Source organism: Deinococcus apachensis DSM 19763 (assembly GCF_000381345.1).
Classification (GTDB): domain Bacteria; phylum Deinococcota; class Deinococci; order Deinococcales; family Deinococcaceae; genus Deinococcus; species Deinococcus apachensis.
In genome coordinates this window covers 345471-457109 of record NZ_KB906399.1, presented here as the reverse complement: position 1 = coordinate 457109, position 111639 = coordinate 345471, and the positions used below count along the sequence as shown (strand labels likewise).

Sequence of the window (111639 nt, the reverse complement as noted above, 5' to 3'; positions counted from 1 at the left end):
TCGCCCCCGGTGACCGCCGCCGAGGGGGCGCCCGCCACACCGGTCGTCGCCGCGCCGTCGTAGGTCACGGCGCTGCCGTCCTCGCGGTAGGCACGGGTGGCCGAGAGGGCGACGACCCGCCCCACCGGAACCGACCGGGCCGCCAGGTCGAGCGTGACGAGCAGGCCCACTCCCGGCAGGGCGGCCCAGGCGTTCCCCCCGTTCCAGCCGACCGCCGACACCCGTCCCGGCAGCCTCGGGCAAGCGGGACGGTAGGACGGCGCCCGGGCCACGCAGGCCTGCCCCTGGTCCACCCAGGCCACGCCCTCAGGGGCGAAGGCGGCGCTGAAGGCCGAGGCAGGGACGGCTGGCCCCGGGGCCGAGCTGGGGCTGGACGCTCGGGACATGGGCGCCGGGGCACATGCGGCGATCAGGAGCAGCGGGGCGAGGGCCGAGAAGAAGGAGCGGCGCATGGGGCCATTGTTCCCTGGCGGCAGCTGAGAAGGTATGGGGCGACCTGCCACTACCGTCCTGCTTTTACTGACGGCTGCCCGCTGACCGCTCCCCCAGCAGCGCCTCCACCACCACGTCCAGCCCCACGCCCTCCTGCGCCCGCCGCTCGGGCGTCCAGGAGATGCCGCGGCTCGCCTTGACGAGCACCACGTCTCCATCCCGCACCTCGGTCAGCAGGTCGGCGAGGAGGTCGGGGACGGTGGGGTAGGCCCGGTCGCCCAGCTCGGCGGCGAAGGCCCCCACCCCAAACGTCAGGTCGGCCCGCTGCCTTGCATGGGCTCCCACCCGGGCGTGCAGCTCCCGCTCCGTGTCGCCCAGCTCCAGCATCCGGCCCAGCACGCTAATTCGGCGGCCCGGGAAGGTGGCGAGGGCATCCAGTGCGGCGGTCACGGCGAGCGGTGAGGCGTTGTAGGCGTCGTCAATCACAGTAAAGCGCCCGGGGTGGACCCGGTAACGGCCCCCCGGCACCTGCACTCCGGCGAGCCGTGCTGCCGCATCCTCCAGAGGCACCCCCGCCTCTAGCGTCAGCGCCAGCCCCAGCACGGCCGCCTCTGCCTGTACCCGGGAGGCGAGCGGCAGAGTGACGGGCACACCGCGGAAGGTGAAGCGGGCGCCCTCCGGCGTGACCTCCAAATTCTCCCCCGCGTAGGTCACCCCCTCCCCGAAGCCGTAGGTGGGGACGCCGGGATACCACGGGGCCGCCTGGGTGCCCACCAGTCCCCGCGCCCCCTGCAAGATCACCCCCTTCTCCCGCGCCACGCCCTCCAGGCTGCCGAGCTGCTCCAAGTGCGCCTCCCCGATGCTCGTGACCACGCCCACGTCGGGGTGAACGAGGCCCACGAGTTCGGCCATCTCACCCACCTGGTCAATCCCCATCTCGACGACCAGGGGCCGCCCGCTTCCCCCGAACTCGATCAGGAAGCAGGCGATGGCGGGCATGGTGTTGTACACAGGCATGAAGTGGGCCTCCAGCGCCGCCGCCGCGTAATTCTTCGCGGTCGTCTTGCCCACGCTGCCCGTGATGCCCACGACGAGGGGGTTCCTGGCCCGCTCTGCCCGTGCCCAGGCGAACAACGCCTCCCGGGCATCCGTCACCCGCACCGCCCGCTCCACGTCGAGGTCGGTCAGCACGAAGGGAGCGCCTGCAGAGAGTGCCGCCTCCAAGAACCGGTTCCCGTGCATCCGCTCGCCGGGGAGGGCGACGAAGGCGACTTCCGGGGAAGTCTCGCGCGAGTCCCAGGTCAGGCGGAGGGCGGGCCGCGCCCCCGGGTGAACGTCGGCAGTGAACGGCAGGGCGGCGTGGGGGTCGAGCATGGGGGGAGAATACCCGTACTCTGGGAAGCCATGAGCGAGCACTCCCTTGGCACCGACAGCATTCACACCGTCTGGGACAACAGCTTGCCTCCTGCCCTGACTATCCGCCCCGGCGATACGGTCTCCTTCGAAACCCTGGACGCCTCGGATGGAGGGGTGGCCCGGCGAGCGGTGGCGGGGGAACTCACCGGCGCGGCCGAACTCGTCGCCCTCGCTGCCGCCGATGCTTTCCCCCAGCGGGAGGGGCCACGCGGCCATCCGCTCACCGGCCCCGTCTTCGTGGAGGGCGCGGAGTCGGGGGATGCTTTACAGATCGATATTCTGGAGGCGCGGACCGCCGACTGGGGCTGGACCGGCTGCCGCCCGAACGGTATTGGCCTGCTGGACGCGGTGCTGGCTGAGGAAGGACTTCAACCCTACACCCACCTCTGGGACCTGCGAGAGCGGACGCACACGGACTTCCGCCCGGGTATCCGCCTGCCACTCGCCCCCTTCCCCGGCGTGATGGGCGTCGCCCCCGCGGCCCCCGGTCCCCACCCGACCGCCCCGCCCCGGCAGGTGGGCGGCAACATGGACATCCGGCAACTGGTGGCGGGAAGCACCCTGTTCCTGCCTGTCGAGGTGCCTGGTGCCCTGTTCTCCGTCGGCGACCTGCACGCGGCGCAGGGAGACGGCGAACTCAGCGGCACTGGCATCGAGTGCGCCGGACAGGTGACGTTGCGCTTCAGGCTGGAACGCGGAGCAGGGTTAACAACTCCCGAGTTCATCACCCCCACCCAAGGCGGCACGAGCACCCGCTGGCACGCGACGACTGGTCACCATCCCGAACTCATGACGGCAGCCCGGATCGCCCTACGCGCGCTGCTGCATCGCCTCCAGGCACGCGGCCTGACGCTGGAGGAGGCCTACGTGCTGGCGAGCGCCTGCGTGGACCTCAAGATCAGCCAGATCGTGGACGCGCCGAACTACACGGTGAGCGCGTTCCTGCCGCTGGATATTTTCGAGGGGGATTGAAAAGAAGAGCGGCGGCCTTTGCTCAGCCGCCGCCCCTCCTCGTCCAATTACTCCATGGTCACCAGATAGTCGTACAGGTCCGGCCCGCCCAGGTGCGCCTCGACCTCGGCGCTCGGGAACTCCCCGCCGATGCGCTCGGACAGGGCGTCCAGGTCCTCCTGCGTCTTCTGGGGACCGCCGAACACGGTGATGATCTCCTGTCCGGCGTAGCTCTTGCCCAGCATTTCCATCACACTTTCTTCGGGGCTCCCGCCCGCCTGCACGAGTTCATCGTCCTTCAGGCCGATCACGTCCCCCTCGGCGATGTCGAGCGTGACGCCCTCCTTCGTCGTGATGTTCGTCGTGCGGCTCGCGCGGGTAACCTCGAAGGTGGTCACGCGGGCGGCGGCCTGCTCCATCGCCGCCCTCAGTTCCTCAGCATCCGCGTCCGGCTGGAAGGCGAGCGCCGCCCCAATGCCCTGCCCCAGCGTGCGGGTGGGCACGACGACGGCGCGGCCCTCCATCAGCTCCATCGCCTTTTCGGCGGCCATCAGCACGTTCTTGTTGTTGGGGAGGATCAGCACCTTCTCCGCGCTCACCGAACGCACCGCGTCCACGATGTCCTGCACGCTGGGGTTGGCGGTCTGCCCGCCGGAGACGATGCGCGCCCCCAGCGAGCGGAAGAGCTTGACCAGCCCGTACCCGCTCGCCACCGCGACGAGGCCGGAGGGTGCCACCTCCTCCTCGGCCCGGGCCGCCGCGCCCGCCATGCCCAGGATCTCGGTGTGTTGCTCGGACATGTCCTCGACCTTGGTCTTGAGCATCCGGCCGTAGCGGCCTACCGTGGCGAGCAGCGCGTCGGGCTCGTTGGTATGGATGTGACCCTTCACGTACCCCTCAGCGCCGACCACGAGCAGGCTGTCGCCGAAAGGGGAGACGAGTGAGCGAATCTCCTCGATGGCCTTGGTCGAGTCCGACATCAGGAACTCGGTGCAGTAGCCGAACTCCTCGGTCTCGAACTGCTCCTGAGCGTAGGAGGTAATTTCGGGCGCCTCGGGGAGCGCGTCGCCGCGCAGGGCCGCGAGCATGCCCTGCACCACGTACAGGTAGCCCTGCCCGCCCGAGTCGATCACCCCCGCCTGCTTCAAGGCCGGGAGCATCTCGGGCGTCTGGTCGAGGAGGCGCTGGCCCTCGAAGAGCGCGGCCTCCAGCACCGAGTCCACCGTATCGCGGTCGTGCGGCCCGTTCGCCCCGTCGGCCACTCCCCGCGCGACCGTCAGGATGGTGCCCTCCACCGGCTTCATCACCGCGCCGTACCCGGCCTTCTGGGCAGCGCGGAAGGCGCGGGCAAGGGTATCGGCGTCCACCTCGGCCCGGTCGCGCACCGCCTCCGCGAAGCCCTTGAGGAGCTGCGAGAGGATCACCCCCGAGTTGCCCCGGGCGCCCAGCAGCGCCCCGTAGCTGATCGCGCGGGCGACGGAAGCCATGTTGTGCTCGTCGCAGGTGTCGAGCTCGCGCCGCACCGACTGCATGGTGAGGTGCATGTTCGTGCCGGTGTCGCCGTCGGGTACCGGGTACACGTTCAGGGCGTTGACCTGCTCGCGGTACACGCCCAGCCAGTCGGTCGCCACCCGCAGCATCCGCGCGAGGTCGGTCGGTTTCAGGGTCCGCACATGCTCAGGCACGCTGCACCCCCACTGCGTGGACGCGCGTGGCCCTGAGTTCAATCCCCGCCTGGGTCTTCACGATGTGCTCCACCCGCTCCTTGATGTTCCGCGCCACGGTGGGGATGCTCACCCCATAGGCGACGACCACGTACAGGTCGGCGGTGTAGCCCTCGCCCTCGCGGCCCACCACGACGCCTTCGCGGGCGTTGGCGCGGCCCAGCACGCGGGAGATGCCTTCTTTCAGGTTGGCGGGGGCCATGCCGACCACGCCGGGAATCTCGTGGGCAGTCAGCCCGATCAGTGAGGCGAGCGCCGCCTCGGACACAACGATGGAGCCAGTCACAGTAGACAGGAGTATACGCGAGGGGGCGGGGACGGCTGGGGTCGCAAAACGCGTGGCTGACCTTGCACCCCCACAATCATCTCCTCAACCAGAGAATCTGCACCGGGCTGCCCCCGGTTGCCGTGTGTACCTCCTGACCTGCACCATCAGCCCGGGGAGATGACCTCCGGGAAACTTGACAGTTTGTAGGGCGGATTACCCCGGCCACTAGTGGAGTGAGTCAGAAGACCTTGAACACTTTGCTGTGCGTCAGCGACGCCATTCGGGCAGAGTCACATAAGCGCTCGCCTCCAGTTTGCCCCCCCGACCCCGGAAATACCATTCAGCGTCTTCTGACTCGCCCCACTAGAGACTTTCGAAGGGGGAGGCTCGGCTTGCCATTGTACTTTGAGAGTGCGTTCCCCACGGGTGTGGGGATGAACCGGCTGGCCGAGCAGATTAAGAAAGTGCGCCGGGGCGTTCCCCACGGGTGTGGGGATGAACCGGTACGCCACGGTGCTGCTGCTTACGCCGCGCGTTCCCCACCTCTGTGGGAATGCTTTGACGCCTTGCCCTCCCCCCCGTGCTTTACTGCCTCCCATGCAACTCGTCAACGAGCTGGCGCGGGCGGACCTCACCCTGACGTTTCTCGAGGAGGGACGGGTGGACGTGCCCGAGCGGATCACACGCGACCTGAAGCCGGGCACGGTCCGTCTGCTCACACGGGCTGAAGAGGGGGACGAGGCTGTCGCGCTGCCACCCCCGGACGCGGCCCAGGCCCGCGAGCTTGGCACCGCCCTCGTCAAACTGGCGACCGACCTGGAGGCGCGGACGGTGCGGGTGGGGGAGACGGCCCACGCCGAGGCTCTGGCGCTCGCCGCCCTCACGGCAGGCGCTCAGGATTCCCGTTACCGTTCGGAGGCCAGGCCTGAACCCGGCGAACTGACCGTGGAAGGCCTGTCAGCCGAAAGCCTGGACCGGGTAGAAGCCCTCATGGCGGGCGTCCGCTTTGCCCGCGACCTGGTGAACGCTCCGGCGAACGTCCTCAATCCGGCCATGTTGGCCCGCGAGGCCCGCCGTCTCGACACCCTGGGCGCCGACGTGGACGTGTGGGACGGCACCGAGATCGAGGCGCGGGGCATGGGCCTGCTGACGGCGGTGGCGGCGGGCAGCGCGGGTGGGCCGCGCCTGATCCGTGTGACGCTTCCGGCCCGGGGAGAAGTGCAGCGTGTCATCGCCCTCGTCGGCAAGGGGATCACCTTCGACACGGGCGGCTACTCCATCAAGCCCGCCGCGGGGATGACCACCATGAAGGGCGACATGGGCGGCGCGGCGGCGGTGCTGGGGGCGATGCGCGCATTGAGCGCCCTGCGTGATCGCCTCCCGGAAGGCGTGGAGGTCCGCGCCTACGTCCCCGCCGCCGAGAACATGGTCGGCCCCGATGCCATGCGCCCCGGCGACATCTACCGGGCGGTGAACGGCAAGACCGTCGAAATCGTGAACACCGACGCCGAGGGCCGCCTGATCCTCGCCGATGCCCTGGCTGTCGCCTGCGATGAGGGCGCGACCGAACTCGTGGACGTGGCGACCCTGACGGGGGCGAAGACCGTTGCCCTGGGGAACGACGTTGCGGCCCTCTACAGCACCGATGTGGACCTGACCTCCCGGCTGAAGGCAGGCGCCGAGGCCTTCGGCGAATTCGTCTGGGAGATGCCCCTGCACGCGCCGTACCTGAAGGCTTTCCAGAAGGAGACGCTCGCCGACCTGCGGAATTCCGATATGGTCCCGGCGGGGGGCAGCATCAAGGCGGCCCTTTTCCTGCGCGAGTTCGTCACCCGGCCGTGGGCGCACCTCGACATCGCCGGAAACGCGCTGAAGGACGGCCAGGCGACCGGCTGGGGCGTGGGGACGCTGGTGGGGTACGTGCTGGGGGAGTAGGCCGAACGCAGGTCGCGGCACGTGGGAGAACTTCTCCGCTGCGTGCCGCGCCCCGTTGACCGCCTCCGCTACATCGCGGGTTCCAGCTCCCCCTTGAGCAGCAACTTCATGCGCTGCCCCAACCGCTTGTAGAGGGGCGGGGCGTGGTGGGCGCGGAAGTCGCGGGTGGCCTCCTCGCTGCCGACGTCGTGGCCGTACTTCTGGGTCAGGAAGTAGCGGTGATCCATGATCCAGAGGTACAGGTCGGCCTCGGTGCGGCCCGGGAAGCGGCTCATCACGTCGTGTTTCTCGATGTTCTCGACGACCCGGCTGTACAGGCGGCGGTACCAGCTCTCCACGGCCTCCTCCCAGGTCACGGGCGGCAGCCCCGCGCGCTCGGGCTTGCGGTCGAGGAAGTATTGCCGGGTACGGATGTGTTCCAGCAGGCGGTCGTAGCGGCCCGGCGTGGTGAAGAGAATCTCGCGGTGGCCGGGCACCACCCGGTCGAGGTTCGTCTCCTTGAGGAAGCGCGCGTACTCCCCTTTGATGATCAGGTCGCGCAGCGTGTCGTGTTCGTCGGGCGGGACGGTGACGTTCAGCTCGATCACGTTCGCGTCGATGTAGTGCTGGCCCTGACGGCGGGCGACCGAGACGCGGTGGTTGCCGTCCTTGACGAAATACAGGTCGCCGACCTTGTACACCTGGATGGGCGGCAACTCCTTGCCCTCAAGCTGCGCGGCGCGGACCCCGATCCAGCGTTCGTCGAGGTGCGGTTCCTTGGGCAGGTAGTGGCGGTCGAACTCGCGGTAGCGGTCCACCGACCCGATGATCTGGTCGACGGGGATGGACTGGACGCCCAGCGAGTGCTCGCCCTCCGGGGCGAGGTGCCGGACCCAGTGGAAGGGCAGCAGTTCGTTCGGTTCGCGGCGCAGAATCGCCAGCAGGTCGTACACGTCGCCCAGGAAGCGGGCGCGTTCGACCTCGTGGCGGGCCTGGGTGCGGGTGTTCAGCTCACTCATGCGGGGCTCTCCTTGCGCGCGGGGCGCCTGGGCCGGGCATGCTCGTCCGGGGAAGGCAGGAACACTCCCGGTCTTGGTGTACATCTTACACCAGCCGGTCTTGCGAGAATATAACGGCGCGGCGCCAGGGCAGACAGCTTTCTGAAAACACCTACCGGAATCCTTCACGAACGGGACAAACGTGCCGGTTCCTATACCGCCGCGCTTGCGGTGAGCGGTCAAATAACGTCATGCTCGGCAAATTCTTCAAGAAACCCGCGGACGACCAGGGTGGGCGCATTCCCCCGGGGCAGACGCTTACCACCCGCTTTCCCGTCCTGACCTACGGCCCCTCGCAGCACTACGCGCCGGGGGACGTGACGGTGCGAATCTTCGGCCTGGCAGAGGAGAAGACCTTCACCTGGGCCGACCTCCTCGCCCTGCCGCAGACCACCCTCACCTACGACATCCACTGCGTGACCCACTGGAGCAAGCTCGACACGACCTGGACGGGCGTGCGTGTGGTGGACCTGATGGAACACATTCAGCTCAAGCCCGGTGCCACCCACGTGATGCAGCACTCCGTCGGCGGGTACACGACCAACCTTGAACTCTCGGACTTCACCCGGCCTGAGAACCTGATCGCCCACACCTTCGGCGGCGAACCGCTCGCCCCGGAACATGGCGGGCCGCTGCGCCTCGTCGTGCCGCACCTGTATTTCTGGAAGAGCGCGAAGTGGCTGAACGGCCTGGAGTTCATGGCCGCCGACAAGCCCGGCTTCTGGGAGCGCAACGGGTACCACATGCGCGGCGACCCCTTCAAGGAGGAGCGCTACGACGATGACTGAGGGGGAGCGGCCCGCCCCGGGCGGCCAGTCTCCGGCCGGACAGGGCTACCTCGTCCCCGATGTGCTGCAAGAAGGGCTCACGCTCGTCCTGGTTGGCACCGCGCCCAGCCGCATCAGTGCGCGGGCCAGGGCGTACTACGCCAACCCCGAGAACAAGTTCTGGCGGGTCCTGCACGAGGTGGGCTTGACGCCCCGGCAACTCGCCCCGCGCGAGTACCCGACCCTGCCGCAGTACGGCATCGGCCTGACCGACGTCGCCAAGCGCCATAGCGGGGTGGACGCCGCCCTGCCCGACGAGGCGTGGGCGCCCGACGAACTGCGCGAGAAGATCGGGACGTACCGCCCAAGGATCATCGCCTTCACCAGCAAGCGTGGCGCCTCCGAGACGCTGGGTGTGCCCACCGGCAAGCTGCCCTACGGCCCGCAACTTCTCCCGCTGGAGGGGGCGGAGGTCTGGGTGCTGCCCTCGACGAGTCCGCTGGGGCACAACCACTTCCAGCTCGGGCCGTGGCAGGCGCTGGCCGACCGAGTGCGGGAACTGCGCCCTTCCGTGAACCGTGACGCGCACGGGAACGGGCAGGACGTGCGCCGCGTACCCTGAGGATATGGCTCCACCGGTCACCACCCTCTACACCGCTGCCCGCACCGGCTCGCGTGTGGTGCGGTATCTGATTCAGCCTGCCACACGCCACGCGGGCGTCTCCCGTGACCCCTGGTTGCCGCCGGGCAGGCCGGGTCATCCCGTCCAGCGTGGGGCCAGCCTGCTTCGCCGGGCGCTCGGCCTTCTCGTGCTGATCGTTCTGAGCGTGCTGGGGGCGCTGCTGCTGGTGCCGCTGCTCGCGCTGCTGGGGCTCGGCACGGCCTTTGGCAGCGACGTGGCGGGCTGGATGCTGGGCTTCACGCTGCTGCTCGGCGCCTTTGGGGTGGTCTGGACGGTGCGGCGGGCCTCGTGCCTGATCACGGCGGCGGATGAGCCCGAGCCCATCACGCTTGACGCACCGGGAAGGGCAGGGAGTGATGGGGAAGCCGGTCTGCTCGCCGTGCTGCGTACGGGGGAGCGGGTCCTCCCGGCCACCACGCGCTCCGCCCTGCAAGCCACGGTGATCGCCACCCGCGACGCCCTGCGTGCTACGGCAGATGACGTCTCCCTCAGCCGTGAGGCCTACGATGCGCGGCAGGCCGCCCAGCAGGACCTGCCCGACCTGCTGCGGACCTACCACGCCGCGCCGCGCTCCCCTGAGACTGACCGCCTGTTCCTGGGTCAGCTTGACCTGATCGGGCGCCGAATGCAGGGCATCGTGCAGGAGCGGCGGGGCCAGCACACCCGCACGCTGGAGGCGCAGCGCCGCTACCTGGAGAGCAAGTACGGTGAGAAAGAGGGCTGAGGCAGCTGGCTCCGAAACGTGGCCCGCCCTCCAGCGTGAGTAGGTCGGGCTGCTTGACGCGTTTATTTGGGACTTCGCGGGCTTTACCCCGGTGGGCGGATTGATGGGTTTTCTCGAGAGGGCAGGGCTTCTTGCCCTCATTGGCTCCCACCTCCCCTGCCCTCGGTGAGGGTAGGGGGGAGCTTTCCGCTGCGCTCGGCGAGGGGCTCGCCCGCCGCGCCCGTGACCGCCCTTCTCTACGCGCAATGTTTGATCTTGCTGTGTGCAAAGTCGCTCGCCCACCGTCTCGCTGCGCGAGCAAAGTGTGGTGAAGGCGGTGCGAGAGCGAGCCAATTGCAGGAATAGGCTGTCCACCATAGACGGTTTTGAAAAGCAGGAGCTTCGGCGCTGTTCCTCCTCCCCCCTTGAGGGGGAGGCTGAGAGGGGGAACGCGCATACCCTCCCAGCACACTCAGTCTCGTATGCGACGTGCCCCTGCAGGCCTTCAGGAGACCCGATTGGACCTTACCCGGCGCACCAGGCTACCAGCCGCTGCCGAGGCAGCCGAGCGGGTGCGCCGGGGCCGCTGCACGAGTTCTCCACCGCAGTTGGGACAGGTATGGTGCATCAATTCGGTGCAGGTCGGGCAGAAGGTGCATTCGAAGGAGCAGATGGTGGCCTCGCCGTCGGCCGGGAGGGGCACGCTACAACGCTCGCAGGCGGACTTCATCTTGAGCATGACGCGAGCATATGCAGAAAACCCCCGCGCGGCGCGGGGGCTCTGGGGTCTGGAGACGGGCGACCTATCGCAGCCGCGCCTGAATCCAGTCCGCCAGTTCGCTGATCTTCACCCGTTCCTGGGTGAGGGTGTCGCGGTCGCGGATGGTCACGGTGTCGGTCAGAGCGGGGTCCTCCCCCTTGCCCACAGTGTCGAAGTCCACTGTCACGCAGTAGGGGGTGCCCACCTCGTCGTGGCGGCGGTAGGACTTGCCGATGTTGCCGCTGTCCTCGTACAGCACGCGGCCCAGGCCGAGTTTCTGGAGGTCGGCCTTGATCTGCCGGGCGACGGTGGTGATCTCCTCCCGGTTGCGGGCAAGGGGAATGACGGCCACCTTGATGGGCGCGAGGTGCGGCCTCAACTTCAGCACGATGCGTTCCGAGCCGGTCGAAAGCGTTTCCTTCGTGAACGCCTCGGACAGCACGGCGAGCATCGCGCGGTCCACGCCCGCCGAGGGCTCGATTACGAAGGGCACGACAGGTTTGTTCGTCTCGGGGTGGGGGATGGTCAGCTTGGCGACCGAATCCAGGTTCTCCTCGACCCGCGCCTGGAGACCCAGTTCCCCCTGTGCTTTCGTATGGCTCCCCAGGTCGAAGTCGGTGCGGTTGGCGATGCCCTCGATCTCCTCATAGCCCAACGTGGGGTAGTCGTACATCAGGTCATAGGTGCGCTTGGAGTAGTGGGCGAGGTCTTCTTTCGGCACATCCAGAATCTGAATCTTCCCGCGCGGCACGCCCTGCGCCTCCCACCACGCGAGGCGGGCTTGCAGCCACTTCTCGTGCCAATCCTCGTCGGTGCCGGGGACGCAGAAGAACTCAATCTCCATCTGCTCCAGCTCGCGCACCCGGAAGATGAAGTTGCGCGGCGTGATCTCGTTGCGGAAGGCCTTGCCGATTTGGGCGATGCCAAAGGGCAGGCGGCGGCTGGTTGAGTCCACCACGTTCTTGAAGTTGGTGAAGATGCCCTGCGCCGTCTCGGGCCGCAGGTAGCCGTAGCTGTCCTCATCCGCGACCGGGCCGATGGTCGTGCGGAACATCATGTTAAAGGGCTTGGGGTCGGTCCAGTCGCCCACCTCGCCGGAAAAGGGGTCTCGCACACCCGCCGCAATCAGGGCCTCGGACGCCTTCGCTGGGTTCGCCACGAGGGCCGCCACGACCGCCGGGAAGTTATCGGCGCTCTCGCCCATGCCCTCCGCCACCTTAGAAATGACGTCCGGCTTCTGATCCTTCACCAGATGGTCGAGGCGATACCGCTTCTTCGTCTTGCGGTTGTCCACCATCGGGTCGCTGAAGGTCGCCTCGTGGCCGGAGTGACGCAGCACCAGGCGGTGCATGATGATGCTCGCGTCCAGGCCCTCCATGTCGTCGCGCTCGTAGACGTTCGTGCGCCACCACGCGGCCTTGAGGTTGTTCTTCAGCTCGACACCCAGGGGGCCGTAGTCGTAGAACCCCTGCAGGCCGCCGTAAATCTCGGAGCCCTGGAAAATGAACCCCCGGCGCTTGCAGAGGCTGACGAGTTCTTCCATCGACTGTGCGGGCATAACCTCTCCTTTCCCGCATCCGCCAGGTGCAAAAGAAAACGGCCCCGGCGAATGCTCGCCTGGGGACGCAGAGTTCGATTCTACGCGGTTCCACCCCAGTTCCAGCCCGGCGGTCTGCCGAAAGACTGGCACTTTTGTGTCTTTGAATCGGCTCCCCGCCGCCCTTCCCGCGCTGCTGGCCCCGCCTGACTCTCACCGTCTCAGGCTCGCTCATGGGTGCGTGGCGCGGTACTCCTGCGGATCAACGCCTGGGGGGAGTCTGCCGCAGAAAAGGGGGAGGGGTCAAGCGGAGCGCACAGCTCCCCTCCACTGCCCCTCAATTCAGGTCGCGTGGTCCCCCGCCCTGGTTCCGGCTTTTCTCGTCGGCGCGGCGGCGCAGCTCAGCGGCGAGGTCGCTGAAGTCCTGGGCGCTGGGCAGCACTCGCCGGGCCTGCCCCTTGGCCTCCTGAATAACCTTGACCTGCTCCTGCTTGGCGACCGGGAGGCCCTGACGCTTGCGCTCGAAGTAGTTCTGCGCCACCCGTCCCAGCGCGAAAGTCCAGCCGTACACGGCCGGTGCGGTGATCAGGCCGCCAATCACGGGCAGGGCGAGCTTGGCAACGCCGCGCATGACCTGCCGGGCGACGAGACCATAGGCGACCGTGGCGCCGAGCTCCTGCACAATCTCCCTCGCCCGGTCGGGCGTGATGTCGAAGCCATAGATCTTGCCGATGTGCAGCACCATCTTGGCCTGCACTGGGGTGATCAGCAGGATGTCGGCGAAGGGCACCGGCTCCACCGCAATCGCGCCGGAGAGCAGCGCCGCGCTCCGAATGACCTCCTCCGCATTCTCCTCGGGGCTGAGGTCGGGGTCCACGTCGAAGTTGAAGTTGTCCAGCACCTGCTTCACAAGCGGCAGCATGGGGCGAGTGTACCGCCCCCCCCCTGCGGCGGGTGAGGGTCGGCTCACCCCGCATTGATCTGCCCAGTTGCCCCAGAGACCAAAGAAAATTGGGCGCGCCCGGAGGGGGGGTGGCGCGCCCTTTGGAGGGAAGGATGAGGGGTGACTACGCACCTCTCGAACCCCATGCTAGGAAGCGGGCATCACAATTTTCTGACAGGGAGGCCCCTCAGCGCCGCCAGCGCGGCCCCTCCTTGGTATCCTCGACGGTCACGCCCACGGCGGCGAGGGTGTCGCGCAGCTCGTCGGCCTGCGCGTACTGCTTGTTCAGGCGGTAGTGCTGCCGCGCCCGCAACACGAGGTCCATCAGGGCACTCACGACCTCGGTGTCGTCCTCGCGCTCGGCCGCGCCTTCTGCGAAGAGGCCCAGGACTTCCCCGCCCAGGGTGCGGTAGGCAGTCCGGGCCGCCTCCAGCGCCTCCCGCCCCACCTCCCCGGCGTTGAGGGCCGCGTTCACGTCGGTGGTCAGGCCGAAGAGCGCCGCGATGGCTTTGGGCGTGTTGAAGTCGTCGCGCATGGCGGCCTCGAAGGCCTGGACGTGTCCCGCGATCTTCTGACGCAGCGCGGGGTCGTCGCGCCCGGGAGCCGTGGGCAGACGGCGCTCGACCTCGTGCAGCGCCTCGGTCAGGCGGCGGTACCCGCTGCGGGCGCTCTCGAAGGCGGCCTCGGAGAACTCGGTCACCGAGCGGTAGTGACTGCTGACCAGCAGGAAGCGGATCACCATGGGGTCGTGGACGGCGAGCAGGTCCTTGAGCGTGGTGAAGTTGCCCTTGCTCTTGCTCATCTTCTCGCCGCCGACCGTGACCATGTTGTTGTGCATCCAGTAGCGGGCGAAGGGGTGCCCCGCCGCCTCCGCCTGCGCGATCTCGGCCTCGTGGTGGGGAAACTGGAGGTCCAGGCCGCCGCCGTGGATGTCGAAGCCCTCGCCCAGGTACTTCAGGCTCATCGCGCTGCACTCGATGTGCCACCCCGGGAAACCCACCCCCCATGGCGACTCCCAGCGCATCAGGTGCCCCGGCTCGGCCCGCTTCCACAGGGCGAAGTCGCGCGGGTCGCGTTTCTCCTCGCGCACGGCCTCGCGGGTGCCCTCCTCCTGGTCGTCCAGCCTGCGCCCCGAAAGCTTGCCGTACTCGGGCCAGCTCCGCACGTCGAAATACACGCTGCCGTTCGACTCGTAAGCGTGGCCCCGCCGGATCAGCTCCTCGATCAGCTCGATCTGCTCGGGGATATGGCCGGTCGCCCGCGGGTTGATGGACGGCTTGAGAACGTTCAGCGCGTCCATGTCGCGGGCGATGGACCAGAAATACTTGTCGGCGACCTCCATCGGCTCAAGCTGTTCCAGCCGGGCGCGGGCTTGCAGCTTGTCCTCGCCCTCGTCGGCGTCGTTCTGGAGGTGGCCCACGTCGGTCACATTCGTCACGTAGCGCACCGTGTAGCCGAAGTGCAGCAGCGCCCGGCGGATCACGTCGAAGGCGACCTCCTTCTTCGCGTGCCCGAGGTGCGCGTCGGAGTAGACAGTCGGGCCGCACAGGTACATGCCCACTCGACCCGGCACACTGGGGACGAAGGGCACCTTCTGGCGCTGCATGGTGTCATACAGGACGATCTGTGAATCCGGCTGGGGTGTCTCGCTTGGGGTCATGGAAAAACTCCTGTGGAGGAAGACAAAACAAGGCCGCCGCGCCACAGATGGAGGGCGCGGCGGCAGGCGGAGTGCGCTGCTTACCGCGGGGGGAGGCAACACAGGGACGACATGCGCCCACTGTAGCAAAGCCCGGCGGACCGGTTCGGTCGTGTCCGCCGACGGGCAGCCCTCCGGCTCCGTATGATGCACGGGTGATCTCGCCCCCGAAAGCCCTCAATGCCTTCCAGTATGTGTGGCGCAGCCCCTGGGTCCGGGCGGCCGTGTTCCTGCTGGCCTTTTACGCCGCCTACCGCCTGCTGGGCCAGGTCATGACGGTGGTCGTGGATTTCGCCGTGGCGTTCCTGATCGCGTACCTCGCCAACCCGCTACTCAACTGGCTGGAGCGCGGTCGGGTCAAGCGGGGCCTGGGCGTCTTTTTCGTGCTGCTGATCTTCGTCGGGGTTTTCGCGCTGGCGGGGGCACTGCTCGTGACCGTCGCGGGCCAGCTCATCACCCTGCTCCAGAGCTTGCCCGATCAGGTCGGTCGTCTGGGAGACCTGCTCGACCGGATGGGGGGCTGGCTTCAGGACCGCGGCATCCCGGGGCTCGACAACGCCCGCGAGCGGCTGACGACCGCTGCCGAGGCCTATGTCCGCAACCTGGGCACGAACATCATCCCCATCCTGCAAAACGCCCTGAGTTCCACGGGGACGCTGTTCAGCCGCCTGGTCTCCATCGGCGGCATCCTGGGTCAGGTGCTGCTGATCCTGCTGCTCAGCGTGTACCTGATGCTGGACTACAGCCGGGTGAACACGGCGCTGCTGCGCGCCTTTCCCCGGCCCTGGCAGCCGAAGGTGCTGGAATTCACCACCCTGGTCGGCACGGCGGTCGGCGGGTATGTGCGCGGGCAGCTCGTGATCGCCACCTTCATCGGCGTGTTCGTGTGGCTGGGCCTCAGCCTGATCGGCATTCCCAGCGCCGCCGCCATCGGCTTTCTCGCCGGGGCCTTCAACATCGTGCCGTACCTGGGTCCGATCATCGGCGCCACGCCCGCGCTGCTGCTGGCCCTGCCCTTCGGCTGGGTCAAGATGCTCCTCGTCGTCGTGATCTTCGTCGCCGCCAACCAGATCGAGGGGAACTTCCTGAGCCCCTACATCCTCAGCCGCACAACCGACTTGCACCCCGTCACGGTGCTCGTCGCCATCCTGGTCGGGGCGTCGCTGCTGGGCTTCGCCGGGGCGCTCCTGGCCGTGCCTGCCGTGGCGCTGGGCAAGCTGCTGCTGGACAAGTATTACTTCCCCAGCCGGGTCTATACAGAAGGACCCTAGCCGTTCAGGCGGGCCGCCGCGCGATCACGGTCAGGAGGTGGCCGTGGTGTTCGCCGCCCAGGGCCAGCCGCCTGGGACCCTCCTCCTCGCGCAGCACCTGAACGTCCAGGCCCTCCAGCAACGTGCCCAAGTGGTCCAGCGTCACGAAACTCATCCCGGGCTCGCCCGCGAAGCCGTCCCGCTCACCGAACAGCGTGGCGGCGAGCCAGCCGCCTACACCGACCCGCGCCAGAACGCCCCGGAAGGTCCGGTCAAAGCGTCCCGGCGGGCAGAAGGGGAGGCTCAGGCTGGCATAGACCAGCCGGTAGCGCCGCCGGGGGGCCGCCTGGAAGGAGCCGTGGACGGTCGTGAGGTACCCCGCCAGGTCACCCGCCTGCGCCCGCAGAACGTCCAGCGCCTCCGCGTTCCGGTCGAGCGCCGTCACCGACCAGCCCCGCCGCAGCAACTCCAGCGTGTCGTTCCCGGCGCCGCTGCCCAGGTCCAGTGCCCGCCCGGGCGACGGGTCCGCGTCCAGATGGGCCAGCACCTCCAGCAGCAGGGGCCGGGGAGGACCGCTCCGGGTGGCCCGCGCGTACTCGCCCCAGTGGTCGTCACTCACGCCGTCATGGTGGCACGACTGAGCTGGCTACGCCTCCAGCAATTCCACCTGCCGCCCGTCCGGGTCGAGGACAAAGGCCATGGTGCGTCCCCTCGGGCTGAGCTGGAGGTCCCGCGTGACGGTGACGCCTGCCGCCCGTAACCCGGGAAGGAGGTCGCGCAAGCCCACGACATGCAGCGCAAGGTGTTCCGCCCAGTGCCCGTGCGGAGCGGGCGCCGCGCCGGGAACCTCGAAGAATTGCAGCCGTCCCTCGCCCAGCCGGATCACGCCCCGGCGGTAGCCCTCGGCGGTGGTCAGGTCCTTTTCCACCACGCCGCCCAGCCGGGTGTAGAAGGCGAGGACGGCTGCCAGATCGCGGGTCAGGAATGAGACGTGTTTGAGCATGGGGGCGAGGGTAGCGCGTAGCCTGGACCCATGTCCCCGCCCCCCTGGACGCTGAGCGGCAGCGGTCTGCTCGCCATGTATGCCCCTGCACCCGGCAGACCCGTGGGTGCATTGATGCTGGTGCGCTACGCGACCTCGCCGGTCGGCCCCTACGACGAGTTGCTGTGGGTGGCGCTGACCCGAACGCTCTTTGGTTGGCGCCCGCAGGTGGCTCACATCTGGGTCAGCACGGCGGAAAGCGCGGTGTGGGGGCGGCACAACTGGGGGCTGCCCAAACGCCTCGCGCACTTCGCGTGGGAGCAGGGCCAGGTGCGCGTGACCGGGGAGGACGGCCGGGAGGTCGCCCACCTCGCCTTCCGCATGGGTGGCCCGCGTCTGCCCGTCACCTCCGCCCTGATCCCGGCCCCGCTGCGAACCCTCGCCCAGCCGAACCTGGAGGGGGGAGAGGGGTGGCTGCTGACGCCGGTAGGGGCGGCTGGCCACGTGACGCCCGCCCGCCTCACCGTCCTGCAGGCCGACGGACTGCGCCCACCTCTGCGCCAGATTCGCCCCCGCCTGACCTTGGGTGTGCCGGACTTCCGGCTGGTGTTTCCCGTCCCCCGGCAGGCATAAAAAAAGCCGCCTTCCTGGGCGGTGATGGAAAGAAGATAGCGTGGGATGCAGGGAAAGTCAAATTATGCAGGCGAGAACTCAGGCGGGCGTCTAGGCAGCCCCTCCCCCGGGCGAACCCTCTTTCCCCGTGCCTGACCGCTCGTTCGGGGTGCATTGTCCCCCGGGGGCAGTGGAATAGTACGCCTCATGGAATACCGGAAGTTGCTCGGCACGGACCTGACCCTGAGCGCGGTGGGGTTCGGCGTGTGGACGGTCGGCACGACGTGGTGGGGCGTGAAGGACGAGGAGATGGCCGTGCGGCTGCTGCGCCGGGCCTTCGACCTCGGCATCACCTTTTTCGACAACGCGGACACCTACGCCTCGGGCCGCGCGGAGGAGATTCAGCGCCGCGCACTGGGCGATGTGCGCGGCCAGATCGTGATCGGCTCGAAGTTCGGCTACGACATCTACACCCACCCCGAGCGCCCCGGCCAGCAGGAGCGCCCGCACGACTGGACGCCCGAATATCTCCGCAAGGCGCTGGAAGGCTCGCTGAGGCGGCTGGGCACCGACTACATCGACTACTACCAGCTTCACAACTGCCGGGTGGACGCTATTCAGAAGGATGACCTCTGGGCCGAGCTGGAAACGCTCAAGGGAGAGGGCCTGATCCGCGCCTACGGCACTGCCCTGGGACCGGCACTGAACGAGCGGCAGATCGAGGAGGGCACCCTGAGCATCCGGCTGCGTCACGCCCCCACCCAGATCATCTACAACCTGCTGGAGCAGGTCCTCGGCGAGCGGATTCTCCCCGTCGCCGAGCAGGAGGGGGTGGGCGTGATGGCCCGCGTGCCCCATGCCTCCGGGCTCTTGGAGGGGTACATGACCCTCGACACCCAGTTCGAGCCGGGCGACCACCGCAACTGGCGCCTGACCACCAACGCCCGCCGCAAGGCCTGGATGGAGGACGGCCTGAAGAAGGTCGAGCAACTGAACGCGGAGTTTGTGGAGGGCCGGGGCCGTACCATCGGCCAGCTCGCCCTCCAGTTCGCGCTGCGCTCCCCCGCGATGGCAGGCGTCCTCCCCAACATCTACGACGAGAAGGGGCTTACGGAATACGCCGCAACCTTCCAGGCGGCACCCCTGAGCGATGCCGAGTACGACGCGATTCAGGCGCTGTACCGGACGAACTTCGGCCTGGAGACGGACCTGCGCGGCCAGGCGGTGGCGCAGTGACGGACGGGCAGAAGCCGACGCAGACGGAGAACACTCCGCCCACCACCGGAGGTCGTCCCGCTGGCGCCCCCGGTGGCCGACCCAAGATGATGGTGGACCTCGACCCCAGCGGGCAGGTCACGCAGCGTGAGCCCGACCGCGCCCAGCGCCAGTTCCTGAATTACGCCTTCTACAAGCTCGACCCCGCCTTCCGCCGCCTGCCCCAGACCGAGCGCGAGGAGTTGAAGGCTGAGTTCCTGGCCGCCGCTCAGGGCTGGGTGGATGAGGCGCCCGCCGAGAAGGGCATCATCCAGCGCGCCTACAGTCTGGTCGGGGTGCGCGGTGACGTGGACTTCATGCTGTGGCGGATCGCCTTTGATGTCCGCGAGTTTCAGGACGCGCAGGCCCGGCTCAATCGCACCCGGCTGATGGGCTACCTCACGCAGCCCTTCAACTTCGTCTCGATGCAGAAGCGCAGTCAGTACGTCAACCGCATTGAGGGCAGCGGGCACGGCCTGGAAATCCTGCCGGGACAGGGCAAGTACCTGTTCATCTACCCCTTCATCAAGACCCGCCCCTGGTACGACCTGACGCCGCACTCGCGTCAGGGCATGATGGACGAGCACATCTACGCCTCCGGCCCCTTCAAGGGTGTGCGGATTAACACCTCGTACTCCTACGGCATTGACGACCAGGAGTTCGTGGTCAGTTTCGACTCCGACTACCCGCAGGAGTTTGTGGACCTCGTTCACCGGCTGCGCTACACCGAGGCAAGCATGTACACGCTGCGCGACACGCCGATGTTCACTTGTGTGAAGAAGGAACTGGCGGACGCAATGGGGGACTTGGGGTAGGTCGTGGAGACGCGGGAGGCGGGCGAACTGGGAAGGGCGTCCGCCTGCTCTCCTGGGATTTGTGACGGCACTCGGGCAGGGCGTTGGTCAGGTGCCTTCCGGCCACTCCGCGAATTCGTAGCCGTACCGCGTGGTGAAAGCCTGCAACTGTTCCAGCACGTCGGGGGCCTCCACCCTCGCCTGCAAGGGATGACGGCCCTCAGCGGCCTCAATGAAGAACCTGTCCATTCCCCCCGGCGAGAAGATGAGCAACACACGCGTCGGCTGGGCGCCGGGGTTCGACGGCTGATGCACCACGCCCCTCGGAATCACCACGAACGAACCTGCGGGTGCCTGGAGGGTCTGCTCGCCTACCCGCACGGTCAGTTCGCCCTCCAGCACGTAAAACGTTTCCTGGTGGTAGCGGTGTAGGTGCGGCCGGGGTCCCGGTGAGCCTGCCGGAAGCACGTTCTCGTGGACGGAGTAGGCGCCCGCCGTCATGGCGTCGCGCAGCTTCAGCGTCATGTACCCGCCGATAGGATTGAGCAGGGCGTGGCCGTCGTCCGGGGCGATCAGGGGGCTTCGGTCTGCGGTTGGCATGAGTCCGCTCCTTGTTCGGCAGCCTGCCTGTCACCACGAACGCCATATCCGCCAACCCTTCCGGCGCGGTGTCAGGTGGCGCGACCGAAACACGGTCATCATGCCACCTGACACGGGCCAGGAGTTCTCTCTGAACTTTACCCGCTTCCCTCCTCCAGACTCGCCAGCCCGTGTCGTAGCGCGTAGAGTGCCGCCTGCGTTCGGCTCTCCAGCCCCAGTTTGCTCAGCAGGCGGCTGACGTGCGTCTTCACCGTCGCCTCGGTCACGCCCTGGTCGGCGGCGATGTCACGGTTCGAGTACCCCCGCGCGATGAGTTGCAGCACGATCACCTCCTTGGGCGTCAGCGTCTCGCGCATCTCGGGGGTGCGGAAGTCGCGCACCAGGCGGCGGGCGGCTTCCGGGTGCAGGCGCACTTCGCCCCGGGCGGCGGCGTGGATCGCGTCGGCCAGCGTGTCCGAGGAGGCGTCCTTGAGCATGTAGCCCATCGCCCCGGCGTCGATGGCGCCGTTGACCTTGTGTTCCTCCAGGGTGCTCGTCAGGGCGATCACCTCGATATCGGGATGCTGGCGGCGCAGCAGCCGGGTGGCCTGGATGCCGTCCATCACGGGCATCATCAGGTCCATCACGACCACGTCGGGGTTCAGGCGGTCGGTTTCGGCCAGGGCCTCCTCGCCGTTGGCGGCCTCGCCGACGACCTCGATCTGCGGGTCCAGGCCCAGGAAAAGGCGCAGGCCCTGGCGCACGACGGCGTGGTCGTCCACCAGCAGCACGCGCACGGGGGGGGAGGACGGGAGGGCCATATCGGTCGGGGCGGGGTTGGTCATGGTCGGGGGTCTCCTCAGGGGGCAGTCTCGGGGTCACGCAGCGCGAGGTCGGCGCGCGGGGCGTCGATGAAGAGGTCGAGGTCGGGGTCTTGCAGGGCACTGGCGTCGGTGGCGGCGGTGTTGCCCTGGCGTCTCAGGCCAGGGGGCAGGCCCAGGGCGGTGCGGTCGGTGAAGCGCACCCGCAGCGAGACCTCGCGCGGCACGGTCAGGGCCACCTGCCCCCCCTCCGAGCGCAGGTCGAGGGTGCCCGCCGCCCCGTCGGGAAGGCTCAGCGCCACGTCCCCGTGCCCGGAGGCAACGGTCACGCGGTCGGTGCGGGGCAGCGAGCCCGTCACGTCGCCGGTCAGCACACCGATGCTGAGGGATTCCACCCGCGCCGGGGCGAGGTCGAGCCGCACGTCGCCGCTCTCGGTGTTCACACGCAGGGCGGGGGCACGCCACTCCGGCTGGGCGCGCAGCGTTACATCGCCGCCCAGCGTCACGACGGTCAGCGGCCCGCTCTGCCGCTCGGGCAGGGTCGCCACCACCTCGCCGAAACCGCTCCGCACGCTCAGGGCGCGCACCCGCAGGGCGTGCAGGTCCAGCCGCGTGTCGCCGCTGTAGGAGTCGGTCGTCAGGGTGACCGGCACCCCGCGCGAGAGCTGCACCTCCACCTTGTGCTGGAGGGGCGGTGTGCGGACACCGATCACGCCCTCCTGGAGGGCTTGCACGTTCAGCTGGGCGTCCACGTCCAGCGTGCGGCCCTCGCGCGTCACCTCCAGCCGCAGGGGGTTGCGCTCGCGGTGGAGGGCGCTCCCCGCCAGCGCCTCCCGGCCCGGCCAGGGGAGCCCGGCGACGTGGAAGCTGGTGCGGTCCCCCTCCAGCCGCACGTTGAGCGCGCGGGCACCGTTCAGCGGGAGGTCCAGCGGAGTCCGCACCGCGTTCAGCCCCGGGACGGGCGTGACGTGCCCCCCCTGCCAGGTGAGGACCGCCCCGCCCGCCACCAGCCCCAGCCCCAGCGCGATGCGGCCCAGCACGGGGGCGAGGGGGCGCGGCGGGGTGCGCTCGGCAACGGTCACGCGCGCACCTCCCCGGCGGGAACGGCCTCGGGAACCGCGGGGAGGGTCAGGGTCACGGTCGTGCCCGCGCCCGGGGCACTGCTCACCGTCAGGGTGCCGCCCGCCCCCTGCGCCCGCTCGCGCATGGAACGTTGCCCCAGCGTGCCGCCGGGCAGGGCCGCCGGATCGAAGCCGCGCCCGTCGTCCCGCACGGTGAGGGTCACCTCTTCCCCCTCCTCGCGCACCGAGAGCCACACCCGCGAGGCGCGGGCGTGCTTGACCACGTTGTGCAGCGCCTCCTGAGCGATCCGGTAGGCGGCGGCCTGGGCGGCGGGGGGGAGGGAGGGCTCGCGGCCCAGGCTGGCGTGGACCGTCAGGCCGTGGCGGGCCTCCAGCGCGTGGGCGTTCTGGGTCAGCGCCGCGATCAGCCCGCCCTCCTCCAGCGCGTCGGGGCGCAGGCTGAAGAGCAGGGCCTTCATCTCCGAGACGCCGCCCTCCGCGAGCCGGATGGTGTAGTCCAGGCTGGCGCGCGTCTTTTCCGGGTCGCGGCCCAGGGTGGCCCGGGCGGTCTTGGCCCCCAGGGTGATGCCGTACAGCGCCTGCGCCACGCTGTCGTGCAGCTCGCGCGCCAGCCGCGCCCGCTCCTGTTCCCCCGCCCGCTCGGAGGCCCGCCGGATGAGTTCGGCGGCGTGCAGGGCTGTCCCCGCGTGGTCCGCGATGCTCAGCAGGAAGGCGAGTTCCTCGGGGCCGGGCTGGGTGCCGGGCAGGTACAGGGCGCGTAGGGTGCCTCCGTCCGCCCCGCCTGCCACGACCGGCAGGGTCGCCAGGGTGAAGCCCCCCGCCGCGTACCGCACGTCCGCCCCACCGGCCGGGGGAGACACGCCCGGCCCCTGCAGGTCGGGATGGAGGGGACCACTCGCCGTGCGAACGGTGCCGTCCGGCGCGACGAGCGCCACCGCCCGCGCGCTGCTCGCCGCCCGCGCCTGCCCCGCCAGGTCGGCGAGGGTGGCCCCCAGGTCATCCCCCAGCGCCACCCGCCCCGCCGCCCGGCGCAGGGCCGCGACCTCCCGCCGGGCGCCGTTCTCGTCGGGCGGCCCCGCCAGCAGCGCGTAGGCGAGCCAGGCCCACACCCGACCCAGCAGGTTGAGCACCCCCGCCGTGACGAGCAGCCCGCCCACCCCGCCCAGCGTCAGGCCCGCCACCCCGGCCCCCGTGAGGGTCACCTGGCCGCCGTACCACGTCACGGGGAAGACCTCGGGCCGGGCGGCCCACCAGGGCGAAGCGAGTGCGAGGACGGACACCCCCAGCAGCACTCCCAGCACGAGCCAGCAGAGGATGGCGAGCGGGAACTGCACGAGGTGGAACATCAGCGCGCGGTACGTGGCGCTGTCTCCCAGGGTCGCGCGTAGCCAGGGCAGCACGCCCGCGTAGGCCGGGGGCGGCGCCCGCCGCGAGAAGTGCACGCCCAGCAGGCCCGCCAGCCAGCGCTGCACCTCCGCCAGGCCCGGGATCAGCCACAGGGTGCCCAGCAGGAACGCTGCCCCCACCAGCAGCGGCAGCGTGAACACGCCCGCCAGCATCCCCGCCGCCAGCAGCACAAACACCAGTCCGCCCAGCGGCAACGCCAGCCCCACGTACAGCGCGGTGCGGTAGGTGCGCGGGCTGAGCAGGTCGGCGAGCAGGCCTTCCCGGCGCTCGTCCTGGGATGGTGAGAGGCTCATCCCGTCCATCATGCCCGCAGGGTAGGGGCCGGGGCCAGAGAGGAGCGTCCGCCGAAAGGGGTAGGGTCAGCCGCGCAGGGCGGCCTGCAGCGCCTCTCCCAACTCCGGTCCGTGTGTCAGCCAGGCGTTATGAGGCGCCCCCAGCAGCATCCGCCACTCCCCCCGCGGAAGCAGCGCCGCCAGTTGAGCCGCAGGCCATCCGGGCCGAATATCGGCCCCATATGCAGGAACGTCACCGGCACCTCCAGCCAGGAGGTCGGGCGTCTTGATGAAGCGCTGCCAGTCGCCAAGTAGCGCACGGTGGATTGCGGAATTCCAGTCCACCTCGAAGCGCGGCTCCGTGTCCTTGCCCGCCTCATAGGCGGCGTGCCAATTGCGGTCGTTTTGGATGCCGGTTCCGGCCCAGCTCACCAGCCGGGTCATCTGCTCGGCGTGGGTCAATGTGCACGCCAACCCTGGGTCCGCGTCCCACGAGTAGCCCAGAATGAGCCAGCAGTCCCAGCGCTTCCCGGATGGCCTCCAGGTCGTCCAGCGCCGTCCTCAGGCCATAAACGCCACCCGTACTTCGCCCGGTCCCGCGTGGGTCGGGGAGCAGGCAGCGGAATCCGGGCAGCAACTCTGCTACGGGCGCGAGATAGTTGGGACAGCCGCCCCCGCCACTGAGCAGCAACAGTGGCGGGCCGTTGCCACGCTCGAGAAGGTGGAGGGAGGCGCCATTGACGCTGATCTGCACGACGTCAGTATGGGGAGTGCGCGCAGGAACGGCATCCGCAACATGGTGTGGCAAGAAATGCCAGACCTTCTAACGCCCCACCACTGGCAACGGCGGCAACCCCGGCGACTCCACCCACAGGCGCAGGGCCGCCTCGCCCGCCGGTCCCGCCTGGGTCCGGGCGAAGGCGAGGAAGGTCGACGTGTCCAGACTTCGCCCCGAGAATCGGGCAGTGTAGGCGTGCAGGAAGTCGCGGAAGGCCGCGTCCCCAATCGCCGCGCGCAGGGCGTGCAGGGCCAGGGCGCCGCGCTGGTAGGCGCTCAGGTCGAAGAGTTGCTCGGCCCGCCGCGCCACCAGGGGCCGGGTGCCCTCCCGCTCCAGGTTGGCGTACCAGCGTGCGGCGTAGGCCTGCCCGTCGCCCCCCTGACTCTCGGTCCACAGCAACTCGGAATAGGCGGCGAAGCCCTCGTTCAGCCACACGTCGGCCCAGCGGGCGAGGGAAATGTCGTCGCCGAACCACTGGTGCGCGAGTTCGTGGGCGGCGGCGCGCTCGGTGCTCAGGTTGGGGGGGATGGTGCTCAGCGTTGCCGTCTCCAGCGCGGGCAGCCGCGGCGTCACGAGCGCCACCCCGTACGCGGCGAAGGGGTAGGGGCCGAACCAGCCCGACAGCACCCGCAGCATCTCGTCCGTGCGGGCGAAGACGGTGCGGGTGGCCTGCGGCGTATCCGTCAGGAAGTAGTCGCGCCGCGCGACGGGCGAGCCGTTCACCCCGACAGGAACCGCCGGACCGGTCACCCGCTCGAAGCGGTTCACGAGGATGCCCAGCGCGTACGTCGGAATGGGCTGCGCCTGAGTGAAGACGAACGTGCGCGTCCCGTTCCCCGAGGCCACGGGACCCTCGACCCCGCTCGCCGCCGCCGTGTAATCCGCCGGGACCGTGACACGGGTGGTGAAGGTCGCCTTGTCGGAGGGATGGTCGTTCGAGGGCAGGAAGGTGTGCGTCCCGTTGGGCTCACTGAGGGTGAAGTTCGCCCCGGGCCGCCCCCCGGCGGCGGGCACACTCTGCCAGCCCAGCTCCATCGGCGTGCTGAAGTCGGGGTCGCGGACCACGCCCGGCCTGCCCCGGTACTCGACGGTCAGCCTGGCCTCCTGTCCCGGCAGCAGGGGAGAGGGAGGCGTCACGATCAGTTTCTGTGCCCCCGAATCCACCCGGAAGGGCACCGCCCGGCCGTCCCAGCGCGCGGCGGTGACGGTCGGCCCGAGGAAGTCCAGCCGCACCTCACCCAGCGGCCGAGTTGCCCCCAGCGTGAGGGTGACCACGCCCCGCAGGTCAGGCGTCCCCGGCTCCGCCACCGTGAGCGCCACGTCGTAGTGGCGCACGTCCAGCCCAAGCTGCCCGAGGCCCGGGAAGATCGGGTCGTTCAGCGTGCGTGGGGCTTCCAGGGGCCGCGGTGTGGGTTGGAGCTGGGTGGCGGAGGACAGGCCGATCAGGAGGGCACTCAGGACGAACAGGCCCCGCCGCTTGCGGAAAGGACGCATCTGCCGGGCGCCTCAGATCGGGTAGTACGCCCGGGCCTCGCCGCGCAGGAAGTCGCGGGTGGGCACCCATATCAGGGGATTGCGCTCCTCGACCTCGGGGGGCGGGCCGTAGCGGACCAAGCCCTCGACCTGCTCGAAGGGCACCCACTTCACGCCCACCACCTCGGGGTCGGTGGGGTCGATGTCGCCGCTGAAGGTGGCGGTGAAGCGCCCGAAGTTGGCGTAGCACTCGTTGCGCGTGCCCGTCAGCATCTCGCCCTCCAGCAGGCTGACAAAGCGCAGGTCGGTGACGGTCAGACCCGTCTCGACGGCGACCTGACGCACGGCGGCGTCAGCTAGGCTCTCGCCGGGATTGGCCTTGCCGCCCGGCAGGCCGTAGAAGATGCTGCCGTCATCCATCCGTTCCTCGACGAGCAGGAGGTGGCCCTCGCGGACCAGGTAGACGTGTGCGGCGCGCTTGATCGGCAGGGTGCGCGACAGGTGACTCATGTGGGGCGCAGTCTAGCGGGAAGGGAGCGGGGGTGGGTGTGGAGAAAGCGGCAGCAGGCGGAGCGGCAGAGCACCCGTCTGCTGGGCATTCAGCCTAACCGGGGCGGGAGAGGCGTTGTCATGCTGAGCCGCAGGCGAAGCGTCCCCGACCCCACTGCGAGCCAAGCCCTTCATCTCACTCAGGGCGACCGGTGCCGCGTGGCCCAGTCTTGACGTGGGGCTGGCGTCAACCGCCTGCTTTCGCCGCCGTTTCCCCAGCTCCTGACAGCAACCCCAGCACGTCCTCCGGCAGCCGGGCCGGGCGGTAGTTCTTGTCGGTGGCGATGTGGCGCGTCTCGCCGGTCGCCAGCAACTCGTCTCCCTTCCGCACCTCGTAGGTGAAGGTGAGGGTGCGCGAGCGGACGCTGGCCGCCCGGGTAATCAGGGTGAGGTGGTCGTCGTAGCGGGCCGCGCGGCGGTACTCGACGTTCAGGCCCGAGAGCATGAGGTAGTAGCCCCTGGATTCGACCTCGGCGTAGGGGAGGCCGAGCTGGTGCATCAGGTCGGTGCGGCCCACCTCGAACCACACCGGGTAGGTCGCGTGGTGGGCCACGCCCATCGCGTCCGTCTCGGCGTAGCGCACCCGGATTTCGCTGCGGGCCTCGGGGAGGGTGGTCACGGGAAAACCCGATCGCTCGCGGCGTAGAACTCCAGCGTGGGGGTGCGGCGCATCCGCACGTGCGCCGAAACCTCGCGTTGCAGGTGCCCCCGGGCATGGGTCAGGGCGTCGAGCAGGGCGGGCATGTCAGCCCCCATCGCGCTCACGTACACACGCGCGAGTCCGTAGTCTGACGTGACCGCCACCCGCTCGACCGTCACGATGAGCGGCACGCGGGGGTCACGCAGCCCGGCGATGGCCTCACTGAGCACCCGCGAGAGTTGCGCCTCCACCTGCGCGGGTTTCAAGGGCGGCCTCCGGGACGGGGAAGAGAAAACGTCATCCCTGCATGGTAAGGCAGGCGGGGGAGGAGGAACGGGACCGCGGCCCTCCGCTCCGGGGCAAGCGTAAGGTCCGGTTTTGGGGGTGACGGTGGTCGGCCCCTCAGTCAGCTTCGCTGACAGCTCCCCTCAAGGGGAGTCAGGTCGGGCCTCTACCCTCCAAGAACCTGAGGTGGTTGCCTCTCCCCCAGAGGTAGCCCGCGGAGCCGAACCCGCAGAGCTGCGCCACACAGGGGTCGAACGCGGCCGTGCCCACCTTGCGAATTTGCGACTCCGCCCCTACCTCTCACCGCGTGTAGCGCCGCCCCGTATAGCCCGTAAACACCCCAATCCCGTAAGCGACCTTGCGGACGCTGTCGAGCGCCCGACTCCCGTTCCAGGCGAGGCCCGCGCTGCTGCCGCCGTCGAGGAGCAGGGCCTCGCGCAGGCCCAGGCGGGCCATCACCTTGCCCATCTCGGTCGTCGTCAGCTTGGCGTGGGTGGTGACGAACACCAGGTCCCGGTTGCCCCGCAGGCCGACGGCGCTGCGGGCGGCGCGGCCGAACAGCGCGGGGTCCCGAAACACGTCCGCGTACTGCCGGACCACACCGCCCCGCCGCAGGATGCGTGGCCCGGTGGCGATCACGGTCTCCATGCCGTGCCAGGTGGCGTCGAGCGGGCGCCCCAGCAGGGCCGTGGTGCTGTTCAGGATCGCGGCGCGGTTGTCGGGGGTGATCGCCAGCGCGGCCGGGATGCGGCCCCAGGCGAGCAGCCGCCCCTGCATGACCAGATCACCCGCGGGCACGTAGGAGCGCGGGTGAAAGTAGCTGCCGTTCACCACCGCTCGCGCGCCGCTTGACCGCGCGAGCTGGCTGACCCGTGCGCCCACTCCCAGGCCCGCCCGGGGCAGCACGGGCGCGACGAGCACGTTCCGGTAGCGCAGGTCCACCCGCAGCACCCGCACGGGGACGTTCAGCGGCGCCATCCGCTTGACACTGAGGGGCTTGCCCACCGGCCGGGGCGGGATGAGCACCGGCATCCGCCGCGGCACGAGCACCCGCTGCCCGGGGTAGAGGTTCCGTCCCGCCCGGCTCAGCTTGTTGATTCGGGCGAGGTGGTCGGAGGTCGTGCGGTACCTGCTCGCCAGCGTCTTCAGCGTCTCGTGCGGCCGGACCCGCACATACCCGTAGATCACCCGCACCTCGGTCGTGGGGCGGGGGGCAGCTTTGACCATCACCGTTCCGCGCTGTGGCACCCGCAGGCGCTGACCTATCCGGATCAGGTTCCCCTTCAGCCCGTTGGCGGCGCGCAGGGCGGCCACGCTCACCCCGGCCCGGGCGGCGACGTGACTCAGGGTGTCGCCGGGGCGAACAGTGTAGGTACTCGGTTTTGGCGAGGAGGACGGCTGGCGAGCCGGGGGCGGGGCGGCCATCCCCCTCACCTTCAACCGCTGCCCGGGCCGGATGGTGTTGCCCTTCAGGCCGTTGAGCTGGCGCAGCCGCGCCACACTGAGCCCGTGATGGTGGGCAATCCCGTACAGGGTGTCTCCCGGGCGAACGGTCACCGTCCCGCTGGCGGCGAGGGCGCCTGGGATGCTGAAGATCGAGCAGAGCAGCGCGAGCAGGGCGGCGCGGCGGAGGGCCACCGGACGGGGGAGCAGGTCGAGCACACCTCAGCATAGGCTGAGCTTCTGACTCGTTTCTGCACGGTTGCGGGCGGGCGTGGTGCGGGCGGCCCACCTACCGCCGCGCCTGCCGCAGGGGACCCAGGGGCGTGTATCCGATGCGGCGCAACTCGCGGTCGAGGTCGGCGGGACCCAGCCCGGGGCGGCGGGGGCGGGCCTCCAGGGTCGCGTCCCCCAGCCGGGCGACGAACCAGGCGCGCAGCTCCCAGTCGGGCAACAGGGGTACGCTGGGCTTCCCGTCCGGCGTGAGAACCTCGGCGATCAGGGTGCCAAATAGCTCGCCGTCCTGGCGGGTGGGGGCCGCGGGAAAGACGGGGGGAAGAGGTTGCCGGGCGTAGGTCATGGAGTCCACCTCCTGCCGCTCAGCCTGCACCCGGGCGACCCCTTCAGGACATCGGGTGCGTGCAGCACAGTGCGGAGGGGCCATCGGAAAAGCCGATGGAGGCCTGCCGGGGCACGCCTACAATGGAGGTATGCCCGACCGGCCCCCTGCCCTCGCCGGCCCCTCGCTGGCCCAACTGCGCGCCCTGATTGCCGTGGCCGACAGCGGGGGCTTCGGCGAGGCGGCGGCGGAGTACGGCGTCTCGCAGTCCACCCTGAGCGAGGCGGTCGCCAAGCTGGAAGCACTCGCGGGCCGTCCCCTGCTGCGGCGCACCCCCGCTGGGACGGTGCCTACCGAGGCGGGCGCCCGCGCGCTGGAACACGCCCGGGCCGCCGTGCAGGCCGCCGCCGACGCCCTGCTCGCCGCGCAGGAGGAGGATGCGGGGCTGTCAGGCACCCTGCGGGTCGCGTCCTTCCGCTCGACCGCCACCCACCTGCTGCCGCCCGCGCTCGCCGCCTTTCGCCGCCGCCATCCCCGCGTGAGCGTCACGTTGATTGACGGCGAGGCCTGCGGCGGGGGGGGACCGGCGGTGCGGGCGGGCCGAGTGGACCTGGGGGTGGTCGTGGCGGAGGAGGGGACCGACCTGCGTCTCACCCCCCTCGTGCAGGACGAGTATCTGTTCGTGGCCCCCGCCTCGCGCGGCGTCCACCCGGTGACGTTCGCTGAGCTGGGCGCCCAGCCCCTGATCCTGACCCCCTACCGGGACACCTGTCACCAGCGCATCCGCCGCTACCTCACCGAGCATGGGGTTCGCCTGACGGGCCTGACCGAGGTCGAGCAGGACAGCGTGACCCTCTCGATGGTGAGTCACGGGCTGGGGGTCACGGCCATGCCCCGGTTGGCGCTGCTGCCCCTGCCCCCCGGCCTGGTCGCGCTGCCGCTGCCCGAGCCGCTCACCCGCCCGCTCGCGCTCGCCGTGCTGCCGCAGCGGGCGGGCCTGCCCATCATCCGGGCCTTTACCCAGGCCGTGCTCGCCCACCTCCCGGCCCCCGAACTGCCCGGGCAGGAGCCGGGTTCTCTCCCCGTTCCGGTCCCCGCCCCGGCCCCCAACTGAGTGTCGGAGAGAAGAGGGAGGCGGGCCTCGGAATCCAGGCCCGCCTCCCCCCTGGCTTTCCCGCCTCAGCCCTCGAAGGGCTTGCCCAGGGCGCGCGGGGCGGCGCTGCGGCCCGTGAAGATCAGCGCGATGATGGTGATGAGGTACGGCAGCGCCGTGACCAGGGTGGGGGGCAGCAGGTTGGTCCCGCCCAGCGTGATGGATACCGCCTGGAGGAACCCGAACAGCACGGTCGCGCCCAGCACGCCCAGCGGCTTCCACTGCCCAAAGATCAGCGCGGCGAGCGAGATGAAGCCCAGGCCCGCGCTGATGTTCCGCACGAAGGAGTCCAGGTTCCCGATGCTCAGGAACACGCCCGCCGTCCCCGCCAGCAGGCCCGACAGGATCACGCCGCTGTAGCGCATGCGGCGCACGTTCACGCCCATGCTTGCCGCCGCGCCGGGGTGCTCTCCCGTCGCGCGCAGCCGCAGACCATAGGGGGTGCGGTACAGCACGTACCACGTGATCGCCACGACCAGGAACGCGAAATACACCGGGGGGCTGAAGCGCAACTCACCCATCCCCCACAGCGGCAGCGGGTTGGCGACCTTGGGGCTCTCCGTACTTGTGCCGTACAGGGCTTGCAGGATCACCGACGGCACCCCGCCCGCGAGCAGGTTGATGGCCGTGCCGCTGATGACCTGGTCGGCGCGGTACTTGATGGAGACGAAGGCGTGGACCCAGGCGATCAGGCCGCCCACCAGCGCCCCCGCCAACCACCCCACCCAGGGCGCCAGCGCCCCCAGCGTCGGGTCGAGCGCGTACGTCACGATGGCGCCCGCCAGCGCCCCGAAGATGATCAGGCCGTCGAGCGCGATGTTCACCACGCCGCTGCGCTCGCTAAATAAGCCGCCCAGGCCGGTGAGCAGCAGCGGCACCACGCTGCGGATAAAGGTCGCCAGGAAGGCGGTCGTGAGAAGCTGGGTCAGGAGGCCTTCCATTTACTTGCTCCCTTTCCGGGCGTCCTCGACCCGGGCGTTCACTTCGCTGCTCGTGGTGAGGGTGGGGGTGGGTGTGGCACGTTCGGCGGCGGCCCCGGCGGGGTCCAGGCGGCCCGTCTCGGCCGTCCCGGTCGCGTCGGCGGCCTTCACGAGTTGTGGGGGCGGCGGGTCGGTCACCCGGCGGCTGAGGAAGCCGCCCGCCGCGATGAACAGCACGATGAGGGCCTTGAGGACCGTCACGATGTTGCGGTCCACGTTAGGGAGTTTCTGCTGCACGTCCACGCCGCCTGTATCGATGGTGCCGAACAGGGTGCTCGCCGCCAGCACGCCCACCGGGGTGCTCTGACCCATCAGGGCGACCGCGATGCCGTCGAAGCCCACGTTCACGGGCGTGTTGCCCCGCAGGCGGTACTCGTCGAGCGCCCCGCCGTTCACGTAGTGGGTGCCCGCCAGCCCGGCGAACATGCCCGCCAGCGTCATCGCCAGGATGGTGTTCCTCGCCACGCTGATCCCGCCGTACTCGGCCGCTCGGGGCGAGAGGCCCACCGCCCGCAGCGCGTACCCGGCCGCCGTGCGCCACATCAGCACCCCGAACACGACCACGCACGCGAGCGCGATCAGGAAGGAGGCGTTGAGCTGGCTCCCCACGATCTGAATCGGAATCCCGACCCGCCAGGTCAGCAGCCCCAGCACCAGGGCGGCGGCCAGCGCGATGAGAGTGGACTGCCGCGTCCGCCGCAGCGCCCAGCGGACCACGAAAAAGGCCACCAGCGCGATCAGCGGCGCAATCGTCAGGGCCTGCGCCCCGCCCTGCCCCACATTGAAGAGGTCGAGCAGGGTGGGCAGCCGGGAGGGGGGCTGAAGCTCATAGCTCGCGGGCTCAAAGCCCGGCGCCTTGAAGGGGAGGTTGTAGGTGCGCCCCAGGAACGGGAACGTGTCGCTGCCGATCATGAAGATGAAGATCGCCGAGGCGACGTAGTTCAACATGATCGTGTTGATGACCTCGCTGGAGCCGAAGCGGGCCTTGAGGAGTCCCGGAATCCCGCCCCACAGCGCGCCGCCCAGTCCCGCTGCGATCACCGAGAGCGGCAGCAGCAGCCAGCCCAGTCCCGGCGGGCCGTACACACCGACAAGCATCGCCGCGATGGCCCCCATCGTGAGTTGCCCCGGCGCTCCCACATTGAAGAGGCCCGTGCGGAAGGCAAAGGCCACCGACAGCCCGGTGAAGATCAGCGGCGTGGCGAGCTTCAGGCTGTCCAGGAAGGGATTCAGGCGGGTGACCGGCGCGAACAGGGTGGAGTACACGAAGTACACCAGGTCGCTCTTGGCGAGCCAGCCACCCCAGGGCGAGAGCGGCGCGCCGCTGCCGTTGATGGCGGGCTGCACGATTAGCACGACCACGGCCCCCACCACCACCGCCAGCCCGATGGCGACGATGGGCACCAGCAGGCCGCGCAGACGGTTAAAGCGCTCCCACCACGCGGGGCGCGCACTCAGGCCCGCCCCCGCCGTGATCAGCCCCGCCACAATGGGTAAAAAGAGCCCCAAGTTCATGCCGCCCCCCGCATAGAAGTTGCGGAGCTGGCGCTTGAACCCCGGCCGCAGGGTGGTGTCGGCGGCCACACGCGCCGTCTCGGTGCTCAGGCCCGAGCCGAGCAGCACAACCGCCACGACCCCCGCGATAAAGGCGAGCAGGCCCGTCAGCCAGAACCAGCGGGCCCGCCGCAGCGCCCCGATCACGCTGGCGAGGGTCAGGACCAGGGTCACCCAGCCCAGGGCGAGGACGGTGCCGGTGGGCGGCAGCGGCACGTCGCGGGTGCCACTGAGGTTGAGAACCGGGCCCGTGAGGTGCAGCAGCACCCCGCCTGCGTTGAAGTCGCGCCCCAGCGTCGCCAGTGGGAACAGCAGCAGCCCGGCCGCCGCGAGGGCGCTCGCCGTGAGCGCGAGGCGCGCGGCCACCGGCGAGGGGCGAGAGTCAGAAACTTGCGTCACGCGGTTATTGTACGGGCCGGAAAGGGAAGGGGCTGGAAGGCCCGCACTTCCCCGGGTTTTCCCGTCAGTTGAGTTCCTTGACCTCGGCGGGCACGTAACCCAGCAGGGTGTCCAGGCGGCCCAGCAGGCTGGGCGCGGCCAGCGCCTCCTCGCGCTGCTCGGGCGTCAGGGGCAGCAGGGCGGCGGCGAAACTGGCGACCAGGAGGGGGTCTTGCGGGGCGGCCTGACGGATGGCGTCAGCGTCGCCCGGGCGCAGACGCAGCAGGTCGGCCAGCAGGCTGCGGGCCTTGGCGTCCTCGGCCGCCTCGCCCAGGGAGTCCGGGGCCAGGGGCCAGGGCGTCACCTCCGCGCCCAGGTAGGCGTGACTCAGGTCGAAGTCCCGCACCCGGAAACGCTCGCCCCCCACGACCAGGATGGAACTCGTGCCGTCCTCGTGGGTCGTGGCCTTGTTCAGGTGCGCCAGGGTGCCGACCCTGGACACCCGTTCGTGAAAGGGCAGCGGCGAGCTCTCGCGGGACTGCACGATCCGCACGATGCCGAAGGGCTCCCCGGTCGCCTGCACCCGTGCCAGCAGCTCCCGGTAACGCGGCTCGAACACGTACAGGGGCAGCACCTGTCCGGGAAACAGCACGACGTTGGGAAGGGGGAACAGCGGCAGGTCCATCTTGGCAGCTATGGTGCGCCGTTCGGGCGCCTCACAAGTAGGCAAGACATACATAACCTCGACTGGATAGGGGATTTCGCGCGGTCAACGGTCAGCCTTCACACGGTTCCGGGGTCGTGTCCAGCCGGTCTGGACTGGCGGCGACGTTTCGGGGCAGGCGGGGGAGGGGCGCCCCAGGCGTCCAGCTCCTCGGGCGTCACCCCCAGCGTCAGCAGGTGCGCGCTGTCCTGTGGGGTCAGGCCCGCCGTGGCGAGGAGGTCGGGCCGCCGCGCCAGCGTCCGGGCCAGCGCCTGTCCCCGCCGCCAGCGGGCGATGGCCCCGTGGTCGCCTCCCCGCAGCACCTCCGGCACGCCCTCCCCGCGCCACTCGGCGGGGCGGGTGTACTCCGGGTAGTCCAGCAGCCCGCTGGAAAAGGAGTCCGCCCGGTGCGACTCCTCGTCGCCCAGCACGCCGGGCACCAGCCGCGCGACCGCCTCCAGCACGCAGGCCGCCGCCGCCTCGCCCCCCATCATCACGAAGTCGCCGAGGCTGAGTTCGCGCGTGACCAGTGCCTCCACCCGCGCGTCAAAGCCCTCGTAGCGGCCACACAGGCAGGCGAGGTGAGCGCGGCTGCTCAGCTCCTCCGCCGTACGCTGGGTAAACCGCTCCCCGGCGGGCGTGAACAGGATCACCTCGTCGGCGGGGGGCAGGCTCGCCAGCGCCCGCTCGGCCACGTCCACCCGGATCACCATGCCCGCGCCACCGCCGTAGGGCGTGTCGTCCACCTTCGCATGCCTGTTGTTGGCGAAGTCCCGCATGTTCACGAGATTTACGTCCACCAGCCCGCGCGCCCGCGCCTTTCCCACAATGGCCTCGGAGGCAAAGGGGGCGAGCAGTTCGGGAAACAGGGTCAGGAAGGAGAAGGTCAGCATGGCGCCTCCAGCCCGCCCCTCACGCCTCCTCCGACCCTTCGCCCAGCAATCCGGCGGGGGCGTCCCCGGTCAGGGCGATGGCGGCGGGGCGCCCCCTGTCCCCCGTCTGAACCAGCACGTAGGGGGCTTGCAGCGGCAGGAAACCCTCGCCGCCCGGGTGCGCCACCACGAGGAGGTCCTGGTGCCCGGCGTCCACCACGTCCGTCACCTCGCCCAGCCGTTCCCCCTCCGCACTCTGAACGGGCAGGCCGCGCAACTCGTGGTAGTAGTAGCTCCCCTCCTCCAGCGGGGGCAGGTCGGCGTCGGCGGCATAGACGTTCGCCCCGCGCAGGGCCTCGGCGCCCTCGCGACTGGTCACGCCCGCCAGGTGCAGGGCCACGCCGGGCCTGAGGGATTCGGTGCGGAGAACCCGCAGCCAGCCCCGGCCCTCCACCCAGACGCGCGGCAGCGACAGCATCTGCTCGGCGTCGCCCAGCACGTACACCTTTACGCCGCCCTGCACACCGTGCGGCCCGAGGAAGTACCCCAGCCGCGTCGTGTCCTGAGGAATCGTCACGCCCGGTCCCTCACGGCTTGCGCGGCGCGTCGAGGTCCACGTTCACCCGCTCGCGGGGATCGCACGCCGCGCGGACGAGGGTCCGAATCGCCTGGATCACCCGGCCCTGCCGCCCGATAAGTCGGCCCTCCTCGCCCGGCCCCACCCGCACGATCACAGTCGGCCCTCGCCGGGAGGCCCGCACGAGCGACGGCTGATCCACCACGCTCTGCGCCAGGAAAAGGGTCAGGTCCACGGGGTCAGTTTTCATGGGGGGCATTGTAGAGGGTGAGTGGGAAGTGGTCAGTGGTCAGTGGGGTGGGCGCCGCAGCTCCAGGCATCCGCCCTGCTTTTCTCCACTCCCTACTTCCCACCCACCAAAGAAAAGAGGCCCCCGAAGGAGCCTCATCCTGTGTTGCGCCGTTCTCAGGCGACCTTGACGCCCTGCGACTTCAGCAGGCGGCGGGCGGTCTGGGTGGGCTGGGCGCCCACGGAGAGCCAGTAGGCCGCGCGCTCGGCGTTGACCTTCAGGTACTCCTGGGTGGTCTTGCGGGGGTCGTAGTGCCCCAGGTTCTCGATGTAGCCACCGTCGCGGGGGTTGCGGGAGTCGGTGACCACGATGCGGTAGTGGGGGTTGTGGGCGGAGCCGAAACGGGACAGGCGAATCTTGACCATGTGAAAAACCTCGGGTTGGGGTATTGAGGGTGGGGCGCCCGCCTAGGTCGCGGGATTTATGCGCCCGCAGCAGCCAACCGGAAGCGCACCGAAGGAGAGTAGCAGAGGAGGGGGGGGAGGGGCAAGGGGCACGGATCTGGGGACGGGTGTCATGCTGAGCGACGGCGAAGCATCCCGGGAAGCCCCAAAGCGAGGCCCTTCACTTCGTTCAGGGCGACAGATTTGCCCCCTCAGTCCTCAGAACGTCGGCGGCACCGGCCTCCGACTCCCGCCGCTCACAGCGTTGACCTGGAACGCCATGCGGCCCGGGCCGAAGATGGGACTGCCACCGACCGTGCCCAGCGGCGTCCCCTGCGTCACCCGGTCGCCCACATTGACCCGCGAGTCTTGCAATCCGAAGTACGCGGTGACGGTGGTGCCGTGGTCAATGAGGACGACCCACCCCAGGCTGGCGTAGTAGGTCGTGGCGATCACGTTGCCCGGCAGGGCGGCGACAGCCTGACCGCCCTCCCCGCCCTCCAGCACGCTCCACTGGGCGCCGCCCTCACCGTAGGGCTGGCTGACACTGCCGCCGGGGAGGGGAAAGCTGAGGGGACCGCTGACAGGGGGCAGGGGCGCGAGGTCCTGCTCGACCTGCGTTGCCGCCTGCTGGGCCTGGGCCTCGCGCTGTCGCAGGGCGGCCTGTTCCTGCTCGACCTGGGCCTGCCGTTGGCGCTGTGCCGCCAGGGCGGCCTCGCGTGCGGCACGGTCACGGGCCGCCTGGGCTTCGGCTCTGGCCTGAGCCTCGGCTCTCGCCCGGGCGGCGGCTCTGGCCTCAGCCTCGGCTTTGGCCCGGGCGGCCGCCTGAGCCTGCGCTCGTACCCGTGCTTCGGCGGCGGCCCTGGCCCGCGCGGCGGCTTCGGCGCGTGCTTTGGCCTCGGCGGCGGCACGCTCGCGGGCGAGGCGGGCCTGGCGCTCCTGCTCGGCACGGATGCGGGCCAGGCGCAGCGCCTCCTGCCGGGCGCGTTCCTGGGCCTCGCGGATGCGGCGCAGCTCGGCCTCGCGGCGCTTGCGCTCCTCCTCCAGGCGGCGGCGGCGCTCGGCCTCGATGCGGGCGCGTTCCTGAACCACAGCCCCGACGAGTTCGTCGATGGATTTTGCGGTCAGGGCCTGCTGCGCCTGCGTCTGGGCAGCCAGGGTGCGCTGGCCCTGCTCGCTGCGCTTCAGGCTCGCCAGGAGCCGCTGCTGCTCGGCGCGGCGGTCGCGCAACTCGGTCAGCTTGGCAAGGCGCTGTTTCTGGAGGTCTTCCAGGCTCGCCGCCCACTCCTGCTGCTGGTCGCGCTGCGTCTCCAGCGTCTGCACCTCCTGGCGCAGCGTGCGGGTCACCTGGAGATTGTACTGCCCGGCCAGGTTGGCGTACTTCAACCGGATCAGCAGGTCCGAGAGGCTGCGCGACTGCGACAGGAGCTGGAGGTAACGGCCGCTGCGCTCGCGGTACAGGGCGCTGAGCAACTCCCGCACGTCGCCCTGAAGCTGCTTTACCCGCGCCTCGGTCACCTCGCGCTGGGCGGTCGTGTAGGCGAGTTGCCGCTGGGCGAGGGCCACCCGGGCGGCCAGGGTCGCCGTCTCGTTCTCCAGGTCGGCCACCCCCTCGGCCAACGTGTCCAGCCGGTCCAGCGTCTGCCGCTGCTGCGCGGTCAGGTTCTGGATATTCGCCCGCAACTTCTCCAGTTCCTCGCGCTGCTCGACACTCAGGCTGCGCTGATTCTGCAACTCGCGCTGGAGCTGCTGGAGCCGCTCGCTCGTCGTCTGTGCCCCGGCCAGCAGCGCCGCCGAGAGCAGCACGAGCGCGGGCCAGCGCGGCAGCCGGGTCCTCACTCCAGCTCCCTCAGGTAGCGCCGCGAGGCGAAGAGACTCCCCGCCAGCCCGATCAGGATGCCCAGCACGCCCACCCCGCCCAGGATGGGGAGCAGGCTGGGGAGGTCGCGGACCACCGGGAACACTGGGGCGAAAAGCTGCACCCGTGAGGCCAGTTCCAGGTAGGTTGGGGTCAGCAGCGCGAGCGCCAGCGCCGAGGCCGTCACGCCCAGCAGCACGCCCTCGATCACGTGCGGCATGCGGATAAAGCCGCGTGTGGCCCCCAGCAGCCGCATCACGCTGATCTCGTTGCGCCGCGCGTACATGGCGACGCGCACGGCATTCAGGATGTTGAAGAGGGTCCCCAGCAGCAGCAGCCCCACGAGGACATACCCCGCCGCGCGCACGGCCGTCAGCGTCCGCACGGTCTGGTCCACGTACCCCGCCCCGTACTCCACGTCATCCACTCCGGCAAGGGTGGAGACGGTCGCTGCGACCGTCCGCGAGTCCTCGACCCGGCCCACCCGCAGCCGCAGCGTGTCGGGGAAGGGGTTCCCGGCGAGTTGGGCTGCGTCCCGCGCGTAGGGGTAGTCGCGGGTCATCTCCTCCAGCACCTGCGCGCTCGTCACCAGCGAGGCGGAGCGGACCTGGGGAAGCCCGCGAACCTGCGCGAGCAGGGCTTTCCCGTCGGTCCCCGGGTGCAGGAACGCGGCCACCTCCACCTGCGATTCGAGCTGCGCGAGCGTGCGGTTCACGTTCAGCGTGAGCAGCAGCACGAACCCCAGCATCAGCAGCGTCAGGGTCATGGTGGTCAGCGTGGCAAAGGTCGCTGTGAGGCTGCCCCGCATGGCGAGAAGGGCCTGGCGGAAGTGATAGGTCACCGGGGCCTCCGGGCAGTGGACAAGACCCTGCCTGAGATTGGAGTGCGTCTCGGGGCCGGTCCCGCCTCTGCGAGGAATAGAGTAGCCCCAGTCACAGCGCGTACCCTCCAAAGGGGTCGTCCCGCACCAACTTTCCCCGCCGCAGCGTCACCGTGCGGTGGCGGAAGGTCTCGACGAGGTCGCGGGCGTGGGTGGCGACGACCACGGTGGTGCCGCGCAGGTTCACGTTCTGGAGGACCTTGAGCACCTCGCGGCTGTTGTCGGGGTCGAGGTTGCCGGTGGGCTCGTCGGCGAGCAGCAGGGGCGGGTCCATCACGATGGCGCGGGCGATGGCGACGCGCTGCTGCTCGCCCTGCGAGAGCTGCACCGGCAGGGCGTACTTCTTGTGCTCCAGACCGACGGTGCGGAGGGCGGCGGTGACGCGGGCGGGCCACTCGCGGCCAGGCACGCCCGTCACCCGCAGGGTAAAGGCCACGTTGTCGTACACGTTGAGGTGGTCGAGGAGCAGATTCTCCTGAAAGACGGTGCCGATGCGGCGGCGCAGCAGGGCGGTGCGGCCCCCCCGGTAGCGGGTCAGGCTCTCCCCGGCGACCCTCACCTCGCCGCGGGTGGGCAGCGCGCGCTTGAGTACCAGGCTCATGAAACTGCTCTTGCCCGCGCCCGAATGCCCCACGAGGTACACGAACTCGCCCTTGCCGACTCCGAGGGTGAGATCGTCGAGCGCCAGGGTCCGGGTCACGGGGTATTCCAGCGTCACGTTCCTGAATTGGATCATGCCAGGCGCCTCCTGCGGAGGGTGGTGGCGCCCGGGAAGGAGGGAGGATCGCGTCATGCTCGCGCCCCAGAATAGCCCAGCCTTCCCCGGGAACGTGAAGGAAATTTCATCTGGACGGGGTGTGTCCATGAGGTGGAAAAGGATGGAATCAGTCCGTCACTTGCGCCTCAAACGGCCTTCACCCCGACACCCTATTCTGCCCCCGTGAACCGGAAACGCATGATGCTCGTGGCGGGCGCCCTCGCCGCCACCGCCGCCGTCGGGTACGCGCAGCTTAGCGGCTATACGCAGGCCGACCTCACCAAGTCCGCCACGGGCCGCACCTTCCTGGACGTGCTCGGCGACCTGAACCGCTACTACCTCTACCCGGTGGACCAGACGAAGCTCCTGCGCGGGGCGATCAACGGGGCCATCGGCAGCCTGAACGACGAATTCACCTACTACTCCGAGCCCGCCGATAACGCCATCGACGCGGAAAACCTCGCCGGACAGTTCTACGGCATCGGCGTGACGCTGGTGGCGGCCAATGCCGACGGCAGCGGCGGCAAGGTGGACAACGTCTATAAGGGCGGCGCCGCCGCGAACGCGGGTGTGCAGATCGGCGACGTGTTCGTGAAGATCGGCGACAAGGACGTGCTGACCTCCAAGCTCAACGAGATCGTGCAGCTCGTGCGCGGCAAGCAGGGCACAGCGGTGAGCGTGACCTTCGCCCGTGACGGCAAGCCCTACACGGTGAAGATGGAGCGCCAGCCCGTCACTATCGTGAGCGTCGAGCAGACCATGCTGCCCGGCAACGTCGGCTATATCGCGCTAAACACCTTCTACAACGAGAAGGCCAGCGAGCAGTTCCGCGCGGCGGTCACCAGCATGGAGAAGCGCGGCGTCAAGAAGCTCATCGTGGACCTGCGCGACAACGGCGGCGGCCTGCTGAACGCGGGCGTGGACGTGGCCGACCAGTTCCTCCAGAGCGGCAACATCGTGAGCCTGCGCGACCGCAGCGGCAAGACCCAGGTGTACGGCCGGGCCACCCGCAGCGCCTCCGACTACACCGGCAAGCTGGTGGTGCTCGTCAACAAGAACAGCGCCAGCGCGAGCGAGGTCGTGTCGGGCACGCTCCAGGACACCAAGCGGGCGACCATTGTGGGTGAGCAGACCTTCGGCAAGGGCGTGGCGCAGATTCCGCTCGACACCCCGGACGGCGGCAAGGTCGCCATCGTCGCCAACGAGTGGCTGACCCCGGCGGGCCGCCAGATTCACAAGAAGGGCATCACGCCCGACGTGGTGGTGAAGGACACCCGCTACACCGTGCCCCTGAACTTCACGGGCGGCGGCCTGGCCCCGGGCGCCAAGCTCACCCTCACCGTGGGCGGCAAGCCCGTCACCGTCACTGCCGACAAGGATGGCAAGTTCACCTACACCGGTGAGGTGAAGCGGCCCACCCGCTCGGCCACCCAGGGCGAGGCGGCCGTGGACTTGCAGGGCGACGCGATCCTGAAAAAGGCTGTGGACCTGCTCAAGTAACAGGAAGTCGGGCAGGAGGGCGTCCCGGTGGAGTGGGGCGCCCTTCTTGTTTTCCCGGATGACGGTCCTCCCTTACCCGCTGGCCGTCACCGGATCGAGAAACCCGAAGACGCTTCCGAAACGCCCCTCCACGATCCGCACCACATCGGTGCCCCGGGCGACGGCCTCGCCCCCCTCGGGTGCGAGTTCCCAGGAGAAGCGGGCGAGGTCGTGGTGGGCGTCCACCGCCGAAGCGAGGCGGAAATGGTGACCGGGGAACTGGGCCCGCGCCGCCCCGATCATGGCGGTAATCTCGCGGTGGCCCCCACCCTGCATCAGCGGGTCCAGGTAGGTGCCCTCCTCGGTGTACGTCCGGGCCACCAACTCGCGGCGGCGCTCCTCGTCGGGCTCGTTCCAGGCGGCGAGGTACAGGCGGGCGAGTTCATCGGGTGTGTTCATGTGGTTCCTCCTCCGGGCGGAGCCTTCTGGTACCCCGTCCACAGGCAGGATGTGGGATTCGAGGGTCGGCCGCCAATTACCCCGGAGGTCATTGGCGGCAGCCGCAAGAGAGGCTTACCCTCGGGGCGTGACCGGCACCCTGCGCCCCGCTTCCCCCTCCGCCTTCGGTGACCTGTTGCGCGGCTGGAGGCAGCGCCGCCGCCTCAGCCAACTGGACCTGGCGGGCGACGCCGACATTTCCGCACGGCACCTGAGTTTCGTGGAGACGGGGCGCTCCACCCCCAGCCGTGACATGGTCCTGCGGCTGGCCGAGCAACTCGACGTGCCCCTGCGCGAACGCAACGCCCTGCTCCTCGCGGCGGGTTACGCGCCGATGTTCGCCGAGCGGCCGCTGCACAATCCCGCCCTCTGTGCTGCCCGCGAGGCTGTTCAGGCGGTCCTGACTGGGCACGAACCCTACCCGGCCCTGGCGATAGATCGGCACTGGACGCTGGTCGCGGCCAACCAGGCCGTGGGACCCCTGCTCGTGGGTGTGGCCCCCGAATTGCTGGCCCCGCCGGTCAATGTCCTGCGCCTGAGCCTTCATCCAGGGGGGCTGGCACCACGCATAGTGAACCTCGGGGAGTGGCGGCTCCACCTCCTCACCCGCCTCGATGGGCAGATCGGCCGAAGCGGTGACCCCGAGTTGGAAGCCCTGCGCCGCGAACTCGCGGCGTACCCGTTCGCGGAACATTTGCAGGAAGCCGCGCCCATCCCTGCTCACGCCAGCGTGTTCGTGCCGCTCCGTCTGGAGGTCCCACAAGGTTCCCTCACGCTGCTGAGCACGACGACCGTTTTTGGGACGCCTCTGGACGTGACCCTCTCCGAACTCGCCATCGAGGCCTTTTTCCCGGCGGACGCGGCTACCGGTGAGCGCCTGCGCGGCCTGATGGGAGTACCGACAGGCGACGGACAAACGTGACGGGGAGGAGGCTCACCGCTTCAATCCCAGTCCCACTCGCGCCAGTCGCTGGGCTGGGCCTCCCCGCTGGTGGGTCGGGGCGTCGGCGGGGCATCGGGTGCGGGATACCAGGGGTAGGCGGCGGCGAGGGCGGCGTGCAGGCGCTTCAGCAGCAGGGCGCGCAGCGTGGCCTCCTCACGCGGGGTCACCTTCCCGATCTCCCGCTTGAGGTTGCCCAGGGTCGCCTCCAGCCCCGGGAGGTACGGCTCGCGCGCCTTGCGGACGGCTCCCCTGCGGAGCGGCTCGGGGTGGATGCTGGGCGTGTAGCTCTCGGCGGCGGCCCCGAGGAGGGCCCGGCGTTTGGCCTCCCGCGTCTCGCGCGCCCGTTCCGCCCGTTCGCGGGCGTCGGCGGCCCGGGCCTGGCCGAGCAGGAAGGCCTCGTCGCGCTCGGCCTCCAGCACCCTCTCCTCCCGGTAGAGCTTGACGGGGGGGAGGCGGCGGCGCCCCATCTTCAGCCCGTTCTCGCGCGTGTCGTCGTGGTGGCCCAGGAAGCGGGCGATCAGGCCCACCGTCCAGCCGCGGTCCTTGAGGTCCTGTGTCGCCAGAAAGCCGGGTGGGGTGACGGGGGCCGAGCCGCGGGGGCGGGGCGTCTTGCGGCGCTTCACCTCGCTGGCCTCCCGGTCATGCCCGCACCCTACCGCGCCTTCCACTCCGCGCGCAGCAGGTCGAGGCGCACGCTGTCGAACCGCTGACCGCCGACCACCCGGGCCTCACGCACCCGGCCGCACTCCTGAAAGCCCAGCCGCCGCGCGGCCCGGATCATGCGCTCGTTGCCGCTCCAGGTCGTCACGGTCAGGACATGCGCGTCCGTCCAGTCCAGGGTGTCCTGCACCCACAGGCTCAGGGCGCGGGTGCCCACGCCGCCTCCCCAGTGCGCCGGGTCGTAGATCAGGATGCCCAGGTCCCACCAGCCGCCGCCCGCCGGTTCCTCCTCCGAGCGGTTCACCATGCCCACGCACTCGCCGTCCACGTCGATCACCTGCTCGTCGGGGTCGGGGGGAGTCTGGGCGAGGTGCGCCACGTAGGTCTGCATGGTCTGGGTCGTGGTGGGTGCGTGGAAGTAGGGCGCGTCCCAGCGCCGCCACTCGGCCTCCGGGTCGGTCAGCCAGCGGGACAGGATGGGGAGGTCGCGCGGTTGCCGGTCGCGCAGCGTGACCGGAAGGGGAGAAGTGGGACGGGTCACGCCGCGCACTATGGCAGATGCGCTGGGACCCGACCCGGCGTAAGAGTGACGCACCGGAAAACGTTGATCTCCCGGACGGAGTGCCGGTCCCCGACGTGAAGAAGCCCTCAAGCGCACCCCTGCCCCCGCCCGTTTACGGTAAGCCCATGCCCCAGAAACCGGACCTGCCCCTTCCCGAGGCCGAGCGGCGCCGCGTCGGGTACGCTATCGTCGGCCTCGGCGAGCTGAGTGCGGAGGAACTGATCCCCGCCGCGCGCACGAGCGAGCACGCCTACGTCGCCGCCCTCGTCACGAGCGAGCCGGACAAGGGCCGCGCCTTCGCCCGCGCCTACGACCTGACGGACGACGACGTGTACACCTACGACCGCTTCGAGGAACTGAAGGACCGTGAGGATGTGGAGGCCGTCTACATCGTCCTGCCCAACAGCCTGCACCGCGAGTATGTGGAGCGGGCTGCGCGCATGGGCAAGCACGTCCTGTGCGAGAAGCCGCTGAGCGTGAATGCCCAGGAGGCGCAGGTGATGGTGGACGCCTGCCAGGAGGCGGGCGTGCTGCTGATGGCCGCCTACCGCTGCCAGTACACGCCCTACCACTGGGCCGCGCGGGACGCCGTGCAGGGCGGCAAGCTCGGCCCCGTCAAGCTCCTGGACTCCATCCACGGGCAGGTTGCCGACGACCCCGAGGCGTGGCGGCTGAAGCGCGATCTGGCGGGAGGTGGGCCTCTGCCGGACGTGGGCATCTACTGCCTGAACACCATCCGCTTCGTGCTGGGCCAGGAGCCCGAGTGGGTCTTCGCCACCCTCCACCAGCCGGAGGGCGACGAACGCTTCCGCGAGGTCGAGGAATCGGTCAGCTTCATGCTGGGCTTCCCGGGCGGCGTGGTCGCCAACTGCCTGACAAGCTACGGCACCCAGAAGACCGCTACCCTGCGCGTGCTGGGCGAGAAGGGCACCGTCCTGATGGACCCCGCCTTCACCTATCAGGGCCTGAGCCTGACGATCTCGGACGGGCAGGGCGACTTCCAGCCCAAGCTCCCCGATGAGGACCAGTTCGGGTTGGAGATGGACCACTTTGCCGGGTGCATCCGCGAGGGCAGGAAACCGTGGACCCCCGGCGAGGAGGGCGTGCAGGACCACCGCATTCTGGACGCCGTGTACGAGAGCGCCCGCTCTGGGCAGGTCGTGCGGCTGAGGCCGGTACAGGGCCAGGACGTCTTCCGGGGCGAGCCGCCGCAGGTGCCGGGGCGCGAGTAGGGAGGGCGCGGGCGTGGACGTGGTGTGGCGCAGCCTCGACGCCGACGAACCCAGCCTGGAACACCTGCGCCTCAGGCCGTGGACGGAGGCGCAGGGAACGGTGGTGGGGGTTGCGGAGGGGCGGCCCTACACCCTGTCCTACGGGTTGGAGATCACGGGGGACGGCCAGCCCTCCCGTCTCCGCTGCGCCCTGGCGGACGGGCGGCACCTGGACCTTTCCCGCTCGGGCGAGGGGGAATGGAGGGCGGCCGAGGGGCAGCCGCTCCCGCATCTGCGGGGCTGCACCGACGTGGATATCCGCGCCACGCCCTTGACGAACACGCTGCCCATCCGCCGCCTTGACCTGAGTATCGGCGGAACTGGGGACTTGCGGGCAGCCTGGGTGGACGTGCCCTCTCTGGAAGTGCGCGTCGCCCGCCAGCGCTACACGCGAACGGGCGACACCACCTACCGTTACCAGGACCTGGACAGCGGCTACAGCAACGAGATCACGGTGGACCGCTCCGGGCTCGTGACCCTCTCCCCGGCGCCTTTGAACGCCTGATCTGACCTACCCGCACCGGAAGGGAATGGGAATCGGCCCGCAGCAGCACACGCCCCTCATCCGTGGCCCGCTCGTGCCGAAGGCGAGGGGGGAACCGGCGTGCAGCACGTGATGCGCGGCGCGGCACTCTTGGAAGCGGGTGGCGATGCGGCGACGCCCCCCGATCAGCCCGTCCTCGCGGACGATGCGCGCCACCGCCGCCGAACACGACTCCCCGCCGTGCAGCGCCACATGCGCGCAGCGAAAGCCCTTGCGCGGCGAGAGATACCGTTGGTAGAGGCGAATGCCGGAGAGGGTGAGGGTGTCGAGGGGAGACATAATTTACGGTACGCGCCCGGTCGCTTCCGGTGCGCCCGGCTCAGTGGAAGGTAAAGGTCCATCCCGACGCCCCAGCGGGCCAGGTTGCGCTCCACCTCGCCCAGGGTGGTCTCGTGCGTGTCGCCTGAGTCGATCAGCACTGTGGCCCCGCCGGACCGGATGAGGTAGCCGTTCTGGTGGCGGCCCTAGGGGGAACCGTTGACCTGATAGATGCCAGGAAGAATCTGCATCTCAGCCCCCGCCGTGGGCATTCAGGTTGGAAGGAACATGTCGCATCGTCCGACGCGACGCAATGTCCCCCAAGCGGGCGTCGTCCAGACGGCAGATGATGGGGCCTTCACGTTCTTCGCAACCCGCAGCATTCCCTACAGCCGCGCCCACCCGGGACTGCCCAGAATGCCCCCCATGGAATTTGGGCCGCAGGACGTGTGCATCGTGGGGGGAGGTCCGGCGGGCCTGGTGCTGGCGCTGCTCCTCGCCCGGCAGGGGATACCGGTGAGCGTGCTGGAGGCCGCGCGGGACTTCGAGCGCAGTTTCCGGGGCGACACCCTGCACCCGGCGATCATGGAACTGCTCGCGGGGTTGGGCCTGGCGGCGCCCCTCCTGCGGCTCGCGCATACCCGCGCGCACCGGGCCCGCCTGGTCCGCGCCGGGGGCAGCCAGGTCATCGCCGACTTCTCCCGGCTGCGAACCCCCTACCCCTACCTGACCGTGATGGCCCAGTCGCGCTTCCTGACCTTTCTGGCCGCCGAACTGGGCCGCTATCCCCATGCCCGGGTGGTGTTCGGCGCCCGGGTCGAGGGTCTGCTGGAGGAGGGCGGCCGGGTGAGCGGCGTCCGCTACCGTCAGGCGGGGGAACTGCACGACCTCCCCGCGACGCTCACCATCGGGGCCGACGGTCGCTTCTCCAAGGTCCGGGACCTGGCGGGGCTGAGGCTGCGCCGCCTCTCGCCCGGGCAGGACGTGCTGTGGTTCGCCCTGCCGCGGCGCGTGGGTGATCCGGACGGCAGCATCGACCTGCACCTGCGCGGGCCGCACTGCATTGTGATGACCGATCACGGCGAACGCTGGCAGGTGGGCTACTCCATCCGCAAGGGGAGCTACGCCCAGGCCCGCGCCGCCGGGGTTGGCCCCATCCAGCAGGCGGTGGCGGGCACGATTCCCTGGCTGGCCGAGCGGGTGCAGACGCTCACCGAGTGGCGGCAACTGCACCTCCTCGCCGTTGAAGTGGCCCGCGTTCGGCGCTGGTGGCGGCCCGGCCTGCTCCTGATCGGTGACGCGGCGCACCCCATCTCGCCCATCGGGGGGCTGGGGATCAACATGGCGGTGCAGGACGCGGTGGCGGCAGCCAACCTGCTCTCGGGACCCCTGCGCGCGGGGCGGCTGCGGCCCCGGCACCTCGCCCGCGTCCAGCGCACCCGGGCGTGGCAGATCGCCGTCCTCCAGGCCCAGCAGGTCATCGAGGAGCGCGAGGTCGAGGGTCTGGACGGCCCCCAGCCCGTTCATGTGCCCACCCTGCTGCTGCGGGTGCTGCACGGCATTCCCGGCCTGCAACGCCTGCCGGGCTATATCACCGCCTACGGGCTGAGGCCGGTGCGGCTGCACCCACGCTGGGCGGTGGCCCGGGCGCAGCCGCTCGACCTCTCCAGCTAATCCTCAGTTCGCGGCCAGCGTGCCCGTCTCAAACCGGAAGGTGTCTTCCTCCGCCTCCACCGTCACCTGTCCGCCATCCTTGAGCCGCCCGAACAGCAGCTCGTCGGCCAGGGGGCGCTTGACCCGCTCCTCGATCACGCGGGCGAGGGGCCGGGCACCCATCTGCGGGTCGTATCCCAGTTTGGCGAGGAGGGCCTGGGCGGCGGGCGTGACGGTCAGCGTCACCTGCCGCTCGGCCAGTTGCACCTCCAGTTGCTGCAGGAACTTGTCCACCACGCTCGACATGACCGCGGGCGAGAGGGGCCGGAAGTGAATCACCGCGTCCAGCCGGTTGCGGAACTCCGGCGTGAAGGTGCGCTTGACCGCCTCGGCCTCATCGCCCGCGCGGCCCTCCCGGGAGAAGCCGAGAGCCGGGCGTGAGGCGTCGGCGGCCCCGGCGTTCGTGGTGAAGGTCAGGATCAGGCCGCGCCCGTCCACCTTCTTGCCGGTGTGGTCGGTCAGCGTGCCGTGGTCCATGAGTTGCAGGAAGAGGTTGTACACGTCCGGGTGTGCCTTCTCGATCTCGTCGAGGAGGAGGACGGCGTGAGGGTTCTTCGCCACCGCGTCCGTCAGCAGGCCGCCCTGGTCAAAGCCCACGTAGCCGGGAGGGGCGCCGATCAGCCGCGCAACCGTGTGCGCCTCCTGGTACTCGCTCATGTCGAAGCGCAGCAATTCCACGCCCAGCCGGTCGGCCAGCGCGCGGGCCAGTTCGGTCTTGCCCACCCCGGTCGGCCCGGCGAAGAGGAAGGCGCCCTGCGGCTTGAGGGGATCGCGCAGCCCCGCCCGCGCGAGCTTGACGGCGCTCGCCACCGCTTCAACGGCAGCGTCCTGCCCGAACACCCGCGCCTTCAGGTCTGCCTCCAGCGTGGCGAGCGACTGCACCTCCTCCGCCTTCACGGCGCCAACAGGCACTCGGGCCATGCGGGCGACGGTCGACTCGATGTCCGTCTCCGTGATCTCGCCGCCCATCCCGGCCGAGGAGCGCGCGGCCCCCGCCTCGTCGATCACGTCGATGGCCTTGTCGGGCAGGAAGCGGTCGCGCAGGTGCCGGGCCGAGAGGCGCACGGCGGCGTCGAGCGCCGGGTCCGAGTACTTGACCCCGTGGTGCGCGGCGTACCCCGGCGCGAGGCCCCGCAGGATGGCGAGGGCGTCCTCCTCGGACGGCTCGGGCACCTCCACAGTCTGGAAGCGGCGCCACAGCGCCCGGTCGCGTTCGAGGTGGCGCAACTCGGCGGGAGTGGTCGCGCCCAGCACCCGCAGCTTGCCGCGTGCGAGCGCCGGTTTGAGGAGGTTGGCCGCGTCCACGCTGCCCCCCTCGGTCGCCCCGGCCCCGACCAGCGTGTGCAGCTCGTCGATAAACAGCACGGCGTTCTGCCCGTCCAGCGCAGCGAGGACGGCCTTGAGCCGCTGCTCGAAGTCGCCCCGGTAGCGCGTTCCGGCAAGGAGGGCGCCCAGGTCGAGGGCGTAGACGGAGGCCCCGCGCAGGAACCCCGGCGCCTTCCCGTCCGCCACCCGCTGCGCGAGCCCTTCCGCCAGCGCCGTCTTGCCAACGCCCGGCTCGCCGACGAGAACAGGGTTGTTCTTGGCCCGCCGCGCGAGGATATGGACGACCCGCGTCAGCTCGGCCTCGCGCCCGATGACCGGATCGAACTCCCCGGCCCTCGCCTGCGCGGTGAGGTCCGTCGCGTAAGCCTCCAGCGGGTTCTGCTCGGCGGGGGCGTTCCCCTCCGGCTCACCGTCCACGCCCGCCACCCGCCGCTCCCGCTCGCGGCCTGCCACCTTCGCCGCGCCGTGCGACACGTAGGCCAGCACATCCAGCCGCGTCACGCCCTGGGCCTCCAACGCCGCGCGGGCGGGCGAGTCCTCCTCCTCCAGCAGCTCGGCGAGGACGCGGGCGCCGTCGGCCTGCTCGTTTCCCTTGCCGCTCGCGTGCAGTTGCAGCACGGCGCCCTGCACGACCCGGTGAACCCCGAGGGTGAAGTCGGGCTGGGCGTCCTCCACCACCTCGAAGTCGTCCAGCAGGTCCTGGAGGTCGTCGCGCAGCCGCTCCACGTCCGCGCCCACTGCCAGCAGCGCCTCGCGCGCCTCCGGGTCATGGGTCAGGGCCAGAAGGAGATGTTCGAGGGTCACGTACTCGTGCCCGGCCTCACGGGCGTAATCCGCCGCCCGCCCGATGGTGACCTGAAGATGATCCCCGATCATTCGTTCGCCTCCGGCTCCGCTACCAGCCGCAGCGGATGGCCTTCCCGCCGGGCGTGGGCGGTAACCTGCGCGACCTTGGTCTCGGCCACGTCGCGCGTGTACACGCCCGCCACACCCTGCCCCTTGTGGTGGACGGCCAGCATGATGAGCCGGGCTTCCTGTTCCGCCTTGCGGAAGTAGCGTTCTAGGACCTCGACCACGAACTCCATCGGGGTGTAATCGTCGTTCAGCAGCAGCACCCGGTACAGCCGTGGGCGCTGGGTCGTCGTCTGTTCCAGCGTCCCCGTCCGTTCGAGTGTTACCGCGCGGCCTTCGCCGTCTCGGCGCGTCATGCCCGGAGTCTACCCGCAGGTGAGGATTTGGGGCGGGGCAGCGGTCACGGTCGGGAGCCATGAAAAAACCTCCCGGGCGGGAGGTTCTTCCGAAGGGACGCGACCCTACATTCGGCGTTCGGCGTCCTTCACCGCGCTCTTCACGTCGTTCACGGCGCGCTGCGTGCCGGTTTTAACATCGCTCGCGGCCCGTTGGGCGTCGTTCTTGACCGCACTGGCGCCCTGCTGCACGTCGTTCTTCACGTTCTGGGCACCCGCACGCGCGTCGGCCGCGACATTCTGGGCTGTGGTCTGCGCGTTCTTCGAGGCCTGCTGAGCGGAGGCGCGAGCATCGGCGGCGTCAGATTGCGCCTGGCTCTTGACCTGGCTCGCGGCCTGCTGCACGTCCTGTCCCGCAGCCTGGCCCTGGACCTGACTCGCGGCCTGCGCGGCCTTCTGTCGGGCCTCCTGGGCGGCGTCCTGCGCCTGATCCTTGGCCTGATCGACCGCCTGCTGAACGTTCTGCTTAGCGTCCTGGGCCGCGTCCCTGACCTGGCCCTGCACGTCTTTCGCCTCGCTCTTCGCGGTATCGGCCACATCCCGAGCGGCGTCCTTCGCCTCAGCGGCGGCGCCCTGGACGGCGACCTTCGCCTCGCCCGCGACTTCCTTCGCCTTGTCCAGTCCGGCCTGGGCGCCGCCCTGCTGCACGGCGTCCCGCACCTCGCCCGCTTTGTCGACGAGAACCTGTCCAGCGCTCGTCGCGGCGTCTTTCGTCTTCTCCCAGCCCTTGGTCACGCTGTCGCCCACGTTCTCGGCGGCGTCCTTGAGCCCCAGTTCCGAGAGCTTCTGGTCCAGGGCACGGCGGTTCTGTTCGCGGCTGAGGTAGTAGGCCGCCCCCCCGATCAGGGCGCCCAGCAGGAGCAGCCGTCCCAGCGGAAAGTGACGTTCTTCGCGGTTAGACATAATCGCAGGGTAGGCCTGCCCTCTCATGAACGGATGAGCCACCGTTCAGGGGGGGTTCACCGCTGTTCAGCCCCCACGGGCAGCCCCAGCCGACGCGCCAGCCCGGCCTCCAGCAGCCACTCCTCGGGCTCGTCCGCGTCCGTCACCCGCACCAGGACGCAGCCCCGGTCGAGATAGAAGGCGACGATCTTCGCCCAGGCGTCCTCCTCGTCCCCGGCCTCCTCCTCGATGTCTGCGAGGGTGCCCCACACATCGCCGTCCACCTCGGCGCTCCGCAGGGCCTCGGCGTGACCGCTCAGGACGTAGGGGTCCACGTCCTCCTCGGGGGAGTAGCTGGCGCCCGGCTCGCGCCGCTCCAGCCGGTCGTCCCGCTCGTAGAGGTCCGCCAGGAAAGCCTCCCATTCGTCGGTGTTCAGGTTGATGGTGTTCTCGGTGCTCATGGGGCGAGTCTAAGGCGGCGCAGGCACAGCGCCTTCGCCAAGCCTTTACCCGGCGGGAACCGGGGGCCGCCCCACCCCATACACTGAGGCGTCATGCCGATCTTTTCGCACAGGTCCATTCGGAGTGTTCTGGCGCTCCTCGTCACGCTGGCGCTCGTGCTCGCCGTGCTGACCTTGCTGGGCCACGCCGCCGCACAGTCGGGGGGCGGCTTCGGCGGCAGCACGGGGGGTGGGGGCTCGTCCGGCGGGGGTGGCGGGAGCTTCGGCGGTGGGTCCTCCGGGGGCGGCTACAGCGGCGGCGGGTACTCGGGCGGGGGGTACAGCGGCCCGATCATCATCGGTGGGGGCGGGTACGGCGGCGGTTATTACGGCGGTGGGGGCGGCGGCTTCGGCCTCATCGGGCTGCTCGTGTTCGGCCTGGTCGTCTTCAGCGTGGTGGGCTTCATGCGCCGCAGCCTGGGCGGGGGAGGGGGCGCGGCCCGCGGGCTGGGCGGCCTGGGCACCCTGAACGGGACCGCGCAGGCGGTGAGCGTGCAGCTCCTGCTCGCCGAGGGGGACGAGGTCAAGCGCGACCTTCAGCGGGTGGCCCGCTCCGGCGACCCCGATACGAACGAGGGGCTCGCCCGCATGCTTCAGGAGGCGGCGCTCGTAGTGCTGCGCCATCCCGAGCGCTGGGCCTACGGCAACGTCGAACGGGCCCAGGGAGCGGCGAGCGCGGCCGACGCCCAGGTCGGTGCCTGGGCCACCGGGGCCCGCGCCGCCTTTACCGAGCAAACCACGAGCAACTACCAGAACCGCGACGTGAACACCGGCTTCGAGCACCGCACCGACTACACCTTCCAGAAGGACGTGGGCGACCTGTACCTCGCCGTGACCATCGCGGTCGCCGCCCACACCCTCGCCACCCTGCCCCCGGCGGGTGTGACCACCGCCGACGAGGCCCGGGCCGCCCTGATGGCGATCAGCTCGCTGAATCCCGGCGACCTGATCCGCGCCGAGGTCGTCTGGAGTCCCGACGCCGAGGGCGAATTCCTCAGCGAGGACGAGGCGATTACGAAGTACCCGAAGTTGACGAAGCTGTAAGTGGGGCGCGGTGAGTGGAGAGTGGGGGCGAAGGCACAAGCTTTTGCCTCCGCTTTCTTTGTCCAACCACCCCTGACCACTCACCCTCCCGTAACGCCCCACCCGGTCTCCCCGCTCCCCCACACGCCATCATGGCCCCCAATGGCCCGCCGCCGCCCCGAATCCAACTGGCCGCTCCCGCCCCGCGAGCCCGCCGTCTGCGCTCTGTGCGAGCGCGAGACGCCCATGCTGACCGAGCATCACCTCGTGCCGAAGTCGCAGGGACGGCGGCAAGGGGTGAAGGTTTACGAGTTGCCCACGGTGATGCTCTGCCCGGCCTGTCACAAGTTCCTGCACCGCACCTTCACGAACGCGGAATTGGCGGGCGAGTACCACAGCGTCGACGCCCTGCTCGCTGACGACCGGGTGCGCCGCTTCGTGAACTGGCTGCGGACCCAGCCCGCGAGCAAGGCCGTCCGGGTGCGCTGAGGGGCAGTTTTACCCGCGCCGTGCCCGGTAGCGCCGGATGAGTGCGTTCGTGCTGGAGTCGTGCCGTAACTCCGGCTCCCCCTCCGCCTGAAGCTCGGGCACGATCTTCCCGGCGAGGACCTTGCCGAGTTCCACGCCCCACTGATCGAAGGAATTGATGTTCCAGATCGCCCCCTGTACGAAGACCTTGTGCTCGTACAGGGCGATCAGGGCGCCTAGCGTGCGCGGCGTCAGGCGGTCGGCCAGGATCGTATTCGTCGGGCGGTTCCCTTCGAAGACGCGGTGAGGGGCGAGGTCGGCGCCCACGCCTTCCGCCCGCACCTCGTCCAGCGTCTTGCCGAACGCCAGCGCCTCCGTCTGCGCGAACACGTTCGCCATCAGGAGGTCGTGGTGCGGCGGCAGCGGGTTGAGCGTCTGGCAGAAGCCCAGGAAATCGCAGGGAATCAGCGTGGTCCCCTGGTGGATGAGCTGGTAGAAGGCGTGCTGCCCGTTCGTGCCCGGCTGTCCCCAGACCACCGGGCCGGTGTCGTAGTCCACCTGTTCGCCCGTCAGGGTGACGTGTTTGCCGTTGCTCTCCATGTCGAGCTGTTGAAGGTAGGCGGGGAAATAGGCGAGGTACTGGTCATAGGGCAGGACGGCGTGCGTCTGCGCCCCGAAGAAGTTGCGGTACCACACGCCCAGCACGCCGAGCAGGACGGGGAGGTTTCCTTCCAGAGGCGCCGTGCGGAAATGCTCGTCCATCTCGTGAAAGCCCGCCAGGAAGTCCCGGAAGCCGTCGGGCCCGATGGCGACCATCAGCGAGAGGCCGATGGCGCTGTCCACCGAATAGCGGCCCCCCACCCAGTCCCAGAAGCCGAACATGGTGGCGGTGTCGATGCCGAACTTCTCCACCTCGGTGGCATTCGTGCTGACGGCAACGAAGTGGCGGGCAATGGCGGCGTTCTCGTCCCTCACGCTCCCGAGCCCAGCAAGCAACCACGCGCGGGCGCTGCGGGCGTTCGCCATCGTCTCCTGAGTGGTGAAGGTCTTGCTGGAGACGATGAAGAGCGTGTCGGCAGGGTCGAGGTCGCGCGTCTTCTCGACCAGATCGGTGCCGTCCACATTGGACACGAAGCGCAGGGTGAGGCCGCGGTCGGCATAGTGCTTAAGGGCCCCGTACGCCATGACCGGGCCGAGGTCCGAGCCGCCGATGCCGATGTTGACGACGTTGCGGATGGGTCTCCCGGTCGCGCCGAGCCAGGTCCTGTTCCTGATCTGCTCGGCAAAGGCGCTCATCCGGTCGAGGACTTCCTGCACTCCGGGAACGACGTTCTCGCCGTCCACGTTCACCGTTGCCCCACGGGGAGCGCGCAGGGCCGTGTGCAGCACCGCTCTGTTCTCGGTCACGTTGATGCGCTCGCCCGCGAGCATCGCGTCCCGCCGCGCCTCCACCCCCGCCTCGCGCGCCAGTGCCAGGAGCAGCCGCAGCGTCTCGTCCGTCACCCGGTTTTTGGAGTAGTCGAGATACAATCCCGCCCCCTCGGCGGTCAGCCGCTCCCCCCGCTCTGGGTCCTGGGCGAACAGGTCGCGCAATTGGGTGTTCCGGACCTCCTCAAAGTGCGCCTGCAGCGCCTGCCAGGCGGGAAGCTGGGTCAGGGGAGGCCTTGCCGAACGGGAGGGGGCGCTCATGCGGCGAGCATACCAGCGGCCCGGAGCTTCCCGAACAGCCGATGGAGGCATGAAGGGACCGCCAAGGGGCGTTTCACCTCGCAAGCGTCAGGCGGGCACGTTCCAAATAACAGACCATGGACCTGGAAAGCGGGGGGCAAACCGCGCTTGAATGTGGGCCGCACCCTGTCTGTCTTCTGTTCGAAAGGAACCCTTTGCCATGACTCCCTCCCAGCCCCTGCAAGACCGCGACGTGGTGATCGTGTCGGCGGTGCGTTCGCCCGTCGGTGCCATTCGCGGTTCGCTCTCATCTGTCCGCCCCGATGATCTGGCCGCCACGGTGATTCGTGAGGCGGTGTCCCGTGCTGGCGTCTCTCCCGACCAGATCGAGGAGGTGATTCTGGGCTGCGCCAACCAGGCGGGCGAGGACAACCGTAACGTGGCGCGCATGGCCTCCCTCCTCGCCGGGTTGCCCCACCACGTCGGCGGCCTCACCGTGAATCGCCTTTGTGCCTCGGGTCTCTCCGCCATCAATACCGCCGCTCGGGCGATTCGGAACGGAGACGGTGACGTGTACGTGGCCGGGGGAGTGGAGAGCATGACCCGCGCGCCGCTCGTCATGCCCAAGGGCACTCAGCCCTTCGCGGGCGGCAACGTCACCCTCTACGACACGACGCTGGGCTGGCGCTTCCCCAACCCGGCGATGGAGGCCCTTTTCCCCCTGGAAGCGATGGGCGAGACCGCCGAGAACATCGTGGAGTGCAGCCGGGAAGGCCGCATTGCGGGGGGCGAGATCACCCGCGAGGAGCAGGACGCCTTTGCCCTGGAGTCGCAGCGCCGCGTGGTGCAGGCCCTCAACGATGGCACGTTCAGGGATGAAATCGTGCCCATCAAGGTCAAGGGAAAAAAGGGCGTGACGGTGTTCGACACCGACGAGCATCCCCGCTACAAGCGCGACGGCGACACCTTCACGCTGGCGACGGATGAAGCGACCCTGGCTGGCTTGAAGCCCGCCTTTCGGAAGGGAGGCAGCGTCACGGCAGGCAATGCCAGCGGGCTGAACGACGGTGCGGCGGCGCTCGTCCTGATGGGTGCCGCCAAGGCCCGCGAACTGGGGCTCAAGCCTCTCGCCCGCTGGGTCGGTGCCGCCTCGGCTGGCGTCGATCCCCGGGTGATGGGCCTGGGTCCCGTCCCCGCCGTCCGCAAGCTGATGAACCGTCTGGAGATGAACCTGGCCGACGTGGACCTCGTCGAGATCAACGAGGCCTTCGCGGCCCAGGTCATCGCCTGCATGCGAGAGTTGCAGGTCGAGCACGAGCGGCTGAACATTCACGGCGGCTCCATCGCCCTGGGTCACCCGCTGGGCATGAGCGGCGCCCGGCTCGTCACCACCCTCGCCCACGAACTCCGGCGGCGGGAAGGCCGCTACGGCGTGGTGAGCCTGTGTGTGGGTGTCGGCCAGGGCGAGGCGGCCCTGATCGAGCGGGTGGACGCATGAAGACGGTGCCAGTCATTACCCTGGAGGAAGCTGCCCGGCTCGTGAAATCGGGCGACACGCTGCTGGTCGGGGGCTTCGGGATGACCGGCAATCCCGTCCACCTCGTTCATGCTCTGGCCGGGACGGACACCCGCGACCTGACCTTCGTGGGCAACAATGTGGGCGAGGCGGGGCTGAGCGGGGGCCGTCTGCTCAGGAACGGGCAGATCAGGAAGGCCATCGGCTCGTTCTTTACCAGCAACCGCGAGGCGGTGGCGGCGGCCCAACAGGGCACTCTGGAAGTCCAACTCCTGCCGCAAGGGACACTGGCTGAAGCGCTGCGGGCGGGGGGAGCCGGGATCGGGGGCTTCTATACCCCGACGGCGGCCGGAACGGTGATTGCCGAGGGAGCCGACGTTCGAAGCCTGAACGGGCGGGAAATGGTCTTCGTCCCCGCCCTGCGGGGAAACGTCGCCTTCGTCCGCGCCTGGAGAGCCGACCGCGCCGGGAATCTCCAGTACCGCCTCACCGAGCAGAACTTCAACCGCGCGATGGCGACGGCTGCCGATGTGGTTGTGGTGGAGGTCGAGGAGATCGTCGAGGTGGGGGAGATCGACCCCGAACACGTCCACACCCCCGGCCTCTATGTGGACTACCTCGTCCAAGCTCACCTGACCCCCGAGGATCTGGGCTCCAGCGCTGATGTGAAGGGCAGCGCCAAGAAGGTGGACGAATCCCGCATGCACATGGCCCGCCGCGCCCTGCGGGAACTGCGTCCCGGCGACGTGGTGAACCTCGGCATCGGCATCCCCACCCTGGTCGCCGACCTGATCACGCCCGAACATGGCGTCAACCTGCACACCGAGAACGGCATGCTGGGCGTCGGCCCCGCGCCCGAGGACGGCGGGGCGATGGAGTACCCCGTGAACGCGGGCAAGATTCCGGTGACGGCCTTGCCCGGGGCGAGCTACTTCGACTCCGCCGAGTCCTTCGGGATGATTCGCGGTGGCCACGTGGACGTGGCGGTGATGGGTGGTCTCCAGGTGGATGAAGCGGGGAATCTGGCGAACTGGGCTGTACCTGGGAAACCCCTCCTGGGAGTGGGTGGAGCGATGGACCTGGCGAGTGGGGCTGGGCGCCTGATCGTGACCATGACGCATACCGACCCGGACGGCACGCCGAAGATTGTCCCCGAATGCACGCTGCCGCTGACGGCCAGGGGAAACGTCAGCATGATCATCACCGACATGGCCGTCTTTGAATTCCTTGACGGTGAACTGACCCTGACCGAGCTGATGCCCGGCGCCACCCTGGACGAGGTGAGGGCCTCGACCGCCGCCCGCTTTCAGGAGCGGCTGCCGGAGGTCGCCGCGGGCTGAGCGGGTTCTCGAAGACACAGGACACGCGGAAGCTCGGGCCTCCGCGTTCCTCGTCTTCCAAATTCAGTTCCGGCGGTCCAGAATCAGACCGCTTTCCCGCACGCTCTCCTCGGTCACGCCGGGGGCGAGGGCGCCGTGCAGCAGCAACGAGAAACGGTCCTGCCAGTCGCGCAGCACCTCGCGCTGGTCGCGGTGGCCGCCGTGCAGCAGGGCGAGCAGGCAGGCGTCCACCAGCAGGGCGCTCAGCAGGTGGGTGTTCACCCCGTCGCGCAGCGCCCCCCGGTCCCGCATGGCGACGAGCACGGGCTCGACCAGCGCCACCAGCGTGAGCGCGGTGCGAACGCCCTCGTCCGAATTGGCCGGGGCCACCCGCGCGCCCAGCACGGCGTGCCCAACCGCGCCGACCAGGTGGCGGTAGCGCACGCCCAGGTCGGCCATGCGGGCCGTGACTTGGCCCCAGACGACCTGCGGTGCGGCGCCCGCGTGCAGCCGCCGCACCGCCTCGTCGCGGGTGTCGCGCACCGTGCGCTCGAAGTGGGCCAGGAGCATATGCACCTTGGAGGGGTAGTAGCGGTACAGATTGGTGCGGCTCACGAAGGCGGCGCGGGCGATGTCCTGCGCGCTGGTACCCTCCAGGCCGGAGCGGGCGAACAGCTCGAAGGCCGCGCGGGCAATGCGCTCGCGCCGGGCGTCGTCCTGTTCCAGCCGGTCCACCTTCACGCCCCTCAGCGTAGCGCCTCTTCCCGGTCCTTGCCTCCCGGGTGGCCTGAGCATGTCTTGAGGTTGGGGAGGCCCGTCTGGTCATGGCCCCACCCTTCCCGCCGCGCCCACGCGCTATTCTGCCCCGCGTGCATGGCCCGCTAGAACCCGGCCCCTCCGAACACGGCATGGAGGAGCTTCGCCCACTGATCGCGGACCGCCCCCCGGCTGACCGCGAGCGGGTGGAGCGGGCCTACGCCTTTGCCCGCGACGCCCACGCGGGCGTGAAACGGAGGAGCGGCGAGCCGTACATCACCCACCCGGTCGCGGTCGCCACCATCCTCGCGCGGCTGGGGATGGACACCGACAGCCTGATGGCCGGGCTGCTCCACGACACGGTCGAGGACGTGGACGCAGTGACCTTCGACCAGATCGAGCGCGAGTTCGGCCCCGACGTGCGCCGCATCGTGGAGGGCGAGACGAAGGTCAGCAAGCTCTCCAAGCAGGGCAGCCAGCAGGCCGAGGTGGGCGACACGGGCCGTGACATCCAGGCCGAGAACCTGCGCCAGATGCTCGTCGCCATGACGGGCGACCTGCGCGTGATCGTGGTCAAGCTCGCCGACCGCCTGCACAACATGAGAACCCTGGGCGCCATGAAGCCCGAAAAGCAGCAGCGCATCGCCCGCGAGACGATGGACATCTTCGCGCCCCTCGCGCATCGGCTGGGTATCGGGCAGATCAAGTGGGAGCTGGAGGACCTCGCCTTCAAGTACCTCCAGCCCGACGCCTACGCGTACCTCCAGAGCCGGTTGCGGACCCGCCAGGAGGAGCGCCAGGCCCTGATTGAGCAGGCAGTGGAGCAACTGCGAGAGGCGCTCCACGACGACCTCGAACTCCCCGAGTGGGTGAGCGACATCGACATCGCCGGGCGCAGCAAGCACCTCTGGAGCATCCACAACAAGATGCAGAAGGAGGGCAAGGCGCTGGAGCAGATTTTCGACCTCCTCGCCATCCGGGTGATCCTGACCCCAAAGGAACTCCACGTTCCCCCCGGCACCGACGAGAAGCGCCGCGAGCGGGCCGAGGAGACGCGCGAGAAGCGCATCTGCTACCACACCGTCTCCATCGTGCATTCGATGTGGACGCCGCTGCCGGGCCGCTTCAAGGACTACATCGCGGTCCCGAAGCCCAACGGCTACCAGAGCCTGCACACGACCGTGATCAGCCAGAGCGGGCAACCCATCGAGGTGCAGATTCGCTCGCGCCGGATGCACGAAGTCGCCGAGTACGGCGTGGCGGCCCACTGGATGTACAAGCAGGGCTCGCAGCTCGCGCAACGGGACCGCGAGAACTGGCTCGCCCAACTGCGCGAACTCCAGAACGAGATCAACGACGCGTCCGACTACCTCGACGCGGTCAAGACCGACATCCTCTCGCAGCGCGTGCGGGTCTTCACGCCCAAGGGGCTGGCGATCTCGCTTCCGGCGGGGAGCACACCCGTCGATTTCGCCTACCACATCCACACCCGCATCGGTGAGACGACAGTGGGCGCGCGGGTGAACGGCTCCATCGTGCCGCTCTCGCACAAGCTGCAAAACGGCGACATGGTCGAGATCGTGACGAGCAAGAACAGCCACCCCAGCAAGGACTGGCTCAACTTCACCGTCACCCGCTCAGCCCGCGCCAAGATTCGCCACCACTTCCGCCAGCAGGAGCGCGAGGAGGCCTTGCAGCACGGGCACGACCTGCTGGAGCGCTACCTGCGCAAGCGCCAGCTCCCGGTGCGGCAGCTCATGCGGACCAAGCTGCTGGAGGAGGCCACCCAGAAGCTGGTCGGCACCCGCAACCCGGACGACCTGTACCTCGCCCTGCACGCGGGGAAACTCACGCCCAGCGTGGTGGGCCGGGTGCTGTCGCCGACCCTGGCTCAGGAGCAGGCACCCGCCCCGGTGAGGCGTCCCCCCCCTGCCCCCGGTGAATCCGGCGGCGTGTACGTCGAGGGGCTGAGCACGACCACCAAACTCGCCCAGTGCTGCAACCCCATCCGGGGGGACCAGATCATGGGCTACCTCACGCGCGGGCGGGGGGTCAGCATCCACCGCATTGACTGTCCCAACATGATCCGGCTGCTGAAGGAGGAGCCCGAGCGCTGCGTCGCCGCCTCCTGGGACTCGGGGACGCCGGGCAGCACGCTGGTCGACTTCGATGTGGTCGCGCCGGACCGGTCGGGGCTGCTCGCCGACGTGCTGGGCGTGCTGGCCGCCCAGAAGCGCAGCCCACTCAAGGTCGAGGCGGGGGTGGGGGCCGACGACACCGCGCACATCTACCTGCGTCTGGCGGTGACGGGAAACGGGGACGTGGAGGCCCTGCGGGCGGCGATCTTGCAGGTGCCTGGGGTCACCGACATCGTGCGGGTAGGAAAAAACGGGGGCCGGGGGCGGGTGACGGCCTGAGGTCTGGCGATAGGGCACAGGTGGCCTCGCGGAGTCTGTGAACGGGCTCTCCTGCGAGTGAAGGGGAGGGCGTCGGCCCCGGAACGCGGGGGCAGGGAGGTCCGCGTCGGCTGATCCGGATTGAGAGGGAGCCGGATTCCTTCCTGCCGCGCCCAGGAACTGTGACCAGGCTTCTTTCCCCCACTTCCCCGCGGGTGCCTACACTGCGCTATGACCACGACCGTCCCCGCCTCCGTGCCTGCCCCCGGCACGATCCGCCGCGCCACACCCGCGCAGAACCTCATCACCCTGGCGCTGGGCTGGTGGCTCACGACGGGCATCTTCGTGGACGGCTGGGCGCACAACCGCTACGGGGAGAGCCTGGAGACGTTCTTCACGCCCTGGCACGCGCTGTTCTACTCGGGGTTCCTGGCGGTGGCGGCCTGGGTGCTGTGGCTGGGGGCGCAGGGCTGGCGAACCGGACGGCGGGGCTTCGCGGCCTTCCCGGAGGGCTACCACATCGCCGCGCTCGGCGTGCCGATCTTCGGCATCGGCGGGATCGGCGACCTGATCTGGCACACCGTCTTCGGGATCGAGGTGGGGATCGAGGCGCTGCTCTCGCCCACGCACCTGCTGCTGTTCGCGGGGGCGGCGAGCATCCTGGCGGCGCCGCTCGTGAGCGCCTGGCGCACGCCCACCTCCCGCGCGGCCCCGGCCGGAGTCGCCTGGCCCGCCGTGCTGTCGGCCACCGCGCTCCTGAGCTTCGTCTCCTTCATGCACATGTACCTCTGGGGCCTGCTGAGCGCCCCGCAGGGCCTGGGCTACGTGCAGACGCGCGGCGAGCTGGGAAGTATCCTCGTCACCGCGCTCATCCTGGCCGCGCCCGTGCTGCTCCTGCTGCGGCGCTTCCGCCTGCCCTTCGGCGCCGTGACGCTGATGTACGGCCTGAACACGGTCCTGATGGCGCTGATGCTCGTGCCGGGTGAGTGGCGGGTGCCCCTGCTGATGCTGGCGGCGGGTCTGGTCGTGGACGCCCTGCTGCTCCTGCTCAATCCTTCCCCGGCGCGGCCCTGGGCGCTGCGGGCCTTCGCGTTCCTGCTCCCGCTGGCCGTATGGGTCCCGTACCTGGGCCTGCTGGTGGCCCTGCGCCTGAGCAACCTCAGCCTGGAATTGTGGCTGGGCGTGGCGGTGATGGCGGGGCTGGGAGGCGTGGGCCTGAGCGCGCTGGTGGTGCCGCCGCCGGTTCCGAGCGAAGGCCACCCTTCCTGAACCTTCGCTTCCCTCAGCGCCTCACGAGCTTCGCCACGCCCTCCAGCCGCTTGAGGTCCGTCAGCGGCCCGCTGGACGCCTCCTGCGGATCGAGCGGGTACGTGAACACCGGCCTGCCCAGCCGCCTCAGCATGTCGTCGGTGGCGTTGCGCCCCACCAGTTGCCCGCCCTTTTTCACGCGCAGCACGACCACCCGGTCCGTGTCGAGCGTCAGCAGGGTTTCCGGCGACAGCGTCTGAAAAGCCACGTTGGGGTCAATGCCCTTCGGGGTGGTGAGGGTCAGGCCGAGTTGAGCGAGGGTCCTGGAGAAGCTGAAGCCCCGGCCCAACACCATCACGCTGCCAGGCTCGTACATGTACAGGAGCGTGGTGCGGGGCGCGCGGGCGGCGACCGACGCGATCTGTGCCCGCAGCACCCGCACGCGCGCATCGAAGGTTTCCAGGTAAGCGTTCGCCTGCGCCGACTTGCCGAACAGCCGCCCCAGGTCCCCCAGCGCCTGGCGCCAGGGCGTCTTGTCGTAGTCGTAGGCCACGGTGGGCGCGAACTTCCGCATCGCCGGGTAGAGCTTCTCGCTGCCGTCGCCGCTGCCCATCAGGATCAGGTCGGGTTTCAGGGCCGCGACGAGTTCCAGCGAGGGCTGGTCGTACTTGCCGATGTAGACCGCGCCCTTCAATGTGGGCGCCGCCAGGGTGGAAAGGTTCTTCAGCGGTTGCCCGAGCTGGCCCTCCACCCGGCCCGACGCGTAACCGACGGTGGGCACCCCCAGCACCGTGAGCAGTTCGGCCACCTCCTCGCTGTTGGCGACCACCCGCTTGGGTGTGGCGCTGAAGGTGACCTCGCCCAGCTCGTGCTTCAGGGTGATGGGCGCGGCGAGGGCCGCCTGCCCCAGACCGAGCAGGAGGGCAGCGTGGAGGAAAGAAGAAAGTAGACGCACACCCAATCCTGTTTAATCTGATTAGAAAAGTCAAGATTTGGAGTTTGGCCTGGCGAGTGCTGGCGTATCCTGCCCCGCATGACCACCGACTCGCCCACCCGCCCCACCCGCACACCGGGGGACGTGCGGGCCTTTTATGACGCGCACCGCACCGTCCGCCACTACGTCACGCGGGAGGACGGGACACCGCTGCCGCTGCCCGCCGACCACCTCGACGCCATCCTCCACGCCGCGCAGCGCGCCCCGACGGATGCGACCGCGCAGCTTTACTCGCTCATCCGCCTGGTGAGTCCCGAACTCCGGGCCCGCGTCGCGGAACTCACGACGAACGCCCACATCGCCACTGCCTCCGAGGTCTTCGTGGTCTGCCTCGACGTGCGCCGGGTGAGCCGGGTGCTGGAAGTCGCCGGGTCCTCTCCCGGTCACTGGCCCGCCATCGCCGTGCATTTCGGGATCGGCGACGCGGTGATGGCTGGGCAGAACCTGCTCACCGCCGCCGAGATGCTGGGTTACCAGGGGTGCTGGATCGGCGGCGTGCTGAACGGGCTGGAGGGCATTCTCGACCTGCTGGAACTCCCCGTCGGGGTGCTGCCCTTCGCGGCGCTCACGGTCGGCACCCCTGCCGAGCAGCCGCCTCTGCGCCCGCGGGTGCCCCGCCCCCTCGTGATTCACGAGGACCGCTACCGAGATGGGACGGAGGAGGAATTGCGGGAGGCCATCGAGGTGATGAATCCCATCGCTGCTCGCCGGGGCCAACCGGGCGACTGGGTGCGGCTGCTACGGGCCTACTTTGCGCCGGGCGGCAGCATGGAGAAGCGCGAGCCGCACCTCGTCGCCGCCCTGAAACGGCAGGGGTTGTGGGCGGGCGGGGAGTAGGCGGACGGACCGAACCGGCGGGGAGAAGCCGGCGAGTCGCGGCCACTGGGAGGCCGGGGCGCTAGCCTAGGCAGGTGAGCACCCCCGATTACGACCTGACTACCCTCGCCGCCCGCGCCGGGGAGGAGGCGCGGCCCAATGGCTCCATGCCCCTCGTCGAGCCGATCTACCAGTCCACCGTGTACGCCTTTCCCGACCTCGATGCCCTGGAACGGGCCATGAGCGGGGAGGAACCGGCGAGCTTCTACTACCGCAACGGCACGCCGAACGCGGCGACGCTGGAACGCGCCCTCGCCTCGTTGGAGGGCACCGAGGCCGCCCTGGTCGCGGGGAGCGGCATGGCGGCGATCAGCGCCGCGCTGCTGGGGGTGCTGAGGGCCGGGGACCATGTCGTCGCCGACGCCCGGGTGTACGGGGTGACCTACGCCCTGCTCGCCGAGGAGTTCCCGCAACTGGGGATCACCGTGACCTTCGTGGACGCGACCGACCACGCCGAGGTGGAGGCCGCCTTCCGCCCCGAGACGCGCGTGCTGCACGTCGAGAGCCTGACCAACCCGCTGCTGACGGTGCCGGACGTGCCCCGGCTGGCGGAGCTGGCCCACGCCCGCGAGGCAATTCTGAGCGTGGACAACACCTTCGCCAGCCCCGCCGTGTTCCGCCCCGCCCGTCACGGCGCGGACCTCGTGACCCACTCGGTGAGCAAGTACCTCAGCGGGCACTCCACGGCCTTTGGCGGAGTGGTCTGTGGCCGGGCGGACCTCATCGCCACCGCTCGCACCCGGCTCCTGCGGCTGGGCGGCACCATGAGCGCCTTCGACGCCTGGATGACCCTCCAGGGCCTCAAGACGCTGGGCCTGAGGATGCGCGCCCACTCCGGCAACGCGCAGGCCGTCGCGGACGTGCTCGCCAACCATCCCCGCGTGCGGGCGGTCTACCACCCCGGCCTCGCGGGTCACCCGCAGTTCGACCTCGCCCAGGACCTCTTCCCGAATGGCTTCGGCGGAATGCTCAGCGCCGACATCGAGGACGCGCCCGCCTTCGTCCGCGCGCTGGCGGGGAAGATTCCCCTCGCCCCCAGCCTCGCCGACGTGGTGAGCACCCTCTCCTGGCCCTGGGGCACCTCGCACCGCGCCCTGCCCGAAGCCGAGCGCCGCCGCCTGGGCATCACGCCGGGGCTGCTGCGCCTGAGCATCGGCATCGAGGACATCGGCGACCTGCTCTCGGACATTGAGGGGGCGCTGGAGGAAGGCTGAAGGTCGGGAGCCTTCAGCCCTCCGCCCTCGGCATGTTGTCCCACGCCATCGGCTTCGACGACGCACCCTTTGCCCGCGAGCACCGGGGTGATGTGCGCGTGTTCGGCACTGTCTTCGCGCGGCACACCCTCCACGCGGTCGTCAGCGGGCGGGTGCGGCGCGACGGGCGCAACAGCACGGACGAACTCGCCCGGCTGGTGGGGGCGAGCGGGGCGGCGGACCATCTGCACCTGATCCTGCTCCAGGGGGTGGCGCTGGCGGGCTTCAACGTGGTGGACGCCACTGCGCTGCGCCGAGCAACCGGGCTGCCCGTCCTGATCGTGGCCCGCCGCGCGCCCGACCTGGACCGTATTCGCCGGGCGCTCCTGACCTGCGTTCCGGGTGGGGCGCGGAAGTGGCGGCTGATCGAGGTGCTGGGCCCGATGGAACCCTGCCGGGGGGTGATGGTGCAGCGGGTGGGCCTCACGTTCCCGCAGGCGGAGGCGGCCCTCGCTGGTCTGACCGTCACGGGCCGCATTCCCGAGCCGTTGCGCGTCGCCCACCTCATCGCCGGGGGCGTCACGCGGGGAAGCAGCCGGGGTGGGCGGGTGTAGCTCAGCGCCCCCGCGCCTCGATCTCCCGCAGGTGGCGGATGCGCTGGGCCGTGCCTGGGTGAGTCTGGAGCAAGTCCTCGGCGCGGTTTCCCTCCTGAACACTGTTCTCGTCGGCCTCGCGGTCATCTTCCTCCAGCCGGGCGAGGATGTCGCGCAGGGGCTTGGTCGTGCCGTACTCGTCCATCAAGTAGCGGCCTGCCGTCTCGTCGGCCTGCGTCTCGGCGGCACGCGAGTAGCCGTTGCGAAGCAGCGCGGCGGGCACGGCGGCGGCAAAGGTGCCCGCGCTGATCAGGTCGCCCGTCACGGCGACCGAGAGCAGCGTCAGCCCCAGCCCCTGGTACACCCCCGCCAGTCCGTGCCGCCCCGTCACATGCCCCGTCTCGTGCGCGAGCACCCCGAGGAGTTCGCGGTCACTGCGCGCGAGGGCCACGAGCTGATCGGTCATCACCACCGTGCCGTTGGGCAGGGCGAAGGCGTTCGCGCCGATTTGGAAGGGCGCGTCCCCCGGCTCGCCGTCACGCAGCAGCAGGCGGTAGGGGTAGTCGCCGACCGCCCAGGCCACCACCCGGCGGAATTCCGCCTGGAGCTGCTGTTGCCGCGCCGCGCTCAGCCGACTCGGCGCGAGGTAGCCGTTCCCCTCCAGGAATTGGATCGTCTCCCGGTCGAACGTCGCCAGCACCGGGCGCGGTGTGGCGGTGGCCGCCGTCCGGGCCAGGGCGGGAATCCCGAACACCACAAAGTCCCAGGCGAAGGCCAGCGTCAGGGCGAGGGCGCCTAGCGCGGTCCACCAGCGAGCCTCCAGGCGGCGAACGCCCCCCAGCGCCCGGTTGCGGCCGGTTCGGATTTCCAGGGCCGTCACCCCGGCGTCGTCCCGCGTCTCGAATCTCATACCGTCGGGGAACTTCAACACCCGGCGCACTCCCGGCACGGGCGGGTCGATGTGGACCTGCGCGAGCGGCCAGTGGCTTTCCCCACCCTCCACGCGCAGCACGGCCACGTCCCCACTCACGTCGAGCGTGGCGGCCCGGTCCCGGCTGCTGCGCCCGTCAAAGGCCACGCCGGACAGCGAGAGGGGGGAGGGGTCGGGGGCCGTCATGTCAGAACCCCAGGTTGATGTCGAGGAGTTCCGTCGCCGCCTCGCCCAGCGCGTTCTCCTGAGGAGCCTGGGAGGCCGCGAAGTCGTCCAGGGGAGCGATGGCCCGGACCTGCACGCCGTCCAGGACGTAGCGAGCGCGGCGCACGGCGGCCCAGGGCGTCGCCAGGCCCAGGGTGAGAACCCGCACCACCGTGTTCGACACCCCGATCCACACCAGCCGCCACGGACTGAAAGTCGCGCCCGTCCGCACCACGCCGCCGATTTCCACCGTGTTCAGGACGTAGCGCATGGTCGCCGCTCGCACGTACTGCCAGGCGACGGCGTAGAGGGCGAGGAAGGCGAGGTAGAGCGCCCCGATGACGACCAGGGTTGTGGTTGAGACAGGGCCGTCCAGCACGTCCTCGCCCAAGGAGCCCAGCACACCGGCAAAGAGCGCCACGAGCAGGAAGCCTCCCACCCCCAGAAGCACCGCACCCCCAATCGCCACCGCCAGCCCCGTCAGGCCGATGACGTAGAAGTTGCCCACGTCCCCCCGGAAGATCGCCCGGGCATCGCCGTACGCCGCGTTCTCCACCTGATAGCGGCGCTGCATGAACCAGGCCCAGGGCAGGGCCAGCCCCGCGGAGAGCCCCGAGGCGAGGTTCGCCAGCCCGTAGGCCGCGTATGCCCCGCCCGCCTTCCCGTAGTGCCGGAAGCGCAGGCCGCGGTGGGTGGTGCTCACGGCCAGGAAGCGCAGCGACTTCATCACCAGCCAGGGGTAGAGCAGGACGTACGCCAGGCCGATCACGCCTGCCACGTATTCCCAGCCGCGAAACTGCAGGTTCAGGGCGAGCGAGTAGGCCAGGAACAGGGCGCCCACGATCAGGTAGCCGCGCAGCAGGGCGAGCGGACTCGCGGTGTACTCGAAGTTATGCCCATCCACCCAGGTGTGGCCGTAGAAATACTGCCGCTGCCGCACCCGCGCCCAGGGCAGGTACAGCCCCAGCGTCACGATGGTCAGCGCGCTGTTCACGATCCAGCTGCGGAAATACTCGCCCGCCTGCCCGGTAAAGGTCATGGGGTAAGTGGTGACCGTCGGCGCGGCGACCAGGCTCGCCTCCCCCTCGGCTGGGGCCGCAGCGCGGTGGGCCTGCTCGTGTCGGCCGAGGGGGACGGTGGGCGGCGCGTCGGTCATGCACGCATCCTACGGGGACCCAGGGTTGGCAGGGGCCGCACATTCGCCGGAGAGACCGGGGAGGTGAATGGAAAAGGAGCGGACGCGCGTGGCGCCCACCCCTGGAAGTTCAGAAGTGCCTTCGGCTTACCAGCGGCTGCCGCCGCCGCCCCGGTTGCCGCCGCCCGAGTAGCCCTGGCCGCCCATCGGCGCGGGAGCAGCGTTCGTGACGACCACGTTCTTGGCCTGGGGACCCTTGCTGCCCTGACCGGCCTCGACCTCGAACTCGACCTCGTCGCCCTCGTTCAGCTTGCGGAAGCCGCCGCTCTGGATGGCGCTGTAGTGCACGAACACGTCAGGGTTACCCGGGTGCTCGATAAACCCGTAGCCCTTTTCGACGTTAAACCACTTTACCCGACCTTGAGCCATAACTCTCCTTGCATCCCACGGTCACAGACCCGGCGCTTCGGCCCTCTGAGCCGAGACCTCTTGATGGGTGGATGTGAGACATGTGCATTATCGCATGTTCGCCCAGGGGAGATGCGCGCAAGTCGGTGAACATTAAAGGGGAGGGAGGCGCGGCACGTATACTCCGCCCATGCCCGCCTCCTCCCCGTCCGGCCCCGAAGTTCCCACCCCCGGAGCTGGAGGCGTCGTGCTGGACAGCGCGGGGCGGGTGCTGCTCGTGCGTTACCGCAGCGGCGCCTGGGCCTTTCCCAAGGGCCACGTCGAGCCGGGCGAGACGCTGGAGCAGACCGCGGTGCGCGAGGTGCGCGAGGAAACCGGCGTCACGGCCAGCCCCCTAATCCCCTTGCCCGAGACCCGCTATACCAACGACCGGGGCGAGGCGCGCGTGATCCACTGGTTCGCCATGCGGGCGGAGGGAAAGACCCCCACCACCCTGGAGGAAACCTTTCCGGAGGGGGGCTTTTTCCCCGCCGAGGTGGCGGCGGGCATGTTAACGTACCCCGAAGATCAACACCTGCTGCGCGCCGCGCTGGCCGTCCTGTCCGGGGCGAGCCGCGGGTGAGCGCAGTTCCCGGAGGCCCCATGCCCGTGTATGCCCTCGATGGAATCCGTCCCGAGATTCACCCCACCGCCTTCATTGCCCCGAGCGCCGATCTGACCGGGCGCGTGTCGGTCGCCGAGGAGGCCAGCGTGTGGTTCGGGGCGGCGGCGCGGGGGGACATTGAACCCATCACCATCGGCCCCCGTTGCAACGTGCAGGATGGGGCGGTGCTGCACACCGACGCCGGATATCCCTGCACCCTGGAGGCGGACGTGACGGTCGGCCACCGGGCGGTCGTCCACGGGGCCCACTGCGCCGCCGGCAGTCTGGTGGGGATGGGGGCGGTGATGCTGAACGGCTCCCGCCTGGGCGCCGGTGCGGTGCTGGCCGCCGGGGCGCTGCTGCGCGAGGGCCAGCACGTTCCCGACGGGATGCTCGCGGTGGGGGTGCCCGCCCGGGTGGTGCGCGAGGTGGAGGCTCCCGGCAACGCCCCGCGCTACGTGGAGCAGGCCATCCGTTACCGCCGGGGCCTCACGCTTCTGGAACCGGTCACGGCGACGGGGAGGGACGGCTGATGTCGCAGGGAGAGGGTCAGCCCGGGGACGGCCTGCGGCGCGAGGGAGGTCGGCCCGAGCCCCATCGCCCGGAGGCCTCCGGCAATGAGCCGCCGGAGGAACTCGCCGAGTGGATTCCCGACCTCGCCCCGATGTTTCCCACCGCGTCACCGTTCCTGGCGCGCTTCCTGCCGCAGTCCCCGCCCACCCACGCGGGCCTGAAGGTGCATTTCTGTGACCTGCACGCCTTCCTGAAGTACCTGCACGAGGCGGCTTGGTACGGCTACCTGCACGCCACCCTGGGCGACCAGAGCGCCTACGTGCTGCTGTTCGAGGGCCGCACCGTCACCGCCGCCGCTGTGAGCGCTACCGGGGAACAGGCCCTGGGCGAACTCCTCAACCTCTACGAACAGGGGGCCGTCCTCAACGCGCACCCCCTCCCGCCGACGTACGCGCACGTGCTGAGCGGTGTGGGCAGCCGTGCCTGGAAGTTCAACCTGACGGAGGACTTCACCGGCCTGCACGCCCGGCCCACCGGGGCGATCTTCTACGTGCGTGGCGAAATCATCGCCACCATGCCCGCCACGCTGCCCTACGAGGGGGCCTTTCCCGCCCCGCTACGCCCGCAGACGCTGATCCTGCCCAGCAGCCTCGCCGGGTGGGCCCACCGCCCCTATGCGATGATGCTGCGGGGCCGCGACGCCCTGAACCCCATCCTCGACGTGCACCGCGCCTTTCGCGCCCAGTACGGCCCGGTCGGCCTCGCCCTGCTGCGCGCCCTGCACGACCGGCTCTCGCCCGCCGAGTACGCCATGCGGAGTGACCTTGCCCTGCACGACCTCGAACCCCTGGTACAGGAGTTCCTGAAGACGGGCTATATCCGCGAGGGGTAGGTGGAGGTAGGGGAGAGGTGTACCGAGGCCTCTCCCCGGAGGGAAACGCCGTGTGCAACAGCAAAAAAGCCCCTCCTTAAGGGGGAGGCTGGAACTGGCACAGCTCCGCAGGAGAGGGGGTGAACGGGCACGACTTGCGGCGCGGCCAGTAGATGAGGCAGGCCATCTTGTAGATGCTTGGGCTGATCACACGCCTCCTGACCACGGCCCTCTCCCACCAGGGGAGAGGGTATAGGCTCCTCGGCTACTGCATCGTCCGCGGCAACGTCTGCGTCGGCAAAATTCTCTTCGGCTCGCGGAATTCGATGTTCTCCCACTCGCCCTCCTCGACTACTTCCAGATTCGGGTTGAGGCGGCGGAAGTGGGCGACCACGTTCTGCACGAGGTCGTCAGGGGTGCTCGCGGCGCTCGTGATGCCCAGCGAGCGCACGCCCGGCAGGTCGAGATCGGCCAGATCAGCGTCCGTCTCCAGGCGTTCTGCCCGGCCACACAGGTCACGGGCGAGTTCCAGCAATCTCATTCCGTTGCTGGAATGCGTGCTCGTCAGGACGAGAAAGGCGTCCACCTGGGGAGCGATGGCCTTGACGGCGTCCTGGCGGTTCTTGGTCGCGTAGCACAGGTCCTCGCTGGGGGGAACGACCAGCCGCGGGAAACGGGCTTTGAGGATGTCCACCGTGCGCCGGGTGTCGTCCACGCTCAAGGTGGTCTGGGTCAGGACGACCACGCGCTCGGGGTCAGGTACCTCGACCGTATGGGGGTCATGCAGGCCCTCGCCCGTCTTGCCCAGGACGCCCACGATGATGGTGTTCTCGGGCGCCTCGCCGCGCGTGCCGATGACCTCCTGGTGCTGGGCGCTGTCGCCGATCAGGAGGATCGTGTACCCCTCCCGCGCGTACTTCTTCGCCTCGGTGTGGACCTTGGTCACCAGCGGGCAGGTCGCGTCTATAGTCGCCAGCCCCAGCGCCCGGGCCCGCTCGCGCACCACCGGGCTGATGCCGTGGGCGCTGAAGACGACCGTCTCGCTCCCGTCGGGCAGCGCCGTGATGTCGTCCAGGCTCTCTACGAAATGCACGTCGTGCTGTCGCTCCAGCCGCTCCACGACGGTGTGGTTGTGAACGATGGAGTGGTAGACCGTGACGGGCTTGTTCTCCGCCCGCGCGGCCTTTTCCACCGCCTGGATCGCCATGACCACGCCCGCGCAGAAGCCGCGCGGTTTGGCGAGATGGATGCGTTCAACCATGCGTGGTCCCCAACATGGTCCCATTTTAGGGCCGGGGAAGGGTGCGGGAAGTCCCGGGAGGTGAGGACGTTACTCTGCCCGCTTACTCAGCGCCTTACGCAGAATGCGGATCTGCCCCCGGTGGCTCACCTCATCTTCCATGACATGGAACTAGGCCCAATGGTGGTTGGGGGACTCGAAGCCGGGCACCCGGAGGTTCGAGGCCAGCCAGGCATCATCGTGTCGGGCGAGGGTATCGGCGCGGGCAGCCGTCAACTCATTCAGATAGTGCTTCAACGGGAGGCCCCGAACCCGCTCGCCCTCCCCCAGGCTTATGGGTCCGCTGTATTCCTGCCATTCCTGGTCGTCAAAGCCCCGGTCCCGAAAGCTCAGGCGCTGATACAGCCGGTCGAGCGCCGCGATATGGGCGAGCAGCATCCCGATGGAGTTGGAAAAGCCGGGCGGGATGGCGTTCAGTTCCTCGATGCTCAGGCCCGCGACCGCTTGCAGGGTCGTGAAATGAACGTATTTCATCATGGCGACGAGAACACCGATATTGGGCGTGTACCCGGGGTAGGTTACAGGAAGCTGGCTTTCCTGAGGTCCTCACGGGTTACGGTCATGCTCAACTGTACGCTCGCTTGGCTGTTCAGGCCCGGCCGACTCTGGCGCCACCGCCACGTTCCGCATCCACCACTCCTGCGGCACCTCGCGGCTGTGGTGGGCCCACACGGCCTCGAAGCTGGAGTGCTGCTCGGCCACCGCCCCTGGGTCCGTGGTCGCCAGCATCGCCTCGTTCAGCCCGAGGGGACCCCAGGACGAGAAGTGGAAGTTCTGGCTTCCCGCCAGCACCATGCGGCCGTCGACCGCCATCGCCTTGGTGTGCATGGCGAAGGTGACGTACCGCGCCTCGAAGCGGTCCTCGATGCCCCGGCGCCGCGCCTCCAGCCGCAGCAGGGCCACGCCGCTGCGGTTGGGAGTTCGGTCGATGCCGTAGTCCACCAGGAGCACCCGCACCTTCACGTCCCGCTCCAGCGCCGTCAGCACGGCGCGGAGATACGGAGGCCACTCGCTCGCCGGGCAGGCGTCGGGGTTCTGGTAGGCGTACCAGCACGGGAAGCTGGGGCTGAATTCCGCCTGCATCAGGTCGAGGCTTTGCCGCGCCGCCCCGAACAGGGCGAGCTGCGCCCGGTCCCCCTGGTCGAAGTAGGGGCGGCGGTAGAGGAGGAAAGCCCGCGCCCCCCCGGCAGGCGGGACCGTGCGCGCCAAAGGGGGATGGGTGGCCGCTTCCACTGGACCCAGGGTGCAGGCCTGCATCACCGTGTCGGCCCCTGTCCCCTCTGGGCAGGTCACCTGCTGTGAATTCCGCCACAGGTCGTCGAACACGCTCACTCCATCCTGGGCGACCGGACCGCGCATCCGCAGGCCGAGGTCGTGGAGGTTGTGCCCTCCCGGCGACGTGTCCGGCAGGTGGAGGTCGGTGTAGTTGTACCCGGAGACCGTCAGGTCCTGCCCGTCGATGACATGCAATTTAACGTGGCTGTGCGGAAAGTAGCGGTAGTTCGCCACCGCGAGGTGCCAGCCCACTGCCGCGTCGTTCATAGGCACGCCCAGCCGGATCAGGTCGCGCACGAGTTCCAGCGGCTGAGTGGCGCCGTCGGGGCGTTTCAGGTCGGGGAAGCCGCCCAGATCCACGCGCACCGTCATGCCCTGGGGGTAGCGCGCCGGGTTCGCCCGCACCCGAGCGTACAGGTCGCGCACCGCCGACGCGAAGGTCCAGCCGGGATGCCTCTCCCCCGCGTTCCACTCCATGCTGGCGAGGAGGACCTCCGCCCGGGCCTCCCGCACCTGCCCGGCCGTCACGTCGAAGGCGTCGGGTTGGTCCGCCGCGCGCGGGGTGCGCAGGAAGCCCACGAAGGCATTCGTACATGAGTGGTCGGGCCGCCCGCCCTCCGTCGTCACCCTCCATAGCGCGAGTTCCAGGGGGTCGGTCGGTGCAGGACATACGAGGCCCGAGGGGTTCAGGCTGGAGACTGGAGGCACCCCGCCCAGTCCCAGCGGAAACTCTGAGGCCCCCGTCGCCCCGCCCAGTGTGAGGCTCGACAGGAGCAGCAGGGAGCGCAATAGACGTTGGACGGGGAGGCGGGCCATCCTTCCGGCACGATATGCCCCCTCCGCTGACGGAAAAGATGAGGTCACTGACCAACCCTGAAGGCTTTAGGGACCTTCAGTCCACCACCTGAAAGCCCAGCCGATCCGCCTCCTCCACGAAGAAATTGATGTTCTCCGTCAGCGTCTGCGGCCCCAGGCTCTTGCGCCCGTGCTCGCCCGTCGCCGCGATGATCAGCGTCTCGGCCAGGCAGGCGGGCACCGCGCCCTCCCCGAATTGCAGGTCGATGTTGCTCGTCATGCCGCCGGGGGGGCGAACCACGCCGCCCGGAATCACCCGCACGCCTGGAACCTCCAGCACGCTCTCAGCAACGTCGGCGGGGCGGCCCTCGTCGAAGATCCACGCGCCCGGCTTGACGTGCTGCGGGAAGATCACCGGGTTGGGGTCGGAGGTCGCGCTGAAGATCAGGTCAGCCTCCCTCAGGCTATCGTAGCTCGTCGTGGTGACGATTTCCGTCTCCCTCGCGGCGCGGCGCAGGGTGGCCGCGCTCCGCTCCAGCCGCTCCATGTCCCGCCCGATCAGGATGACCTTCCCGACCTGCGGCGCGATGGTTCGCGCGATCCCGAAGGCGACCACCCCGTTCGCCCCCACGATGCCCGCCGTCGCCTGCCTCAGGTCGCGGCCCGTCTGCTGAAAGTGCTCCAGGATGCCGGGAATGGCGGCCTTGATGGTGCCGCTGGTGTACGCCCCGCCGTTCGTGATCGTGATGTCCGGGACGGCGGCCTGCACGTCCACGCCCTTGTTGCCCACCACGCTCCAGAAAGCACCCAGGCCGAACACCTCCGCCCCCAGCTCCTGCGCGAGGCGGGCGCCCTCGATGGCGCGGCGGGTCGCCAGCTCCGGCTGGTCGCGGAACACGTCAGGGAGGAGGGGGCTGCTCAGCAGGTAGCAGCGGATGTCCTTGCCCTCCACCGTGCGGATGCCGTGGAGTTCGCCCACCTTCATGGGCCGCAGGTTCTCGGCCATCTGCCGCACGCTCCTCTCGCTGAGCACGCCGCGCTCCACGAGCGGCTTCATCCACGAGAAGCGGCGCGACTGCCAGAAGTTCTCCAGCGTCATGGGGTGAATCATGAAGGCGGTGACGACCTCGTCGGCGCGTTTCCCGGCCACCGGCACGTCCTCCCCGAACCGCGGTTCGGTGCCGTCGAGAATCCGGCCCAGGTTCTCCTTGAAGCGCCACGCCGCCGCCACGAGCAGGCCGAGTGCGGCCAGCTTGGCAGGAATCCCCAGCGGCGAGAGCGCCACCAGCGCCGTGAAGGCGAGCAGGCCCAGGAGCGTGGCGCCGCTGATGTACCCCCAGAAGCCCAGGGCGCCCGCGTATACGACCACCGGCAGCACTGTGAGCCACAGGCTCACCCCGCCCGCGACCGAGAGTCCCGCCAGTACGCCCAGCAGAACGAGGTTCCCGCGCCCCCGCGGCGGCATGTCGCCGTACAGGAAGCGCGGTGGGTTCAGGTGCCCCAGGTACGCGGCGAGGGCAGCCAGCACGCAGAGTTTGGGCGAACCCAGCGAGGACGACATCAGCACCGCGAGGAAGCCCTTGGCGAAATCGAGGGTCGCGCTCGCCGTCGCCAGTCCCGGCCCCACCCGCCGCAACACGTTCTCGACGCCCAGGTTGTACGCGCTGTTCACGCGCGGGTTCACGCCCATGCGGGAGAGCAGCCAGTGCCCCAGCGGCAGGCTCCCCACCCCAAACGCGATTCCCAGGAGCAGCACGGACAGAAAAGCCATGAGCGGCATTCTAGCGGGGGAGTGGGGCGCATGCCCTTCCACTCAGATTTGGGACGCAGGCCGCGGATACCCGCCCCGCTCGCTGCTGTGCCCCGGCCTGACTTTCAGCTCCGGGCGGACGTGGTGGGCGGCGTGGTTGGCCGCCAGCGCCGCCTGCCCGAAGGCCAGCGAGAGCAGCTTGAAGTCCCCACCCGAGCGGGCAAGGTCGCCGACCACGTAGACGCCCGGGAGAACCGTCTGCCCGCCCGGGCCGTCGGGCACGTATTCGCCCTCCCATTCCAGGGGCCAGCCCAGCAGCGGCGAGAGGTCGGGGAGGTAGCCGTTCAGGACAAGGACCGTGTCGGCCTGGACGTGCGCGACCTCGCCGTTCACTGTCAACTCGGCCCCGTCGGGAGTCAGGTGAGACAGCACCGCGGGGGCCAGGACCCGTAAGCGTCCTGCCGACCGCTCCGCCTCCAACCGCGCCAGCATCCCCGGATCGCCCCGAAAGCCCGCCCGGCGATGTGTGAGGGTGACCGCCGCCCCGGCCTCCACTAATTCGAGCGCGGCGCGGGTTGCCTGGGGGACGCCTCCTACGACGAGGACCTGCCGCCCAGCCAGCCCAGCGGGGTCGGGCAAGTCAGTCCGTATGTCCGGGTGCGTCTCAACCCCGGCTATCCGCACGTCCCGCGGCAGCAGAGCGCCCAGACCCGCCGCCAGGATCACGGCACCTGCTTCGTACTGGCTCTTGTCCGTGCCGACGATCCAGCCTCCCTCGCCGTCCGGCCCCAGCGTTCGCGCCACCTCGCCCATTCGGAGGTCCGCCTCCAGCGGCTCCAGTTGCGCCAGCAGCGCGGCGACCAGACCGGCGGCCCGAATCTGTGGCGAACCCGGTGCGTCGTACACGATCTTGTCGGGGTAAAGGGCCATGAGCTGACCGCCGGGCTCGACCCGTGCTTCCAGCACCCGGACACTCAGGCCGCGCCAGCCCGCGTAGAAGGCGGCGTACAGCCCCGCCGGGCCGCCGCCGATCACCAGAACGTCTGTGCGGGAGGGCTGCTCGCTCTGCATCGCCGGGAGTATGGCAGAGGGCCGGGGGAACGCCTGTCCCCCAGCCCCCGGTGTCCTGGCCCTCAGTCCCCGGCCAGTTCCTTCTTGCGGCGGTGCGTCAGCATCTCGTGCTTGTGGACGACCTTGGCGCGCGGGCGGCCTAGCGCCTGGCCCTGGGCGAGTTCGTGGGCGTCCAGCTCCCGCCAGTCGTGGAAGGTGTAGACGTCTACGCCCTTGCCCGCCAGCAGGGCGTCCACGGCCTCGCGGGTGGCATCCGGTGCCAGGGGCAACGTTCCGGCCCTTGCGTCTGCCAGCAGGTGTGCCACCGTGTCCACCGCGTCCTTCTTGTTCGTGCCGATCACGCCGCTGGGGCCACGCTTGATCCAGCCCGCCGTGTATTCGCCGGGGCAGCCCTCGACGCGGCCCTCCACGTTTGGAATGACGCCCTGGCGCTCGTTGAAGGGGACGCCGGGCAGTGCCACCCCCTTATACCCCACCGAGCGCAGCACCATCTGAACGGGCAGCGTCTCGTACTCGCCCGTGCCCACCGCGTTCCCGTTCTCGTCCAGGCGGTTGCGCTCGATCCTCAGGCCGCCCACGTTGCCCTCGCCGTCGTCCAGAATCTCGACGGGGGAGACCAGGAAACGCAGGTGGATGCGGCGGTCCTTGCCTTCAGGCGTTCGTCCGGCGAAGTCGCGCAGCACGTCCAGGTTCTTCCTGACGACGTTGTCCGTGACCGCCGCTTCCTCCGCCTCGCCCACCGCGATCTCCTCGGGTTTGACGATGGGGTCCGCGCCCTCCAGTTCCCCGAACTCGCGCAGCTCCTTGGTGGTGAACTTGGCCTGGAGGGGACCGCGCCGTCCCAGCACCCACACGTCCTTGACATGGCTCTGTTCCAGGGCGCTCAGGGCGTGGGCGGCGATATCGCTGGAGTGAAGTTCCCCCACCGTCTTGACGAGGATGCGGCTCACGTCGAGCGCCACATTGCCCACGCCGACCACCGCCACGCCGGTCGCGTTCAGCACCATCTCGCGCGCCGCCGCGTCCGGGTGGCCGTTGTACCAGGCGACGAACTCGGTGGCGCTCATTGAGCCCTTCAGGTCTTCGCCGGGAATGCCCAGGCGGCGGTCAGAGGAGGCGCCCACCGTATAAATGATGGCGTCGTAGTGAGCCTTCGCCTCCTCGTGGGTCAGGTCGGTGCCGAACTCCACGTTGCCCAGGAAGCGGACGCGCGGGTCCGAGAGCGTCTTTTCGAAGCCTTTGGTGACGCTCTTGATCGTGAGGTGGTCGGGGGCCACCCCGTAGCGCACCAGACCATAGGGAGTGGGCAGGCGGTCGAACACGTCCACCTCCACGGGGAGGTCAGTCTGTTTGGTTAGCGCCTCCGCCGCGTAGATGCCGCTGGGGCCGCTGCCGATCACGGCGACCCGCAGGGGCCGCTCGGGGGAAAAAGTCGGGGTCGTCATGGCTGCAAGTGTACCGGGCACGCTAAGGCCGATGGTGGCCCGCTTCTGAACCAGTAACAGCCGGAGGCTGCCCAAACGAAAAACCGCCCGGCGTGAACCGGACGGTCTGGGAAAGAGGCTGAATTACGCCGCAGCGATCTGGGAGAGGGCCTTCTCGTCCTTGAGGGTGATCTTGCCGTAGCCCGCGCTGATCACGCCCTCACGGCTGAGTTCGCCGACGACCTTGGTAACCGTCTCGCGTACGGAGCCGACAGCAGCGGCCAGCTCGTCGTGGGTGGCGTAGATCATCGTCTGGCCGGAGTCAAGCTGGGTGGCGAGGGCGGTGTCCTTCAGCTCCAGCAGCTCACCGGCGATGCGGGCGCGCAGCCGCTTGCCGACCAGGCGATAGATGCTCTCGTAGGCGCGCTCCAGCGTCTTGACGAGGTGGGTGGTGACCACGAGGTTGTCCTCGGCAGTCATCAGGGCAGGGTTGATCACGTCGACGGTGGAGTCGGTGACGGCCTCTGCGAAGTAGGCGCGGTTCACCCCCGCCAGCGCTTCCTCGCCGAAGTACTCGCCGGGCTTCACGTAACGCAGGGTCAGGCCGTTGCCGTCGTCGTCCATGGTGTGGACGCGCACCAGACCGGAGGCGACGCGGTAGAGCATGTCGCTCTTGCCAGGGTAGAGGATCACGGCGCCGGGGCGGTAGGTAACGGTGTCGACGAAGGTCTTGGTCAGGGAGTTGGACTGTGTCATTCGGGTCGCCTCCTGGGCGTTGGTTTTGCGGGCAACCGGGCACACCCCGGCACAGGTCACAGTGTAACCGAAGACCGGTATTTTGTAAACACTTTTGTTTCTTTAAGCAGTATTTAGCTTACAAAGCTCGGCTGTAGGGGGAAGGCGGGAGAGGCGCGCTGCGGCGCGAAAAAGGGAGATGCCGTTCCGGGGTTCTCCTCACCGGAGTCTCATGGAGAAGGCCCTTCCAAACGGTTGGGGCAGGCTGGGGTACGGGCCAACCTGTTCGACCCGGCTGTCCAAAAGAAGCGCCCGGCCATCATGACCGGGCACTGCTGGGCGAGCGAACTTTACAGCTCATCCTCGCGGCGGATCGGGAAGGCGCTGATCACGCGGTCCTTCTCGCCGATGTTGATGACCTTCACGCCCTGCGCGTTGCGGCCCGTCACGCGGACCTCCTCAACGCGGGTGCGGATGACGGTGCCCTTCTCGGTGAGGACCATCAGTTCCTCGTTCCCCGCCACGTGCGTCAGGGCGACGAGGCCGCCGGTCTTGTCGGTCACGTCCAGGGTGATCACGCCCAGGCCGCCGCGCCCCTTGCTGGGGTAGTCGCTGACGGGGGTGCGCTTGCCCAGGCCGTACTCGCTCACGGCCAGGAGTTCGCTGCCCTCGTCGCCGCCGGGCACGAGCGCCATGCTCACGACCTCGTCGTCCTCACGCAGGCGGATGCCGATGACGCCCTGGGTGGCGCGGCCGGTGTCGCGCACCTCGGTCGCCGCGAAGCGCATCGCCTGCCCGCCGCGGGTGGCAAGGACTACATGGTCGCCGTCACGCTGGATATCCACCCCGATCAGCTCGTCGCCGGGCTGGAGGTTGATGGCGATCAGCCCCGCCGAGGTGATGTTGCCGTACTCGGTGATCAGGGTCTTTTTCACCATGCCGCGCTTGGTGGCGAAGACGAAGCAGCCCGGCTCGTCGAAGCCCTTCACACTCAGCACCGAGGCGATGTTCTCGTCCTCGCGCAGTCCGGGGAGCAGGTTGCGGATGTGGGTGCCCTTGGCGTCGCGGCCCGCCTCCGGCAGGTCGTAGATCTTCTCGTGGAAGACGCGGCCGTCGTCCGTGAAGAACAGCAGGTAGTCGTGCGTGGAGCCCACGAAGACGCTGGTATTGATGTCCTCGTCGCGCAGCTTGCCGCCGCTCGCCCCGCGCCCGCCCCGGCCCTGCGCCCGGTAGGCGTCGAGCTTCGTGCGCTTGAGGTAACCCGCCTTCGTCATGGTGATGACCATGTCCTCGACGGCGATCAGGTCCTCCTTGGAGATGTCGTCCTCCAGGTCGGTGATCGTGCTGCGGCGGTCGTCCCCGTAGCGGTCGCGCACGTCGCGGATTTCCTTCTTGATCTCGCGCCACAGCAGCTTCACGTCACCCAGGATCGAGCGCAGCCGGGCGATGGTCTTCTGAAGCTCGTCGTACTCGCTCATCAGCTTCTCGCGCTCCAGGCCGACGAGGCGCTGGAGGCGCATATCCAGAATGGCCTGCGCCTGAATCTCGGTGAGGCCGAAGCGGGCCATCAGCACGTCACGCGCTTCCGCACCCGTGTTGCTGCCGCGGATCAGAGAGATGACCTCGTCGATGTGGTCAAGCGCCTTGATGAGCCCTTCGAGGACGTGGGCGCGTTCCTCGGCCTTCCGCAGGTCGTAGGCGGTGCGGCGGGTCACCACGTCGCGGCGGTGGTCCAGGAAGGCGCGCATCGTGTCGATCAGCGGCAGCACACGCGGCTCGCCGTTCATGATGCTGAGGTTGATGACCGTGAAGGTGCTCTGGAGCTGGGTGTACTTGTAGAGCTGGTTGAGGACCAGCGTGGGGATCGCGCCGCGCTTCAGCTCGATCACGATCCGCACCGGGTCCTTGCGATCGGACTCGTCGCGCAGGGCGGAGATGTCGGGAATCTTGCCCGCCTTGTACATCGCCGAGATCGTCTGGATCAGGTTGGTCTTGTTCACCTGATACGGAATCTCGGAGATGATGATCTGGCTTCTCCCGTTCTTCTCGTCGATGCGGGCCTTGCCGCGCACCTTGAGCCCGGCGTGCCCGGTCGCGTAAGCGTCACGGATGCCCTGGCGCGAGATACGCCCGCCCGTGGGGAAGTCCGGCCCCAGCACATGCGTCATCATCTCGTCGAGGTCGATCTCGGGCTTGTCGATCAGGGCGAGCAGGCCGTTGCTGATCTCGGTGAGGTTATGCGGCGGGATGTTCGTCGCCATGCCCACCGCGATGCCCGCCGCCCCGTTGATCAGCAGGTTGGGCACCGCCGACGGCAGCACCGAAGGCTCCTCAGTCGTCTCGTCGTAGTTGGGCTTGAGGTCGACCGTCTCCTTCTCCAGGTCGGCCAGCACTTCCTCGGCGACCTTCGTCATGCGCGCCTCGGTGTACCGCATCGCCGCGGGCGGGTCGCCGTCGATGGAGCCGAAGTTGCCCTGCGGGTCCACGAGCGTGTAGCGCATGTTCCACCACTGGCCCAGCCGCACCATCGCGTCGTAGATGGAGGAGTCGCCGTGGGGGTGGTACTTCTTCATCACCTCACCGACGACGGCCGCCGACTTGGCGTGCTTCTGGTTGCTCGCCAGGCCCTCGAGCAGCATCGCGTACATGATCCGCCGCTGCACGGGCTTGAGACCGTCGCGCACGTCGGGCAGCGCGCGGTCCACGATCACGTTCATCGCATAGTTGATGAAGTTGGTCTTGACTTCACTGGTGATGTCAACGGGATGGATTCCAGTCATGAGGCTCCAGTCTGTGTGCGTCAGCTGAACAACGGTCCGCCGACGGAGAGGGGAAGGGGGTCCCGGCGACAGGCCAAGGATGGAATAATTCTACCACATTATGCTTTCAGCGTAATGACTTCCGTTCCCCTCGCCCGCATCAGTCTACCGCGAAGCGCGAAAAATGGGCGGCCAATAGACCTGTCTGTCCTACCTGGGCACGGCACCATGAGAATGTAGGGAACTATATTTAGAAAGTCTTTACCTATGTGCTATGGTCGCCCAGTGAAGCGCCGACTCGTGTTGACGTACCTGTGGCTGATCCTGGGGCTGGGCGTGCTGGGATATGCGGCGCTGGTCGGCCACCTCGGGTTGCTGATGGGTGCGGCACTGCTGCTGGCGGGGGTGACGTGGCCGCTGGGTGGGGGGCTGCGCTGGACGGCTCCCGCCGCCTACCTCGCGGGGTTTCTGGGCTCGCTCGCGCTGCACGGCCCGGGCGACTTGCCCGACCTGCTCGGCGGGCTGCTGGTCGCCGGGGCCCTGGGCGGCCTGACGGTCCGCGAGAAGGTGACCGGCACGCGGCTGACCTGGACGCGTCGTACAGCTGAGGCGCTCCAGAGCGGCAGCGAGCGGCTGGCGGGGGCCCGGAACGTCGAGGCGATCAGTCGGGCCGGGGTGGAGATCCTTCAGGGGCTGGACGTGGCGCCGCACATCGCCTTCGTGGCCTACCGCCAGGGCACGCCGGTCATTCTGGCGGGGCGTGGGGCCTACGCCGCCCACATGCAGCGGCCCGTACACCCCAGCGACGAGGACAGCCGCAGCGTGCAGGCCGACCACTGGGTGGCCGGGGAGGTGTTGACGCTCCTGCGCCGGGAAGAGCGCGCCAGCTATCACGTCGCGGAGGTGTACGGCGGCGCGGCGCAACACCTGGGCATGCTCGTCCTGGCCCGTCCAGAGGGGACCTTCTCGGCGGAGGAAATCGCGGTCGTCGCCTCCTTCGGGCGGCTGATCGGCGCGCAGCTCGGGCAGTGGCAGGCGATTCGCGACCTGCGCGAGGCCAACGACCTCACCCTGCGCTCGCTGGGGGCGGCCCTGGAACGCCGCGACGATGACACGGGCGGCCACACCCTGCGGGTGGTGAGCGCCAGCGTGCGGCTCGCCGAGCGGCTGGGCTGGGACGAGGAGCGCGTGGGGGCGCTGCGCTGGGGCGCGTACCTGCACGACCTGGGCAAGCTGGCGATTCCCGATCATGTCCTGCACAAGCATGGCCCTCTCGACCCCGAGGAGCGCCGGATCATCCAGACCCACGCGGCGCTGGGCTACGACATGCTTCAGGACCTGCACTTCCTGCCCGCCGGGACCCTCGACCTCGTGCGTTACCACCACGAGCGCTGGGACGGTGGCGGCTACCCCGCCGGGCTGCGCGGGAAGGACATCCCTGAGACCGCACGGCTGTTCGCCATTGTGGACGTGTACGACGCGCTGACGAGCGAGCGGCCCTACAAGCCCGCCTGGAGCCGCCACCGCGCTCTGAACGAAATCCGCTCCCTATCCGGGCGGCAGTTCGACCCCCAGTATGTCGAGGCCTTCCTGCACCTGATGACCGAGCAGGACGACGTGCGCCTGGTGGTGTGAGCCAAGGTCGGGGGACGTGCCCTCTCTTCCACAGGGGGCCGCGTGATGTGCGGAAGTTGCCCGAGCAAGGGAAGAGGCGTGTGGGACGGCAAAAACCCCTTGAGGGGGAGGCTGGGACTGGCACAGCTCCGCAGGAGAGGGGTGAGCGGGCACGCCCCGCGGCGCGTAGACGACGCAGGCCATCTTGTAGATGCTTGGGCTGGTCACACGCCCCCTCATCCCGGCCCTCTGCTTTGCAGCTTTGTAAGTCTCCCACGAGGGGAGAGGGAGAACTTCCTCCTCACGTGATTCCTCAGCCCCCCAATGCCTCCAGGTCCGCGCGGGTGGGGGCGTAGGCGCCGGGGCGGGCGCAGGCGGCGGCGGCGGCCCGCAGCCCGAGTTGCAGGTGCTCGGTCCACAACGCCTCCGTGCGTTCCGTCGCGCTCACGAGGAGGCCAGCGCAGAGTGCGTCTCCCGCGCCGACCGTATCGGCCACCACGACAGGCACGGTGGGAAGGTCCACGCGGCCAGCCGGTTGGTACAGGGTCACCCCCCGCGCGCCGCGGGTCACCACGACCGGGCAGCGAGCGTTCAGGCCGCGCACGCGGCGCAGGGCGTCCTCCTCGGACTGCCCGGGGAAGAAGAAGGTCAGGTCCTCGTCGCTGAACTTCAGGAGGTCGGCCTGGCGGATGACCCGCTCGAACACGTAGGGGTAGTCAGGGTGGCGGTGGGTGATGCGGGCGTTGGGGTCAAAGCTGATCCTGACGCCTGCCCCCCTCGCGGTCTCGATCATCCCCAGTAGCGTGTCGGCGAGCGGCCAGCGGGCGAGGCTGATGCCGCCCACGTGCAGCCAGCGGGCGGCTCCTTCCCATCCCTGCGGCAACCGGGCTGGGTCGAAGTGCAGGTCGGCGCTGTTCTCGCCCAGGAAGCGGTAGGCGGGCGGGTCGATCTGGTACACGACCGCCATCAGGGTCGGGGCGGGCACCTGCTGGAGAAAACGCCCGTCGAGCCCGGCCGCCTCGCCCGCTCGCCGCAGGTCCTCCCCAAAGTTGTCTTGGCCGACAGCGCCCGCAAAGGCGCTGGGCACCCCCAGCCGCGCGCAGGCCCGGGCGACGTTCCAGGCGGCCCCGCCGGGGTGGGCGTGCCACACCTGGCCCCCGGCGGTCACGAGGTCGGTCAGCGCCTCCCCGGCGCTCACGATCAGGGGCATCTGCGAGGTCATGCCGATCAGGGTAAGGCCACGGATGGGGACGGCGCGCCCAGCGGGCTGTGCAGGTCACAAATGAGGCGAATGACGCTCCCCGTTTCCACCCCCTGCGCGAGACTGCCCGGGTGACCGTCCCCGCCTCCTTCGTCCACCCCTTTCGGGCCTACACGCCCGCCGCGTACACCTTTCCGCTGCCCGAGGGCCACCGCTTCCCGGCCTACAAGTACGCGGGGGTAGCGGAGCATTTGCGCGGGCGGCTCCCCGTGCTCGACACGCCCCCCCTGAGTTGGGCGGACGCGGCGCGGGTGCATGATCCCGGCTGGCTGCGGTGCTGGCGCCGGGGCGAGGTGACGGCGCCTGAGGAACGCGCCTTCGGGCTGCCCTGGAGCCCCGGCGTGGTCGAGCGGGCACGGCGGGCGGCGGGGGGCAGCCTGGCGGCGCTGCACGACGCGCTCGCGCACGGCTGGGGCGCCAACCTGGCGGGCGGCACCCACCACGCCTTCCGCGACCGCGCCGAGGGTTTCTGCCTGCTCAACGACGCGGCGATCCTCACCCGGCTCGCGCTGGACGACGGGCTGGCGCGGCGGGTGGCGATCCTCGACCTGGACGTGCATCAGGGCAACGGCACGGCGGCGCTGCTGGGACCCGAGCCGCGCGCCTTTACCCTCAGCATCCACGGCGAGCGCAACTATCCCTTTCGCAAGGAGACGAGCAGCCTCGACCTGGGGCTGCCAGACGGCGTGACGGACGGCGAGTACCTGGACGTGCTGCGCGGGCAGGGCCTGCCCGCCCTGGAGGCCTTTCGCCCGGGGGTGCTGCTGTACCTTGCCGGGGTGGACGTGCTCGCCGGGGACCGCTTCGGCCGCTTCGCCCTGAGCCTGGACGGGGTGCGCGAGCGCAACCGCGCGGTGCTGGCCTGGGCGCGGAAGACGGGCGTCCCGGTCGTGACGATGATGGCGGGCGGCTACAACCGCGATCACGCTCTCACCGTACGGGCGCATGCGAGCGTGGTGGAGGACGGGCTGGAGGTCTTTACCTGAGCCTTGGTTGGCAGATTCTTCACAGAGTATGGGTAGAACGCTTCGAGGTTGAACAACTTGGGTACAGTCAGAGCCGAACGGTTGCCCGCCCTCGCCCCTCTTCTGCCGTCAGGAGCGCGACATGAGCCTTTATGCGTCACCCCCACCCCCAAGTGAGCCCCTTCGCCGTCCCCTGCGCCGCGGCGACACCCTGTACTACGCGGGCGACCCGGCCCCCAGCCTCTACCGCCTGGACAGCGGTCTGCTGCGCGCCGTGCGCCTGACGCCGCAGGGCCGCACCCTGACCGTGCGTCACGTGCGCCCCGGCGACATCTTCGGGGAGGAGACCCTGCAGGGCCAGGCCCGCGCCCACCAGGTCGTCGCCCTGACCGACGCCTCGGTCACGCCGCTGCACCCGCAGCACCTGGGCGCCGCCGAGCTGTGGGAGGTGACCCGCAGCCTGGGCGCGCAGCTCCAGCGCATGATGACCGACGGGGTCCACATCCAGGACGGCGAACTGCGCGAGCGCATCGCCCGTTACCTGCTGAACCTGGCGGACAGCAGCCTGGGCGGGGCGCACCGCGACGGCACCCGGTACGTGCGCGCCACCCACGAACTCATCGCCGAGGGCACCGGCGCCACCCGCGAGAGCGTCTCCAAGCTGATCGGCGAGATGCGCGACGACGGCTTGCTGACGCCCGCCTACCGCTGCCTGACCCTGACGGACGAGGCGGGGTTGCGGTCACTGAGCGGGTATCACGGCGAGTAGGACAGAAGGGACATGTCCTGACCCGGGCCAGCCCCGGGTTTTTCCGTTTCGGGTGGGAAAGGTGTGCGCGACTCCTGGTGTCCAATCCGCCTGAGCGGCGAAATTCTCGCCGGACCCTCTGCGCCCCGCGTAGAATGCGCCCCATGCGGATTCGCCTCGACCCCTGGCCGGTCGACACCTTCGACGGCCAACTCACCCTCCAGCCCTTCGCCGGGCTGGTGTTCAACGCCGAGACTGACCGCTGGGCCGCCCTCCCCACCCGCGGGGTGCCCACCCGGGTGCGGCGCGTCCTGGTGGTGGACGGCAAACCGCGCATGGAGGCCCGCCTGCTCCTCAATGACGAGGCCGGAACGTTAAGTGTGGCGGGCTTCGGGGCCTACGTGGTGGGCGCGGTGGACCTGTGCCCGCACGGGAGTCGCCGCGCCGAGTTGCATGATGTCCGCGCCCGTCGCGTGCTGGCCTACAGCGGCGACCACCGGCTGGAGCCCACCCGCCTCAGCCCGCGCAACCCGCACTCGGGGCGTCTGGAGTATCAGCCGCACCCCTTTCAGGGGGCTCAGGTGGAGGGTGCCCGCTCCAAACTCCAGCGCCTGATGCTGGACGACGAGCAGCGCCTGAGCGCCGAACTCGCCTCACCCCTGCCGCTGGACGAGACGGACCCCGACGCGCTGCCCGAAACGCTCGTCCTCCAGGACGGCCCCGTGCGGGTGGGCGAGGCGGGCCGCGCCGTCGTGGGCTACGTCAAGACGCTGCACACCGACTACTTGGGCGCCGACCGCATCGGCCTGCTGTCCGAGCTGAGGCCGGGGGAGCGCACGCCCATCCTGCGCTTCACGGTGGGCGACCGGGGCGAGGGCCACACGGGCGGGGGCCGCGAGCAGCGCTTCACCTGGTATGTCCGCCTGTGCGACCCACCCTTCTACCAGCACCCGCTGGCGGGCGTGATGCGCCTGGAGATGCACGCGCCCGAGGATGTGGACTTCGTGCCCCGGGGTGTGCAGGACATCGCCGACCTGTCGGGCGCCCTGCTGTGCCGCCTCGCCAGCCAGCCGCACAAGGACCCCCGCGCCCCGCAGAACCTGGTCCCGACCGCCGCGCTGGAACAGGCCATGACCCGCGCGATGGGCAGCGCCGACCTGGTGACGCGCCGCATCCGGGCGCACCTGGCGGGGCAGTACGGGACGGCGGTGGTCGCGTGACGGCCTCCGAACACGGCGAGCGCATCGGCATGGTGCTGGGCACTGAGGACGCCACGCCCGTCACCTTCTGGTTCGCGGTGGCGCCGGGCGCGAGTGTGGGGATGGACGATCTGGTGGTCGTGGGCACCCGCAAGCCGGACGGTCGGCCCGTCCACTTCTACGGCATCGTGGATCACGTCCGCACCCGCCACGAGGGCGTGACCTTCGACAGCGACGTGCAGGATGTGGTGGCCGGGCTGCTCCCCGCCTCCGTGAGCTACGCGGCCCGCGTCCTCGTGACCCGGGTGGACCCCGAGGACTTCATCCCCCCGCAGCCCGGGGACGAGGTGCGGCACGCGCGGGGCGGCGACCTCGCCCTGGCCCTCAGCGCTGACAAGATGGACCATTCCTTTCCAGGCGGCCTGCTCACTGACGGGCAGGTCCTGCCGATCAACTACGGCTTCGTGAACGGTGAGCAGGGCGGGCACATTAACATCAGCGGCATCTCGGGCGTGGCGACGAAGACGAGTTACGCCCTGTTCCTGCTGCACGCCATCTTTCGCGGAGGCGTCCTCGCCAGGCGCCGCGAGGGCCACAACACCCGTGCGCTGATCTTCAACGTGAAGGGCGAGGATCTGCTGTTCCTCGACAAGCCCAACCGCCGGATGGGGGAGAAGGAGGGCGACCTTCAGGCGCGCAAGGGCTGGCGCGAGGGCCGCTATGCCCGCCTGGGTCTGCCCGCCGAGCCCTTCCGTGACGTGCAGTTCCTCGCGCCGCCGAAGGGGGGAGCGGGCGACGTGATCGTGCCGGACGTGGAGCAGCGCTCGGCGGGGGTCACCCCCTTCGTCTTCAGCCTGCGCGAGTTCTGCCAGCGGCGGATGCTCCCCTACGTATTTCCGGACGGCAGTGGCAGCCTCAATCTCGGCTTCGTGATCGGCAACATGGAGGAGAAACTCGCGCGGCTGGCCGCCGGGGATGACGCGCCTTACCTCACCGTGGAGGACTGGCAGCCGGACACGGAGGTGCTGCTCTCCGAGAACCTGCGCTTCGACGAGATGGGCAAGACGCGGGTCGAGACCTTCGCGGCGCTGATCTCCTACCTCGAATACAAGCTGCTGGAGCAGAACGAGGGCGAGGGCGATCCCAAGTGGGTGCTGAAGCAGAACCAGGGGACGCTGCGCGCCTTTATTCGCCGCCTGCGGGGCGTGCAGAAGCACCTCGCGCCCCTGGTGCGCGGGGACCTGACTCCCGCCCAGGCCGCGAAGTACCGCCCCGACCTGCTGAAACAGGGCGTGCAGACGACCGTGGTGGACATCCACAAGCTGGGCGCGCACGCGCAGAGCTTCGTGGTGGGCGTGCTGCTGCGCGACCTCTTCGAGCACAAGGAGCGGTACGGGCGGCAGGACACGGTTTTTGTGGTGCTGGACGAGCTCAATAAGTATGCCCCGCGCGAGGGGGACAGCCCCATCAAGGACGTGCTGCTGGACATCGCCGAGCGCGGCCGCTCCCTCGGCATCATCCTGATCGGCGCCCAGCAGACGGCCAGCGAGGTCGAGCGGCGCATCGTCTCCAATGCGGCGATCCGGGTTGTGGGGCGCCTGGACTTGGCGGAGGCCGAGCGCCCCGAATACCGCTTCCTGCCGCAGAGCTTCCGCGCCCGGGCGGGCATCCTCCAGCCGGGCACCATGCTGGTGTCGCAGCCCGACGTGCCCAATCCGGTCCTTGTGGGCTACCCCTTCCCCGCCTGGGCGACCCGCCGCGACGAGGTGGCCGAGGAGGTGGGCCAGGGGGCCGAGGACGCCGGGAAGGACTGGCTGGGGTTGTAGGGATTAGTCTCCCCGCACCACCCGCACGATCTGCCGCGCGCCCCGCTCGACCTCGGCCACCGTGAGGCCACCGTAGCCCAGGACCAGGGCGTTCGGGGCCTCACCCGCGAAGGTGTAGCTCTCCGCCGTGCTGACGTACACACCCCGCCGCGCGAGTTCGGCCGCAAGCTCCCCGGCGGGAAGGTTCGGCGGCAGATGCAGGCAGGCGTGCAGCCCCGCCTCGATCCCGCCCAGCCTCGCTTCCGGCGCGAGGGGCGCGAGGGTCCGGGCCAGGGCCGCCTGCTGCTCCCCGTGCCAGCGCCGGGCACGGCGCACGTGTCGGTCCAGGTGTCCCCCCGCAATGAGGAGGGTCAGCGCCGCCTGCGTCACCCGGTCGTGTCCGCCGTCCGCAAGCGCGCGGGCGCGGGTCAGGGCGGGGACGAACGCGGGCGGGGCGACCACGAACCCCGTCCGAACGGCGGGGGTGAGCAGCTTGGACAGGGTGCCCAGGTACAGCACCCGGTCCGCGGCCCCCTCCAGGCTGGCGAGGGGCGGCAGAGGCGGCGCCCCGTAACGGAATTCGCCGTCGTAGTCGTCCTCCACGATCAGGGCGTCGTGGATCTGGGCCCAGCGCAGCAGCACCAGGCGCCGCGGCAGGCTCATCCGCACGCCGAGCGGGTACTGGTGGCTGGGCGTGACGACGGCGAGCCGGGCGGGGGGGAGGCTGCCGGTGACCAGGCCGTCCCCATCCACGCGCACGGGGACAGTCTCGTGCCCCGCGTCGAGCAGCACCTGCCGCGCGGCGCGGTAGCCGGGGTTCTCGACCAGAACTCGGCTTCCGGGCGGCAGCAGCCGGGCAATCAGGCCCAGGGCGCCCAGACTGCCGGGCGTGATGACCACCCGTCCCGCCTCCGTCCGCAACCCCCGCGCCCGCCCCACAAAGGCCGCGAGGGCCGAGCGCAGTTCGGGCTCGCCCGCCGGGTCGCCGTAGTCGCCGCCCGGAGCGTCCGCACCTGGCACCATCCGCGCGGCCTGCGACCAGGCCGTCTGCCACGCTTTCCGGTCCAGCACCCGCGTCCCCGCTACCCCGGGCCGGAAGTGGAGGCCGGGGGCGGTCGTGGGGCCATCTATGGGAGCCGGGCCGGGAAGGGTGAGCCAGGCGGGGAGACGGGTGATCCTCTCCCGGGGCGTTGCCGCCGCCCCCTGTGCCACCCACGTACCCCGTCCCACCCGCGTCTCCAGCGTGCCGTCCGCGATCAGCTCCTCCAGCGCCAGCGTGACCACGCCCCGGGTGACGCCGAGGGCCGCCGCGAGGGTGCGTGAACCGGGTAGCGGTGCATTCGGGGGAAGGGCACCCGAGAGCGCCGCCATCCGCACCTGCCCCGCGAGTTGCCGGTGCAGCGGTATGGGGGCCGAGCGGTCGAGCTGCAAGGGAACGGGAAGCAGATCGAGTGGACCTGCCTTTCCGGCGGTTTCCGGCTCTGTCTTGAGGTCCGGCATGGCTCTAGCGTAGCGGGTATGACCCAGGCGACCCCGACCGGCTTCTATGATCCCCGCCACCGCGACCCCTCCCTGGGCCGCCGTTCGCAGAACCGCCGCGACGACGAGTGGATTCGTGCCCTGCTGCTGAGGGTGCCCCTGGGCCGTGTGGCGACCGTCTGGGAGGACGAGGACGGTGCGGCCTTCCCCTTCGTCACCCCGCTTGCCTTCGCGTACCGTCCGGAGCGGCATGACCTCGTGTATCACACGAACATCGCCGGGCGGCTGCGGGCGAATACCGAGCGGGGTCGCCCTGCCCGAGCCACCTTCGAGGCGTCCGAGATCGGGTCGTTGCTCCCCAGCAACGATCCCCTGGAACTGTCGGTGCAGTACCGCAGCGTGATCGTCTTCGGCACGGCCCGCCTCCTGACTGATCCAGACGAGGCGCGGGAGGCCCTGACGGTGCTGAGCGAGCGGGTGTTTCCAGGGTTGCGGATAGGAGAACACACCCGGCCCATCTCGGACTCGGACCTCGCCCGCACCTCCGTCTATTCCCTGAGGATCGAACGCTGGAGCGGCAAGGAGAACTGGGCGCCCGCCGCCGGGCAGACGGGAGATTGGCCCGCCCTCACGCCCGGGCAGGCGCGGCTTCGTCCCGCGCGGCCCTGACCCGCCCGGCTGGACACGCGCCCCTTTTGCCCGGCCTTCACCCCCTAGACTGAGCCTCAACAGGAGGTCAACGTGACCGTACAGAGTGAACCCCAGCAGACGAATGCCAGCAAGTGGCTCGACGCCGAACTGCGTTACGACTCCGGCGTCTACAACAAGCATCAGGTCGTGATGGTGCGCGGCCAGGGCGCGACCGTGTGGGACGAGACGGGCCGCGCGTACATCGACTGCGTGGCCGGGTACGGGGTGGCGAATATCGGTCACTGCCACCCGGATGTGGTGCGGGCGATCAGGGAGCAGGCCGAGCGGCTCATCGTGATGCCCCAGACGCTGCCCAACGACAAGCGGGCCGAGTTTCTGACGGAACTCGTGGGTGTGCTCCCCCAGGGCCTCGACCGCGTCTTCCTGTGCAACTCCGGCACCGAGGCGATGGAGGCGGCCAAGAAGTTCGCCATCACGGGGACGGGCCGCCAGCGCTTCGTCAGCATGAAGCGCGGCTTTTCGGGCCGCAGCCTCGGGGCGCTGGCCTTCACCTGGGAGCCCAAGTACCGCGAGCCCTTCGGCGACGCGGTGGACAACCGGAACGTGGACTTCATCTCCTACGGGAACATTGAGGAGCTGCGAGCGGCCGTCACCGACCAGACCGCTGCCGTCATCCTGGAACCCGTGCAGGGCGAGGGCGGCGTGCGGCCCGCGAGCCTCGAATTCATCCAGGAGGCCCGCCGCATCACCCGCGAGCGGGGCGCCCTCCTGATCCTCGACGAGATTCAGACGGGGTTTTGCCGCACGGGCAAGATGTTCGCCTCCGAGCACTTCGGGGTGATCCCCGACGGCATGACCCTGGCGAAGGCGATGGCGGGTGGGGTGCCGGTCGGTGCCTTCGCCATGACTGCCGAGGTCGCTGACCGGATGCCCGCTGGCGGCCACGGCACGACCTTCGGCGGCAACCCGCTGGCGATGGCCGCCGGAGTGGCCGCCATCCGCGCCATGAAGAACGAGGGCATGGCCGAGCAGGCGCGCGAGAAGGGCGCGTACTTCATGGAGCGGCTGCGCGCCATCCGCTCCCCCAAAATCCGCGAGGTGCGCGGCCTGGGTCTGATGATCGGCGTGGAACTCAAGGAGAAGAGCGCCCCCTACATCGCCGCCCTGGAACACGAGGAGGGCGTGCTGACCCTGGCGGCGACCCCGCTGGTCGTGCGCTTCCTGCCCCCCGTGACGATCAGCCGGGAGCAGATCGACCAAGTCGTCGCCGCCTTCGAGCGGGTGCTGGAGAGGGTGAATCCCCGGCAGGTCCCCGTGCAGGAAGTCCGGGAGGAGAAGCAGACCGAGTAAGGGAGCCCGGTAGGGGAGGCGGGGCGCGGACTCCATTTCGCGTCCCGCCTCCCCGTGTCTAGCCCTCCGCCATTCGGCTGAGGGTCCCCGAACCGCCCGGGTGTACCTTGGCGCGGTATGTCGGCCGTTTCCTCCCCCCCGTCTGAATCGATTCAAGCCCGCTCACCCGGGCGGGAAATCGCCGCTATCGCCGTTCCGGTCAGCCTGGAGATGGTGCTGCAACTCGTGCTGACCTTCGTGAACCAGGTCATCGTGGGCGCGCTGGGCGTGGTGGCCGTCGCGGCGGTGGGGCTGGCGGGCAGCGTGAGCTTCCTGTTCTTCGCCACGCTGGGGGCGCTGGGCTCGGGCACCTCCATCCTGGTGGCGCGGCGGGCCGGGGCGGGGGACCGGGCGGGCGTGAACGGCACGCTGACGGTCGCGCTGGTCGTCAGCCTGCTGCTCGCCGGGCTGGCGACGGCCCCGGTCATCCTGGGGGCCGGGGGCCTGCTGCGCCTCGCGGGTGGCGCGCCCGAGGTGACCGCCACGGCGGTTCCCTACCTGCGGGTCGCCATACTGTCCCTGGTGCCCGGCATGCTCGGCTGGATTCTCAGCGGGGCGCTGCGCTCGCTGGGTCACGCGCGCACGCCGATGGTCGCCACCATGCTGACGGTGGTGGTCGAGAGCCTCGCCGCCGTGGGGCTGGTATTCGGTGTTGGCCCGCTACCGGAGCTGGGCGTGGTGGGGGCCGCCTGGGCATTGGTGGTCGCGCAGACCCTCAAGGCCGCGCTCCTGGCCTGTCTGGTGTACGGTCCGCGCCATCTGGCCGCCTTCGCCCTGCCCGCCCCGGGGAGCCGCCGTGCGGTGGCGGTCCCCCTCCTCAGCCTGTCCGCGCCCATCGGCCTGACCGAGTTTCTGTGGAGCCTGGGCGGTTTTCTCTACGCCGCCGTGTTCGCCCGGGTGGGCACGCAGGCCCTGGCCGCCAGCCAGATTGTCGGCACGCTGGAGGGCATCTTCGTGGTGGGGTCGTTCGGCCTGATGAGCGCCACCACCGTTCTCGTCGGGCGGGCGCTCGGCGCGGGCGACGGTCCCGGGGCGCGGGCGTGGCTGGGGCGCGTGGGCCGGGTGGGAGGACTGACCGGCCTGGGCTTCGGCCTGCTGTTCGCCCTGAGCGGTCTGCTGCTGCCGCTGCTGTTCCCGGCGGTGGGCGCGGACGTTCGGGCCATCGCGCTCGGCGGCATCCTGATCAACGCCGCCACCCAGGTCGTCAAGGTCCGCAACATGATCCTGGGGGGCGCGGCCCTGCCCAGCGTCGGCGACGGCAAGGGCGTCATCACGGGCGACGTGGTCGGCGCGTTCGTGGTGGGCCTGCCGCTCGCCGTCTTCCTCGGCCTGTATACCCCGCTGGGCGTGTGGGGCGTCTTCCTGGCCCGCGTGCTGGACGAACTCGCCAAGGTCGCCATCTTCGAGTGGCGCCGCCGCCGGGTGAACTGGGCGGGGGTAGCCGAGGGGCAGCGGGGGCCAGGGGTGCTGGCGGGGGATTGAGAGGGTAGACGGCAGAAGGAGCCGGGGCTGACGCCTCGGCTCCTTCTCGCCTCCCGGAGGCCCTTACCCCTCCAGCGTCTCCCGCAACTGCCCCACGCTCAGTTCCCGCGCGGCGCCGTCCAACACGACCTCGCCGCCACGCAGAGCGACGACGCGCTGCCCCAGGGCCAGGGCTTCCTCCAGGTTGTGCGTCACGAACACGACGGTGACCCGCCGCGCCCACCAGATGCCCAGCAGCTCATCGGCGAGGACCGTCCGCGTGCGGTCGTCGAGCGCGCTGAAGGGCTCGTCGAGCAGCAGGAGCCGCGGCTGCACGGCGAGCGCGCGGGCCAGACTGATACGCTGGCGTTGCCCGCCCGAGAGCTCGTGGACACGGCGGGGGCCATAGCCGCTTAGCCCGACCAGGCGCAGGGTGTCCTCCACCCGGGTATCCCGTTCAGCGCGGGGCAGGCGCTGGCGCTCCAGGCCGAAGGCGACATTGCCCGCCACCGTGCGCCAGGGGAACAGGGCCGGTTCCTGTTGCACCAGCGTGAGCCGGGGGTCCGGGCCGCGCACGGGCGTGTTGCCCAGCCGAATCTCGCCGACCTGGGGCCGCAGGAAGCCCGCCAACAGCGAGAGCAGCGTGCTCTTGCCGCTGCCCGAGGGACCGACGACGCACAGGAACTCGCCGGGCTGCACCCGCAGGTCCAGCGGGCCGAGGCCCGCTGGGGTGGCTGCCGTCCGCGAACGCCCGTAGCGATACGTCACCCCGTCCAGCGTCAGGCTGACCCCCTGCGGGGCAGTGCTGGCAGACGGGGCGGGGCGAGTCATCGTGGCGGTCATTGTGTCACCTCCAGGCCGTAGTCGCGGCGGACCCGGGCCTCCAGCGCCCGCAGCAGGCTGTCGAACAGCCCGCCGATGATCCCGATGATCAGGATGGTGGCGATCACCAGCGCCATATTCGCGGTGTTGCGGCCGATCTCCAGTTGCGCGCCCAGGCTGGCGCTCGCGCTCACGAGGAGTTCGCCGCCCACCAGGGCCCGCCACGCGAAGCTCCAGGCCGTCCGCAGCCCGGTCAGGATGCTGGGCACGGCGCTGGGGAGCAGCACCCCCGTCGTGAGGCCCAGCCCACTCGCCCCCAGCGTCCGCCCCGCGATCCGCAGCGCCGGGGGCACGTTCATCAGGGCCCCCGATACGGCCAGCGCGACCGGAATAAAGCCCTCCAGAATGACCACGAACAGCACCGCGCGCTCGTTCAGGCCGAAAAAGAGGATGGCGAAGGGCACGAAGGCGATGGACGGCACGCTCTGAATGCCGGTGAGGTAGGCTCCGACCGTCTCGCGCAGGAGTCGCCACGCGCCCATGAGCAGGCCGACCAGGCCGCCCAGCAGCACAGCAATCGCGTAGCCCACCAGCACCCTGCGCAGGCTGTTGCCGATGGCGGCGAGCAGCTTCCCGTCCTGCGGCCCAGTTCCCCACAGGCCGTAGCTGATCTCGGTCCACACCGCCCGCGGGCTGGGGAAGACGTAGGGCGGGTAGAGCCGGAGCACGTCGGTCACCAGCCACCAGAGGGCGAGCAGCAGCAGCAGGCCCAGAAGTTGCCACAGCAGCATCCGCCAGCGGGAGGCGCGGCGGGGCGCGGCGGCGGGGTTCGCGGGGGAAACCGTCGTCATGGCCTCACTTCAACAGGCTGGGCAGGAGGAAGGCCTTCAAGTCCGGCACGTTGCGGGCGTACCCGGCCTCCACGTTCAGGGCGGCGTAGTCGTTCAGGGCGTCCAGGTCCACGCGGGTCGTGAAGCGGGTGCGAACCATCGCCCGCTGGAGGACGCGCAGGTCGACCTTCTGCCCGGTCAGCTTCTCCAGCTCGTTGTTGACGACCGTCCGTGCGGCGGCGGGGCTCTTGTTCAGGTAGGCGACGGCATCCGCGTGCGCCTTCAGGAAGGCGGTCACCAGGGCCGGATTCGCCTGGGCGAACTTGGTATTCACGATCACGATGGTCGTGGGGTACTGTCCCCCGCGCCACACCGTCTTCTCGTTGCCGATCAACCGGTGGCCCTGCGCCTCCAGCACCGCGCCCCAAGGTTCGGGGACGAGGGTCGCGTCCACCCGCCCCGCCGCGAAGGCCGCGATCACGTCGGCGGGGGCAACGGGCGTCACGGTGACGTTGCCCCCGTCCGCCTGCGCCTTCAGGCCCTGCTCCTTCAGGAGGTGCCGCAAGCTGATGTCCTGCGTGTTCCCCAGGCTCGGCACCGCTACCCGCTTCCCGGCAAGGTCCTTGTACGTCCTGATCCCGCTGTCCTTGCGGGCGATGAGCACCGCCCCCGCCTCGCTCGCCCCGGCAACGATCTGGAGGGGCATCCCCCGCGCCGCGCCGTTGATGGCCGGGCCGGGGCCGACATACGCGATGTCGATCTGCCCCGCCGCGAAGGCCTCCATCAGGGTGGTGCCCGAGACGAACTCCCGGGAGTCGAGCTTGGCGCTGCCCAGCGCCTTCTGGAAGTACCCCTTCTCCAGCCCTACGAGCGCGGGCGCGTGGGTGAGGTTCGGGAAAAAGCCCAGGCGGACGGTCGTGGCGTTCTGCGCCTGGGCGGTGGGCGTGAGGAGTGCGGCGGCGGTCAGGATGGTCAGTGTTCGGGTCATTCGTCCCTCCGGTGGATAGAGTCAGTGAACACGGCCCCGGTGAGGCCCGGATGCAGCTTCTGAGGGGGACGGGCTTAACCCTGAGCGGTGTACGCCCCGCGCAGCACCTCGGCGACCTCGGGGCGGGTGAACTCGGCGGGCAAACCCTCTCCGGCACGCAGCTTCTCGCGCACCTTCGTGCCGCTCAGCACGAGGTGATGCTCGCTGCCGTGTGGGCAGGTGCGCGGGCTGACGAGCTGCCCGCACGCCCCGCAGTAGTAGGTATGCTCGAATTTCAGGATGCGGATGCCCAGTTCCTCGGGGGTGTAGGCCGAAAAGATTTCCTGGGCGTCGTAGGTGCCGTAGTAGTTGCCGACTCCGGCGTGGTCTCGCCCCACGATGAAGTGCGTCACCCCGTAGTTGCGCCTGGAGAGCGCGTGCAGGATCGCCTCACGAGGCCCGGCGTACCGCATGGCGGCGGGGTACACGCTCAGCAGCGTGCGGGCCTGCGGGTAGTAGCGGTCCAGCAGCACCTCGTACGCCTTCACGCGGGTGTCGGCGGGCACGTCGTCCCCCTTCGTCTGCCCGACGAGCGGGTGCAGCAGCAGGCCGTCCACGAGTTCCAGCGTGACCTTGTGCAGGTACTCGTGCGCCCGGTGGATCGGGTTGCGGGTCTGAAAGGCCACCGACGTGCGCCAGCCCCGGGCCTCGATCACCGCCCGGACTTCGGACGGGGTGCGGTGGTGGTGGGGAAAGGCGCCGCGCGGCACCTCGAACAAGGTGACGGGCCCGGCCAGGTTCACGTCCCCCTGCGCGTAGAGCGCCGCCACGCCGGGGTGCGCGGCGTCCTCCGTGAGGTAGACCTCGCGCGCCTCCAGCCCCTTGCGGGCCTCGAAGCGTTCCTGCACGTCCAGCGTGCCGACCGCCTCTCCTTGGCGCGTCAGCACCACGCGCCCCGCGTACTGCCCCGCCTCCTCGCGGCCCACCGGAAGCGTGATCGGGATGCTCCAGGGCGTGCCGTTCGCCAGCCGCAGGTGCTCGATCACGCTGAGGTAGTCCCCCTCGCCCAGAAAGCCCGTCAACGGGGAGTAGGCCCCCGTCGCCAGCATTTCCAGGTCGGCGTAGGCGCGGTCGGAGAGTTCCAGCCGGGGCAGGCCCGCGAGTTCGGCCGGGTCGAAATCAAGGCCGGGCCGCTGCACGCCGCTGACCAGGGTGCCGCCCAGCGGCGCGGGAAGGAGGATGGGGGAGGGGTCGGGCAGGATCGTCATGGCGGGCCTTTCGAAAAGGTAGTGGATGAAGTTGGTCAACTTTTGGGGCAGGAAAAAGGTTAAAGCCGGTTCTCCCCTGCCCACAACCCGCATTCGGTCTTGCCCTTCCCCGCCCAGCGGCCCGCGCGGGCGTCCTCACCGGGGCGGACGGCGCGGGTGCAGGTCCAGCAGCCCACGGACAGGAAGCCCTCCCAGTACAGCGGGTTGACGGGCAGGGCGTGTTCCCGCGCGTAGGCCTCCAGCCGCTCGCGCGCCCAGTGGGCGAGCGGATTGACCTTGACGCGTGCCCCGCCCGTCTCGACAAAGCGGATGTCGGCGCGGGTCGCGGCCTGGTCCCGGCTGCGGGCGTTGAGCAGGGCAGAGGGGGCCTTCTCCCGCAGGTACGCCTGAAGAGGCGCGACCTTCCGCACCGCGCAGCAGGCGTCCGGGTCGGAGGCGTAGAGGTCGGGGGGCGTCTGGCCGTCCTCGGGGTGCGCGCCCGCGTTCAGCGTCACGAAGGTCATCTCCGGGTAGCGCGCGGCGAGGCGGTCCCGCGTTTGCAACGTCTCGGGGAAATGGAAGCCGGTGTCCACGAACACGACCTCGCCCCGGTAGCCCGCCCGCGCGGCGAGGTCGAGCAGCACCACGCCGTTAAGGTTGAACGCGCTCGGCATCAGCAGGTCGGGGTGGGCCGAGAGGGTCCAGCGGATCACGTCGAGGGGGTCGGTATCGGGGGTGAAGTCGGGCGCCGTGCTGTCCCGGTGCCCGGCCACTTCAAGGGAAGCACGCGGCTCGGTGGTCAGCGCTGCGCCATCCTGCCCCAACGTCCGCCCCCCAGGCCGATTCCCCAGCGCCGTCATGCCCCGTACCCCAGGTGCGCGAGCAGTTGCCTCACGCCGTCCTCCACACTGATGTGGTCGGTGCGAAGGTGCAGGTCGGGCGTCTCGGGCGCCTCGTAGGGGTCGGAGACGCCCGTGAAGTGCGGGATCTCGCCCGCCAGCGCCTTCAGGTACAGGCCCTTCACGTCGCGCTCGGTGACGACCTCCAGGGGCGCGTCCACGAAGACTTCGCTGGCGTTGGGCAGGGTACTCAGCACCTCGCGCCGGGTGTCCGCATAGGGGCTGATCGCGCTCACAAGGACGGTCACGCCATGCTTGGCGAGCAGCCCGGCCACGAAGGCGATACGGCGGACGTTCGTGTCGCGGTCGGCCCTCGTGAAGCCCAGCCCCTTGCTCAGGTTCTCACGCACGGCGTCGCCGTCGAGGAGTTCCACTTGTGCGCCGCGCGCCACCAACTCGGTATACAACGCGCTCGCCAGCGTACTCTTGCCCGCGCCCGACAGGCCAGTGAACCAGACCACCCGGCCTGTCTCGACCCCGGGGCGGTTCAGGGTTGCGGTCATGCGCCCACAACCTCGCGCTCCGGCCTCAGGATCGCATCGGGCGCAAAACGCTCGTGCCCGACCCGGTCGGCGTACTCCACGAAGCTCTCGCCCGGCAGCTTGCCATTGCGGAAGTCCGTCAGCACCGCCTCGGTGTACTCGTTGAGTCGCACGGCGGGCACGAAGCCCTTGAGCTTGTCGCCCGTCCGCTGCGCCTGCCCGATGCTTCCGGCAAGGTGGACGTTGTAGACCTCCTCCTCGCCGCGCAACGCGCCCATAAAGCCCAGGTCGGCGACCTGATAGCGGGTGCAGGCGTTCGAGCAGCCCGTCAGGTTGATGGTGAAGGGCACGTCCAGGTCGGCGAACTTCGCCTCGATATGGTCCACGAGGTTGGCGGTCCGCGCCTTGGTCTCCGTCAGCGCGAGGCGGCAGAACTGGGTGCCGGTGCAGGCGATGGTGGTGCCCCGCAACGTGGTCTTCGGCGCGAGGTCGATGGCTTCCAGCTCGGCGGTCAGCTCGGCCACGTCCTCCGAGCGCACGTGCGGGATCATCATGTTCTGGAAGGCGGTCGTCCGCAGCACGCCCTTCCCGTAATGGTCAGCGAGGTCAGCGAGCCTGCGCGCCTTGAAGGGGTCGATGCGGCCCACCGTCGTCGCCACGACCACGTAATTCAGGCCATCACCCTGAGGGTTGACGCCCAGCACGTCGTTGCCGCCGAAACGGGCGACGGGTGCGGCGGGGCCATCCGTGAGCCTGCGGCCCAGGTACTCCGTCTCGACGATCTCGCGGAACTTCTCCACGCCGATGTCCTTGATGAGGAACTTCAAGCGGCTCTTCTTGCGGCTCACCCGGTAGCCGTGATCGCGGTACGCGGCGGCGATGGCGCGTCCAACCTCCACCACTTCCTCCGGCTTGATAAAGACGCCCAGCCGCTTGGCGAGGTGTGCCAAGGCGCCCAGGCCGCCGCCCACCCACACGTCGAAACCGACCTCCCCGTCCACCCGATGGGCCAGGAAGCCGATGTCGTTGATCATGTGGATGCCCTCCAGCTCGGGCGTGGCAGTGATCGAAATTTTGAACTTGCGCGGCAGGTCCTGGAAGTCGGGGTTGCCGCTCAGCGTCCCCTCCATCCCGGCAGCGATGGGCCGCACGTCGATAATCTCCCGGGCGTCGAGTCCGGCGAGGGGCGAGGCGATCACGGCGCGCACGGTGTCACCACAAGCCCCCTTCGTGTGCAGGCCGATGGGTTCCAGCCGGTCGAAAATCTGCGGCACATCCTGAATCCGCAGCCAGTGGAACTGGAAGGCCTGGCGGTCGGTCACGTCGAGAAAGCCGCGTCCGAAGTCCTCCGAGATGCCCGCGACCACGCGCAGCGTGTCCGAGGAGAACTCGGCAGTCGGCACCTTGACGCGCATCATCAGGTAGCCGTCCTCCTGCGGGCGCTGCGGGTACACGCCCGCCCACTTGAGCAGGTCGACGTGCTCGGGGTTCACGAAGCCCTGCGCGGCGTATTGGGGGATCAGGTCGAAAATCTGGAACGGCGGAACTTCTTTTTTCAGGGCTTCAAGGTCGCTCATGTGCGGGCTCCGTGGGGTCGTGCGAGGGAAGGAAGTTGGAGGGGGCCAGTCAGCGGCGTCGCCGAGACATTCGCGTGGGGCAGGGGGCGGGACGAGTAATCATTGATAAAAAAGGTAATCTGATCTGGCGGCCAATACAAGAGACTTTCTTCCGGTTGTCTCGATAACCGCCGGTTGGGGGCCTATGCGGTCACTCACCGAATCCTCATTCGACACTGTCACCTGAGCAGCTTTTGACGCTACAGGAGGACCCATCGCCATGGCCCGCCCGAACGCCACTCCGGCCCGCTGCCCGCCCTCGCCCTCACGGTCCTCGTTGCGGCGGTGGCGGTGTTTACCTCCCGAGCCCAGGCCCTAACCCGGGACCTCACGAACAAGCTCGTGTCGGGCGTCAACGCCTCCGGGTCGCGCGCGTGGAGAGGGTGCACGGCTCCCGGGGGCAAGCCCTGCGCTAGCTTCCCCTACGCATTCGGCTTGAGCAGGTGGCCCAGGCAGTGACCGTAACTCACGCCCTGCCGCGCGTCGGTCACCAAGTCTTCCACGCTGAATTCCTGGAGGACGGCGAGCATCGCGTCGCGCATCCGGGTGTAGAGCGTGGCGCGGGCGTGGCAGCGGTCTTCCTCCACGCAGGGCTCGTGCCAGTTCAGGCTGATGCACGAGAGGGGCGCGACCGGGCCGTCGATGGCGCGCACCACCTCGCACAGCGAGATCAGCCGGGGCTTGCGGCTCAGGGCGTATCCCCCGCCGATGCCCTTCTTGCTCTTCACGATGCCCTTGTTGCTGAGCGCCGCCAGGATGCGGACCAGGTAGGGGCGGTGGACCCCCGTCGCCTCGCTAATCTCCTCGCTCGACACCCAGCGCGTGGGTTCCTGGGTACCCAGGAAGCCGAGCGCCTGGAAGGCATAGACATCAGTGGCCGAGAGGCGCATGGGAGGAGGCTATCAGCTTTCAGCGGTCAGCCGTCAGCCAAAGAAGCCCTTTCTGGCCAGGCGTTTAATTCCATTCGGTTCCAGCTCTGGAAGCTGGCCTGACGGGCTGAGGTTGCCGGTGGCGCGCCCCTCACCCCTGGCTGCATCAGGCCCTCTCCCACGAGGGGAGAGGGTCAGCAAGAGGGAGGGGCACAAGAGCGTTGTCCTCGGTGGAGATCCAGGCCTGCTTTCTGACCGCTGACGGCCTTTTCTCACTCCCCGAAGCGTTCCCGCAGGTACGCCAGCGCCACCGGGTCGAAGCGACCGCCTGGCACCCAGCGTTCCTCCAGGTTCTCGGTGCCGTACAGCGCCCAGGCTGCCGCCTCCGTCTCCGGGTCCCAGGGGCCGCCGGGCAGCGAGGTCGCGTAGTCCTCGTGGATCAGCAGGGCGCGCAGCCAGCCCAGCTCCTCCTCGTCCAGTTCTCGGGTCGTCGCGGGCCGCCCGAACAGCAGGTCGTGGATGCCCAGCAGCCGCTCCACCTCGGCGCAGGGGTCGGGGTGGTCGTCGGCGCGCAGGTTCACCCAGTCGTCCGTCAGGCCGCCGTAGCCCCTTCCCGGGCCCACGCACAGCAGGGCCGCCGACTGCCGCCCGCGCCGGTCCCCGCCTGCCGCATCCCCCGCCCGCAGCGCCCCCAGCAGCCGGTGGGGAAGAGGTTGCCCCGCCCCCGCCTCCCACGCCACGAGCATCGCGTCCACCACCTCCGGCCCGGTCAGGATGTTGCCCTGGATTGCCACATCCGGCCCGGTATAGCCGCCCGCCCACGAGTGGCACCCCGCCCCGCTGTAAGTCGCGCTACGCCCGTCCGCTCCCACAATGCCGAACTGCCGCTGGGCGATGTCGGGGTCGGTGGCCTGGAACTCGGCGGCGACTTCCTCCGGCCCCAGCCTCGAGGTGAGGAGCCGCAGCCCCTCCGGCCCGAAATTTGGGTTCACGTAGCTCTGGGTGGCGACCGCGCCCACCCCCGAGCGCGCGAAGGGCACCAGGGCGCCCACCGCCAGGAACTTGCTCGCCACGGCCACGCCCAGGTCCCCGGTGGCGGGGTCCCGGCCCACGATGGAAAAGGTCATGGGGGGAGGGTAGCAGCGCCGGGGTACGCTCGGGCCATGCTTCTGAAAGCCTGCCTGAATGGGGGTCGCCCGGTGGGAAGCCACCCAGCCCTGCCCGTGGCCCCGGCCCAGCTTGCGGAGGCAGCGCGTGGAGCCGTCGCGGCGGGCGCCGGAGCCCTGCACCTGCATCCGTGCGACAGCCAGGGCCGCGAGTCGCTGGAGGCAGGGGTCGTCGCTGACGTGCTGAATGCCGTGCGCGCTGCCTGCCCAGGCGTTCAGGTCGGCATCTCCAGCGGCTTCTGGATTCTGCCCGACGTGGCCGCGCAACTCGCCGCCACCCGCGCCTGGACGGTCCTTCCCGATTTCATCTCGGTCAACTGGCACGAGCCGCACGCCGAGAGCCTGGCCGGGACGCTGCTGGGCCTCGGCGTGGGGGTCGAGGCGGGCCTCTGGAACGTGGGGGCCGCGCGGGCGTTCCTGAGTTGGCCGGACCAGGACCGGGTGCTGCGGGTCCTCGTCGAACTCCCCGATCAATCCGCGGAGGCGGTGCTGCCGGAGGCGGCGGCCGTCCTGGCCCTGCTGGACGAGGCCGGAGTGACCCTGCCCCGCCTGCTGCACGGCCTGGGTCGCAGCGCATGGCCCCTCGTGCGCGAGGCGGGCCGCCGGGGCCTCTTCACCCGCATCGGCCTGGAGGACACCCTCACCCGGCCGGACGGGACCCTGGCTGCCGATAACGCCGACCTCGTGAGGGCCGCGTGGCGCGTGTTAGCCTCGCCCGGATGACCTTTGCCGCCGCCGTCACCGACCGCACCCGCCACCTCCGGACCCGGCTGTGCGTGGGCCTCGACCCCCGGGCGGACGCCTACCGCGACCTCACCCACCTCCGGGAGAACACACTGGACGTGCTGGAGGCCACCGCCCCCTTCGCCGCCTGCGTCAAGCCGCAGCTCGCCTTCTTCGAGGCGCTGGGGGTGCCAGGCTTCACGCTGCTGGAGGAGGTCTGCGCTGCCGCCCGCCTGCTGGGCCTGCCCGTGATCCTCGACGGCAAACGCGGTGATATCGGCTCGACCGCCGAGGCCTACGCGCGGGGCTGGCTGGCTGGGCCGCACGCGGGGGACGCCCTGACCGTGAGCCCCTTCCTGGGCTTCGGCACGTTAACCCCCTTTGTGGAGGCGGCCAGGGCAAACGGCGGCGGAATTTTCGTCCTGGTGAAGACGAGTAACCCCGACCAGGCCGACGTCCAGGGCCAGGGGGTCAGCGAGCGCGTGGCGGTGGAGGTCGCGCGCTTGGGCGACGAGGAGGAGGGGGAATACGCCAGTGTGGGCGCGGTGGTCGGCGCGACCCACCCGCAGGACCTCGCCCTCTTCCGCTCGCTGATGCCCCGTGCCCTACTGCTGCTCCCCGGCCTGGGGGTGCAGGGTGGGACGGCGGCGGGGCTGGCCCCGGCCTTCCATCCTGGGGGCACCGGAGCCCTGGCGAGCGCGAGCCGGGCCGTCCAGTACGCCGACGGACTGAGCGTGGCGGCGAGCCGGGAGGCGGCGCGGCGGCTGAGGGACGAGCTGAACGGGGCGCTGGAATAGGGCCTGGCTCCCGGGGTGCAGGGACGCCTTCGCGTCCGCGGTTGCGGCTGATTTCCCCAGTACCAATGGCACGGACAGTTGTGTAGGGCCTTGAGATTCCGGTGCACTGAGGGCTGCCCGCTCACCCCCACCCAGCCCCCCCTCTGCAAGCAGCTCTGCGAGTCAAGGGGGAGGCGCTAAAAATTGCGTCTCAGCCCTGCTCCCGGAGTTTTGCTCCTGGGAGGGTGCCAAAACTGTCCGCACCACTGACTGGTGAGGAGTCGATTGCTGAAAGGGAAGGTCGGTCTTTCATAGGGGCGCGGTCCGTGTGACAGGCCGTGACTGCCTGTGATGGAAGTGTGATGCTGCCGCGTCTACCCTGCGGGCACTGGCAACGCCTTTATGTTGAACGACCTGTTCCTGAACTTCTGCGTGCTGTGTACGGTCACCCTCGTGATCGGCTGGACGCTACGGACCCTGGTCCTGCCCCGGCTGTGGAGCCAGATCGCGCTGCGCGCCCTGCTGACCACCCTCAGCAGCTTCATCCTGATCGCCAATGCTGTTCCCTTGCAGGGCGGCGCGTCCCTGGACCTGCGGGCGGTGCCGGTGGCGCTGGCGACCATCGGCGGGGGTGGGCCAGCCGGGGTGACGGTCGCCCTGCCGCTGATGGTCTATGCGCTGTGGCAGGGGGGCGGGGCGGGCGCCGTGCAGGTCCTGCATCTGGCGCTGGTGGTGGGCCTCTTCACCCTCCTGCGGCGACGGGTCAGCGGCTCGGCACAGACGCGCGGCGTGCCCTGGTGGCAGCCCTTCGTCCTGTTCGCCGGGGCAAACGTGCCGCTGGCCCTGGGAGCCCTGCTGATCACCCAAGACGCCTCGCTGGCGGTCGCCAGCGTACTGCTGATCACCGCCGCCCAGGGCATAGGAACCGTGGCCGCACAGACCATCGTGCTGACGGAACTGCGGGCCTCGGAGCAGGCGAACGTGCTGCGCGACTTCGCCTACACTGACAAGCTGACCGGCCTGGGCAACCGGCGTGCCCTTGACGAGGCGCTGGCGCGGCCGGTTCCCGGCACCCATCTGCTGCTGCTCGACCTTGACCACTTCAAGGCGGTCAACGACACCTACGGCCACGCCGGGGGAGACCTCGTGCTGAAAGCGGTCGCCGCCGTGCTGCGCGAGGTCGTGGGGAAGGGCGGGCAGGTCTACCGTTTCGGGGGGGAGGAATTCGCTGTCCTGCTCTGCGGGCTGGCGCCTGCCCAGGCAGTGGCGCTGGCCCAGGACCTGCGGCGACAGGTCGCGCAGCAGGTGGGGCGCCGGGCGGGCTTGCCCCGGCTGCTCGTCACACTCTCGGCTGGCCTGGTCGACCTGGAGGACGGGGCCACAGCGCTGGAACGTGCCGACACCCTGCTCTACCGCGCCAAGCACCACGGGCGCAACCGGGTGGAGGTCGAGCCCGCCGTCCCACTTCGAGCAGGCTGAGAAGAATTCCGGTCGCGCAGTGCTGTAAGACGAACAGTGCCGCAAGAACGGTGAAACCCGACCGGCGGGAGTAAGGAAGCCTTACGGAGCCCAGAACGGAGTTGCCTTTGCCGCTTCACCGGGGTTAACGGACCAGCCGGAATCTGAGCTCCGGGACGCGCTTCACCGACTGGGGAGTTCGGCGCTGAGTCCCCCCACCTCGGCGGTAGCGGCACGCTCTCCTGAGCCTGAACCTCCTGTACTCCAGGGCCACCGTAAACTTGCGCGGTTGGCAGAGCCTCGGACTCCTGACAGGTGAAGGGCGGACCTGGCCCCCCTCTCAACGCTTGATGCGAAATGAGAAGCTGGGCGAGGTGGATTTTCGTTGTCTGGCAAGAGGACCACTCCCTCCCCGGCCCTCTGCAAGCAGCTCTGCGAGTCCCCCACAAGGAGGGAGGGAGAAAAAACCTCGTATCAAACGTTGTTCTCCGTATTGCACATCAAGAGTTCTCAGGGGAGTTGACTGAGGGGTCGACCGCAGCATGCCCTGCCAGAACCCAACGTTGCGGTGGCCTTGTCCCGTTCCCTCGGTCACGCTCGGCCCCCGGCCCCTGGGCTAAACTGGCGCGCTATGCTCAGAGTGCGCGTGAAACCCGAAGTGATGAGCCCCGTTGGAGGCTGGCCGCAACTGCGCGCGGCGGTCGAGGCCGGGGCGGACGCCGTGTTCTTCGGGGTCGAGGGCTTTCACGCGCGGGCAAAGGTGGGCTTCACGAACGAGGAACTGCCCGACCTCATGCGGGCGCTGCACGAGCGCGGGGTGCTGGGCTTCGTGACCTTCAACATCCTGGTGTTCGACCGGGAGCTGCGGGGGGCCGAGCGGCAACTCATGCACCTCGCCGAGTCGGGCGTGGACGCGATCATCGTGCAGGACCACGGAGTCGCGCGGCTGGCGCACGAAATCTGCCCCGACCTCCCCATCCACGGCTCCACCCAGATGAGCATTACCTCCGCCGAGGGTGCCGAACTCGCCCGCCGCTTCGGGGCGAGCCGGGTGGTGCTGGGCCGCGAGTTGTCGCTGCGGGACATCGGGCGCATCGCGGCGGCAACGGACGTGGAGCTGGAGACCTTCGTCCACGGGGCGCTGTGCGTCAGCTACTCGGGGCAGTGCTTTTCCTCTGAGGCGTGGGGCGGACGCTCGGCCAACCGCGGCCAATGTGCCCAAGCCTGCCGCCTGCCTTACGAGCTGCTGGTGGACGGGGTTCACCGTGACCTCGGCGACTCGCGTTACCTGCTCTCGCCCGGCGACCTGTATGCCCTGTATCAGGTGCCTGATCTCGTCAACCTCGGCGTGAACTGCCTGAAGATCGAGGGCCGTTATAAGGATGCCGACTTCGTGGCCCTGACGACCGCCGCCTACCGCAAGGCCGTGGACGAGGCGTGGGCGGGCCTGCCCCTGAGCGTGACCCCGCAGGAGGAGCGTGACCTGGAGCAGGTGTACTCGCGCGGGCTGGGACCGCACTTCATCAGTGGAACGAATCACCAGCAGGTCGTGCGGGGGCGGGCGCCGCGTCATCGGGGCGTGCGCGTCGGAACTGTGCGCGGCACCACCGAGCGCGGCGTCCTCGTCGAACTCTCGGAGGGGGTGAAGCCGGGCGACGGCCTGGTCTTCGACCCCGCCAACTGGCGCACCCCCGAGGGCCGCGAGGAGGGCGGCTTCCTGTACGGCCTGTGGCAGCGCGGGCGGCAGATAGAGGCGGTGCGGCCCGGCGAGACGGCCGAACTGCGCTTCGGGCGCGGCGCGGTGGACCCCTCCCGGGTGCGGGTTGGCGACCCGGTGTGGCGCACCCACGATCCCACGCTGGGCGCCCGGGTCAAGCCGTTGCTGGAGGCGAACGACCCCCTCCACACTCGCCCCGTCACCGCCCATTTCCACGGCCATGTCGCTGAGCTGCCTGCCCTCACTCTGACGGATGAACAGGGGAGAAGCGTCACCGTGACCCTGCCCGACCCTCTCCAGCCCGCTCGCAACCGGGGACTGGACGAGGCGGGCCTGCGTGAGCAGCTCGGCAAACTAGGGGGTACGGGCTATCACCTGGCGGGTCTGAAGGTGGGCCTCTCTGGCCCAGGCTTCCTGCCCATTTCGGCCCTCAACGCCCTGCGCCGCGGGGCGGTCGAACAGCTCACAGCCCTGCGTGGGATGGCCCCCGAGCGCCGCATCACCCCCCGGCTGGACGATGTGTTGCAGGAGGTCACCGCGCCTCAACCCGTGACAAACAGCGCACACCCCCGCCTCCACGTCCTCGTTCGCACCCCCGAGCAACTGGACGCGGCCCTCGCCGAGCGGCCCGACTCGGTCACGCTCGATTACCTGGAGCTGTACGGCCTCAAGCCCAGCGTCGAGCGGGTCCGCGAGGCAGGCATTCCCGTACGGGTCGCCAGCCCCCGCATCCTTAAGCCCACGGAGCAGAATCTCCAGAAGTTCCTGCTGTCGCTGAATGCGGACATCCTGGTGCGCTCGGGCGGCCTGTTGGAGGGCTTGCAGGAGACGCCTGACCGCCCTGCGCTTACGGGCGACTTCAGCCTCAACGCGGCCAACGTCCTCACGACCCGCGCGCTCCTCGACCTCGGGCTGAACCGCGTGACGCCCACCCATGACCTGAACGCCCGCCAGGTCACCGAACTCGCCGCGCTGGTCGGGCCGGAGCGGCTGGAGGTTATCGCCTACCAGCACCTTCCCGTCTTCCACACCGAGCATTGCGTGTTCTGCCGCTTCCTGTCGCAGGGCACCGACTACACCAACTGCGGCCACCCTTGCGAGTCCCACCGGGTCGCCCTGCGTGACGAGCGGGGCATCGCCCATCCCGTCATGGCCGACGTGGGCTGCCGCAACACCGTGTTCGAGGGCCGCCCGCAGGTCGCGGGCACGCACCTGACGGAGTGGCTGGAGGCGGGTCTACGCGACTTCCGCCTGGAATTCGTCCACGAGTCGCCTAAGGGGGTCCGCGAGGTGATCCGCGCCCACCAGGCTTTCCTGGCGGGGGAGCTGAACGCGGCGGCGCTTGAAACCCGTTTGCAGGCCCTCTCCGACCAGGGCACCACCGAGGGCAGCCTCTTCGTGCCGGAAGGGTTCGACCGCCTGCCCGCCCTGCCCGTCCTCTGAGTCCGGCGTGGGCTGACGGTTGCCGTTTCGTGAAGCCTGGGTTGAGACAAACTTTACGCCCGGAGGGGGGGCTGATCCGGTACGGTAGTTCATGCCCGGAGCGGAACCTGTCAAAACAGAGCGGCACGAGGTGGCGGCGCGGCGACATCACACGAACACCGGCCTCCGCCCCGTCCACACGTACTGTGAGCACGGGCAAGGCCTCTTTGTCGCGCGGGACTTTGTCGCTCACCCCCGCATCCGGCACTGGCAGGCGCACCTGCTCCCCACCCTGGGGATTGTTGTCTGCCGCTACGATTTCCACGGCCCGCGCGAACACGACTACTACATTGATGTCGCCACGATCACCCGGTCGGGCGACCTCTGGACGGTGCGTGACCACTACCTCGACATCCTGGTCCACGACGGCATGGCCGCCGAGATCGTGGACACCGAGGAACTGCTTGCCGCCCATGAGGCGGGCTTTATCAGCGACGGCGAACTCCGCCACGCCGTGACGACCGCCCACCGAGTCCTCTCCGGCCTGGCCCGCGCCCGCTACAGCGTTCCCGAGTGGCTGGGCGAGCAGGGGGTAGAGGTGGAGTGGCTGCCCACGGAGGAGTACGCGACGGCGTAAGGGTGACACTAAGCTGGGGCGATGCTTGACCCCGCTGCCCAGCCTCGTCTGGAAGCCGCCCTGCCCGACGCGCTCGCCCGCGTCACCGCTACACCCGGTGTCTACGCCGTCCTGTGGTGCGGCAGCGTCTCCCGGGGAGAGGCTGATGCCCACAGCGACCTGGACCTGCATGCCCTCGTGACGGGGAATGAACGTTGGCGGGGCAGCTTCGTGGTGGAGGGGGTGCCGGTCGAGGCTTTCCACAATCCAATGCGGAAAGTCCGGGCGATGTTCGCGGAGCCCGATCACGCTGCCATCGCCATGTTCGCCCAGGGCCGCGTGCTGGTGCCGCATCCCGATCTGGACGCCCTGGTGGCCGAGGCCCGAGCCCTGTATGCGGCTGGCCCCGTGCCCCGTCCCCTCACTCCCGCCGAGCGGCATTTCTTGGTAGATGAAGTGGTCGAGGCGCGTGGAATGCTCGGAACACCCATGCACACCCATCAGGCCGCCTCTGCCGTCGGGCGTCTGGTCCGTGCGCTTTACCGGGCATGGCAGGTGGGAGGTCAAACCGCGCCACTGGTTGATCGACTTAGTGGCACGCGATGCCCCCGCCGCCGACTACCTCAACGTCGCCCTCAACGCCCCCGCACCTGGCGAGCGGCGGGCGGCCCTGGAAGCCCTCGCCCTGTGCCTGCTGGACAGCCTGGAGTACGGCGAGAGCGCCACGGAACCCCAGGTCATTCCCTGACCATCAGGGAATCGGCAACTCCGCCTGTGTCCCCGGCGCGAGGCTGAGCAGGGTCCTCAGCGGCGCCTCCCCGTGCTTGAGCAGGAAGGTCAGGAAGTTCATCTCGCGCTCCTGGGGCACCCCATTGGGCAGCAGGTGCAGCTTCAGGCGCGTGAGTTGCCGCGTCCGGTCGTCCTCCTGCCGGGCCAGGGCGCGGGCGGCGAGGGTCTGGAGGTGGGCGAGGCGAGCGGTCGTGCGGCTGCGGGTGCGTTCGGCGGCGCCCACCAGCGTCGGGTCGAGGGCGGCGAGGTTGTTGGCAAGGGCACGCAACTCGGCGTCCAGTGCCTCCAGCCGCTCCGTGGAGACGGCCGCCGCTCCCCGTTCCCGGGCCAGCGCGCGGCCCAGTATCCCCTCCGGGTCGGCCTGCACCTGCGCCGCCGTCGCCCCCAGCCGCGTGAGCAGCCGCGCCACGTTCGGCTCCAGCCACGTCACGCTCAGGCGCGGCCAGAGCAAGGGTTGATGCAGGCCGTGCAACTCGTACACCTCCGCGAGTTGCGCCCCGTAGGCGATCTCGCCCGGCCCGACCACAAAGGCGAGCGTGGGCAGCAGCGCGTCCTGCACGACCGGGCGCAGGCCCGCCGCCGGGGTGAGGCGTGAGGGGCCGGTCTCCAGGATGGCCTGCACCTCCTCCCGGGTATACGTGCGTGTGTCGGTGCTGAACTTTCGCCCGTCCAGCCTTAGGAGCCGCCGCCCGCCGTCCTCCTCCTCAAGAAAGAGGTTCGTGGCTCCCGCCGGGCGGCGCAGTTGGGGGGTGAAGCCCTCGGCCTCCAGCCGCGCCGCCGCCGCCTCGATTCGCGCTGGGCCTACCAGGGGCCGCGCCAGCTCGCGGGCCAGGGTGGGGGCCATGAGCGCCGCGAGGGCCGGGTGCAGCGGGTCGAGCACGAGCAGCCCGGCGGGGGAGAGCAGGC

The 111639-nt window shown here is 69.7% G+C and carries 108 protein-coding genes (2 of these 108 running past the window's edge); 41 read left to right on the top strand and 67 right to left on the bottom strand.

Annotated elements, in window-relative coordinates; translation table 11 throughout:
• Window positions 1–452, bottom strand: the 5' portion of a protein-coding gene (locus F784_RS0106755; protein WP_019585962.1) for a hypothetical protein. The gene continues 319 nt to the left of window position 1, outside the view; only the first 452 of its 771 coding nucleotides appear in the window; it begins with the start codon at window positions 450–452; its stop codon lies off the left edge, out of view.
• 64 nt (window positions 453–516) lie between these two features.
• The gene (gene murF, locus F784_RS0106750) at window positions 517–1806 is read right to left on the bottom strand and encodes a UDP-N-acetylmuramoyl-tripeptide--D-alanyl-D-alanine ligase (protein ID WP_019585961.1); all 1290 of its coding nucleotides are present in this window, start codon (window positions 1804–1806) and stop codon (window positions 517–519) included.
• A 30-nt stretch (window positions 1807–1836) separates the two neighbouring features.
• Between murF and F784_RS0106745 the strand changes: the two genes are divergently transcribed.
• Window positions 1837–2820, top strand: a complete 984-nt coding sequence (locus F784_RS0106745) for an acetamidase/formamidase family protein (RefSeq protein WP_019585960.1) — start codon at window positions 1837–1839, stop codon at window positions 2818–2820.
• Between the two features lie 47 nt (window positions 2821–2867).
• Here F784_RS0106745 and F784_RS0106740 read toward each other — a convergent pair whose 3' ends face one another.
• Both F784_RS0106740 and F784_RS0106735 read right to left on the bottom strand, forming a co-directional pair.
• Entirely contained in the window at window positions 2868–4439 is a 1572-nt protein-coding gene (locus F784_RS0106740) for a DAK2 domain-containing protein (RefSeq protein WP_040382587.1), read from the bottom strand.
• Between the two features lie 37 nt (window positions 4440–4476).
• Window positions 4477–4809, bottom strand: coding sequence for an Asp23/Gls24 family envelope stress response protein (locus F784_RS0106735; protein ID WP_026332324.1), 333 nt, complete (start codon window positions 4807–4809; stop codon window positions 4477–4479).
• Window positions 4810–5388: 579 nt separating this feature from the next.
• Here F784_RS0106735 and F784_RS0106730 point away from each other — a divergent pair.
• Window positions 5389–6726: a M17 family metallopeptidase gene (locus tag F784_RS0106730; protein WP_019585957.1), complete on the top strand. Its 1338-nt coding sequence runs from the start codon at window positions 5389–5391 to the stop codon at window positions 6724–6726.
• 68 nt (window positions 6727–6794) lie between these two features.
• Here F784_RS0106730 and F784_RS0106725 read toward each other — a convergent pair whose 3' ends face one another.
• Entirely contained in the window at window positions 6795–7724 is a 930-nt protein-coding gene (locus F784_RS0106725) for a DUF4032 domain-containing protein (RefSeq protein ID WP_019585956.1), read from the bottom strand.
• Window positions 7725–7954: 230 nt separating this feature from the next.
• On the opposite strand from F784_RS0106725, the gene F784_RS0106720 reads away from it, so the two are divergent.
• From F784_RS0106720 to F784_RS0106710, 3 genes are read left to right on the top strand one after another with little or no spacing between them, the layout of a single operon-like run.
• Entirely contained in the window at window positions 7955–8551 is a 597-nt protein-coding gene (locus tag F784_RS0106720) for a sulfite oxidase-like oxidoreductase (protein ID WP_019585955.1), read from the top strand.
• Entirely contained in the window at window positions 8544–9152 is a 609-nt protein-coding gene (locus F784_RS0106715) for a mismatch-specific DNA-glycosylase (RefSeq protein ID WP_019585954.1), read from the top strand. Before F784_RS0106720 ends, F784_RS0106715 begins: the two co-directional genes overlap by 8 nt.
• A gap of 4 nt (window positions 9153–9156) precedes the next feature.
• Window positions 9157–9936 carry a hypothetical protein gene (locus tag F784_RS0106710; protein ID WP_019585953.1) on the top strand — a complete coding sequence of 260 codons (780 nt, stop codon included), beginning with the start codon at window positions 9157–9159 and terminating at the stop codon, window positions 9934–9936.
• Window positions 9937–10420: 484 nt separating this feature from the next.
• Here F784_RS0106710 and F784_RS25165 read toward each other — a convergent pair whose 3' ends face one another.
• The 4 genes from F784_RS25165 to cysS all read right to left on the bottom strand — a co-directional run bounded on the left by F784_RS25165 (window position 10421) and on the right by cysS (window position 14815).
• A complete protein-coding gene (locus tag F784_RS25165) occupies window positions 10421–10654 on the bottom strand; it encodes a DUF1272 domain-containing protein (protein ID WP_083939149.1) in 234 nt (77 codons plus the stop codon).
• A gap of 64 nt (window positions 10655–10718) precedes the next feature.
• Window positions 10719–12233 (bottom strand): glycine--tRNA ligase, encoded by a 1515-nt coding sequence (locus F784_RS0106705; RefSeq protein WP_019585952.1) that lies wholly within the window; start codon window positions 12231–12233, stop codon window positions 10719–10721.
• Window positions 12234–12549: 316 nt separating this feature from the next.
• On the bottom strand, window positions 12550–13134 hold the full coding sequence (locus tag F784_RS0106700) for a YcjF family protein (protein ID WP_019585951.1): 585 nt from the start codon (window positions 13132–13134) through the stop codon (window positions 12550–12552).
• Window positions 13135–13342: 208 nt separating this feature from the next.
• Window positions 13343–14815, bottom strand: a complete 1473-nt coding sequence (gene cysS / locus F784_RS0106695; protein ID WP_019585950.1) for a cysteine--tRNA ligase — start codon at window positions 14813–14815, stop codon at window positions 13343–13345.
• Between the two features lie 194 nt (window positions 14816–15009).
• On the opposite strand from cysS, the gene F784_RS0106690 reads away from it, so the two are divergent.
• Window positions 15010–16125: an AI-2E family transporter gene (locus F784_RS0106690; protein ID WP_019585949.1), complete on the top strand. Its 1116-nt coding sequence runs from the start codon at window positions 15010–15012 to the stop codon at window positions 16123–16125.
• A gap of 4 nt (window positions 16126–16129) precedes the next feature.
• Here the strand turns inward: F784_RS0106690 and F784_RS22430 are convergent, their stop codons facing one another.
• Together F784_RS22430 and F784_RS0106680 are read right to left on the bottom strand one after the other, a co-directional pair.
• The gene (locus F784_RS22430) at window positions 16130–16723 is read right to left on the bottom strand and encodes a class I SAM-dependent methyltransferase (RefSeq protein ID WP_019585948.1); all 594 of its coding nucleotides are present in this window, start codon (window positions 16721–16723) and stop codon (window positions 16130–16132) included.
• Window positions 16724–16750: 27 nt separating this feature from the next.
• Window positions 16751–17107 (bottom strand): VOC family protein, encoded by a 357-nt coding sequence (locus F784_RS0106680; protein WP_019585947.1) that lies wholly within the window; start codon window positions 17105–17107, stop codon window positions 16751–16753.
• A gap of 30 nt (window positions 17108–17137) precedes the next feature.
• On the opposite strand from F784_RS0106680, the gene F784_RS24425 reads away from it, so the two are divergent.
• From F784_RS24425 to F784_RS0106665, 3 genes are all read left to right on the top strand, one after another.
• Entirely contained in the window at window positions 17138–17719 is a 582-nt protein-coding gene (locus F784_RS24425) for an acetoacetate decarboxylase family protein (RefSeq protein WP_051086935.1), read from the top strand.
• Between the two features lie 186 nt (window positions 17720–17905).
• The gene (locus tag F784_RS0106670) at window positions 17906–18934 is read left to right on the top strand and encodes an aldo/keto reductase (RefSeq protein WP_019585945.1); all 1029 of its coding nucleotides are present in this window, start codon (window positions 17906–17908) and stop codon (window positions 18932–18934) included.
• A gap of 86 nt (window positions 18935–19020) precedes the next feature.
• Window positions 19021–19767 (top strand): chlorite dismutase family protein, encoded by a 747-nt coding sequence (locus tag F784_RS0106665; protein WP_019585944.1) that lies wholly within the window; start codon window positions 19021–19023, stop codon window positions 19765–19767.
• 87 nt (window positions 19768–19854) lie between these two features.
• Here the strand turns inward: F784_RS0106665 and F784_RS0106660 are convergent, their stop codons facing one another.
• The 12 genes from F784_RS0106660 to F784_RS0106610 form a co-directional block, all read right to left on the bottom strand.
• Window positions 19855–20346: a cupin domain-containing protein gene (locus F784_RS0106660; RefSeq protein WP_019585943.1), complete on the bottom strand. Its 492-nt coding sequence runs from the start codon at window positions 20344–20346 to the stop codon at window positions 19855–19857.
• Between the two features lie 137 nt (window positions 20347–20483).
• Entirely contained in the window at window positions 20484–21170 is a 687-nt protein-coding gene (locus F784_RS0106655) for a response regulator (RefSeq protein WP_019585942.1), read from the bottom strand.
• Between the two features lie 14 nt (window positions 21171–21184).
• Entirely contained in the window at window positions 21185–22228 is a 1044-nt protein-coding gene (locus tag F784_RS0106650; protein WP_019585941.1) for a DUF4097 family beta strand repeat-containing protein, read from the bottom strand.
• Window positions 22225–23940 (bottom strand): sensor histidine kinase, encoded by a 1716-nt coding sequence (locus tag F784_RS0106645; RefSeq protein ID WP_026332323.1) that lies wholly within the window; start codon window positions 23938–23940, stop codon window positions 22225–22227. The genes F784_RS0106650 and F784_RS0106645 overlap by 4 nt, the downstream gene beginning before the upstream one ends.
• A gap of 54 nt (window positions 23941–23994) precedes the next feature.
• The gene (locus F784_RS26010) at window positions 23995–24381 is read right to left on the bottom strand and encodes an alpha/beta fold hydrolase family protein (protein WP_169405642.1); all 387 of its coding nucleotides are present in this window, start codon (window positions 24379–24381) and stop codon (window positions 23995–23997) included.
• Window positions 24284–24661 (bottom strand): alpha/beta fold hydrolase, encoded by a 378-nt coding sequence (locus F784_RS27770; protein WP_169405641.1) that lies wholly within the window; start codon window positions 24659–24661, stop codon window positions 24284–24286. Before F784_RS27770 ends, F784_RS26010 begins: the two co-directional genes overlap by 98 nt.
• 69 nt (window positions 24662–24730) lie before the next feature.
• Window positions 24731–26179 carry a M1 family metallopeptidase gene (locus F784_RS0106635; protein WP_019585938.1) on the bottom strand — a complete coding sequence of 483 codons (1449 nt, stop codon included), beginning with the start codon at window positions 26177–26179 and terminating at the stop codon, window positions 24731–24733.
• A gap of 12 nt (window positions 26180–26191) precedes the next feature.
• Window positions 26192–26668, bottom strand: a complete 477-nt coding sequence (locus tag F784_RS0106630; protein ID WP_019585937.1) for an NUDIX hydrolase — start codon at window positions 26666–26668, stop codon at window positions 26192–26194.
• A gap of 226 nt (window positions 26669–26894) precedes the next feature.
• Window positions 26895–27326 carry an acyl-CoA thioesterase gene (locus tag F784_RS0106625; protein ID WP_019585936.1) on the bottom strand — a complete coding sequence of 144 codons (432 nt, stop codon included), beginning with the start codon at window positions 27324–27326 and terminating at the stop codon, window positions 26895–26897.
• Entirely contained in the window at window positions 27323–27613 is a 291-nt protein-coding gene (locus tag F784_RS0106620) for a ribosome-binding factor A (RefSeq protein WP_019585935.1), read from the bottom strand. The genes F784_RS0106625 and F784_RS0106620 overlap by 4 nt, the downstream gene beginning before the upstream one ends.
• Window positions 27614–27932: 319 nt before the next feature.
• Window positions 27933–29294, bottom strand: a complete 1362-nt coding sequence (locus F784_RS0106615) for a LysM peptidoglycan-binding domain-containing protein (RefSeq protein ID WP_019585934.1) — start codon at window positions 29292–29294, stop codon at window positions 27933–27935.
• Window positions 29295–29364: 70 nt separating this feature from the next.
• Window positions 29365–29652 (bottom strand): hypothetical protein, encoded by a 288-nt coding sequence (locus F784_RS0106610; RefSeq protein ID WP_245557767.1) that lies wholly within the window; start codon window positions 29650–29652, stop codon window positions 29365–29367.
• Between the two features lie 130 nt (window positions 29653–29782).
• Between F784_RS0106610 and F784_RS0106605 the strand changes: the two genes are divergently transcribed.
• Entirely contained in the window at window positions 29783–30745 is a 963-nt protein-coding gene (locus F784_RS0106605; RefSeq protein ID WP_019585932.1) for a LysR family transcriptional regulator, read from the top strand.
• A 65-nt stretch (window positions 30746–30810) separates the two neighbouring features.
• Here F784_RS0106605 and F784_RS0106600 read toward each other — a convergent pair whose 3' ends face one another.
• The 10 genes from F784_RS0106600 to ftsE form a co-directional block, all read right to left on the bottom strand.
• The gene (locus tag F784_RS0106600; protein ID WP_019585931.1) at window positions 30811–31725 is read right to left on the bottom strand and encodes an ABC transporter permease; all 915 of its coding nucleotides are present in this window, start codon (window positions 31723–31725) and stop codon (window positions 30811–30813) included.
• Window positions 31726–33717 carry an ABC transporter permease gene (locus tag F784_RS0106595; RefSeq protein WP_026332322.1) on the bottom strand — a complete coding sequence of 664 codons (1992 nt, stop codon included), beginning with the start codon at window positions 33715–33717 and terminating at the stop codon, window positions 31726–31728.
• 64 nt (window positions 33718–33781) lie between these two features.
• On the bottom strand, window positions 33782–34381 hold the full coding sequence (locus F784_RS0106590) for an LON peptidase substrate-binding domain-containing protein (RefSeq protein WP_019585929.1): 600 nt from the start codon (window positions 34379–34381) through the stop codon (window positions 33782–33784).
• A 98-nt stretch (window positions 34382–34479) separates the two neighbouring features.
• Entirely contained in the window at window positions 34480–35292 is an 813-nt protein-coding gene (gene trmD, locus F784_RS0106585) for a tRNA (guanosine(37)-N1)-methyltransferase TrmD (protein WP_019585928.1), read from the bottom strand.
• 19 nt (window positions 35293–35311) lie between these two features.
• Complete coding sequence (rimM, locus tag F784_RS0106580) at window positions 35312–35848, bottom strand: ribosome maturation factor RimM (protein ID WP_019585927.1); 537 nt, start codon at window positions 35846–35848, stop codon at window positions 35312–35314.
• Between the two features lie 10 nt (window positions 35849–35858).
• Window positions 35859–36098, bottom strand: a complete 240-nt coding sequence (locus F784_RS0106575) for a KH domain-containing protein (RefSeq protein ID WP_026332320.1) — start codon at window positions 36096–36098, stop codon at window positions 35859–35861.
• 155 nt (window positions 36099–36253) lie between these two features.
• Window positions 36254–36502 carry a 30S ribosomal protein S16 gene (gene rpsP / locus F784_RS0106570; RefSeq protein ID WP_019585925.1) on the bottom strand — a complete coding sequence of 83 codons (249 nt, stop codon included), beginning with the start codon at window positions 36500–36502 and terminating at the stop codon, window positions 36254–36256.
• 237 nt (window positions 36503–36739) lie between these two features.
• Window positions 36740–38359, bottom strand: coding sequence for a M23 family metallopeptidase (locus F784_RS0106565; RefSeq protein ID WP_019585924.1), 1620 nt, complete (start codon window positions 38357–38359; stop codon window positions 36740–36742).
• Window positions 38356–39219: a cell division protein FtsX gene (locus F784_RS0106560; protein WP_019585923.1), complete on the bottom strand. Its 864-nt coding sequence runs from the start codon at window positions 39217–39219 to the stop codon at window positions 38356–38358. The genes F784_RS0106565 and F784_RS0106560 overlap by 4 nt, the downstream gene beginning before the upstream one ends.
• Window positions 39220–39310: 91 nt before the next feature.
• Window positions 39311–39994, bottom strand: coding sequence for a cell division ATP-binding protein FtsE (gene ftsE / locus F784_RS0106555; RefSeq protein WP_019585922.1), 684 nt, complete (start codon window positions 39992–39994; stop codon window positions 39311–39313).
• Between the two features lie 204 nt (window positions 39995–40198).
• Here ftsE and F784_RS0106550 point away from each other — a divergent pair, with 204 nt between their 5' ends.
• Complete coding sequence (locus F784_RS0106550) at window positions 40199–41515, top strand: S41 family peptidase (protein WP_026332319.1); 1317 nt, start codon at window positions 40199–40201, stop codon at window positions 41513–41515.
• A gap of 72 nt (window positions 41516–41587) precedes the next feature.
• Here the strand turns inward: F784_RS0106550 and F784_RS0106545 are convergent, their stop codons facing one another.
• Window positions 41588–41953, bottom strand: coding sequence for a nuclear transport factor 2 family protein (locus F784_RS0106545; protein ID WP_019585920.1), 366 nt, complete (start codon window positions 41951–41953; stop codon window positions 41588–41590).
• A gap of 127 nt (window positions 41954–42080) precedes the next feature.
• Here F784_RS0106545 and F784_RS0106540 point away from each other — a divergent pair, with 127 nt between their 5' ends.
• A complete protein-coding gene (locus tag F784_RS0106540; RefSeq protein WP_019585919.1) occupies window positions 42081–42914 on the top strand; it encodes a helix-turn-helix domain-containing protein in 834 nt (277 codons plus the stop codon).
• Between the two features lie 20 nt (window positions 42915–42934).
• Here F784_RS0106540 and F784_RS0106535 read toward each other — a convergent pair whose 3' ends face one another.
• Together F784_RS0106535 and F784_RS0106530 are read right to left on the bottom strand one after the other, a co-directional pair.
• Window positions 42935–43558 (bottom strand): hypothetical protein, encoded by a 624-nt coding sequence (locus F784_RS0106535; RefSeq protein WP_019585918.1) that lies wholly within the window; start codon window positions 43556–43558, stop codon window positions 42935–42937.
• 29 nt (window positions 43559–43587) lie between these two features.
• On the bottom strand, window positions 43588–44136 hold the full coding sequence (locus tag F784_RS0106530; protein WP_019585917.1) for a GNAT family N-acetyltransferase: 549 nt from the start codon (window positions 44134–44136) through the stop codon (window positions 43588–43590).
• 146 nt (window positions 44137–44282) lie between these two features.
• Between F784_RS0106530 and F784_RS0106525 the strand changes: the two genes are divergently transcribed.
• The gene (locus F784_RS0106525) at window positions 44283–45389 is read left to right on the top strand and encodes a Gfo/Idh/MocA family protein (RefSeq protein ID WP_019585916.1); all 1107 of its coding nucleotides are present in this window, start codon (window positions 44283–44285) and stop codon (window positions 45387–45389) included.
• 13 nt (window positions 45390–45402) lie between these two features.
• A complete protein-coding gene (locus F784_RS0106520) occupies window positions 45403–45933 on the top strand; it encodes a putative glycolipid-binding domain-containing protein (RefSeq protein WP_019585915.1) in 531 nt (176 codons plus the stop codon).
• Window positions 45934–45939: 6 nt separating this feature from the next.
• Here the strand turns inward: F784_RS0106520 and yidD are convergent, their stop codons facing one another.
• The gene (yidD, locus tag F784_RS0106515; RefSeq protein WP_019585914.1) at window positions 45940–46251 is read right to left on the bottom strand and encodes a membrane protein insertion efficiency factor YidD; all 312 of its coding nucleotides are present in this window, start codon (window positions 46249–46251) and stop codon (window positions 45940–45942) included.
• A gap of 405 nt (window positions 46252–46656) precedes the next feature.
• Between yidD and F784_RS0106510 the strand changes: the two genes are divergently transcribed.
• Window positions 46657–47904 (top strand): FAD-dependent oxidoreductase, encoded by a 1248-nt coding sequence (locus tag F784_RS0106510; RefSeq protein WP_019585913.1) that lies wholly within the window; start codon window positions 46657–46659, stop codon window positions 47902–47904.
• Window positions 47905–47907: 3 nt separating this feature from the next.
• Here F784_RS0106510 and F784_RS0106505 read toward each other — a convergent pair whose 3' ends face one another.
• The 4 genes from F784_RS0106505 to F784_RS0106490 form a co-directional block, all read right to left on the bottom strand.
• Window positions 47908–50145, bottom strand: a complete 2238-nt coding sequence (locus F784_RS0106505; protein WP_019585912.1) for an AAA family ATPase — start codon at window positions 50143–50145, stop codon at window positions 47908–47910.
• Window positions 50142–50477, bottom strand: coding sequence for an ATP-dependent Clp protease adapter ClpS (gene clpS / locus F784_RS0106500; RefSeq protein ID WP_019585911.1), 336 nt, complete (start codon window positions 50475–50477; stop codon window positions 50142–50144). The genes F784_RS0106505 and clpS overlap by 4 nt, the downstream gene beginning before the upstream one ends.
• Window positions 50478–50582: 105 nt before the next feature.
• Entirely contained in the window at window positions 50583–51419 is an 837-nt protein-coding gene (locus F784_RS0106495; RefSeq protein WP_019585910.1) for a F0F1 ATP synthase subunit B family protein, read from the bottom strand.
• 56 nt (window positions 51420–51475) lie between these two features.
• Window positions 51476–51859 (bottom strand): hypothetical protein, encoded by a 384-nt coding sequence (locus tag F784_RS0106490; protein WP_019585909.1) that lies wholly within the window; start codon window positions 51857–51859, stop codon window positions 51476–51478.
• A gap of 93 nt (window positions 51860–51952) precedes the next feature.
• Between F784_RS0106490 and F784_RS0106485 the strand changes: the two genes are divergently transcribed.
• A complete protein-coding gene (locus tag F784_RS0106485) occupies window positions 51953–52942 on the top strand; it encodes a DUF1517 domain-containing protein (RefSeq protein WP_019585908.1) in 990 nt (329 codons plus the stop codon).
• A 141-nt stretch (window positions 52943–53083) separates the two neighbouring features.
• Window positions 53084–53410: a hypothetical protein gene (locus tag F784_RS0106480; RefSeq protein ID WP_019585907.1), complete on the top strand. Its 327-nt coding sequence runs from the start codon at window positions 53084–53086 to the stop codon at window positions 53408–53410.
• A 9-nt stretch (window positions 53411–53419) separates the two neighbouring features.
• Here F784_RS0106480 and pgi read toward each other — a convergent pair whose 3' ends face one another.
• A complete protein-coding gene (gene pgi / locus F784_RS0106475) occupies window positions 53420–55078 on the bottom strand; it encodes a glucose-6-phosphate isomerase (RefSeq protein WP_019585906.1) in 1659 nt (552 codons plus the stop codon).
• Between the two features lie 199 nt (window positions 55079–55277).
• Between pgi and F784_RS0106470 the strand changes: the two genes are divergently transcribed.
• Window positions 55278–56555 (top strand): thiolase family protein, encoded by a 1278-nt coding sequence (locus tag F784_RS0106470; RefSeq protein ID WP_019585905.1) that lies wholly within the window; start codon window positions 55278–55280, stop codon window positions 56553–56555.
• Window positions 56552–57913 (top strand): 3-oxoacid CoA-transferase, encoded by a 1362-nt coding sequence (locus tag F784_RS27505; protein WP_019585904.1) that lies wholly within the window; start codon window positions 56552–56554, stop codon window positions 57911–57913. Before F784_RS0106470 ends, F784_RS27505 begins: the two co-directional genes overlap by 4 nt.
• 63 nt (window positions 57914–57976) lie before the next feature.
• On the opposite strand, the gene F784_RS0106455 is transcribed toward F784_RS27505, so the two are convergent.
• Complete coding sequence (locus F784_RS0106455) at window positions 57977–58633, bottom strand: TetR/AcrR family transcriptional regulator (protein ID WP_019585903.1); 657 nt, start codon at window positions 58631–58633, stop codon at window positions 57977–57979.
• 167 nt (window positions 58634–58800) lie between these two features.
• Between F784_RS0106455 and F784_RS0106450 the strand changes: the two genes are divergently transcribed.
• Both F784_RS0106450 and F784_RS0106445 read left to right on the top strand, forming a co-directional pair.
• The gene (locus F784_RS0106450) at window positions 58801–61065 is read left to right on the top strand and encodes a RelA/SpoT family protein (protein ID WP_019585902.1); all 2265 of its coding nucleotides are present in this window, start codon (window positions 58801–58803) and stop codon (window positions 61063–61065) included.
• Window positions 61066–61275: 210 nt separating this feature from the next.
• Window positions 61276–62313 carry a hypothetical protein gene (locus tag F784_RS0106445; RefSeq protein ID WP_019585901.1) on the top strand — a complete coding sequence of 346 codons (1038 nt, stop codon included), beginning with the start codon at window positions 61276–61278 and terminating at the stop codon, window positions 62311–62313.
• A 13-nt stretch (window positions 62314–62326) separates the two neighbouring features.
• Here the strand turns inward: F784_RS0106445 and F784_RS0106440 are convergent, their stop codons facing one another.
• A complete protein-coding gene (locus F784_RS0106440) occupies window positions 62327–63247 on the bottom strand; it encodes an ABC transporter substrate-binding protein (protein WP_019585900.1) in 921 nt (306 codons plus the stop codon).
• A 78-nt stretch (window positions 63248–63325) separates the two neighbouring features.
• Here F784_RS0106440 and F784_RS0106435 point away from each other — a divergent pair, with 78 nt between their 5' ends.
• The 3 genes from F784_RS0106435 to F784_RS0106425 all read left to right on the top strand — a co-directional run bounded on the left by F784_RS0106435 (window position 63326) and on the right by F784_RS0106425 (window position 65969).
• A complete protein-coding gene (locus F784_RS0106435) occupies window positions 63326–64123 on the top strand; it encodes a nitroreductase family protein (protein ID WP_019585899.1) in 798 nt (265 codons plus the stop codon).
• A 74-nt stretch (window positions 64124–64197) separates the two neighbouring features.
• Window positions 64198–65376 carry a trans-sulfuration enzyme family protein gene (locus F784_RS0106430; RefSeq protein WP_019585898.1) on the top strand — a complete coding sequence of 393 codons (1179 nt, stop codon included), beginning with the start codon at window positions 64198–64200 and terminating at the stop codon, window positions 65374–65376.
• Window positions 65377–65408: 32 nt separating this feature from the next.
• Entirely contained in the window at window positions 65409–65969 is a 561-nt protein-coding gene (locus tag F784_RS0106425; RefSeq protein ID WP_019585897.1) for an endonuclease dU, read from the top strand.
• Between the two features lies 1 nt (window position 65970).
• Here the strand turns inward: F784_RS0106425 and F784_RS0106420 are convergent, their stop codons facing one another.
• From F784_RS0106420 to F784_RS0106410, 3 genes are all read right to left on the bottom strand, one after another.
• Entirely contained in the window at window positions 65971–67065 is a 1095-nt protein-coding gene (locus F784_RS0106420; protein WP_019585896.1) for a M48 family metallopeptidase, read from the bottom strand.
• Between the two features lies 1 nt (window position 67066).
• Window positions 67067–68239 (bottom strand): YjgN family protein, encoded by a 1173-nt coding sequence (locus F784_RS0106415; protein ID WP_019585895.1) that lies wholly within the window; start codon window positions 68237–68239, stop codon window positions 67067–67069.
• Between the two features lie 126 nt (window positions 68240–68365).
• A complete protein-coding gene (locus F784_RS0106410) occupies window positions 68366–68647 on the bottom strand; it encodes a cold-shock protein (RefSeq protein ID WP_019585894.1) in 282 nt (93 codons plus the stop codon).
• A gap of 169 nt (window positions 68648–68816) precedes the next feature.
• Here F784_RS0106410 and F784_RS0106405 point away from each other — a divergent pair, with 169 nt between their 5' ends.
• Genes F784_RS0106405 through F784_RS0106395 form a run of 3 tightly spaced genes read left to right on the top strand, consistent with a single transcriptional unit; the run spans window position 68817 to window position 70674 of the window.
• Window positions 68817–69248, top strand: a complete 432-nt coding sequence (locus F784_RS0106405; protein WP_051086934.1) for an NUDIX hydrolase — start codon at window positions 68817–68819, stop codon at window positions 69246–69248.
• 20 nt (window positions 69249–69268) lie between these two features.
• A complete protein-coding gene (locus F784_RS0106400; protein ID WP_019585892.1) occupies window positions 69269–69802 on the top strand; it encodes a gamma carbonic anhydrase family protein in 534 nt (177 codons plus the stop codon).
• Window positions 69802–70674: a hypothetical protein gene (locus tag F784_RS0106395; protein ID WP_019585891.1), complete on the top strand. Its 873-nt coding sequence runs from the start codon at window positions 69802–69804 to the stop codon at window positions 70672–70674. Before F784_RS0106400 ends, F784_RS0106395 begins: the two co-directional genes overlap by 1 nt.
• Before the next feature lie 244 nt (window positions 70675–70918).
• Here F784_RS0106395 and ispH read toward each other — a convergent pair whose 3' ends face one another.
• The 8 genes from ispH to gyrA all read right to left on the bottom strand — a co-directional run bounded on the left by ispH (window position 70919) and on the right by gyrA (window position 81783).
• A complete protein-coding gene (gene ispH / locus F784_RS0106390) occupies window positions 70919–71914 on the bottom strand; it encodes a 4-hydroxy-3-methylbut-2-enyl diphosphate reductase (protein ID WP_019585890.1) in 996 nt (331 codons plus the stop codon).
• Window positions 71915–72064: 150 nt separating this feature from the next.
• Window positions 72065–72430, bottom strand: a complete 366-nt coding sequence (locus tag F784_RS22415) for a DinB family protein (RefSeq protein ID WP_019585889.1) — start codon at window positions 72428–72430, stop codon at window positions 72065–72067.
• Between the two features lie 69 nt (window positions 72431–72499).
• Complete coding sequence (locus F784_RS22410) at window positions 72500–74044, bottom strand: phospholipase D-like domain-containing protein (protein ID WP_051086933.1); 1545 nt, start codon at window positions 74042–74044, stop codon at window positions 72500–72502.
• Window positions 74045–74120: 76 nt separating this feature from the next.
• On the bottom strand, window positions 74121–75794 hold the full coding sequence (locus F784_RS0106375) for a glycerol-3-phosphate acyltransferase (protein WP_019585887.1): 1674 nt from the start codon (window positions 75792–75794) through the stop codon (window positions 74121–74123).
• Window positions 75795–75836: 42 nt separating this feature from the next.
• Window positions 75837–76844: an NAD(P)/FAD-dependent oxidoreductase gene (locus F784_RS0106370; RefSeq protein ID WP_019585886.1), complete on the bottom strand. Its 1008-nt coding sequence runs from the start codon at window positions 76842–76844 to the stop codon at window positions 75837–75839.
• 62 nt (window positions 76845–76906) lie between these two features.
• A complete protein-coding gene (locus F784_RS0106365; RefSeq protein WP_019585885.1) occupies window positions 76907–78289 on the bottom strand; it encodes an FAD-dependent oxidoreductase in 1383 nt (460 codons plus the stop codon).
• Window positions 78290–78412: 123 nt separating this feature from the next.
• Window positions 78413–79024, bottom strand: coding sequence for a helix-turn-helix domain-containing protein (locus F784_RS0106360; protein WP_019585884.1), 612 nt, complete (start codon window positions 79022–79024; stop codon window positions 78413–78415).
• A 329-nt stretch (window positions 79025–79353) separates the two neighbouring features.
• Window positions 79354–81783, bottom strand: coding sequence for a DNA gyrase subunit A (gene gyrA / locus F784_RS0106355; RefSeq protein WP_019585883.1), 2430 nt, complete (start codon window positions 81781–81783; stop codon window positions 79354–79356).
• A 279-nt stretch (window positions 81784–82062) separates the two neighbouring features.
• Between gyrA and F784_RS0106350 the strand changes: the two genes are divergently transcribed.
• The gene (locus F784_RS0106350) at window positions 82063–83397 is read left to right on the top strand and encodes an HD-GYP domain-containing protein (RefSeq protein WP_019585882.1); all 1335 of its coding nucleotides are present in this window, start codon (window positions 82063–82065) and stop codon (window positions 83395–83397) included.
• Window positions 83398–83689: 292 nt separating this feature from the next.
• Here F784_RS0106350 and F784_RS0106345 read toward each other — a convergent pair whose 3' ends face one another.
• On the bottom strand, window positions 83690–84598 hold the full coding sequence (locus tag F784_RS0106345) for a carbohydrate kinase family protein (RefSeq protein ID WP_019585881.1): 909 nt from the start codon (window positions 84596–84598) through the stop codon (window positions 83690–83692).
• A 110-nt stretch (window positions 84599–84708) separates the two neighbouring features.
• Between F784_RS0106345 and F784_RS0106340 the strand changes: the two genes are divergently transcribed.
• The 4 genes from F784_RS0106340 to F784_RS0106325 all read left to right on the top strand — a co-directional run bounded on the left by F784_RS0106340 (window position 84709) and on the right by F784_RS0106325 (window position 89375).
• Window positions 84709–85623, top strand: a complete 915-nt coding sequence (locus F784_RS0106340; protein WP_026332317.1) for a histone deacetylase family protein — start codon at window positions 84709–84711, stop codon at window positions 85621–85623.
• Between the two features lie 121 nt (window positions 85624–85744).
• Window positions 85745–86371, top strand: a complete 627-nt coding sequence (locus tag F784_RS0106335; RefSeq protein WP_019585879.1) for a cyclic nucleotide-binding domain-containing protein — start codon at window positions 85745–85747, stop codon at window positions 86369–86371.
• 143 nt (window positions 86372–86514) lie between these two features.
• Window positions 86515–87570, top strand: coding sequence for a DNA double-strand break repair nuclease NurA (locus tag F784_RS0106330; RefSeq protein ID WP_019585878.1), 1056 nt, complete (start codon window positions 86515–86517; stop codon window positions 87568–87570).
• A gap of 29 nt (window positions 87571–87599) precedes the next feature.
• Window positions 87600–89375, top strand: coding sequence for an ATP-binding protein (locus F784_RS0106325; RefSeq protein WP_051086941.1), 1776 nt, complete (start codon window positions 87600–87602; stop codon window positions 89373–89375).
• A gap of 3 nt (window positions 89376–89378) precedes the next feature.
• On the opposite strand, the gene pdxR is transcribed toward F784_RS0106325, so the two are convergent.
• The gene (gene pdxR, locus F784_RS0106320) at window positions 89379–90854 is read right to left on the bottom strand and encodes a MocR-like pyridoxine biosynthesis transcription factor PdxR (RefSeq protein ID WP_019585876.1); all 1476 of its coding nucleotides are present in this window, start codon (window positions 90852–90854) and stop codon (window positions 89379–89381) included.
• A gap of 18 nt (window positions 90855–90872) precedes the next feature.
• On the opposite strand from pdxR, the gene F784_RS0106315 reads away from it, so the two are divergent.
• From F784_RS0106315 to F784_RS0106305, 3 genes are all read left to right on the top strand, one after another.
• On the top strand, window positions 90873–91502 hold the full coding sequence (locus F784_RS0106315) for a pyridoxamine 5'-phosphate oxidase family protein (protein ID WP_019585875.1): 630 nt from the start codon (window positions 90873–90875) through the stop codon (window positions 91500–91502).
• Window positions 91503–91574: 72 nt separating this feature from the next.
• Window positions 91575–92834 carry an aspartate aminotransferase family protein gene (locus tag F784_RS0106310; RefSeq protein WP_019585874.1) on the top strand — a complete coding sequence of 420 codons (1260 nt, stop codon included), beginning with the start codon at window positions 91575–91577 and terminating at the stop codon, window positions 92832–92834.
• Between the two features lie 117 nt (window positions 92835–92951).
• On the top strand, window positions 92952–94355 hold the full coding sequence (locus F784_RS0106305) for an MATE family efflux transporter (protein WP_026332316.1): 1404 nt from the start codon (window positions 92952–92954) through the stop codon (window positions 94353–94355).
• A gap of 63 nt (window positions 94356–94418) precedes the next feature.
• On the opposite strand, the gene F784_RS0106300 is transcribed toward F784_RS0106305, so the two are convergent.
• The 9 genes from F784_RS0106300 to F784_RS0106260 all read right to left on the bottom strand — a co-directional run bounded on the left by F784_RS0106300 (window position 94419) and on the right by F784_RS0106260 (window position 103193).
• Entirely contained in the window at window positions 94419–95177 is a 759-nt protein-coding gene (locus tag F784_RS0106300) for an ABC transporter ATP-binding protein (RefSeq protein WP_019585872.1), read from the bottom strand.
• Window positions 95174–96007 (bottom strand): ABC transporter permease, encoded by an 834-nt coding sequence (locus tag F784_RS0106295; RefSeq protein ID WP_019585871.1) that lies wholly within the window; start codon window positions 96005–96007, stop codon window positions 95174–95176. Before F784_RS0106295 ends, F784_RS0106300 begins: the two co-directional genes overlap by 4 nt.
• Window positions 96008–96011: 4 nt before the next feature.
• Entirely contained in the window at window positions 96012–96974 is a 963-nt protein-coding gene (locus tag F784_RS0106290) for an ABC transporter substrate-binding protein (protein ID WP_019585870.1), read from the bottom strand.
• Window positions 96975–97048: 74 nt separating this feature from the next.
• Complete coding sequence (sat, locus tag F784_RS0106285) at window positions 97049–98221, bottom strand: sulfate adenylyltransferase (protein WP_026332315.1); 1173 nt, start codon at window positions 98219–98221, stop codon at window positions 97049–97051.
• A gap of 59 nt (window positions 98222–98280) precedes the next feature.
• The gene (locus F784_RS0106280; RefSeq protein ID WP_019585868.1) at window positions 98281–99060 is read right to left on the bottom strand and encodes a phosphoadenylyl-sulfate reductase; all 780 of its coding nucleotides are present in this window, start codon (window positions 99058–99060) and stop codon (window positions 98281–98283) included.
• Complete coding sequence (gene cysC, locus F784_RS0106275; RefSeq protein ID WP_019585867.1) at window positions 99057–99602, bottom strand: adenylyl-sulfate kinase; 546 nt, start codon at window positions 99600–99602, stop codon at window positions 99057–99059. Before cysC ends, F784_RS0106280 begins: the two co-directional genes overlap by 4 nt.
• Window positions 99599–101158, bottom strand: coding sequence for a nitrite/sulfite reductase (locus F784_RS0106270; RefSeq protein WP_019585866.1), 1560 nt, complete (start codon window positions 101156–101158; stop codon window positions 99599–99601). Before F784_RS0106270 ends, cysC begins: the two co-directional genes overlap by 4 nt.
• Window positions 101159–101619: 461 nt before the next feature.
• Window positions 101620–102087: an Rrf2 family transcriptional regulator gene (locus F784_RS0106265; RefSeq protein ID WP_019585865.1), complete on the bottom strand. Its 468-nt coding sequence runs from the start codon at window positions 102085–102087 to the stop codon at window positions 101620–101622.
• A gap of 251 nt (window positions 102088–102338) precedes the next feature.
• Complete coding sequence (locus F784_RS0106260) at window positions 102339–103193, bottom strand: DUF1028 domain-containing protein (RefSeq protein ID WP_026332314.1); 855 nt, start codon at window positions 103191–103193, stop codon at window positions 102339–102341.
• A gap of 36 nt (window positions 103194–103229) precedes the next feature.
• Here F784_RS0106260 and F784_RS0106255 point away from each other — a divergent pair, with 36 nt between their 5' ends.
• The 6 genes from F784_RS0106255 (at window position 103230) to F784_RS26005 (ending at window position 110692) form a co-directional block, all read left to right on the top strand.
• Complete coding sequence (locus F784_RS0106255) at window positions 103230–103955, top strand: 3-keto-5-aminohexanoate cleavage protein (protein WP_026332313.1); 726 nt, start codon at window positions 103230–103232, stop codon at window positions 103953–103955.
• Complete coding sequence (gene pyrF / locus F784_RS0106250) at window positions 103952–104752, top strand: orotidine-5'-phosphate decarboxylase (protein WP_019585862.1); 801 nt, start codon at window positions 103952–103954, stop codon at window positions 104750–104752. Before F784_RS0106255 ends, pyrF begins: the two co-directional genes overlap by 4 nt.
• A 381-nt stretch (window positions 104753–105133) precedes the next feature.
• A complete protein-coding gene (locus F784_RS22405) occupies window positions 105134–106210 on the top strand; it encodes a GGDEF domain-containing protein (RefSeq protein ID WP_019585861.1) in 1077 nt (358 codons plus the stop codon).
• A gap of 610 nt (window positions 106211–106820) precedes the next feature.
• Window positions 106821–109349 carry a U32 family peptidase gene (locus tag F784_RS0106240; RefSeq protein WP_019585860.1) on the top strand — a complete coding sequence of 843 codons (2529 nt, stop codon included), beginning with the start codon at window positions 106821–106823 and terminating at the stop codon, window positions 109347–109349.
• A gap of 91 nt (window positions 109350–109440) precedes the next feature.
• Window positions 109441–109965 carry a DUF402 domain-containing protein gene (locus F784_RS0106235; protein WP_019585859.1) on the top strand — a complete coding sequence of 175 codons (525 nt, stop codon included), beginning with the start codon at window positions 109441–109443 and terminating at the stop codon, window positions 109963–109965.
• A gap of 571 nt (window positions 109966–110536) precedes the next feature.
• The gene (locus F784_RS26005; RefSeq protein ID WP_019585858.1) at window positions 110537–110692 is read left to right on the top strand and encodes a hypothetical protein; all 156 of its coding nucleotides are present in this window, start codon (window positions 110537–110539) and stop codon (window positions 110690–110692) included.
• A 3-nt stretch (window positions 110693–110695) separates the two neighbouring features.
• Here the strand turns inward: F784_RS26005 and bshC are convergent, their stop codons facing one another.
• Window positions 110696–111639 carry the 3' portion of a bacillithiol biosynthesis cysteine-adding enzyme BshC gene (gene bshC / locus F784_RS0106225; RefSeq protein ID WP_019585857.1) on the bottom strand. 619 nt of this gene lie beyond the right edge of the window, so the window shows 944 of its 1563 coding nt (coding positions 620–1563); its start codon lies beyond the right edge, outside the window; the stop codon is at window positions 110696–110698.

Excerpts from the sequence above, each read along its gene's own strand:
- murF (WP_019585961.1), bottom strand. The coding sequence starts at position 1,806 with ATGCTCGACCCCCACGCCGCCCTGCCGTTCACTGCCGACGTTCACCCG.
- F784_RS0106745 (WP_019585960.1), top strand. The coding sequence starts at position 1,837 with ATGAGCGAGCACTCCCTTGGCACCGACAGCATTCACACCGTCTGGGAC.
- F784_RS0106740 (WP_040382587.1), bottom strand. The coding sequence starts at position 4,439 with ATGCTGCGGGTGGCGACCGACTGGCTGGGCGTGTACCGCGAGCAGGTC.
- F784_RS0106730 (WP_019585957.1), top strand. The coding sequence starts at position 5,389 with ATGCAACTCGTCAACGAGCTGGCGCGGGCGGACCTCACCCTGACGTTT.
- F784_RS0106725 (WP_019585956.1), bottom strand. The coding sequence starts at position 7,724 with ATGAGTGAGCTGAACACCCGCACCCAGGCCCGCCACGAGGTCGAACGC.
- F784_RS0106720 (WP_019585955.1), top strand. The coding sequence starts at position 7,955 with ATGCTCGGCAAATTCTTCAAGAAACCCGCGGACGACCAGGGTGGGCGC.
- F784_RS0106715 (WP_019585954.1), top strand. The coding sequence starts at position 8,544 with ATGACTGAGGGGGAGCGGCCCGCCCCGGGCGGCCAGTCTCCGGCCGGA.
- F784_RS0106710 (WP_019585953.1), top strand. The coding sequence starts at position 9,157 with ATGGCTCCACCGGTCACCACCCTCTACACCGCTGCCCGCACCGGCTCG.
- F784_RS25165 (WP_083939149.1), bottom strand. The coding sequence starts at position 10,654 with ATGCTCAAGATGAAGTCCGCCTGCGAGCGTTGTAGCGTGCCCCTCCCG.
- F784_RS0106705 (WP_019585952.1), bottom strand. The coding sequence starts at position 12,233 with ATGCCCGCACAGTCGATGGAAGAACTCGTCAGCCTCTGCAAGCGCCGG.
- F784_RS0106700 (WP_019585951.1), bottom strand. The coding sequence starts at position 13,134 with ATGCTGCCGCTTGTGAAGCAGGTGCTGGACAACTTCAACTTCGACGTG.
- cysS (WP_019585950.1), bottom strand. The coding sequence starts at position 14,815 with ATGACCCCAAGCGAGACACCCCAGCCGGATTCACAGATCGTCCTGTAT.
- F784_RS0106680 (WP_019585947.1), bottom strand. The coding sequence starts at position 17,107 with ATGCTCAAACACGTCTCATTCCTGACCCGCGATCTGGCAGCCGTCCTC.
- F784_RS24425 (WP_051086935.1), top strand. The coding sequence starts at position 17,138 with ATGTCCCCGCCCCCCTGGACGCTGAGCGGCAGCGGTCTGCTCGCCATG.
- F784_RS0106670 (WP_019585945.1), top strand. The coding sequence starts at position 17,906 with ATGGAATACCGGAAGTTGCTCGGCACGGACCTGACCCTGAGCGCGGTG.
- F784_RS0106665 (WP_019585944.1), top strand. The coding sequence starts at position 19,021 with ATGATGGTGGACCTCGACCCCAGCGGGCAGGTCACGCAGCGTGAGCCC.
- F784_RS0106660 (WP_019585943.1), bottom strand. The coding sequence starts at position 20,346 with ATGCCAACCGCAGACCGAAGCCCCCTGATCGCCCCGGACGACGGCCAC.
- F784_RS0106655 (WP_019585942.1), bottom strand. The coding sequence starts at position 21,170 with ATGACCAACCCCGCCCCGACCGATATGGCCCTCCCGTCCTCCCCCCCC.
- F784_RS0106645 (WP_026332323.1), bottom strand. The coding sequence starts at position 23,940 with ATGATGGACGGGATGAGCCTCTCACCATCCCAGGACGAGCGCCGGGAA.
- F784_RS0106635 (WP_019585938.1), bottom strand. The coding sequence starts at position 26,179 with ATGCGTCCTTTCCGCAAGCGGCGGGGCCTGTTCGTCCTGAGTGCCCTC.
- F784_RS0106630 (WP_019585937.1), bottom strand. The coding sequence starts at position 26,668 with ATGAGTCACCTGTCGCGCACCCTGCCGATCAAGCGCGCCGCACACGTC.
- F784_RS0106610 (WP_245557767.1), bottom strand. The coding sequence starts at position 29,652 with ATGACCTACGCCCGGCAACCTCTTCCCCCCGTCTTTCCCGCGGCCCCC.
- F784_RS0106605 (WP_019585932.1), top strand. The coding sequence starts at position 29,783 with ATGCCCGACCGGCCCCCTGCCCTCGCCGGCCCCTCGCTGGCCCAACTG.
- F784_RS0106600 (WP_019585931.1), bottom strand. The coding sequence starts at position 31,725 with ATGGAAGGCCTCCTGACCCAGCTTCTCACGACCGCCTTCCTGGCGACC.
- F784_RS0106590 (WP_019585929.1), bottom strand. The coding sequence starts at position 34,381 with ATGGACCTGCCGCTGTTCCCCCTTCCCAACGTCGTGCTGTTTCCCGGA.
- trmD (WP_019585928.1), bottom strand. The coding sequence starts at position 35,292 with ATGCTGACCTTCTCCTTCCTGACCCTGTTTCCCGAACTGCTCGCCCCC.
- F784_RS0106575 (WP_026332320.1), bottom strand. The coding sequence starts at position 36,098 with ATGAAAACTGACCCCGTGGACCTGACCCTTTTCCTGGCGCAGAGCGTG.
- rpsP (WP_019585925.1), bottom strand. The coding sequence starts at position 36,502 with ATGGTCAAGATTCGCCTGTCCCGTTTCGGCTCCGCCCACAACCCCCAC.
- ftsE (WP_019585922.1), bottom strand. The coding sequence starts at position 39,994 with ATGATCCAATTCAGGAACGTGACGCTGGAATACCCCGTGACCCGGACC.
- F784_RS0106545 (WP_019585920.1), bottom strand. The coding sequence starts at position 41,953 with ATGAACACACCCGATGAACTCGCCCGCCTGTACCTCGCCGCCTGGAAC.
- F784_RS0106525 (WP_019585916.1), top strand. The coding sequence starts at position 44,283 with ATGCCCCAGAAACCGGACCTGCCCCTTCCCGAGGCCGAGCGGCGCCGC.
- yidD (WP_019585914.1), bottom strand. The coding sequence starts at position 46,251 with ATGTCTCCCCTCGACACCCTCACCCTCTCCGGCATTCGCCTCTACCAA.
- F784_RS0106510 (WP_019585913.1), top strand. The coding sequence starts at position 46,657 with ATGGAATTTGGGCCGCAGGACGTGTGCATCGTGGGGGGAGGTCCGGCG.
- F784_RS0106505 (WP_019585912.1), bottom strand. The coding sequence starts at position 50,145 with ATGATCGGGGATCATCTTCAGGTCACCATCGGGCGGGCGGCGGATTAC.
- clpS (WP_019585911.1), bottom strand. The coding sequence starts at position 50,477 with ATGACGCGCCGAGACGGCGAAGGCCGCGCGGTAACACTCGAACGGACG.
- F784_RS0106495 (WP_019585910.1), bottom strand. The coding sequence starts at position 51,419 with ATGTCTAACCGCGAAGAACGTCACTTTCCGCTGGGACGGCTGCTCCTG.
- F784_RS0106490 (WP_019585909.1), bottom strand. The coding sequence starts at position 51,859 with ATGAGCACCGAGAACACCATCAACCTGAACACCGACGAATGGGAGGCT.
- F784_RS0106485 (WP_019585908.1), top strand. The coding sequence starts at position 51,953 with ATGCCGATCTTTTCGCACAGGTCCATTCGGAGTGTTCTGGCGCTCCTC.
- F784_RS0106480 (WP_019585907.1), top strand. The coding sequence starts at position 53,084 with ATGGCCCGCCGCCGCCCCGAATCCAACTGGCCGCTCCCGCCCCGCGAG.
- pgi (WP_019585906.1), bottom strand. The coding sequence starts at position 55,078 with ATGAGCGCCCCCTCCCGTTCGGCAAGGCCTCCCCTGACCCAGCTTCCC.
- F784_RS0106470 (WP_019585905.1), top strand. The coding sequence starts at position 55,278 with ATGACTCCCTCCCAGCCCCTGCAAGACCGCGACGTGGTGATCGTGTCG.
- F784_RS27505 (WP_019585904.1), top strand. The coding sequence starts at position 56,552 with ATGAAGACGGTGCCAGTCATTACCCTGGAGGAAGCTGCCCGGCTCGTG.
- F784_RS0106450 (WP_019585902.1), top strand. The coding sequence starts at position 58,801 with ATGGAGGAGCTTCGCCCACTGATCGCGGACCGCCCCCCGGCTGACCGC.
- F784_RS0106445 (WP_019585901.1), top strand. The coding sequence starts at position 61,276 with ATGACCACGACCGTCCCCGCCTCCGTGCCTGCCCCCGGCACGATCCGC.
- F784_RS0106435 (WP_019585899.1), top strand. The coding sequence starts at position 63,326 with ATGACCACCGACTCGCCCACCCGCCCCACCCGCACACCGGGGGACGTG.
- F784_RS0106425 (WP_019585897.1), top strand. The coding sequence starts at position 65,409 with ATGTTGTCCCACGCCATCGGCTTCGACGACGCACCCTTTGCCCGCGAG.
- F784_RS0106420 (WP_019585896.1), bottom strand. The coding sequence starts at position 67,065 with ATGACGGCCCCCGACCCCTCCCCCCTCTCGCTGTCCGGCGTGGCCTTT.
- F784_RS0106415 (WP_019585895.1), bottom strand. The coding sequence starts at position 68,239 with ATGACCGACGCGCCGCCCACCGTCCCCCTCGGCCGACACGAGCAGGCC.
- F784_RS0106410 (WP_019585894.1), bottom strand. The coding sequence starts at position 68,647 with ATGGCTCAAGGTCGGGTAAAGTGGTTTAACGTCGAAAAGGGCTACGGG.
- F784_RS0106405 (WP_051086934.1), top strand. The coding sequence starts at position 68,817 with ATGCCCGCCTCCTCCCCGTCCGGCCCCGAAGTTCCCACCCCCGGAGCT.
- F784_RS0106400 (WP_019585892.1), top strand. The coding sequence starts at position 69,269 with ATGCCCGTGTATGCCCTCGATGGAATCCGTCCCGAGATTCACCCCACC.
- F784_RS0106395 (WP_019585891.1), top strand. The coding sequence starts at position 69,802 with ATGTCGCAGGGAGAGGGTCAGCCCGGGGACGGCCTGCGGCGCGAGGGA.
- ispH (WP_019585890.1), bottom strand. The coding sequence starts at position 71,914 with ATGGTTGAACGCATCCATCTCGCCAAACCGCGCGGCTTCTGCGCGGGC.
- F784_RS22415 (WP_019585889.1), bottom strand. The coding sequence starts at position 72,430 with ATGATGAAATACGTTCATTTCACGACCCTGCAAGCGGTCGCGGGCCTG.
- F784_RS22410 (WP_051086933.1), bottom strand. The coding sequence starts at position 74,044 with ATGGCCCGCCTCCCCGTCCAACGTCTATTGCGCTCCCTGCTGCTCCTG.
- F784_RS0106375 (WP_019585887.1), bottom strand. The coding sequence starts at position 75,794 with ATGGCTTTTCTGTCCGTGCTGCTCCTGGGAATCGCGTTTGGGGTGGGG.
- F784_RS0106370 (WP_019585886.1), bottom strand. The coding sequence starts at position 76,844 with ATGCAGAGCGAGCAGCCCTCCCGCACAGACGTTCTGGTGATCGGCGGC.
- F784_RS0106365 (WP_019585885.1), bottom strand. The coding sequence starts at position 78,289 with ATGACGACCCCGACTTTTTCCCCCGAGCGGCCCCTGCGGGTCGCCGTG.
- F784_RS0106360 (WP_019585884.1), bottom strand. The coding sequence starts at position 79,024 with ATGACACAGTCCAACTCCCTGACCAAGACCTTCGTCGACACCGTTACC.
- gyrA (WP_019585883.1), bottom strand. The coding sequence starts at position 81,783 with ATGACTGGAATCCATCCCGTTGACATCACCAGTGAAGTCAAGACCAAC.
- F784_RS0106345 (WP_019585881.1), bottom strand. The coding sequence starts at position 84,598 with ATGACCTCGCAGATGCCCCTGATCGTGAGCGCCGGGGAGGCGCTGACC.
- F784_RS0106335 (WP_019585879.1), top strand. The coding sequence starts at position 85,745 with ATGAGCCTTTATGCGTCACCCCCACCCCCAAGTGAGCCCCTTCGCCGT.
- F784_RS0106330 (WP_019585878.1), top strand. The coding sequence starts at position 86,515 with ATGCGGATTCGCCTCGACCCCTGGCCGGTCGACACCTTCGACGGCCAA.
- F784_RS0106325 (WP_051086941.1), top strand. The coding sequence starts at position 87,600 with ATGGTGCTGGGCACTGAGGACGCCACGCCCGTCACCTTCTGGTTCGCG.
- pdxR (WP_019585876.1), bottom strand. The coding sequence starts at position 90,854 with ATGCCGGACCTCAAGACAGAGCCGGAAACCGCCGGAAAGGCAGGTCCA.
- F784_RS0106315 (WP_019585875.1), top strand. The coding sequence starts at position 90,873 with ATGACCCAGGCGACCCCGACCGGCTTCTATGATCCCCGCCACCGCGAC.
- F784_RS0106305 (WP_026332316.1), top strand. The coding sequence starts at position 92,952 with ATGTCGGCCGTTTCCTCCCCCCCGTCTGAATCGATTCAAGCCCGCTCA.
- F784_RS0106300 (WP_019585872.1), bottom strand. The coding sequence starts at position 95,177 with ATGACCGCCACGATGACTCGCCCCGCCCCGTCTGCCAGCACTGCCCCG.
- F784_RS0106295 (WP_019585871.1), bottom strand. The coding sequence starts at position 96,007 with ATGACGACGGTTTCCCCCGCGAACCCCGCCGCCGCGCCCCGCCGCGCC.
- F784_RS0106290 (WP_019585870.1), bottom strand. The coding sequence starts at position 96,974 with ATGACCCGAACACTGACCATCCTGACCGCCGCCGCACTCCTCACGCCC.
- sat (WP_026332315.1), bottom strand. The coding sequence starts at position 98,221 with ATGACGATCCTGCCCGACCCCTCCCCCATCCTCCTTCCCGCGCCGCTG.
- F784_RS0106280 (WP_019585868.1), bottom strand. The coding sequence starts at position 99,060 with ATGACGGCGCTGGGGAATCGGCCTGGGGGGCGGACGTTGGGGCAGGAT.
- cysC (WP_019585867.1), bottom strand. The coding sequence starts at position 99,602 with ATGACCGCAACCCTGAACCGCCCCGGGGTCGAGACAGGCCGGGTGGTC.
- F784_RS0106270 (WP_019585866.1), bottom strand. The coding sequence starts at position 101,158 with ATGAGCGACCTTGAAGCCCTGAAAAAAGAAGTTCCGCCGTTCCAGATT.
- F784_RS0106265 (WP_019585865.1), bottom strand. The coding sequence starts at position 102,087 with ATGCGCCTCTCGGCCACTGATGTCTATGCCTTCCAGGCGCTCGGCTTC.
- F784_RS0106260 (WP_026332314.1), bottom strand. The coding sequence starts at position 103,193 with ATGACCTTTTCCATCGTGGGCCGGGACCCCGCCACCGGGGACCTGGGC.
- F784_RS0106255 (WP_026332313.1), top strand. The coding sequence starts at position 103,230 with ATGCTTCTGAAAGCCTGCCTGAATGGGGGTCGCCCGGTGGGAAGCCAC.
- pyrF (WP_019585862.1), top strand. The coding sequence starts at position 103,952 with ATGACCTTTGCCGCCGCCGTCACCGACCGCACCCGCCACCTCCGGACC.
- F784_RS22405 (WP_019585861.1), top strand. The coding sequence starts at position 105,134 with ATGTTGAACGACCTGTTCCTGAACTTCTGCGTGCTGTGTACGGTCACC.
- F784_RS0106240 (WP_019585860.1), top strand. The coding sequence starts at position 106,821 with ATGCTCAGAGTGCGCGTGAAACCCGAAGTGATGAGCCCCGTTGGAGGC.
- F784_RS0106235 (WP_019585859.1), top strand. The coding sequence starts at position 109,441 with ATGCCCGGAGCGGAACCTGTCAAAACAGAGCGGCACGAGGTGGCGGCG.